At 62.7% G+C, this 114,689-nt stretch carries 99 protein-coding genes, 3 tRNA genes, 1 pseudogene and 1 riboswitch (2 of these 104 only partly in view); of the genes and pseudogenes, 51 read left to right on the plus strand and 52 right to left on the minus strand.

All coding sequences use genetic code 11. The features are described from left to right. Window positions 1-80, plus strand: partial view of a hypothetical protein gene (locus ACT6QH_RS11255; RefSeq protein ID WP_444974921.1) — the end only. The gene continues 145 nt to the left of window position 1, outside the view; 80 of the gene's 225 nt are visible here — the last part of the coding sequence; the start codon falls outside the window, past its left edge; its stop codon occupies window positions 78-80. Window positions 81-848: 768 nt separating this feature from the next. On the opposite strand, the gene adhP is transcribed toward ACT6QH_RS11255, so the two are convergent. Together adhP and adh are read right to left on the minus strand one after the other, a co-directional pair. Then, entirely contained in the window at window positions 849-1,877 is a 1,029-nt protein-coding gene (gene adhP / locus ACT6QH_RS11260; protein WP_444975148.1) for an alcohol dehydrogenase AdhP, read from the minus strand. 94 nt (window positions 1,878-1,971) lie between these two features. After that, the gene (gene adh, locus ACT6QH_RS11265; RefSeq protein ID WP_444974922.1) at window positions 1,972-3,492 is read right to left on the minus strand and encodes an aldehyde dehydrogenase; all 1,521 of its coding nucleotides are present in this window, start codon (window positions 3,490-3,492) and stop codon (window positions 1,972-1,974) included. A 352-nt stretch (window positions 3,493-3,844) separates the two neighbouring features. Between adh and ACT6QH_RS11270 the strand changes: the two genes are divergently transcribed. Both ACT6QH_RS11270 and ACT6QH_RS11275 read left to right on the plus strand, forming a co-directional pair. Further along, window positions 3,845-5,971 carry a sigma-54-dependent Fis family transcriptional regulator gene (locus ACT6QH_RS11270; protein ID WP_444974923.1) on the plus strand — a complete coding sequence of 709 codons (2,127 nt, stop codon included), beginning with the start codon at window positions 3,845-3,847 and terminating at the stop codon, window positions 5,969-5,971. A gap of 120 nt (window positions 5,972-6,091) precedes the next feature. After that, complete coding sequence (locus ACT6QH_RS11275; RefSeq protein WP_444974924.1) at window positions 6,092-6,727, plus strand: DUF421 domain-containing protein; 636 nt, start codon at window positions 6,092-6,094, stop codon at window positions 6,725-6,727. Window positions 6,728-6,781: 54 nt separating this feature from the next. On the opposite strand, the gene ACT6QH_RS11280 is transcribed toward ACT6QH_RS11275, so the two are convergent. Both ACT6QH_RS11280 and ACT6QH_RS11285 read right to left on the minus strand, forming a co-directional pair. Next, on the minus strand, window positions 6,782-8,623 hold the full coding sequence (locus ACT6QH_RS11280) for an aminopeptidase P family protein (RefSeq protein ID WP_444974925.1): 1,842 nt from the start codon (window positions 8,621-8,623) through the stop codon (window positions 6,782-6,784). A gap of 182 nt (window positions 8,624-8,805) precedes the next feature. Continuing rightward, window positions 8,806-9,426, minus strand: a complete 621-nt coding sequence (locus ACT6QH_RS11285; protein WP_444974926.1) for a ribonuclease D — start codon at window positions 9,424-9,426, stop codon at window positions 8,806-8,808. A 270-nt stretch (window positions 9,427-9,696) separates the two neighbouring features. On the opposite strand from ACT6QH_RS11285, the gene ACT6QH_RS11290 reads away from it, so the two are divergent. Then, window positions 9,697-10,632, plus strand: coding sequence for a CVNH domain-containing protein (locus tag ACT6QH_RS11290; protein WP_444974927.1), 936 nt, complete (start codon window positions 9,697-9,699; stop codon window positions 10,630-10,632). Between the two features lie 129 nt (window positions 10,633-10,761). On the opposite strand, the gene ilvD is transcribed toward ACT6QH_RS11290, so the two are convergent. Next, window positions 10,762-12,615, minus strand: a complete 1,854-nt coding sequence (gene ilvD, locus ACT6QH_RS11295; RefSeq protein ID WP_444974928.1) for a dihydroxy-acid dehydratase — start codon at window positions 12,613-12,615, stop codon at window positions 10,762-10,764. A 289-nt stretch (window positions 12,616-12,904) separates the two neighbouring features. Here ilvD and msrP point away from each other — a divergent pair, with 289 nt between their 5' ends. Continuing rightward, window positions 12,905-13,882 carry a protein-methionine-sulfoxide reductase catalytic subunit MsrP gene (gene msrP / locus ACT6QH_RS11300; protein WP_444974929.1) on the plus strand — a complete coding sequence of 326 codons (978 nt, stop codon included), beginning with the start codon at window positions 12,905-12,907 and terminating at the stop codon, window positions 13,880-13,882. Window positions 13,883-14,003: 121 nt separating this feature from the next. After that, the gene (gene msrQ, locus ACT6QH_RS11305; protein WP_444975149.1) at window positions 14,004-14,741 is read left to right on the plus strand and encodes a protein-methionine-sulfoxide reductase heme-binding subunit MsrQ; all 738 of its coding nucleotides are present in this window, start codon (window positions 14,004-14,006) and stop codon (window positions 14,739-14,741) included. 59 nt (window positions 14,742-14,800) lie between these two features. Here msrQ and ACT6QH_RS11310 read toward each other — a convergent pair whose 3' ends face one another. Beyond that, window positions 14,801-15,394 (minus strand): DUF6456 domain-containing protein, encoded by a 594-nt coding sequence (locus ACT6QH_RS11310; RefSeq protein ID WP_444974930.1) that lies wholly within the window; start codon window positions 15,392-15,394, stop codon window positions 14,801-14,803. A 3-nt stretch (window positions 15,395-15,397) separates the two neighbouring features. After that, window positions 15,398-15,850 carry a helix-turn-helix domain-containing protein gene (locus ACT6QH_RS11315; RefSeq protein WP_444974931.1) on the minus strand — a complete coding sequence of 151 codons (453 nt, stop codon included), beginning with the start codon at window positions 15,848-15,850 and terminating at the stop codon, window positions 15,398-15,400. 232 nt (window positions 15,851-16,082) lie between these two features. On the opposite strand from ACT6QH_RS11315, the gene ACT6QH_RS11320 reads away from it, so the two are divergent. Next, window positions 16,083-16,406 carry a hypothetical protein gene (locus tag ACT6QH_RS11320; RefSeq protein ID WP_444974932.1) on the plus strand — a complete coding sequence of 108 codons (324 nt, stop codon included), beginning with the start codon at window positions 16,083-16,085 and terminating at the stop codon, window positions 16,404-16,406. Between the two features lie 26 nt (window positions 16,407-16,432). Here ACT6QH_RS11320 and ACT6QH_RS11325 read toward each other — a convergent pair whose 3' ends face one another. Then, window positions 16,433-16,897 (minus strand): Fur family transcriptional regulator, encoded by a 465-nt coding sequence (locus ACT6QH_RS11325; protein WP_444975150.1) that lies wholly within the window; start codon window positions 16,895-16,897, stop codon window positions 16,433-16,435. 401 nt (window positions 16,898-17,298) lie between these two features. Between ACT6QH_RS11325 and ACT6QH_RS11330 the strand changes: the two genes are divergently transcribed. The 3 genes from ACT6QH_RS11330 to ACT6QH_RS11340 all read left to right on the plus strand — a co-directional run bounded on the left by ACT6QH_RS11330 (window position 17,299) and on the right by ACT6QH_RS11340 (window position 19,596). Next, window positions 17,299-18,081: a 3-hydroxybutyrate dehydrogenase gene (locus ACT6QH_RS11330; RefSeq protein ID WP_444974933.1), complete on the plus strand. Its 783-nt coding sequence runs from the start codon at window positions 17,299-17,301 to the stop codon at window positions 18,079-18,081. Between the two features lie 28 nt (window positions 18,082-18,109). Then, window positions 18,110-19,204 carry a patatin-like phospholipase family protein gene (locus tag ACT6QH_RS11335; RefSeq protein WP_444974934.1) on the plus strand — a complete coding sequence of 365 codons (1,095 nt, stop codon included), beginning with the start codon at window positions 18,110-18,112 and terminating at the stop codon, window positions 19,202-19,204. A 101-nt stretch (window positions 19,205-19,305) separates the two neighbouring features. After that, the gene (locus ACT6QH_RS11340; protein ID WP_444974935.1) at window positions 19,306-19,596 is read left to right on the plus strand and encodes a putative quinol monooxygenase; all 291 of its coding nucleotides are present in this window, start codon (window positions 19,306-19,308) and stop codon (window positions 19,594-19,596) included. 112 nt (window positions 19,597-19,708) lie between these two features. Here the strand turns inward: ACT6QH_RS11340 and ACT6QH_RS11345 are convergent, their stop codons facing one another. After that, entirely contained in the window at window positions 19,709-20,236 is a 528-nt protein-coding gene (locus ACT6QH_RS11345) for a hypothetical protein (RefSeq protein ID WP_444974936.1), read from the minus strand. A 140-nt stretch (window positions 20,237-20,376) separates the two neighbouring features. On the opposite strand from ACT6QH_RS11345, the gene ACT6QH_RS11350 reads away from it, so the two are divergent. The 7 genes and pseudogenes from ACT6QH_RS11350 to ACT6QH_RS11380 all read left to right on the plus strand — a co-directional run. Then, a complete protein-coding gene (locus ACT6QH_RS11350; protein ID WP_444975151.1) occupies window positions 20,377-20,919 on the plus strand; it encodes an O-acetyl-ADP-ribose deacetylase in 543 nt (180 codons plus the stop codon). Beyond that, a complete protein-coding gene (locus ACT6QH_RS11355; protein ID WP_444974937.1) occupies window positions 20,882-21,739 on the plus strand; it encodes an RluA family pseudouridine synthase in 858 nt (285 codons plus the stop codon). The genes ACT6QH_RS11350 and ACT6QH_RS11355 overlap by 38 nt, the downstream gene beginning before the upstream one ends. Window positions 21,740-21,981: 242 nt before the next feature. Next, entirely contained in the window at window positions 21,982-24,567 is a 2,586-nt protein-coding gene (locus ACT6QH_RS11360; protein ID WP_444974938.1) for a TIGR02302 family protein, read from the plus strand. Window positions 24,568-24,702: 135 nt separating this feature from the next. Continuing rightward, window positions 24,703-25,683, plus strand: coding sequence for an LPS export ABC transporter periplasmic protein LptC (gene lptC / locus ACT6QH_RS11365; protein WP_444974939.1), 981 nt, complete (start codon window positions 24,703-24,705; stop codon window positions 25,681-25,683). Beyond that, window positions 25,680-26,252 (plus strand): LptA/OstA family protein, encoded by a 573-nt coding sequence (locus tag ACT6QH_RS11370; RefSeq protein WP_444974940.1) that lies wholly within the window; start codon window positions 25,680-25,682, stop codon window positions 26,250-26,252. The genes lptC and ACT6QH_RS11370 overlap by 4 nt, the downstream gene beginning before the upstream one ends. A gap of 188 nt (window positions 26,253-26,440) precedes the next feature. Continuing rightward, window positions 26,441-26,516: transfer RNA gene (locus ACT6QH_RS11375), tRNA-Lys, on the plus strand. 676 nt (window positions 26,517-27,192) lie between these two features. Further along, window positions 27,193-28,126, plus strand: a pseudogene (locus ACT6QH_RS11380) (molybdopterin cofactor-binding domain-containing protein); the annotation flags it as partial. Between the two features lie 274 nt (window positions 28,127-28,400). On the opposite strand, the gene ACT6QH_RS11385 reads toward ACT6QH_RS11380, so the two are convergent. Next, window positions 28,401-28,477, minus strand: a tRNA-Arg gene (locus ACT6QH_RS11385). Between the two features lie 122 nt (window positions 28,478-28,599). Beyond that, window positions 28,600-29,271 carry a GntR family transcriptional regulator gene (locus ACT6QH_RS11390; protein WP_444974941.1) on the minus strand — a complete coding sequence of 224 codons (672 nt, stop codon included), beginning with the start codon at window positions 29,269-29,271 and terminating at the stop codon, window positions 28,600-28,602. Window positions 29,272-29,645: 374 nt separating this feature from the next. On the opposite strand from ACT6QH_RS11390, the gene ACT6QH_RS11395 reads away from it, so the two are divergent. The 5 genes from ACT6QH_RS11395 to ACT6QH_RS11415 all read left to right on the plus strand — a co-directional run bounded on the left by ACT6QH_RS11395 (window position 29,646) and on the right by ACT6QH_RS11415 (window position 35,872). Further along, window positions 29,646-31,025 (plus strand): malonyl-CoA decarboxylase, encoded by a 1,380-nt coding sequence (locus tag ACT6QH_RS11395; RefSeq protein ID WP_444974942.1) that lies wholly within the window; start codon window positions 29,646-29,648, stop codon window positions 31,023-31,025. 8 nt (window positions 31,026-31,033) lie between these two features. Beyond that, window positions 31,034-32,575: a malonate--CoA ligase gene (locus ACT6QH_RS11400; RefSeq protein ID WP_444974943.1), complete on the plus strand. Its 1,542-nt coding sequence runs from the start codon at window positions 31,034-31,036 to the stop codon at window positions 32,573-32,575. A 171-nt stretch (window positions 32,576-32,746) separates the two neighbouring features. Then, a complete protein-coding gene (locus tag ACT6QH_RS11405; RefSeq protein WP_444974944.1) occupies window positions 32,747-33,763 on the plus strand; it encodes a TRAP transporter substrate-binding protein in 1,017 nt (338 codons plus the stop codon). Between the two features lie 205 nt (window positions 33,764-33,968). Continuing rightward, entirely contained in the window at window positions 33,969-34,550 is a 582-nt protein-coding gene (locus tag ACT6QH_RS11410; protein WP_444974945.1) for a TRAP transporter small permease subunit, read from the plus strand. Window positions 34,551-34,555: 5 nt separating this feature from the next. Continuing rightward, complete coding sequence (locus tag ACT6QH_RS11415) at window positions 34,556-35,872, plus strand: TRAP transporter large permease (protein WP_444975152.1); 1,317 nt, start codon at window positions 34,556-34,558, stop codon at window positions 35,870-35,872. A 205-nt stretch (window positions 35,873-36,077) separates the two neighbouring features. Here the strand turns inward: ACT6QH_RS11415 and ACT6QH_RS11420 are convergent, their stop codons facing one another. The 3 genes from ACT6QH_RS11420 to ACT6QH_RS11430 form a co-directional block, all read right to left on the minus strand. Then, on the minus strand, window positions 36,078-36,974 hold the full coding sequence (locus ACT6QH_RS11420) for a transglutaminase family protein (RefSeq protein WP_444974946.1): 897 nt from the start codon (window positions 36,972-36,974) through the stop codon (window positions 36,078-36,080). Between the two features lie 7 nt (window positions 36,975-36,981). After that, window positions 36,982-39,543: a circularly permuted type 2 ATP-grasp protein gene (locus tag ACT6QH_RS11425; protein WP_444974947.1), complete on the minus strand. Its 2,562-nt coding sequence runs from the start codon at window positions 39,541-39,543 to the stop codon at window positions 36,982-36,984. Between the two features lie 360 nt (window positions 39,544-39,903). Beyond that, a complete protein-coding gene (locus ACT6QH_RS11430) occupies window positions 39,904-40,215 on the minus strand; it encodes a hypothetical protein (RefSeq protein ID WP_444974948.1) in 312 nt (103 codons plus the stop codon). A gap of 251 nt (window positions 40,216-40,466) precedes the next feature. On the opposite strand from ACT6QH_RS11430, the gene ACT6QH_RS11435 reads away from it, so the two are divergent. Both ACT6QH_RS11435 and ACT6QH_RS11440 read left to right on the plus strand, forming a co-directional pair. Further along, a complete protein-coding gene (locus ACT6QH_RS11435; RefSeq protein WP_444974949.1) occupies window positions 40,467-41,498 on the plus strand; it encodes an aspartate-semialdehyde dehydrogenase in 1,032 nt (343 codons plus the stop codon). A 153-nt stretch (window positions 41,499-41,651) separates the two neighbouring features. Further along, the gene (locus ACT6QH_RS11440) at window positions 41,652-41,879 is read left to right on the plus strand and encodes a Trm112 family protein (protein ID WP_444975153.1); all 228 of its coding nucleotides are present in this window, start codon (window positions 41,652-41,654) and stop codon (window positions 41,877-41,879) included. Window positions 41,880-42,012: 133 nt separating this feature from the next. Here ACT6QH_RS11440 and ACT6QH_RS11445 read toward each other — a convergent pair whose 3' ends face one another. Continuing rightward, the gene (locus ACT6QH_RS11445) at window positions 42,013-43,275 is read right to left on the minus strand and encodes a ubiquinone biosynthesis hydroxylase (RefSeq protein WP_444975154.1); all 1,263 of its coding nucleotides are present in this window, start codon (window positions 43,273-43,275) and stop codon (window positions 42,013-42,015) included. A gap of 225 nt (window positions 43,276-43,500) precedes the next feature. Here ACT6QH_RS11445 and tesB point away from each other — a divergent pair, with 225 nt between their 5' ends. The 14 genes from tesB to gcvPB all read left to right on the plus strand — a co-directional run bounded on the left by tesB (window position 43,501) and on the right by gcvPB (window position 61,369). Beyond that, complete coding sequence (gene tesB, locus ACT6QH_RS11450; RefSeq protein WP_444974950.1) at window positions 43,501-44,346, plus strand: acyl-CoA thioesterase II; 846 nt, start codon at window positions 43,501-43,503, stop codon at window positions 44,344-44,346. 702 nt (window positions 44,347-45,048) lie between these two features. Continuing rightward, complete coding sequence (locus ACT6QH_RS11455) at window positions 45,049-45,387, plus strand: P-II family nitrogen regulator (RefSeq protein ID WP_444974951.1); 339 nt, start codon at window positions 45,049-45,051, stop codon at window positions 45,385-45,387. 28 nt (window positions 45,388-45,415) lie between these two features. Continuing rightward, window positions 45,416-46,777 (plus strand): ammonium transporter, encoded by a 1,362-nt coding sequence (locus ACT6QH_RS11460; protein ID WP_444974952.1) that lies wholly within the window; start codon window positions 45,416-45,418, stop codon window positions 46,775-46,777. Window positions 46,778-47,115: 338 nt separating this feature from the next. Continuing rightward, complete coding sequence (ileS, locus tag ACT6QH_RS11465) at window positions 47,116-50,157, plus strand: isoleucine--tRNA ligase (RefSeq protein ID WP_444974953.1); 3,042 nt, start codon at window positions 47,116-47,118, stop codon at window positions 50,155-50,157. 8 nt (window positions 50,158-50,165) lie between these two features. After that, window positions 50,166-50,735: a signal peptidase II gene (lspA, locus tag ACT6QH_RS11470; protein ID WP_444975155.1), complete on the plus strand. Its 570-nt coding sequence runs from the start codon at window positions 50,166-50,168 to the stop codon at window positions 50,733-50,735. Between the two features lie 13 nt (window positions 50,736-50,748). Then, the gene (locus ACT6QH_RS11475) at window positions 50,749-51,477 is read left to right on the plus strand and encodes a hypothetical protein (RefSeq protein WP_444974954.1); all 729 of its coding nucleotides are present in this window, start codon (window positions 50,749-50,751) and stop codon (window positions 51,475-51,477) included. A gap of 311 nt (window positions 51,478-51,788) precedes the next feature. Continuing rightward, on the plus strand, window positions 51,789-53,240 hold the full coding sequence (locus ACT6QH_RS11480; protein ID WP_444974955.1) for a M16 family metallopeptidase: 1,452 nt from the start codon (window positions 51,789-51,791) through the stop codon (window positions 53,238-53,240). Then, complete coding sequence (locus tag ACT6QH_RS11485) at window positions 53,237-54,772, plus strand: M16 family metallopeptidase (protein ID WP_444974956.1); 1,536 nt, start codon at window positions 53,237-53,239, stop codon at window positions 54,770-54,772. Before ACT6QH_RS11480 ends, ACT6QH_RS11485 begins: the two co-directional genes overlap by 4 nt. A 145-nt stretch (window positions 54,773-54,917) precedes the next feature. Next, the gene (locus ACT6QH_RS11490) at window positions 54,918-55,889 is read left to right on the plus strand and encodes a hypothetical protein (protein ID WP_444974957.1); all 972 of its coding nucleotides are present in this window, start codon (window positions 54,918-54,920) and stop codon (window positions 55,887-55,889) included. Window positions 55,890-56,090: 201 nt separating this feature from the next. Continuing rightward, window positions 56,091-56,206: riboswitch (glycine riboswitch) on the plus strand. A 194-nt stretch (window positions 56,207-56,400) separates the two neighbouring features. Continuing rightward, a complete protein-coding gene (gcvT, locus tag ACT6QH_RS11495; protein WP_444974958.1) occupies window positions 56,401-57,561 on the plus strand; it encodes a glycine cleavage system aminomethyltransferase GcvT in 1,161 nt (386 codons plus the stop codon). Between the two features lie 3 nt (window positions 57,562-57,564). Continuing rightward, a complete protein-coding gene (gene gcvH / locus ACT6QH_RS11500; RefSeq protein ID WP_444974959.1) occupies window positions 57,565-57,942 on the plus strand; it encodes a glycine cleavage system protein GcvH in 378 nt (125 codons plus the stop codon). 5 nt (window positions 57,943-57,947) lie between these two features. Then, entirely contained in the window at window positions 57,948-58,439 is a 492-nt protein-coding gene (locus tag ACT6QH_RS11505) for an OsmC family protein (RefSeq protein ID WP_444974960.1), read from the plus strand. Between the two features lie 18 nt (window positions 58,440-58,457). Continuing rightward, complete coding sequence (gcvPA, locus tag ACT6QH_RS11510; protein ID WP_444974961.1) at window positions 58,458-59,801, plus strand: aminomethyl-transferring glycine dehydrogenase subunit GcvPA; 1,344 nt, start codon at window positions 58,458-58,460, stop codon at window positions 59,799-59,801. Next, complete coding sequence (gcvPB, locus tag ACT6QH_RS11515) at window positions 59,798-61,369, plus strand: aminomethyl-transferring glycine dehydrogenase subunit GcvPB (RefSeq protein ID WP_444974962.1); 1,572 nt, start codon at window positions 59,798-59,800, stop codon at window positions 61,367-61,369. Before gcvPA ends, gcvPB begins: the two co-directional genes overlap by 4 nt. Window positions 61,370-61,429: 60 nt before the next feature. Here gcvPB and ACT6QH_RS11520 read toward each other — a convergent pair whose 3' ends face one another. From ACT6QH_RS11520 to ACT6QH_RS11550, 7 genes are all read right to left on the minus strand, one after another. After that, window positions 61,430-62,488, minus strand: coding sequence for an Lnb N-terminal periplasmic domain-containing protein (locus ACT6QH_RS11520; RefSeq protein WP_444974963.1), 1,059 nt, complete (start codon window positions 62,486-62,488; stop codon window positions 61,430-61,432). A 210-nt stretch (window positions 62,489-62,698) separates the two neighbouring features. Continuing rightward, complete coding sequence (locus ACT6QH_RS11525) at window positions 62,699-64,393, minus strand: AMP-binding protein (RefSeq protein ID WP_444974964.1); 1,695 nt, start codon at window positions 64,391-64,393, stop codon at window positions 62,699-62,701. 74 nt (window positions 64,394-64,467) lie between these two features. Continuing rightward, window positions 64,468-65,397: a hydroxymethylglutaryl-CoA lyase gene (locus ACT6QH_RS11530; protein WP_444974965.1), complete on the minus strand. Its 930-nt coding sequence runs from the start codon at window positions 65,395-65,397 to the stop codon at window positions 64,468-64,470. Window positions 65,398-65,400: 3 nt separating this feature from the next. Next, on the minus strand, window positions 65,401-67,425 hold the full coding sequence (locus ACT6QH_RS11535) for an acetyl/propionyl/methylcrotonyl-CoA carboxylase subunit alpha (protein WP_444974966.1): 2,025 nt from the start codon (window positions 67,423-67,425) through the stop codon (window positions 65,401-65,403). Then, window positions 67,422-68,234, minus strand: coding sequence for an enoyl-CoA hydratase/isomerase family protein (locus tag ACT6QH_RS11540; RefSeq protein WP_444974967.1), 813 nt, complete (start codon window positions 68,232-68,234; stop codon window positions 67,422-67,424). Before ACT6QH_RS11540 ends, ACT6QH_RS11535 begins: the two co-directional genes overlap by 4 nt. Window positions 68,235-68,244: 10 nt before the next feature. Continuing rightward, entirely contained in the window at window positions 68,245-69,867 is a 1,623-nt protein-coding gene (locus ACT6QH_RS11545; protein WP_444974968.1) for a carboxyl transferase domain-containing protein, read from the minus strand. Between the two features lie 2 nt (window positions 69,868-69,869). Beyond that, complete coding sequence (locus tag ACT6QH_RS11550) at window positions 69,870-71,054, minus strand: isovaleryl-CoA dehydrogenase (protein WP_444974969.1); 1,185 nt, start codon at window positions 71,052-71,054, stop codon at window positions 69,870-69,872. A 130-nt stretch (window positions 71,055-71,184) separates the two neighbouring features. On the opposite strand from ACT6QH_RS11550, the gene ACT6QH_RS11555 reads away from it, so the two are divergent. After that, window positions 71,185-72,222 (plus strand): AraC family transcriptional regulator, encoded by a 1,038-nt coding sequence (locus tag ACT6QH_RS11555; protein ID WP_444974970.1) that lies wholly within the window; start codon window positions 71,185-71,187, stop codon window positions 72,220-72,222. A 110-nt stretch (window positions 72,223-72,332) separates the two neighbouring features. Beyond that, window positions 72,333-74,213 (plus strand): ribosomal protection-like ABC-F family protein, encoded by a 1,881-nt coding sequence (gene abc-f, locus ACT6QH_RS11560; protein WP_444974971.1) that lies wholly within the window; start codon window positions 72,333-72,335, stop codon window positions 74,211-74,213. Between the two features lie 72 nt (window positions 74,214-74,285). Here abc-f and ACT6QH_RS11565 read toward each other — a convergent pair whose 3' ends face one another. The 6 genes from ACT6QH_RS11565 to ACT6QH_RS11590 form a co-directional block, all read right to left on the minus strand. After that, the gene (locus ACT6QH_RS11565) at window positions 74,286-75,509 is read right to left on the minus strand and encodes a benzoate/H(+) symporter BenE family transporter (RefSeq protein WP_444974972.1); all 1,224 of its coding nucleotides are present in this window, start codon (window positions 75,507-75,509) and stop codon (window positions 74,286-74,288) included. A 13-nt stretch (window positions 75,510-75,522) separates the two neighbouring features. Continuing rightward, window positions 75,523-76,854, minus strand: a complete 1,332-nt coding sequence (locus ACT6QH_RS11570) for an MFS transporter (protein WP_444974973.1) — start codon at window positions 76,852-76,854, stop codon at window positions 75,523-75,525. A gap of 62 nt (window positions 76,855-76,916) precedes the next feature. Further along, the gene (locus tag ACT6QH_RS11575) at window positions 76,917-77,693 is read right to left on the minus strand and encodes a 1,6-dihydroxycyclohexa-2,4-diene-1-carboxylate dehydrogenase (protein WP_444974974.1); all 777 of its coding nucleotides are present in this window, start codon (window positions 77,691-77,693) and stop codon (window positions 76,917-76,919) included. Next, complete coding sequence (benC, locus tag ACT6QH_RS11580; RefSeq protein ID WP_444974975.1) at window positions 77,690-78,721, minus strand: benzoate 1,2-dioxygenase electron transfer component BenC; 1,032 nt, start codon at window positions 78,719-78,721, stop codon at window positions 77,690-77,692. Before benC ends, ACT6QH_RS11575 begins: the two co-directional genes overlap by 4 nt. Window positions 78,722-78,740: 19 nt before the next feature. Next, window positions 78,741-79,223: a benzoate 1,2-dioxygenase small subunit gene (benB, locus tag ACT6QH_RS11585; RefSeq protein WP_444974976.1), complete on the minus strand. Its 483-nt coding sequence runs from the start codon at window positions 79,221-79,223 to the stop codon at window positions 78,741-78,743. Next, window positions 79,220-80,635, minus strand: coding sequence for a Rieske 2Fe-2S domain-containing protein (locus tag ACT6QH_RS11590; protein ID WP_444974977.1), 1,416 nt, complete (start codon window positions 80,633-80,635; stop codon window positions 79,220-79,222). Before ACT6QH_RS11590 ends, benB begins: the two co-directional genes overlap by 4 nt. Window positions 80,636-81,219: 584 nt before the next feature. Between ACT6QH_RS11590 and ACT6QH_RS11595 the strand changes: the two genes are divergently transcribed. After that, window positions 81,220-82,230 carry a LysR family transcriptional regulator gene (locus ACT6QH_RS11595; protein WP_444974978.1) on the plus strand — a complete coding sequence of 337 codons (1,011 nt, stop codon included), beginning with the start codon at window positions 81,220-81,222 and terminating at the stop codon, window positions 82,228-82,230. A 33-nt stretch (window positions 82,231-82,263) separates the two neighbouring features. On the opposite strand, the gene ACT6QH_RS11600 is transcribed toward ACT6QH_RS11595, so the two are convergent. After that, a complete protein-coding gene (locus ACT6QH_RS11600) occupies window positions 82,264-83,244 on the minus strand; it encodes an NAD(P)H-dependent glycerol-3-phosphate dehydrogenase (RefSeq protein ID WP_444974979.1) in 981 nt (326 codons plus the stop codon). Window positions 83,245-83,247: 3 nt separating this feature from the next. After that, entirely contained in the window at window positions 83,248-84,318 is a 1,071-nt protein-coding gene (gene tsaD / locus ACT6QH_RS11605; RefSeq protein WP_444974980.1) for a tRNA (adenosine(37)-N6)-threonylcarbamoyltransferase complex transferase subunit TsaD, read from the minus strand. A gap of 117 nt (window positions 84,319-84,435) precedes the next feature. Here tsaD and hemC point away from each other — a divergent pair, with 117 nt between their 5' ends. The 6 genes from hemC to ACT6QH_RS11635 all read left to right on the plus strand — a co-directional run bounded on the left by hemC (window position 84,436) and on the right by ACT6QH_RS11635 (window position 90,909). Then, window positions 84,436-85,422, plus strand: coding sequence for a hydroxymethylbilane synthase (gene hemC, locus ACT6QH_RS11610; protein WP_444974981.1), 987 nt, complete (start codon window positions 84,436-84,438; stop codon window positions 85,420-85,422). Between the two features lie 78 nt (window positions 85,423-85,500). Next, window positions 85,501-86,247 (plus strand): uroporphyrinogen-III synthase, encoded by a 747-nt coding sequence (locus tag ACT6QH_RS11615; protein ID WP_444974982.1) that lies wholly within the window; start codon window positions 85,501-85,503, stop codon window positions 86,245-86,247. Between the two features lie 86 nt (window positions 86,248-86,333). After that, window positions 86,334-87,998 (plus strand): COG4223 family protein, encoded by a 1,665-nt coding sequence (locus ACT6QH_RS11620; RefSeq protein ID WP_444974983.1) that lies wholly within the window; start codon window positions 86,334-86,336, stop codon window positions 87,996-87,998. Next, window positions 87,995-89,629 carry a heme biosynthesis protein HemY gene (locus tag ACT6QH_RS11625; protein WP_444974984.1) on the plus strand — a complete coding sequence of 545 codons (1,635 nt, stop codon included), beginning with the start codon at window positions 87,995-87,997 and terminating at the stop codon, window positions 89,627-89,629. Before ACT6QH_RS11620 ends, ACT6QH_RS11625 begins: the two co-directional genes overlap by 4 nt. Window positions 89,630-89,827: 198 nt before the next feature. Beyond that, window positions 89,828-90,241 carry an EVE domain-containing protein gene (locus ACT6QH_RS11630; RefSeq protein WP_444974985.1) on the plus strand — a complete coding sequence of 138 codons (414 nt, stop codon included), beginning with the start codon at window positions 89,828-89,830 and terminating at the stop codon, window positions 90,239-90,241. Then, window positions 90,208-90,909 carry a class I SAM-dependent methyltransferase gene (locus ACT6QH_RS11635; RefSeq protein WP_444974986.1) on the plus strand — a complete coding sequence of 234 codons (702 nt, stop codon included), beginning with the start codon at window positions 90,208-90,210 and terminating at the stop codon, window positions 90,907-90,909. The genes ACT6QH_RS11630 and ACT6QH_RS11635 overlap by 34 nt, the downstream gene beginning before the upstream one ends. A gap of 35 nt (window positions 90,910-90,944) precedes the next feature. Here ACT6QH_RS11635 and ACT6QH_RS11640 read toward each other — a convergent pair whose 3' ends face one another. The 13 genes from ACT6QH_RS11640 to ACT6QH_RS11700 form a co-directional block, all read right to left on the minus strand. Next, on the minus strand, window positions 90,945-91,592 hold the full coding sequence (locus tag ACT6QH_RS11640; RefSeq protein ID WP_444974987.1) for a tetratricopeptide repeat protein: 648 nt from the start codon (window positions 91,590-91,592) through the stop codon (window positions 90,945-90,947). Between the two features lie 156 nt (window positions 91,593-91,748). After that, window positions 91,749-93,866: a pilus assembly protein TadG-related protein gene (locus ACT6QH_RS11645; protein WP_444974988.1), complete on the minus strand. Its 2,118-nt coding sequence runs from the start codon at window positions 93,864-93,866 to the stop codon at window positions 91,749-91,751. 7 nt (window positions 93,867-93,873) lie between these two features. Continuing rightward, on the minus strand, window positions 93,874-94,779 hold the full coding sequence (locus ACT6QH_RS11650) for a type II secretion system F family protein (protein ID WP_444974989.1): 906 nt from the start codon (window positions 94,777-94,779) through the stop codon (window positions 93,874-93,876). A gap of 26 nt (window positions 94,780-94,805) precedes the next feature. Beyond that, window positions 94,806-95,768: a type II secretion system F family protein gene (locus tag ACT6QH_RS11655; RefSeq protein WP_444974990.1), complete on the minus strand. Its 963-nt coding sequence runs from the start codon at window positions 95,766-95,768 to the stop codon at window positions 94,806-94,808. Next, window positions 95,765-97,231 (minus strand): TadA family conjugal transfer-associated ATPase, encoded by a 1,467-nt coding sequence (locus tag ACT6QH_RS11660; protein ID WP_444974991.1) that lies wholly within the window; start codon window positions 97,229-97,231, stop codon window positions 95,765-95,767. The genes ACT6QH_RS11655 and ACT6QH_RS11660 overlap by 4 nt, the downstream gene beginning before the upstream one ends. Beyond that, a complete protein-coding gene (locus ACT6QH_RS11665) occupies window positions 97,228-98,469 on the minus strand; it encodes a CpaE/TadZ family protein (RefSeq protein WP_444974992.1) in 1,242 nt (413 codons plus the stop codon). Before ACT6QH_RS11665 ends, ACT6QH_RS11660 begins: the two co-directional genes overlap by 4 nt. Continuing rightward, window positions 98,469-99,224 carry a CpaD family pilus assembly protein gene (locus ACT6QH_RS11670; protein ID WP_444974993.1) on the minus strand — a complete coding sequence of 252 codons (756 nt, stop codon included), beginning with the start codon at window positions 99,222-99,224 and terminating at the stop codon, window positions 98,469-98,471. Before ACT6QH_RS11670 ends, ACT6QH_RS11665 begins: the two co-directional genes overlap by 1 nt. 10 nt (window positions 99,225-99,234) lie before the next feature. Then, entirely contained in the window at window positions 99,235-100,671 is a 1,437-nt protein-coding gene (locus tag ACT6QH_RS11675; RefSeq protein ID WP_444974994.1) for a type II and III secretion system protein family protein, read from the minus strand. A 336-nt stretch (window positions 100,672-101,007) separates the two neighbouring features. Beyond that, window positions 101,008-101,805 (minus strand): Flp pilus assembly protein CpaB, encoded by a 798-nt coding sequence (gene cpaB / locus ACT6QH_RS11680; RefSeq protein ID WP_444974995.1) that lies wholly within the window; start codon window positions 101,803-101,805, stop codon window positions 101,008-101,010. 9 nt (window positions 101,806-101,814) lie between these two features. Next, complete coding sequence (locus ACT6QH_RS11685) at window positions 101,815-102,321, minus strand: prepilin peptidase (protein ID WP_444974996.1); 507 nt, start codon at window positions 102,319-102,321, stop codon at window positions 101,815-101,817. Window positions 102,322-102,402: 81 nt separating this feature from the next. Beyond that, the gene (locus ACT6QH_RS11690) at window positions 102,403-102,564 is read right to left on the minus strand and encodes a hypothetical protein (RefSeq protein ID WP_444974997.1); all 162 of its coding nucleotides are present in this window, start codon (window positions 102,562-102,564) and stop codon (window positions 102,403-102,405) included. Between the two features lie 178 nt (window positions 102,565-102,742). Beyond that, on the minus strand, window positions 102,743-102,955 hold the full coding sequence (locus ACT6QH_RS11695) for a Flp family type IVb pilin (protein WP_444974998.1): 213 nt from the start codon (window positions 102,953-102,955) through the stop codon (window positions 102,743-102,745). Window positions 102,956-103,043: 88 nt separating this feature from the next. Further along, window positions 103,044-103,193, minus strand: a complete 150-nt coding sequence (locus tag ACT6QH_RS11700) for a hypothetical protein (protein ID WP_444974999.1) — start codon at window positions 103,191-103,193, stop codon at window positions 103,044-103,046. Window positions 103,194-103,287: 94 nt separating this feature from the next. On the opposite strand from ACT6QH_RS11700, the gene ACT6QH_RS11705 reads away from it, so the two are divergent. From ACT6QH_RS11705 to ACT6QH_RS11715, 3 genes are read left to right on the plus strand one after another with little or no spacing between them, the layout of a single operon-like run. Beyond that, complete coding sequence (locus ACT6QH_RS11705) at window positions 103,288-103,764, plus strand: pilus assembly protein N-terminal domain-containing protein (protein ID WP_444975000.1); 477 nt, start codon at window positions 103,288-103,290, stop codon at window positions 103,762-103,764. A gap of 1 nt (window position 103,765) precedes the next feature. Continuing rightward, entirely contained in the window at window positions 103,766-104,284 is a 519-nt protein-coding gene (locus ACT6QH_RS11710; protein ID WP_444975001.1) for a TadE/TadG family type IV pilus assembly protein, read from the plus strand. Beyond that, window positions 104,281-104,853: a TadE/TadG family type IV pilus assembly protein gene (locus tag ACT6QH_RS11715; protein ID WP_444975002.1), complete on the plus strand. Its 573-nt coding sequence runs from the start codon at window positions 104,281-104,283 to the stop codon at window positions 104,851-104,853. The genes ACT6QH_RS11710 and ACT6QH_RS11715 overlap by 4 nt, the downstream gene beginning before the upstream one ends. 29 nt (window positions 104,854-104,882) lie before the next feature. Here ACT6QH_RS11715 and ACT6QH_RS11720 read toward each other — a convergent pair whose 3' ends face one another. From ACT6QH_RS11720 to ACT6QH_RS11755, 8 genes are all read right to left on the minus strand, one after another. Further along, entirely contained in the window at window positions 104,883-106,709 is a 1,827-nt protein-coding gene (locus ACT6QH_RS11720) for a putative bifunctional diguanylate cyclase/phosphodiesterase (protein ID WP_444975003.1), read from the minus strand. Between the two features lie 312 nt (window positions 106,710-107,021). Continuing rightward, window positions 107,022-107,098: transfer RNA gene (locus ACT6QH_RS11725), tRNA-Arg, on the minus strand. 179 nt (window positions 107,099-107,277) lie between these two features. Continuing rightward, window positions 107,278-108,741 carry an ATP-binding protein gene (locus ACT6QH_RS11730; RefSeq protein WP_444975004.1) on the minus strand — a complete coding sequence of 488 codons (1,464 nt, stop codon included), beginning with the start codon at window positions 108,739-108,741 and terminating at the stop codon, window positions 107,278-107,280. A gap of 218 nt (window positions 108,742-108,959) precedes the next feature. Continuing rightward, window positions 108,960-109,316, minus strand: coding sequence for an HPr family phosphocarrier protein (locus ACT6QH_RS11735; RefSeq protein WP_444975005.1), 357 nt, complete (start codon window positions 109,314-109,316; stop codon window positions 108,960-108,962). Further along, window positions 109,285-109,686 (minus strand): PTS sugar transporter subunit IIA, encoded by a 402-nt coding sequence (locus ACT6QH_RS11740; RefSeq protein ID WP_444975006.1) that lies wholly within the window; start codon window positions 109,684-109,686, stop codon window positions 109,285-109,287. Before ACT6QH_RS11740 ends, ACT6QH_RS11735 begins: the two co-directional genes overlap by 32 nt. Before the next feature lie 105 nt (window positions 109,687-109,791). Then, the gene (locus tag ACT6QH_RS11745; protein ID WP_444975007.1) at window positions 109,792-110,265 is read right to left on the minus strand and encodes an HPr kinase/phosphorylase; all 474 of its coding nucleotides are present in this window, start codon (window positions 110,263-110,265) and stop codon (window positions 109,792-109,794) included. Window positions 110,266-110,334: 69 nt separating this feature from the next. Continuing rightward, window positions 110,335-112,047 carry a sensor histidine kinase gene (locus tag ACT6QH_RS11750; RefSeq protein ID WP_444975156.1) on the minus strand — a complete coding sequence of 571 codons (1,713 nt, stop codon included), beginning with the start codon at window positions 112,045-112,047 and terminating at the stop codon, window positions 110,335-110,337. A 231-nt stretch (window positions 112,048-112,278) separates the two neighbouring features. Further along, on the minus strand, window positions 112,279-112,977 hold the full coding sequence (locus ACT6QH_RS11755) for a response regulator transcription factor (protein ID WP_444975008.1): 699 nt from the start codon (window positions 112,975-112,977) through the stop codon (window positions 112,279-112,281). Window positions 112,978-113,351: 374 nt separating this feature from the next. On the opposite strand from ACT6QH_RS11755, the gene ACT6QH_RS11760 reads away from it, so the two are divergent. Further along, window positions 113,352-114,065 carry a HugZ family pyridoxamine 5'-phosphate oxidase gene (locus tag ACT6QH_RS11760; protein WP_444975009.1) on the plus strand — a complete coding sequence of 238 codons (714 nt, stop codon included), beginning with the start codon at window positions 113,352-113,354 and terminating at the stop codon, window positions 114,063-114,065. Between the two features lie 52 nt (window positions 114,066-114,117). On the opposite strand, the gene catB is transcribed toward ACT6QH_RS11760, so the two are convergent. After that, a protein-coding gene (catB, locus tag ACT6QH_RS11765) for a type B chloramphenicol O-acetyltransferase (RefSeq protein ID WP_444975010.1) crosses the window boundary here: on the minus strand, window positions 114,118-114,689 show its 3' portion. Its footprint extends 64 nt past the window's final position; only the last 572 of its 636 coding nucleotides appear in the window; its start codon lies beyond the right edge, outside the window; the stop codon is at window positions 114,118-114,120.

Raw genomic sequence — 114,689 nt, forward strand, 5'->3', positions numbered from 1 at the left:
ATGCGCCCGCGCCGGAAATGCGCTGTGCGAAACTGAAAAGGCTCTTGGCCCTCAGCCCGTGCAGCACCAACAAATTGTGAGGAGGTGGCCCTTCATCAGGGCCGATCTTGAAAGCCGGACAACTCTGGCCGCCCGGTTCATGTCTTCGTCAGCCGAAACCCATCAGGGCCCGCCTGAAGCGCCAGGCTCTCAGGCCCGATCACGCCCGCCAGATAGGGCCGAGAATGCGTGCCGTCAACAGCTGAAAACGCAGCCTGTTCCAAGACCCGGCAAGCATGCGGTCACGTACGCCCTTGCCCAAGGCAGCCCCGGCAGGCGGATGGTGCTGAAGTTCCTCAATTTCAGGATTTTGCAGTCCATTCCGGCCTGTGCATGCAGCATATCTGTCATGTCGCAGCAGATGGACGATCTGCGCCTGGGTCTGCGATCAAACGCCTGGAACAAGCCAGCATCGCGGGGCTTCCGCGCAGATGTCATGACGAACCCCATCCTGATAAAAAAGCGCCGTGCCCTCGGGTTCGGGGAGGAAGGGCACGGCGCAGATATGGCGCCTCTCCCGGCGGCTTTCACCAGCCTGGTGTGCGCCTGAAACCAGGGATCAGATCAGGGCGTCAACAGGCCGGCAAAACGGCCGGAAAAAGCCCGCCTGCATGAAACTGTGTGCACATGATGCGCACACCGGAACAAGAAATCCGCGCATCGCAAGGAACTGACAGCCGAAGTTGCAGCTCCGGCAATACGCTTCGCCCTGCCCGCAAACCATCGGGCCAGAGCAGAAAGAAGAGGTGCAGGAACAGCGCCGCGTGAGGGCACAAAAGACGCCGGCGCCCTTCCTGCACCCACGCGCATCACTGCGCGAAATCGAGCACCACGCGGCCTTCGATCTTGCCCGCGCGCATGCGGTCAAACACGTCGTTGATATTCTCCAGCCTGTCGGCATGCACGGTGGCGTGCACCTTGCCCTGAGCGGCGAAATCTAGCGACTCTTGCAGATCCAGCCGGGTGCCGACGATGGAGCCCCGCACGGTGACGCCATTCAGCACCATGCCGAAAATGTTGAGCGGGAAATCCCCCGGCGGCAAGCCATTCAACGAAACCGTACCGCCCCGGCGCACCATGCCCAGAGCCTGCTCGAACGCCTTGGACGACACCGCCGTGACCAGCGCGCCATGCGCCCCGCCAATCTCCTTCTTCAGAAAGGCGGCCGGATCGGTCTTGCGGGCGTTCACCGTCACGGTTGCACCCAGGCGTTCCGCCAGCGCCAGCTTGTCGTCATCGACATCCACGGCGGCAACATTGCGCCCCATGGCCTTGGCATATTGCACCGCCATATGGCCCAGCCCGCCAATGCCGGAAATCACCACCCAGTCGCCCGGCTTGGTATCCGTCACCTTCAGGCCCTTATAGACGGTCACGCCCGCACACAGGATGGGGGCGACCTCCACGAAGTTCACGCCATCAGGCAGATGGCCGACATAATCGGCATTGGCGAGGGCATATTCGGCAAAGCCGCCATTCACCGAATAGCCGGTATTCTGCTGGGATTCACACAGGGTCTCCCAACCGCCCAGACAATGCTCGCAATGGCCGCAGGCCGAATAGAGCCACGGCACGCCCACCCGGTCGCCTTCCTTCACATGGGTCACGCCAGCGCCCACGGCCACCACATGGCCCACGCCCTCATGGCCGGGGATGAAAGGCGGGTTGGGTTTGACCGGCCAATCGCCCTCAGCGGCGTGCAGATCGGTATGGCACACGCCACAGGCTTCGATCTTTACCAGAATATCGCCGGCCGCGGGGCGCGGCACCGGCACTTCCTCGATGGTCAGCGGCTTGCCGAATGCGCGCACCACGGCTGCCTTCATTGTCTTTTCCATCATGTCCTCCCTGTCGTCGAGATCCCGGCGCAGGCCGGGAGGGGTGGCGGGGCAGATGAACCGCCCCGCCAGAGTGATGAAGAATGCGGGCAGATCAGAAGAAGCCGAGCGCCTTCGGGCTGTAGCTCACCAGAAGGTTCTTGGTCTGCTGATAGTGCTCCAGCATCATCTTGTGGTTCTCGCGGCCAATGCCGGATTGCTTGTAGCCACCAAAGGCCGCATGAGCAGGATAAGCGTGGTAGCAATTGGTCCACACCCGCCCGGCCTGAATGTTGCGGCCCATGTGGTAGGCGCGCGCGCCATCGCGCGTCCACACGCCGGCACCGAGGCCGAACAGCGTGTCATTGGCGATCTCCAGCGCCTCTTCCTCATCCCTGAAGGTGGTGACAGAGACCACCGGGCCGAAGATCTCCTCCTGGAAGACACGCATGGAATTGTGACCACGCAGAATGGTGGGCTTCACATAGAAGCCTTCGGCCAGATCGCCGCCCAGCATGTTGCGCTCGCCGCCAGTGAGCACCTGCGCGCCTTCTTCACGGCCAATATCGAAATAGCCGAGAATCTTGTTCATCTGCTCCTGGGAGGCCTGCGCGCCCACCTGGGTGGCCGGGTCCAGCGGCGAGCCCTGCTTGATGGATTCCACCCGGCGGATGGCCTTTTCCATGAAGCGCTCATAGACATCTTCCTGAACCAGCGCGCGGCTGGGGCAGGTGCACACCTCGCCCTGATTGAAGGCGAACATGACAAAGCCCTCGATCGCCTTGTCAAAATAATCGTCATCCGCCGCCGCCACATCATTGAAGAAGATGTTGGGGGATTTGCCGCCCAGCTCCAGCGTCACCGGAATGAGGTTCTGGCTGGCATAGTTCATGATGAGGCGGCCGGTGCCGGTTTCGCCGGTGAAGGCGATCTTGGCGATGCGCTTGGAGGAAGCCAGCGGCTTGCCGGCCTCAACTCCAAACCCGTTGACGATATTCAGCACGCCGGGGGGCAGAATGTCGCCAATCAGCTCCGCCCACACCAGAATGGAGGCCGGGGTCTGCTCGGCCGGCTTCAGCACCACACAATTGCCGGCGGCCAGCGCCGGGGCCAGCTTCCACGCCGCCATCAGCAGGGGGAAGTTCCACGGAATGATCTGCCCCACCACGCCCAGCGGCTCATGAAAATGATAGGCGATGGTATCCGGGTCAATCTCGCTCAGCGCGCCTTCCTGCGCACGGATGCAGGCGGCAAAATAGCGGAAATGGTCTATGGCGAGCGGCACGTCTGCGGCGGTCGTCTCGCGAATGGGCTTGCCATTGTCCCAGGTCTCGGCTTGCGCCAGAAGAGCCAGATTGTCTTCCATCCGGTCGGCGATACGGTTCAGCAGCAGGGCCCGTTCAGAAGCAGGCATACGGCCCCAGCTTTCGCGCGCGGCATGGGCGGCGTCCAGCGCCTTCTCAATATCCTTCTCGTCGGAACGGGCGACTTCACACACCACCTTGCCGTTCACCGGAGAGCTGTTTTCAAAATAGCGCCCCTCCACCGGCTCCACAAAAGCGCCGCCGATGAAATTGCCATAGCGCGCCTTGAAGGGGGCCTGGGCCGGGATGTTCTGGAATGCTGGCTTGTTCATGATTTCCTCCCACATGCATTCACCTTCCCAACGCAGCAGCCGTGCCAGTTTTCCCTGTGCATGGCACAAATCGTTGCCGCGCTGCGGCAAGTCTCTGCCCTGCTATGCTTTTGACGAACATTGGAAAAGATGTGATTTGGCCCGGCTGGACGCCGCCTGCGGGGCCATGCAACACTGCACTCAACAAGATGCATAAAGCCGCGACAGGTGTCGCAACTTGCGACAGCACCTGTCGCAGGGGGAGAGAAACAAGCCGGGAGCGCCGATGCCGTCCGCTTTCACGTCATCATCCGGTTCCACTCATCGGGGGCCAGCAGCGGAAAACTCAGCAACAGGCCAGATGCCGGGGCAAATGACAGCCCGCGCCCTGCAAAATGCCCGCCACCGCTTCTTTTCCGGGGCGGGGCTCTCCGAGGACATGGTGCCGGCCTCCATCCTGCGCTCATGGACACGTTGCGCCGGACAGGGCCTGTCTTCCGCCAGCCATGGGGAAGGCCCGGTGACAGCCCATGAGCTGCGCCAGTTGCGGGAGCAGCATGAGGCTCTGCGCCGCCGCTGCCGGCCGGAGCTGGAAGCCCTGCATGCCGGCGCGCGAAGCGCCGGCTCCATCGTCATTCTTTCCTCGCCCACGGGGCTGCTTCTGGACACTGTCGGCAGCCCTGATTTCGCGGACAAGGCCGCCCGCGTAACCTTGCAGCCGGGCGCGGACTGGAGCGAGACGGCGCGCGGCACCAATGCCGTGGGCACGGCTCTGATGGAACGGCGAGCCGTGGAAGTGCATGGAGCCCAGCATTATGCCGAGCCCCACGGTATATTGAGCTGTGCGGCCGCCCCCATACTGGACCCGCGCGGCGAGCTGGTGGGCCTTCTGGATCTGTCCGGCCCCTCCAGCACCCACCAGTTGCACGCGCTGGCTCTGGTGCAGCTTGCGGCGGCGCAGGTGGAACACCGCATGTTCGAAACCGCCTTCGCCGGCCATGATGTGGTGCGCTTCCACACCGACCCCCACTTTCTGGGCACGCCCCATGAAGGCATTCTGGTATTTCAGGATCATCGTCTGGTCGCGGCCAACCGCCCCGGCCTGGCCCTGATAGGGCTGGACTGGACGGCGCTGGACAGGCAGCGCTTTTCGGATCTGTTCGATGGCCCGCTGGGGCGACCCACCCGCAACGGAGAAGACCGCCGGGTGCGCAGCCTTTCCGGTGATATTCTTCATCTTCAGGTGGAGCAGCGACCGGAGGCATCCCCGGAGAAAGCCCTCACCCGCAAAACGTCACCTCTTGCGAGAGGCGCGACAGCCCCCAACCGCACGGAGACCGGGCGCACCCCGGTGCATCAGCATGCGCTCGCCCGAAGGCACGACGATGCGCACCCCTCCGGCCCTTCCACGGGGCCTGCCACACCACGGCCCTGTTTTGATGCCCGCACCACGCAGGCACTGGGCCGGGCGGTGCGGCTGCTGAATGCGCATGTGCCGGTTCTGGTGCAGGGCGAAACCGGCACCGGAAAGGAAGTCTTCGCCCGGCAGATGCACAGCCTCTGCACCCGCGCGGAGGCTCCCTTTGCTGCGGTGAACTGCGCCGCCCTGCCGGAAAGCCTGATTGAATCCGAACTGTTCGGCTATGAGGAAGGCGCCTTTACCGGCGCCCGCCGCGCCGGCTTCCGGGGCCTGCTGCGCGAGGCAGATGGCGGCGTTCTGTTTCTGGATGAAATCGGCGATATGCCCCTGAGCCTGCAAACCCGCCTTCTGCGCGTATTGCAGGAACGCGAAGTGATACCGCTCGGCGGTGGACGGGCGGTGCCGGTGGATTTCCAGCTCATTTGCGCCTCGCATCGTGATCTGCGGGCTCGGGTGGAAAGCGGAGACTTCCGGGCCGATCTCTATTTCCGCATCGCGCAATATATGGTGGAGTTGCCAGCCCTGCGGGTGCTGGAAGACCGCCACGCCTTGGTAGCGCGCTTCTGGAAGGATATGGCGGGTGCAGAACCTCAGGCTCCGCACCTTTCCCCCGCCTGTCACGACCTGCTGGCCAGCTATGAATGGCCGGGCAATTTCCGCCAGTTCGTGGGCACATTGCAGGTGCTTCTGGCCTTGGCCGAGCCCGGAGAAATGCTGGATGTGGACGCCCTGCCCCCGGATGTGAGACAGGGCTTCTTTCCGCGCCCATCACCGGCTGAAAGACACGAGCCACCCACAGCCCTCACCACCGCACCGACACCACCGCAGGCGAACGGACCGGGCGGCGTGGTAAGGGACAACGTGGCAAGGGACAACGTGGCAAGGGACAACGCGGCAACGGACAACGCCCCCGCCACCCATCTGGGCGCGATCACACGGGCCGCCATTCAGGCCGCCCTTGAGGCGCATGATGGCAACATCTCCCGTGCAGCGCGGCATCTCGGTATTCATCGCAGCACCCTGCACCGCCATCTGGCAGGAAAGAACAGCGTGAAAAAGAGCCCCGCCGGCGCAGCCTGAAGCCCCCATCTTCCGCAGCGCGCATCTTGGCCCTCCCCGAAAAAGCCCCTACCTTTCCGCAGGGGCAGGGTACCTGTTCCGGCCACAGCGACAGGCAGGCGGGGCATGGAATATTACGGCATGGTGCTGATCAAGTTCCTGATCGGCTTCGTCATTATCATCACCCATATGAATATTTCCGGGAAGACCCAGCTCTCCCAGATGACGCCGGTAGATTTCATCGGCAACTTCGTGCTCGGCGGCATTATTGGCGGGGTGATCTACAGCGACGCCATCCCCATGGGGCAATATATTCTCGTTCTTCTGATGGGCGTCTTCCTGATTACGGCGCTGAATTTCATCAGCAAGCATGTCTTCGCCTTCCGGGCAGTGACCATTGGCGAGCCGATTCCCATCATCAAGAAGGGCAGGTTCCTGATGGATAATATCCTGCGCCAGCAGAACAGGATCGACATTCTCAATGTCGCCTCCCAGATGCACCTTCAAGGCATCAATTCATTTCAGGAGATCTATTTCGCGCAGATCGAGCCCAATGGCCAACTCACCGCCGTGGCCGGACGTACCAAGATGCCTTCCGTCATCGTGGTGAAGGATGGCCACATCATCTCCTCCAACCTCGAAGACATCGACAAGAATGAAGACTGGGTTCTGGGACAGATCCACCAGAAGAACATCCATCAGGATGACATCTTCATTGGTGAATTCTGGGATGGCGAGATCCGTTTCGTGATGAAGAACGGCGATATTCTCTCCTGAAAACAGAAACGGGGCGACATGATCGTCGCCCCGCCCGCTCTGTGCCTCATCTCATTACAGTGGTGCGGTGGCTTGCTCCAGCCATGCACGCTCATCTGCATCCACATACGGCCACACCGCCTCGCGCACCTGCTGGTGATAGGCGTCCACCGCCCCCCGCTCTGCCGGCCCCAGCAGAGACAGGTCAATCAGGCGGCGGTCATAAGGGGCGAGCGTGAGGGTCTCGAAGCCAAGGCAGGGCTGCTCGGCCCCCTGCACCTCAAGCGGCGTTACCAGCACAAGATTTTCGATTCGAATGCCATAAGCACCGGTGCGATAATATCCCGGTTCATTGGAGAGGATCATGCCCGCCGCCAGCGGCACATGGCCCATCGGCGAAATACGCGCCGGGCCTTCATGCACCGAAAGGCCGGCCCCCACGCCATGGCCGGTGCCATGGGCGTAATCCAGCCCGCGGGTCCACAGATATTGCCGCGCCAGCGGGTCCAGCTGCGCCCCGGTGATGCCGCGCGGGAAGACCGCCGCCGTGAGCGCCAGATGGCCCTTCAGCACCAGCGTATAATGCGCGCGCATCTCCTCGGAAGGCGTGCCCACCGCGAAGGTGCGGGTCACATCCGTCGTGCCATCGGGATACTGCCCGCCGGAATCCAGCAGGAACAGTTCATGGGGGTGCACCGTGCGATTGGTCGCCTTCGTGACACGATAATGCACGACGGCCCCGTTCTCACCCGCCCCGGCGATGGTGGGGAAGGACACATCAGTGAGGCACCCACTGTCGCGCCGGAAGGTTTCCAGCGCCTCCACCACGTCAATCTCGGTCAGGCGCCCCTCCGGCGCCTCATGATCAAACCAGGCCATGAACCGCACCAGCGCCACGCCATCGCGCAAATGACTGGCCCGCATACCGGCGATTTCCGAAGGGTTTTTCACCGCCTTCAGACGGGTGATGAGATCCTCGCCCTTGTCCACCGTGCCGCCGGCGCATGAAATGCAATCTGCCAGACAGACCGGGGCCGTGGCCTGATCCACCCGCATTTTCCGGCCTTTCGCGAAGGCGGAAAGATGTTCGCGCAGCGCCTCTTCGGGCAGAATGTCCGCGAAAACCTCAAGCACGGCGCGCACATCGTGCGGCAGCTTGGCCGGGCTGAGAAACAGCTGGACCCGGCCTTCCAGCGGCACGATGCACCAAGCCAGAGGCAGCGGCGTATGGGCCACATCGCCCCCCCGTAAATTGAACAGCCATGCCGTGCAATGCGGATCGCTCAACAGCAGGCCATCCAGCCCGGCGCTCTTCATCTCCCCACGCACCCGCCGCAGCTTGGAGACGGTCTCCTCCCCGGCCAGCGCCGGTTCCAGCAGGCGCACGGGCGCGCATGGGGCCTCCGGGCGGTCACTCCAGATTTCATCCATCGGATCATCCGGGGCGGCGATGAACAGACCGCCGGCACGCTCTGTCGCACGCGCCAGACGCACCCGGCCATCCAGCGTGGTGCGCCAGGCATCAAAGCCCAGCCGCGTGCCCTTGGGCAAATGCGCCTCCAGCCATGCCTCGGGGCGCAATTCGGCCAGCGGCACTACGGTGAAGGCCTGCGTATCCACCTGCGCGGGCGCTTGCAGCGTATAGCGCCCATCCACAAACAAGGCGGCCTTGTCCTTCAACACGATCAGCAAGCCAGCCGATCCGGTGAAGCCGGTAAGCCAGGCCAGGCGCTCCTCTCCCGGCGACACATATTCATTCTGGTGCGCATCCGCGCGGGGCACCACATAACCATCCAGCCCGCGCGCCGCGAGGGCATTGCGCAAGGCCGCCAGACGGGCGGGGCCCGCCGCACCATCTGCAAGATCTTCGAAGCTCTGGAACACCGCCCTGAAGGGACGGGAGGAATGCACGGTCATGACTCACGGCTCTGAAAACACATCATGTTTCGAGCATAGAGCATTTTGTGCGCGGCTGGGCCTGTTCCCGGAGCCGGGCGACATTTTCTCTCATCCGGCTTCACACCAGCCCGTTTGCGCAAGAAAAAGCCCGCCGGAAAGGCGGGCTTCCAAAAGGGTGTGAGGCCGGCAAAAAAGCAGCATCAGCTATGGGCGAAAATATCCTGCTCGGCCCATCCGGACAGATCCAGCGCAGCGCGGGCCGGCAGAAAGGCGAAGCAGGCCGCCGCCAGCCCGGCGCGCCCTTCACGGGCCAGCATCTCTTCCAGCCGGGCCTTGAGCGCATGCAGATGCAGCACATCAGAGGCCGCATAGGCCAGCTGGGCATCGGTCAGCTTGTCCGCACCCCAATCCGAGCTTTGCTGCTGCTTGGAGACATCCACGCCCACCAGCTCGCGCAGCGCATCCTTCAGGCCATGACGATCCGTATAGGTGCGCGCCAGACGCGAGGCGATCTTGGTGCACCACACCGGCTGCGGCATCACCTTGAAGGTGTGCTGCAACACGGCAATATCGAACCGGCCAAAATGAAACAGCTTCACCACATTGGGATCGCTCAGCAGCTTCACCAGATTGGGCGCGCTCTGGGCGCTCGCCCCCTGCGGAATCTGCACCAGATCCGCCGAGCCATCACCATTGGAAAGCTGCACCAGGCACAGCCGGTCGCGGAAGGGGTTGAGGCCCATGGTCTCCGTATCAATGGCGACGACAGGGGCGGCGACGAAATCATCAGGCAGGTCGCCCTGATGCAGGCGAATGGTCATGAGCGCGTGTCTTTATTCAGCAAATGGGATCAGACGCAGCAGCCCGCACGCCAGCAGACATCTGCAACTGCCGGGGCCACATGCAACGCCCTGTCCTGTACGAAACACCGGGGTGCATGTACAGGCTTGTGTGTTTCAAGCATTCTGGCAACACATTGAAGTCGCGCCATACTCTATGTCGCATTTGCCTTGTACGACAGGGCGCTATGGTCACCAGTGCCACAATGTCCGGCCATGGAAAGAGCCGGAACCGGGAAGCGAGAGACATATATGAGACATTTCCTCATCCGTGCGGGCCTGTTGGCGCTTGCGGTGATTCTGTGGGGGAGCGTGAACAGCCCCGCCCATGCCCAGCGCGTGCCCCCCGGCAGCTATCTTCAAACCTGCCGCGATGTTCAGATGCGCGGATGGAACAATCTGGAAGCACGGTGCGAAACGGCACGCCCCGGCCAGTTCCGCTTCTCCCAGCTGAATGATGTGGATCGCTGCCGCAGCGATATTGCCAACCGCAATGGCCAACTCTGGTGCGAGCGCGGTGGCCGCCCCGGTCCCGGTCCCGGTCCGCATCCCGGCCCCAGACCTGACCCGCGTCCGGGCACCGGCAATGGCCCTCAGGGCTCCTACCGGCAGACTTGCGGACAGATCAACCAGAACAGAAACATTCTGCGCGCCACCTGCCGCGACCAGCGCGGACGCTGGGTGGACAGCCGGCTGGACATGAGGAACTGCGCCCCCCGCAGCGACATTGCCAACCGCAATGGCCAACTCTGGTGTGAGCGTGGCGGGCGTCCCGGACCTGGCCCCGGCCCGCATCCCGGCCCCGGCCCCGGCCCGCGTCCGGGCACCGGAAATGGCCCTCAGGGCTCCTACCGGCAGAGCTGCGGACAGATCAATCAGGTTGGCAATATTCTGCGCGCTACCTGCCGCGACCAGCGTGGCCGTTGGGTAGACAGCCGGCTGGACATACTGGCCTGCGCCCCCCGCAGCGACATTTCCAATCGCAATGGCCAGCTTTTCTGCCCGCCCATTCCGCCCCCGCCCGGCCCCTATCGGCAGACCTGCCGCAACATTCGGGTGGCCGGCGCATGGCTGGCTGCGGAATGCCAGAACATGAACGGCCGCTGGCGTGAGGCGCGGCTGAATCTCGCCACCTGCCATCCGCCCCTCACCATCGTGAATTTCAACGGCACTCTTGTGTGTCGCTGAATGGAAAAGGGGGCGCCCTGCGCTCCCTTTTTTCTTGGTGAGGAAGCTCGCAAGAAAACGGCCGGAGGCTGAAGCCACCGGCCGTTTCCGTTTCTCAATGTGGGCCAACGCACTGGCCCCGGCGACGCCTCAGCGCTTCAGGCTGCGCACATCACGCACGGCACCACGCGCGGCAGAAGTGGTGAGGGCTGCATAAGCCTGCAACGCCTGCGAGACCACGCGCTTGCGGTTTTCCGGTTTCCAGGCCGCATCGCCCTTCGCTTCCATGGCGACGCGGCGCTGCTCCAGCACCTCATCGCTCACCGCCACGTCGATCTTGCGGTTGGGAATATCAATTTCAATGATATCGCCCTCTTCCACCAGACCAATGGCACCGCCTTCCGCCGCTTCCGGCGAGACATGGCCGATGGACAGGCCCGAAGAGCCACCCGAGAAGCGGCCATCCGTCACCAGCGCGCACGCCTTTCCAAGTCCCTTGGACTTCAGATAGGAGGTCGGATACAGCATTTCCTGCATGCCGGGGCCGCCGCGCGGGCCTTCATAACGGATCAGCACCACATCACCGGCCTTGATCTTGCCGGTGGAGAGAATGGCTTCCACCGCCGCATCCTGGCTTTCAAAAATGCGCGCCGGCCCCTTGAAGACGAGGATGCTCTCATCCACGCCCGCCGTCTTCACGATGCAGCCATCCTTCGCAATATTGCCGAACAGCACCGCAAGGCCGCCATCCTTGGAATAGGCGTGCTCCAAATCGCGTACCACGCCCTTCTGGCGGTCGAGATCCAGATCGTCCCAGCGACTGGCCTGGCTGAAAGCCACCTGCGTGGGCACGCCACCCGGCGCGGCGCGGTAGAAGCTGGTGACGACATCCGAGCCGGTGCGCTTCACATCCCAGTGGTTCAGCGCGTCCTTCAGGGTCGCGGCATGCACGGTCGGCAGATCGGTATGGATCAGGCCGGCGCGATCCAGCTCGCCCAGAATGGCCATGATACCGCCAGCGCGATGCACGTCTTCCATATGGATATTGGCCACGGCGGGTGCGACCTTGCACAGCACCGGCACCTGACGGGAGAGGCGGTCGATATCGGCCATGGTGAAGGGCACCTCGCCCTCATTGGCCGCCGCCAGCAGATGCAGCACCGTATTGGTGGAGCCGCCCATGGAGATATCCAGCGTCATGGCGTTCTCGAACGCCTTGAAGGTGGCGATGGAGCGCGGCAGCACGCTGGCGTCATCCTGCTCATAATAGCGACGGGCCAGATCCACGATGAGATGGCCGGCTTCCACGAACAGGCGCTTGCGGTCGGCATGGGTGGCCAGCGTGGAACCATTGCCCGGCAGTGAAAGCCCCAGCGCCTCGGTAAGACAGTTCATGGAATTGGCCGTGAACATGCCCGAGCAGGAGCCACAGGTGGGGCACGCGGAGCGCTCCATCACCTTCACGTCCTCATCGCTCACCTTGTCATCGGCGGCGGCGATCATGGCGTCGATCAGATCGACCTTCTTCGCTCCGGTGGAGAGCAGCACCTTGCCCGCCTCCATCGGCCCACCGGAGACGAACACGGCCGGAATGTTGAGGCGCATGGCGGCCATCAGCATGCCGGGGGTGATCTTGTCACAATTGGAGATGCACACCATCGCATCGGCGCAATGGGCGTTGACCATATATTCCACACTGTCGGCGATGATCTCACGCGAAGGCAGCGAATAGAGCATGCCGTCATGACCCATTGCGATGCCGTCATCCACCGCAATGGTGTTGAATTCCTTCGCCACACCGCCGGCCTGCTCGATCTCGCGCGCGACAAGCTGGCCCAGATCCTTCAGATGCACATGGCCCGGCACAAACTGGGTGAAGCTGTTGACCACGGCAATGATCGGCTTGCCGAAATCTCCATCCTTCATGCCTGTGGCGCGCCACAGGCCGCGGGCGCCGGCCATGTTGCGGCCGTGGGTGGAGGTGCGGGAACGATACTGGGGCATGGCGTTTCTTCAGCCTTGTATTGAAGCCGGACGGGGCACACCCGCCGCCCGGCCTGCGAAACCTTGTTTTGGCGCAGTTCTAAAGCAATCCATGCAAGGTGTCATCTTGATGTGGCGACCTCCCCCGCTGGCGGCGCGGCAGATATGCCGGACGCCGCGCACACGAAGAGGTGAAGACCACAAGACATAAAAACATGCTTCCGGCTTATTGTGTTCCCAAATGAAAAGGAAGCTTGCTCTGAAAGATGAGATGAGAAGCTTCGCCCAATCGCGCTGAAGGGAGAGCACCATGCCGACCTATCACCCGCCCCGCATCGCGGCTTCGGACATCACGCCGAAGGAGACCTATCTCAGCCGCCGGCTCTTTCTGGGAGGGTCTCTGGCTTGCGGGGCCGCCATGGGTGCGGCCATGGGTGCGGTGCCCGGCACGGCATGGGCGGCACCAGCCCCCTCTCCCCTCAAGGCCGCACCCGGCCCCTTCGGCACCAGCGAGCCGCAGACCCCGAAGGCGACGGCCACCTCCTATAATAATTTTTACGAATTCGGCACGGGCAAGAGCGATCCCAAATCCTATTCCGGCGATTTCAAGCCCCGCCCCTGGACCGTGACGGTGGATGGGCTGGTTTCCAAACCGCAGACCTTCGATATTGACACCCTCACCACTGCCTTTCCGTTACAGGAGCGCATCTACCGCATGCGTTGCGTGGAGGCGTGGTCCATGGTCATTCCGTGGATCGGCTTTCCCCTGCAAGCCCTGCTGGAGAAGGTGGAGCCTCTGGGCAGCGCGAAATATGTCGCCTTCACCGGCGTGAAGCGCCCCGAGGAAATGCCGGGCCAGCGCGGCTTCTTCCAGCCGATGAAATGGCCCTATGTGGAGGGGTTGCGGCTGGATGAGGCCCGCCATCCGCTCACTCTTCTGGCGCTGGGGCTGTATGGGGAAACCCTGCCCAACCAGAATGGCGCGCCGCTGCGGCTTGTCGTACCGTGGAAATATGGCTTCAAGGGCATCAAATCCATCACCCGCATCACCCTGACGGAACAGCAGCCCCCGGCGAGCTGGAACCTGATGCAGCCCAGCGAATATGGCTTTTATGCCAATGTGAACCCGGCGGTGGACCATCCGCGCTGGAGTCAGGCGACAGAGCGCCGCATTGCCGGCGGGGGGTTCTTCTCCAATGCCGAGCAGCGCCCCACCCTGCCTTTCAACGGCTATGGGGAGGAGGTGGCCGGGCTTTATGCCGGCATGGACCTGAAGGTGAATTACTGAAGCGCTTCGGAAGGGCCCCGTCATGACGCCACTTGGACAGACGCCACTTCGACAGACGCCCCAGCCCCCCATGCCGCGCGACAATCCGCGCGACAAGGCCCCTCGCCCCTCTGGCGCGCGCATGGCCCGTTTTTCTCCACGCCTTTCCCAGCGCCAGCGCGCCGCCTCCATCTGGGCGCTTTACGCGCTAGGGCTCGCGCCCGGCCTGTGGGGGTTCTGGCTGGGCGCCACCGGGCAGATTGCCGGAGATCCGGTGCGGGTATTCGAGCATCTGCTTGGGCTGTGGGCACTGCGTTTTCTGTGTCTGTGCCTGGCCATCACGCCGCTGCGCCAGCTTGCAGGCGTGAACCTGCTGCCCTGGCGGCGGGCGCTGGGGCTGCTGGCTTTCTGGTATGTTCTGGCGCATGTCACAGTCTATCTGCTGCTGGACCGGGGGCTGAACCTCTCCGCCATTACGCAGGATCTTCTACGTCGTCCCTATATCATGCTCGGCATGGCCGGGCTGGTGCTGCTGGTGCCGCTGGCGCTGACCTCCAACCGTTGGTCCATCCGCAAGCTGGGGCGCAACTGGGTACGGCTGCACCAGCTGGTCTATGCCGTGTTGCTGGCCGGCGTGCTGCATTTCGCCCTCTCGCTGAAGGTGCTGGATGGGCAGGCCATCTTCTATCTGGCCACGGCCACCCTGTTGCTGGGTTACCGGCTGGTGCGCAAGCTGGCCGGAGCGCAGCGAGACAAAAAGACAGACGACAAAGCGCGTCGCTCCTCCACCCCAGCCGGGGAAACACCCGACAGGAACGCGCGGATCAGGCCGCTTCCATCTGAAAACAAACCTGCGGAAACCGGCTCCGCTCGACCATAACCATTCAAGAGGCCAAGGAACCGGCGCGATGAATGTGACCTCATCACGCCGGTGGCCCATCACGCCTCTCCTCCGGCCGGCTCGTCCTCAGGCGACGCAGCAGAAACCGGAGCATGCCATGTCTGCATCCGGGCGCGGGCACGGCCGGTGGCCGAAGTGCTCCAACCATAATGCGCCGCCAGCCGGTCCAGAGCCAGACACAGCACCACCTTGGCGGTGCGGGCGGGCCAGCCATGCTCGCCCTCCACCAGCTCCAGCCCCTTCAGAAAACAGCACACATCCAGCAACACGCCGGACAGTTCCGGCCCCACCGCCTCCAATGCTTGGGTCACGCGCTGTTTCGCCGCCAGCACCATATCCGTGAAGTCTTCCGGCCCGCCGCCACCGCCCGGTGTTGGGCTCCACCGGCTGGTGATGCGAGGCGTGAGACCAGCGCGGGTGAAGTCCAGCCGCAGGCGCTCCCCGGCGGCAAGCTGCACCTCATCCACCATGGCCCGCCCATCGCGCCCCTTGCGACGCGCCAGCCAGACCAGAGGGCTTTCCGCCGTATTGCGCTGAACAGCCGGGCTTTCACCGCGCCCGTTCTGGCGACGCGCCTGTGTCCGCACCCGGCGGGAAGAAGCCTTGGGCGTGGAGGGAGATGTCCGCGTCATGGCTCAGCCCTCCCGTCCGGCGTATGTGCCTTCGAGAATCCAGCGCGCACAGTTTTCAAGCAGGCTCACCCGGCCATCGAACGCATCATTCTCGCGCAGATCCTCTATCCGCCGGCAGGCATGGGCCACGGTGCTGCGATCCCGCGCAAAGGCGCGGGCGACATCCGCCTGTGAAATGCCCAGCCCCACATGCGCCACATACATGGCCAGTTGCCGCGCCCGCGCCACCGGGGCTGCACAACGATGAGAGGCCAGCAGCGTTTCCAGGGACAAACCACTATTCGCCGCGACCAGGCCGGAAACCACCCGGCAAAATGCAGGTGGCACAAGCCCCGCCCCCTCCTCCAGCATCGGCGTGGAACCCGATGCGCCGCTTTTGACATACGGCCCCTCCATTCTTGCGGAAGAGATGGCCAGCGGATCAATGGCCGCGCTGCCAGAAAAGGCCTGATGCATAGGGTTGGAACCTCTTGTTAGGTTTTTATTCCTACACACATCATGCAAGCGGGCAAGCTCCGGCGGACAGGATTGCCTCCCTCCCTCAGAACAAGTGCACTTCTATAAACGAGAAATTTTCGTATATACAACCACTTGCGAAATCCCTTCGGCGAAATTCCCGAAAGTTCAATATAGGAATTTATCCCCAACGCGCCGCAACACAGCAGCATGCGACATCACGGAGCACGCCATGAATCAGACCTCTACAAAGCGCACACGCGGCCCGACCACTGCCATCGCCCTGAATGGCAAAACCCCGCAGGCGCACCCGGAATCACGCCGCCGTCCCATCCGCGCCTTTCGAAGCGAGGACGCACAGCAACTGATTGCGCAGCGCACAGACATGCTGCACCATTTCAGGATGGATCCGAATGCTCTGGCCCGCGCCCTGCGGGCAAGCCGCAAGGCGGCCCGGCACCGCACCCAGCATTATGACCCTGCCCGCCACGCAGCCTTGTTACGCCTTGCCCGGCAACAGCACGGCACGGCCCTTCAGACCTGGCTCAAAACATGATGAGGAACACCCCGAAGGCGCGATAATCAGCGTTCGGCCTTGTCTGCGGAAGCATCATTCTCTGATGCTCCGTGCGCATGACATCGGGCGCACTGGCCCGCGATTTCCAGCACCCTCTGGCGCGGCGTGAAGCCCACGGCCCGCGCCGCCCAGGCCAGATCCCGGCCCACGGCATGGGAGGACACTTCCTGCGTGAGACCGCATTGGTTGCAGATGAGGAACACCACCACATCCTCATCCCCATGGGGGTGAGCGCAGGCCAGATAGGCATTGCGGCTCTCGATGCGATGCGCCAACCCTTCGGCCACCAGAAAATCCAGCACCCGATAAACAGACATGGGCGGGCTCTGCTCCCCTCCGGCGGCGAGCCGCTCAACAATGTCATAGGCGCCCAGCGGGCTGTGGCTTTCGGCCAGCACGCGCATCACCCGGCGGCGCAGGGCCGTAAGGCGCAGGCCCTTTTGCGCACACAAGGCCTCCACCCGCGCCATCGCGCCGGCCACACATTGTGCATGGTCGTGATCGTGCAGAGGCGCGGCCTTCGCAGAGACCGGCTCATGCACAGTTCCAGACGCGACACGGGAACCGGAAGACTTCACCCGCAGACCTCCCTGCACGATCTGTGCCGCACAACCGGATGCTTTAACGCACCGTCCCGCTGCGACACACTTCAATTATCACCATCTATATTTGCGCGATTTGTCCCTTGCCGCAAATTTACCTTTCTCATGATGTTGCTTGCCCCCGGCGGAAGGGGCAAGCTGCCTGCGGCGGCGCGTGTTGCGTTGAGTGCAGGGAATGGGCCGGCGTCACGGCCCTGTCGCACCGTTCCGCCACAGTAGATCCGTCGCAATCCAGCCGGATCGCAAGCGCTTTTTTGTGGGGATACACCATGCTCAAAGGTAAGGTTGCCGTCATCACCGGTTCCACCAGCGGAATCGGCCTGGCCTATGCCCGTGCGTTCGCTGCCAAGGGCGCCAACATCGTCATCAACGGCTTGGGTGATGCTGACGCCATCGAGAAGACGCGCGCTGCTATCGCCAGCGAATTCGGCGTGACGTGCCTGTATTCCCCCGCCAACATGCTGGATCCGGAAGAAATCGCCGGCATGGTCAAGCTGGCCGAAACCGAGCTGGGCGCCTGCGATATTCTCGTCAACAATGCCGGCATTCAGCATGTGGAGCCGATCGAGACCTTCCCCATTGATATGTGGAACAAGATCATCGGCATCAACCTGTCTTCCGCTTTCTTCGCCATGCGTGCCGCCATTCCGGGCATGAAGGCGCGCAAGTGGGGCCGCATCATCAACACCGCTTCGGCCCATGCGCTGGTGGCTTCTCCCTTCAAGTCCGCCTATGTCTCGGCCAAGCACGGCATTGCCGGCCTGACCAAGACCGCCGCGCTTGAAACCGCTGAGCATGGCATCACCGTCAACGCCATCTGCCCCGGCTATGTGTGGACCCCGCTGGTGGAAAAGCAGATTCCGGAAACCGCCAAGGCCCGTGGCATGACTGAAGAGCAGGTGAAGAAGGATGTTCTTCTGGCCGCCCAGCCCACGAAGGAATTCGTGACGGTTGAGGAAGTGGCCGCTCTGGCCGTCTTCCTGGCTTCGGATGACGCCCGCTCCATCACCGGCTCCATGCAGCAGATCGACGGCGGCTGGGTCGCCGAATGATGCTGGCGGCGCGGGGAGGAGTAGATTGATGTCCCACCCCGAAAACCGCTCACAAGACACCTCCTCCGCGCCCCACCGCGGAGGAGAAGCCAAGCCCTGCCGCGCCCTGAGCCTTGCGCTTCAGGGTGGCGGGGCCCATGGCGCCTTCACATGGGGCGTGCTCGACCGGCTGCTTCAGGAAGACAGCCTGCGCATCACCGGCATTTCCGGCACCAGCGCCGGCGCCATGAACGCCGTAGTGCTCGCCTCCGGCCTGGCCCATGGCGGCCGGGCGCATACGCGGGAGAGCCTCACCCAGTTCTGGCGTGATGTCTCACGCGATGGGCGCATGTCGCCTCTTCAGCGCTCCACATTCGACAGGCTGATGGGCAACTGGTCGCTGGCGCGCAACCCCACCTATATTGCGATGAACGTGGCCTCCCACCTGTTCTCGCCTTATGATCTCAACCCGCTGAACATCAATCCGCTGCGCGAGATTCTGGAAGCGCATGTGGATTTTGACGCCATTCGCGCCTCGGCGCTGAAGCTGTTCATTTCCGCCACCAATGTGCATACCGGCCGGGCGCGCATCTTCACCCGTGAGGATATCAGCCCCGATGCCATCATGGCCTCAGCCTGCCTGCCCTTCCTGTTTCAGGCGGTGGAGATTGATGACGTGCCCTACTGGGATGGCGGCTATATGGGCAACCCGCCATTGCTCCAGCTTTATGACCATGGCGATGCGGATGACATTCTGCTGGTGCAGATCAATCCGGTTGAACGCAAGGCCACGCCACGCACGGCCGTGCAGATTCAAAACCGCATCAATGAAATTACCTTCAACGCCTCGCTGGTGGGCCAGTTACGTACCATTGAGCGTATGAACCGGCTGGTCGATCAGGGGCGCCTCAGCCCGAAAACTCTGGCCAGATGCAATTTCCGCCGGATTCACCTGCACCGCATTGGCGGGGATGCCCAGCTTGATGCGCTGGACGCCACGTCCAAACTCAATACGGAATGGCCCTTTCTCCAGCATTTGCGGGATCTGGGACGGGAAGCCGCCGACAACTTCCTGAACGCGCACTGTCAGGATATCGGCCACTGCTCCACTCTGGAGGCGGGGGATGAGTTGGTTGACGAGTAAGCGCAACGCGACGCCCGACCCTTCACCCTTGCCGCATCTCCTGTCAAGCCAGAGCCGTTTCACGAATGTTCCCACCTGGAACATCTGACAAGGATTGCCCCATGCTCAAGGTTGTCGCGCAATTTTTCATCCAGTCCGCAAAGGTGGATACGGCCCTGCCCCTGCTGCGCGAACTGGCCGCCCTCTCCCGGCAGGAAGAGGCATGCATCGCCTATGACCTGTTCGTGAATGAGGAGGATTCAGGCCACTTCACCATTATCGAAACCTGGCCGGATCACGCCGCCCTCAAGGCGCACAGCCTCACAGAGCATTTCACCCGACTGGTTCCGCAGCTTCAGGGGCTTGGACGCGAGACGAGCAAGATCACGCTGATGAAAGCGGTCGATATCTGAAATCTTGCCGCAGGCTGCGCTTCCATAAACAGAATGCGCAGCCTGCAACATATGTCATGCCTCACCTTCGGCCTGCCACAAGCAAGCCACACAAGCCAGGCCATGCGCGGCATCAGGCGCCGCGCGTATCCTTTTTCGCCTGCGCCACGGCAACAAATTTGGTCACACGCCCGGCCTCACCGGCCGCACCAATTTCTTCCGGCCGCCGGCTGGCCTTGTTGCGCATGCCCTTGCCGGGGCGCGGCAGCGTAGCCGGGCGCGTCGCCAGCTTGGCGTTGCGCTTCAGCTCCAGCGCGCGATGCGCATTTTCCATCATCTCTTCGCGGGCTGCGGCCGCCTGCCGGCGCACCTCTTCACGACGGGCGCGGGTGAGTGCATCCGTCAGCACGGAGGCTTTCTCCCGGTTGCCCACATCGGCCTTCTCGAAAGTGGTCTTGCCCACCCCGCCCTTGCCGCGCAACGCCCGGCGCTGGGCATTGGCCAGGCTCATGGCCCGGTCCCGACGTTCGCGCAGATGACTCACAAGCTGATGCAGATCCGAATCCGTCAGGGCCGGCAAAGCCGGATGACGGGTCTTCTCCACCAGCTCCACTTCACCATCGGAGAGCAGACGACGTTCTGTCTTGCGCGGATGCGCCATGACGCAACCTCCTTCTATGTTCATTCTTCAAGCCAAGGCTATCACAGGGAAAAAGGAGCGCGTATGACAAACCCGAAACAGATGGATACTGTGGAATGATTGCGCATGTCCCCACATCCTCTCCAACCCGCTTTGGCCTGATGCACGGCCCGCAGACGGTGCGCCTTTCGGTCGAGACAGGCGACATCACGCAACTGGCGCTGGACGCCATTGTGAACGCGGCCAACAGCTCCTTGCTGGGCGGCGGCGGGGTGGATGGGGCCATTCACCGGGCGGCCGGGCCACAATTGCTGGCGTTCTGCCGCACGCTAAACGGCTGCCCCACCGGCGAGGCGCGCCTCTCCCCCGGTTTTGCATTGCCAGCGCGCCATGTCATTCACACGGTCGGCCCCATCTGGCAGGGCGGCAGCGTGGGAGAAGATGATCTGCTGGCCTCCTGCTATCGTGAAAGCGTGGCGCTGGCGGAAGCTCATGGCCTGAATTCACTCGCTTTCCCCGCCATCTCCACCGGCGTCTATGGCTTCCCGGCGGAGCGGGCTGCTCCTCTGGCCGTCGGCGCCGTGCTGGAAGCGCTGGTGCAGACGCGCCATGTGCGTCATGTGGTGTTCTGCTGTTTTTCTTCCCCTTCCGCCGGATTGCATCTCGATGCCCTCACACGAAACGACCATATCCGCCCCCTCTGAGCCAGCCGGCCCCGCGCCGGATCTCGAAATCCTGCATCGTGATGGCATGATGCTGATTCTCAACAAGCCTTCGGGCCTGCCTGTCCATGCCGGGCCAAAGGGCGGCGAGACGCTGAGTGACCATCTGGAGAGCCTGCGTTTCGGCCTGCCGCGCACGCCGGAACTCGCCCACCGGCTGGACAAGGACACCTCCGGCTGCCTGGTTCTGGGCCGTCATACTCGCGCGCTGGCGCAACTCGGCAAGATGTTCGCCTCCGGCGGGGTGCAGAAAACCTATCTGGCGGTAATACAGGGCGCACCACGACAGGACGAAGGACGGATAGACCAGCCCCTCGCCAAGCGCTCGCCCCATCGCGGCTGGTGGATGCAGGCCGTGCCCAAAGGCACAGCCGGCGCACAGGAGGCGGTGACGGACTATCGCCTCCTGCATCGCGGTGCGGAAGGCGGGCTGAGCGTGATAGCCCTGTGGCCCCGCACCGGGCGCACCCACCAGTTGCGCGCACATCTGGCGCATCTGGGCAGCCCCATTCTGGGTGATGCGATTTATGGCGGCGCCTCCCGCCTGCCCGGCGGACCAAGGCTGCATCTGCATGCCCTGCAGATCGAGATTCCGCCATTCGGCAAGACGGACAGCAAAAAAGCCGGCAAAAAACAGGAGCAGCAGGACAAGTCTGCGCCGGCCCGCCTTCCGGTGGTTGTCTGCGCCCCCCTGCCGCCCCATATCCGGGCCACACTGGCGCATCTTGGGCTTGACCCGGAGGCGATTGTCATGGCTGCCCGCACCACCCCGGACACTCCCGCACCGGAACCGGCTGTGTGACCCGTCGCGCACAGATTTAACCGGATACGAGCAATTCATGCCCCATCTTTGCCGGATGTCCCCGTCAGAAATGGAATATTCTGAATCATGGCCCGCCCATATGCGCATTCAGGCTGAAGAGGCCATGCGGAAACAGGCCCGACTGGCACCGGCATGAAGAAGGGGAAGACAGCAGCGTGAACCCGTCACCATCGCCCCGGCCCGGTGCAGAGCAGCCCTCCAGAGCCAGGCCGGAACGGGCCGTGAAAAAACGCGCCGCTTCGGAACGCGCAGCTCTGGAACGCGCCTTGCGGCGTGCACGGCTGGTTCTGCTGTGGGAACAGATCTGGCCGGCCATCGCCGGCATGGGCGCTGTCATCGCGGCTTTTCTGGCTGTGTCCTTCGCCGGCCTTTGGGAGATTTCGGGGCCTGTTGGCCGCATCATTGGCCTTGCGCTGTTTGCCGGACTGATGGCGCTGGCCGCGCGCCCGCTGCTGAAACTGCATCGTCCCCGGAGGACAGAGGCTCTGGCGCGGCTGGATACGCACAGCGCCATGAGCCATCGCCCCGCCACCGCGCTGGACGATCATCTGGCCACCCAGCCGGAAGATCCGGTTTCGCGCGCCCTGTGGCAGGCCCATATGGCGCGGGCGCGCAGCATTGCACATCGGCTGCGGGCCGGCCTTCCCAGCCCCGGCATGGCCCGGCATGATCCTTATGGCCTGCGAGGTCTGGCGCTTGTCGCGCTGGCGGCCACTTTCTTCATGGCACCGGGCGAACATCTCAGCCGCCTGCGCGCAGCTTTTGACTGGCGCGGTTTTTCCACCACCGCTCCCAGCCGGCTGGATGCCTGGGTGGACCCGCCCCATTATACCGGCCGACCGCCCGTGCTGCTGCCCGGCCTGCGCGCGGATGATGGCAACGCCGCAGCACAAACCGAAATCGCCGAGCCCCTCGCCGTGCCCGCCGGCAGCACGCTGGTGGTGCGCGGCACCGGGCTCACGGCTTCGGCCATCCATCTTTCCGGCGAGATCGTCCCGGCCGAGGAACGGGCTGATACACCACAGGATGGGGCGTTGCGCTTCATCATTCGCGGTGACAGCGAAGCCGCCCTGCGCGCCCCGGATGGCCGCCATCTGAGCTGGCGCTTCACCGCTCCGCCAGATCTTCCGCCGCAGATCAGTTTCATCAAACCGCCCCAGCCGGGCCAGCGCCATGGCCTGCAACTGAACTATCGGGTGGAAGACGAATATGGCGTGGCGCAAGCCGAGGCCCGCTTCAGCCCCTTGCCGCCACAACCCGGCCTGTTTCCACGGCCCGGCTCCACCCCTCCGGAAATGCCGGAAGCCCCCCTTGTTGCACCACCGGATTTCACCCTGCCCCTGCCGGCCGGCCGGCGCAGCGGCACCGTGGAAACCACGAAGGATCTGGTCGCCCATCCATGGGCTGGCGCCATGGTGCGCATCACTCTGCATGCCCGCGATGCCGCCGGCCATGAGGCGGTAAGCGAGACACGCACCCTGCGCCTGCCAGAGCGCCCCTTTACGGACCCGACTGCCCGCGCCCTGATTGATGAACGCCGCCGGCTGGCGCTGGACCCGGACAATCGCCGCCGCCTTGTCGCCGTGCTGCGCGCCCTCACCACCGCGCCGGCCCGGTTCGAGATTCCCACCGGCGAATATCTGGGCCTGCGCACGGCGCTGGCGCGCGCCAAATATGCCCGCAATAATGCGGATCTGCGCGATCTGGTGGATTATCTGTGGGGGATCGCCGTCCAGATCGAGGATGGCAAGCTGACCGATGCCGAGCGCGCCCTCATCGCCGCCCAGCAGGCGCTGCGCGAGGGGCTGGAACAGGGCGCATCCGATGAAGAGATCGCCCGGTTGATGGACAATCTGCGCAAGGCCATGGCTCAGATGATGCAACAGCTCTCCCGCCAGGCTCAGCACAGCGATGGTGCCGACCGGCCGCTGGACCAGAACACCCGTATCGTGACCCAGCAGGACCTGCAACGCATGATGGACCAGATGGAAAATCTGGCCCGCTCCGGCAATCGCGAAGCTGCGCGCCAGCTTCTCAACCAGCTTCAGGCCATGATGGAGAGCCTGCGGCAAGGCAACCCGCAGGCCAGCCGGCAAAAGGGCCAGCAAGGCGAACTGGGGGCCATGATCCAGCAGCAGCAGCGCCTGCGGGACCGCACATGGAAAGAGCAGCAAGGACAAGGGCAGCAGCCGCAGCCAGAACAGCCCCAACAGGGCGAGGCTCCGCCTTCCACCCCCGAGGATACATACCGCACGCTACAGCAGGAACAGCAGGCTCTGCGCGAGCGTCTGGACAAGATGCGCGACATTCTGCGCCGTCTTCAGCAAGGCCCGGCTGGCGCAGGCGAAAACGCCGAGCAGGGCGAAGACAGCAACACCCAGGACATGAACCCCCAGGACATGAACCCCCAAGGCATGGCCCGCGCCATGAAGCGTGCCGGCGAAGCCTTCAAGGATGCATCCGAAGCCATGCGTGAGGCCGAAGATGCGCTGGGCCAGAGTGATGCCGCTGAAGCACAGACAGCACAGGGCGAGGCTTTGCAGTCCCTGCGGCAGGGTGCACAAGCTCTGGCGGAAGGGCAGCGCGGGCAGAATGGCCAGAATGCACAGGGCAATGGCACCGATCCGCTCGGCCGCCCCTTGCAGGGTGGGCAGGGCTCTGGTGATGACCAGAGCGTGAAGGTGCCGGATGAATTCGATGCACAGCGCGCCCGTCGCGTGCTGGAAGAGTTGCGCCGCCGGCTGGAACAGCCGGACCGGCCCCAGCCGGAGCTGGATTATCTGGAGCGCCTGCTCAATGGCTTGTAAAACACCCCCTGCCTTTCGCGGGCTTGCGCACCGGCAGGGTTTCGGACAATTTGGCCACCCGGATGCAGGCAGGCTGTATCCGGCTGTCTGCACAAGCGTGGGCGCGCCCGTGCAACAGCCATCGGAACGGGGTTCATGAACCAGAACGTGCCGCAGCAGGATAAAGAAAAGACGGGCGCCGCAGAGCGCTTTGTCGCCACCCCGCCGGATTTCAACGCCGCGGCGCGGCACAGTGCCCGTGTGCGCTGGACCAAACGGTTGTTGCCCATTGCCGTTGGAGCCGCCGCGCTCGCCATTGGCCTGAGCGCGCTTCTCTCCCGGCTGGATATCGCAGCCAAACTGCCCGTCGATCTTGGCCGACTGACCCTCTCCGGCACCCGCCTGACCATGGAGCAGCCCCATCTTTCCGGCTTTACCGATGATGAGCGCGGCTACAGCGTTACTGCCAGCAGTGCTGAGCAGGACCTCAAAAACCCGGACTACATCCTTCTCGACAGTATAGAAGCCCGGATCGAACTGGCGGAAAAGGGCTGGGCGCAGGTCAACGCCAAGGGCGGAAAACTGAACATCAAGAGCCAGGAAATCTTTCTGAACAAGGGGGTCGATCTCGCCATGAATGGCGGCTTCGGCGGGCATCTGAAGGATGCGCACATCAACCCGAAGAAGGGCTCCCTTGTAACGAAAAAGCCCGTATTGCTCACCTATAACGATGCCAAGCTGGTCGCCGATAGGCTGACTGTCTCCGACAGCGGAGACAAGGCGGTTTTTGAAGGTCATGTGCAGGTGGATTTCCAGCCCTCGAAGCTGAACCCGCCCGAACAGGCCAAAAACGAAAAGCCGGCGAATGCAAACAGGCCCGGTAACACTGCCCCGGCCCCCGGAATGACCGCCCCGAAAGCGACCGCGCCAGCCCAACCCTCTTCCGTGCAGGAACAGCCCCCTCAGGAACCTGCGCCTGCCGCCGCCCCCTCCACCGGACAAAATGGCGCAACCGCCCTGCCTCCGGCCCCGCTTCCGCGTCACAAGCCGGCGCAGCTTGCAAATCAGGCCAGCCTCGCCTGGTTTTCCCCGACCCCGCCCCCTCTTCCACGTCCCAAACCGGTGCAGTATCCATGACCCGTTCCTCCTTCCATGGCGCCATGGCCCTTGCCGCGGTTCTGGCCAGCCTCGTCTCCGTCTCTCCGGCCCTGGCGCAGGGGCGCGATGTGCCGAATGCCCTACAGGGCTTTGCCCGCAACAAGGATGAGCCTGTCCGCATCAATGCCGACAAGCTGGAAGTGCGGGACAAGGACAAGGTCGCCGTTTTCTCCGGCAATGTGGTGGTGCAGCAAGGTGACACCACGCTGCGCACGCGCGACCTTCTGGTGCATTATGATGGCGAATCCGCCAAGCCTGCGGATGGCGCACCGATGCAATCCGGCCAGATCCGCAAGCTGGAAGCTACCGGCGGCGTAGTGGTGCGCACCCCTGAACAGACCGCCAGCGGCCAGACCGGCATTTTTGAAATGAAGACCAATACGGTGACGCTGGAAGGCGCACCTGTGGTGCTGACGCAGGGCGAAAATGTCATTCGCGGCCGCAAGCTGGTGGTGAACCTGGAGACCGGCGTCTCACGCTTTCAGGGTGGCCGGGTGGAAAGCCTCATCATGCCCGGCAGCATGAAGGACCAGCAAAAGCAACGCTGAACCCGTGGGGTGCCGCAATGGCGCCCCTCTTCCACGCTCAAAATAACGAGCCTGTGGAAAACTTTTCAGACCCCCTTGCCAGCCGAAGATCGGGTTGCTAAATGAAGCACCACTTCGGCGGCACACAAAACCACGAAGTAAGCATCTCCCGAACTTCCAATCGGAAGACTGGAAAATTCGAGAGCGGCGGGCGCATAGCTCAGTTGGTAGAGCAGCTGACTCTTAATCAGCGGGTCCTAGGTTCGAGCCCTAGTGCGCCCACCATCACATCAAGTGATGCGTGGTAATGACTTAGACGGAAATAACCGTCACATTTTGAAGCCTCGCCAAATTGGCTGACCGGACATTGACCGGGCACTTAAGTCAAAACATCTACCCTTTTCGATTCTGACCGGAAACAGCGCGCTGTCCGAAACGGCTCTTGTCTGTTGCCGCCCTGTCGGCATCCACACGACACTCAATCTGCAAGATCTGTGATAGCGCACAATCCTAATCCCGCAAGCCGGCTAGTGCCCCCTTGTCTCTTTTCTGGGCACGACCAACTGGGATGAACCGTGGGCGACTCATGGCCAAATCTCCCCTATGGCACAGCGCTATGTCATATGGAGAAGCGTCCTTGACGAGAACCTACGGCTGACGGGGGCAATTCCCCAGACCTGCCACCTCCTCAGCGCTTCTCGTTCCGGCAGCTCACAGCTCCCGATCGACGCTGCGGAGCCATGAGGAGACGCTGACGAGGGTGTCGCGCTTCTGCACAAGAAGCTTCAGGATCCGCGCACGCGGCGCGAGGGCCACGAGCGTCTGCGTGGCGCTGCCTGGGCCGTAGCTGCCATGGGTGATGACTGCACCACCGTTACCCCGACAGGTCGTGGGTGGTCAGAAAGGTCTGCACCGGCGCAGGCAGCGCACCACCCCAGATGGGGCGACGGTGGTGGACCCTCCTGCGGAGGTGTGCAAGATCCACGTCATGCGCATTGGCAGCAGCTTCGGCCAGCGTTTGCAGACCGATTACCTGCGCATGGCGACCTTGATTGCCAAACAGGTGCCGGGCACGCCGGTGAAAATGATGTGGACCCGCGAGGGGGACATGCTCCAGGGCCGCTTCCACCCGTTCACCCAATGCCGCCTGTGCGCCGCACTGGACGAGACGGGCGATGTGAAGGCGCTGCACATGCGCATTTCCGGCCAGCCCATCGCGGCCTACGCCTATCCCTCGCGCATGACCGCCCCAATGGCGCCCCCTTCATCTTTCAGGGACTGGTGCCGAGTGGCACCGAGGCGGCCATCGGCTACACGGTCCCCAATCTCCTGATCGACTATGCCATGCGCAACCCGCATGTGCGGCCCGAAGCATGGCGCGGCGTGAACCTCAACCAGAACGCGGTCTATCTCGAATGCTTCATTGATGAGCTCGCCCATGCCGCGGGCCAGGACCCGCTCGCCTTCCGCCGCAGGCTGATGGTGAACCATCCCCAGCACCTCGCGGTGCTGGAAGCTGCGGCGAAGGGGATCGGCTGGGAGATCGAGCCGCCAAAGGGCGTGCATCGTGAACTCGCCCAGATCATGGGCTTTGGCAGCTATGTGGCGGCGGCAGCAGAAGTGTCCGTCACGAACGGGAAGTTCAAGATCCACCGCATATCGCTGCCACCGATCCCGGCCATGTGGTCAATCCGCAGCAGAGCGAGGCTCAGGTCGCCGGCTCCTTCGCCTACGGGCTTTCCGCCATGCTCTATGGTGAGAGCACGGTGAAGGGCGAGGTTGGCGAGCCGACCATCGCGGTCGCTGCGCCGGCCGTGCTCAACACCACCCCTTCCGCCACCGGCAAGAGGGTGCGCGACCTGCAGCTCAAGAATTTCCATCTCGGCGTGATCTGAGCGCAAGCCCCCGCTCGCGCCGGAAATGACGCGTTCAGGCAACCAATCGTTCACCGCCGACATGATCGATACGCTTTCCGACGCGGCACGTAACAGTCTGCGGAGGATGGGGGTGGCTATCGGCGGGATCACCCGCACGCTTTTCGCCCAGCGCGTCGAGGTTGCCGACAACGAGGTTCGCATCATGGGATCGAAGTCGGAAGAGCTGCGAACGCGGGTCACTGCTTCGGGCGAGGAAACGGCGACGTTTGGCGTTCAGAGTTCTGTACTAAAATGGCGCACCCGGCACGATTCGAACGTGCGGCCTCTGCCTTCGGAGGGCAGCGCTCTATCCAGCTGAGCTACGGGTGCAGCGCGCCTTCACTAGCCTGAGAAAGGGGCTCAGGTCAATGCACTTCCTTCACAGGAAGCTGTTTCTCCCCAAATGGGCACGCTGCGCAGCCCCGCACCTGCCCACGGCTACCGGGCAGCCATTACTGGGCCGCCATGCCTTCCGTCTCTTCCTGAAGTGCCGCCAGAAGCGACATGAAACGCTCCCCCTGCACCAGAACATGGCTGCGCAGGCGTTGCGCGGCCTCTGTCGCATCGCCAGCCAGCAGGGCTTCCAGAATCCTCTCATGCTCGGAAAAAGAACTGTCCATGCGCCGGGGCACCCGGAGCTGAAGACGTCGATAAGGCTGCAAGGCCCGTTGCAGGCGCAGGGTTTCCGCCGCCAGCACCCGGTTGCCTGTCGCGGCATAAATGGCGCCGTGAAAGTGCGTGTTGGCCTCATAATAAGCGCTCTCATCATCCGCCTCGACAGCGGCGCGGCACTCATCATGGGCGCGGGAAAGGGTGCGCTTATCCTCATCGCTCATGCGCTGGGCGGCCATGCGTGCACAGGCGGCCTCCAGCTCGGCCATGAGCTCAAAAGATTCCATCAGTTCGCGCGGGCCCAGCAACAGCACGAAAGCGCCGCGCCGCGGCTTGATTTCCACAAGGCCGGATGCCGCCAGCTGAATCAGAGCCTCGCGGATGGGCGTGCGCGAAACGCCGAAGCGCTCGGCCAACCCAACCTCATCCAGCCTCTGCCCAGGGCGCAGACGCCCGGCAATGATGTCTTCTTCGAGGGCTTCCCTCAATTTTGGGGTCTGTTCTCCACGCACAGCTATCCCTCCTGCCCCTTCAAGCCAAAACCGAATATGGTCAAAAATGCAACCAACAAATTCTTGCATACAAGATGATTGACAGAAAATGCACAGTGGGTTTCAGTGAAGACAAGACGAGAGGCGTTCCATGTTGCAGGCGTTTTTTCATACAGGCTGTTTCGCCACGCCGGATAAATCCCGTGCCGGCAAAGCGACGCGCCATGCCCCGCTGGAGAAGGAAAACCGCTTCATGCCCCCCGTGCATCCATGCCCGAAAAGTTGCCTTGCCAGCGCCAGCTTCACCCTGTCCCATAAGACGCTCCACAGGCGGATCGGTTCCGTACGGGGCCGCAGGCGCACAGTCTCAACAGCTTCGGCAGAGGGGCGATGACATGAGCACAAGCAGCAACACCTCTTTCTTCAGCGATCTTCTCACCTCCATTGCGGAGCGTGGTCGCGCCCTGCTGTCTTCCTCCCCCCGCAAGGCGCAGGGGGCAGCACGCTCGGCAACGCTTGTAGAGCGGTGTGAAGAGTTGCTCTCCGGCCGAGGCGAAGCCTCCGGCGTGGCGCTGGCAACCGAGATTCTGGAGCGTTATGAACGCCTGAAGACCGGCGAGCGCATTGCCTTCTTCGAGGCGCTCGCCGAATCCTTCGGGCCGGACAGGGCCCGGCTTGATGCCGCGGTTGAAGCCTATGGCCGTACCGGGTCGGATGCCTCCATGGCCGAAATGCACGCCGCCAGCGAGCCACGCCGGCAAGAGCTGTTCCGCCGCCTCAACATGGCCCCGCGTGCCACGCTGGCTCTGGTACGGATGCGTGAAGACCTGATGGACGCCCTGCCCCGCCGTCGTGATCTTGCGGCGGTGAACCAGGATTTTGCCCATCTGTTTTCCTCCTGGTTCAACCGGGGCTTTCTGGTGCTGCGCCGCATGCACTGGTCCACGCCTGCCAATGTGCTGGAAAAGCTCATTCGCTATGAAGCCGTGCATGAAATCCGCGACTGGAACGATCTGCGCGCCCGCGTGGATACGCCGGACCGGCGCTGCTACGCCTTCTTCCACCCTGCTCTGGTGGATGAGCCGCTGATTTTCGTGGAAGTGGCCCTCACCGGAGATATTCCCGGTGCCATCGCCCCGGTGCTGGACCAGAACCGCGCCCATCTGGACCCCAGAAAGGCCACCACGGCGGTCTTCTACTCCATCTCCAACTGCCAGCGCGGGCTGGCGGGCGTGTCCTTCGGCAACTTCCTCATCAAGCAGGTGGTGGAGGAGATTTCCCACGAATTCTCCAACCTCACCACCTTCGTCACCCTTTCGCCAGCGCCCACCTTCCGCAAATGGCTGGACGCCGAGCGCGCAGCGGAAAATTCCGCCGTTCTGGAGGCGGCCGACCGCGAGACGCTCAAGGCACTGGACGAGGCCGGCTGGGAAGACAAGCCGGAGGTGCGCGCCGCGCTGGCCCCGGTTCTGGCCTCTGCCGCAGCCTATTATTATCTCTCCGCCAAGACCCCGAAGGGCAAGCCGGTGGACCCTGTCGCCCGCTTCCATCTCGGCAATGGCGCGCGGCTGGAATGCATCAACCCCATGGGCGACCTTTCCAGGAAGGGCCTCTCCCAGGCGGCCGGGTTGATGGTGAATTACCGCTATCTGCTCAATGATATCGAAAAGAACCACGAAGCTTTTGCCGGCAAGGGTGAGGTTGTGGCCAGCCCTGCCGTGAAGAAACTGCTGCGCGGCGATGTCGCTCAGCGCGCCCTTGTTCCCCTGTCCTGAGAAGAGCGATGACAAAAAGCGCCAATCATCTGTTCAGCGCCATACGCGACGCCATGCCGGCGCTGGAAAAACCGCTGGTGATCCATCCCGAGGGAGGTGTGGAGACCTATGCGGACGCGCTGGCCCTTTCCGGCCAGCTTGCAAACCTGCTGGTGCAGCGCGGTGTCAAACCGGGCGATCGGGTGGCCGTGCAGGTCGACAAATCCTGGCCGGCTCTGGCGCTCTATCTGGCCGCCGTGCGGGCCGGGGCAGTCTATCTGCCGCTGAACACGGCCTATACGCTGAACGAGGTGGAATATTTCCTCTCCGACGCAGAGCCGACCGTGTTCGTCTGCCGTCCGCAGATCGCCGCCGAAGCGAAGGCGCTGGCCGACAAGGTGAAAGTGCCCTGTGTGGAAACGCTGGGTGCAGATGGCAAGGGCTCTCTCACCGATGCCTCCGCCAACCTGCCTTCCGCATTTGAGGATATCGCCCGCGGGCCGGATGATCTGGCCGGCATTCTCTACACCTCCGGCACCACCGGCCGTGCCAAGGGCGCGATGCTGAGCCATGCGAACCTGCTCTCCAACGCCCGCACCCTGCGCGATACCTGGCGCTTCACCGACAAGGACGTGCTGATCCACGCCTTGCCGCTGTTCCACACGCATGGCCTGTTCGTCGCCTCCAACATCATCCTGCTGTCGGGCGCGACGATGGTCTTCTGCCCGAAGTTCGATGCGAAGCAGACGCTGGCCCTGATGGGCCGAGAGGAGTATCGCCCCACCGCGCTCATGGGCGTGCCCACCTTCTATACCCGCCTGCTGGACCAGCCCGGCCTCAACCGGGACAGCACCGCGCATATGCGCCTGTTCATCTCCGGCTCGGCCCCCCTGCTGGCGGAAACCCATCGCGCCTTTTTCGAGCGTACCGGCAAGGCCATTCTTGAACGCTATGGCATGACAGAAACCGGCATGAACACGTCCAACCCCTATGAGGGCGAGCGCATTGCCGGCACGGTGGGCTTTCCGCTTCCCGGTGTGAGCCTGCGCGTGTGCGACCCGGAAAACGGCGCGGTGCTGCCTGCCGATACAATCGGCATGATTGAGGTGCAGGGCCCGAATGTCTTCAAGGGCTACTGGCGCATGCCGGAGAAAACCGCCTCCGAATTCCATGATGGCTGGTTCATTACCGGCGATCTCGGCAAGGTGGATGAGAAGGGCTATGTGCACATTGTCGGCCGCGGCAAGGATCTCGTCATCACCGGCGGCTTCAATGTCTACCCCAAGGAAGTCGAGGCCGAGATCGACCTGATTGACGGCGTACTGGAAAGCGCCGTCATCGGCGTGCCCCATCCCGATTTCGGGGAAGGCGTCACCGCCGTGGTGGTGCTGAATGAGGGCGCCAGCGTGAGCGAGGCCGATGTGCTCGGCGCGCTGGATGGCAAGCTGGCCAAGTTCAAGATGCCCAAAAAGGTGTTCTTCATCGCGGAACTGCCGCGCAACACCATGGGCAAGGTGCAGAAAAACGTTCTGCGCGACAGCTACAAGGACATTTATCGCGACGCCGCATGACACAGCCGGCAGGGTGATGCTGACGCCAATGGTATTGCCCTGCCGTGACCCCATATACGACCACGGGCTGCAAAGCCCGAACCAGAGTGCAATGAACGCCGGCCAAGCGGCGTCACACATCACAGGAAACGTCAGAATGGCCCCGCACCAGAGGGCCTGGGAGGAAAAACCATGTTGAAGTCCACTTTTGCCCGTGTCGGCTGCGCCGTTGCGCTGGCTGCCGCCCTGACCACCAGCGTGGCTGGCGTCGCCATGGCCCGCGATATCACGCTGCGTGCCTCGCACCAGTTCCCCGGCGGCAAGGGCGACCCGCGCGATGAAATGATGCAGATGATTGCGCGGGATGTGGAAGCCGCCAATGTCGGCCTCAAGATCCAGGTCTTCCCCGGCGCATCGCTCTACAAGCCGCATGAACAGTGGGGCGCGCTCACCAAGGGCCAGCTTGACCTGTCCTCCTTCCCGCTGGATTACGCCTCCGGGCGCGTGCCACAATTCTCCGTCACGCTCATGCCCGGCCTGGTGCGTAATTTTGATCGCGCCGAACGGCTGAACACATCTCCCTTCATGGACGAGATCAAGCAGATCGCCGAGAAGCACGGCGCCATTGTGATCGCCGATGCCTGGCTTTCCGGCGCTTTCGCCTCCAAGAAGGAATGCATCACCGGGCCGGACAGCATCAAGGGCCAGGTGACGCGCGCGGCCGGCCCCGCCTTTGAGCAGATGCTGGCCAAGGCTGGTGCCTCCATTTCCTCCATGCCGTCTTCGGAGGTCTATTCCGGCATGCAGACGGGCGTGCTGGATGCCGCCAATACCTCTTCCTCCTCCTTCGTCTCTTACCGCCTATATGAGCAGGCCAAATGCCTCACCGCCCCCGGCGAAAATGCACTGTGGTTCATGTATGAGCCGGTCGTCGTCTCCAAGCGCACCTTCAACAAGCTGAACCCCGAACAGCAGAAGGCCCTGCTGGAGGCCGGCAAGAAGGCGCAGGAATGGTTCTCGCAGGAGGTCCGCAAGGGCGACCAGTTGCTCATCGACACCTACAAGAAGGCCGGTGTCGAGGTTATCGAGATGTCCTCGTCCGATTTCGATGAATGGCTGAAGGTTGCTCAGGAAAGCTCCTACAAGAACTTCTCTGAAAATGTGAAGGGCGGTGACGCGCTCATCAAGAAGGCCCTTGCGGTGGAATAATCCGGCAGGAGACGCCTTGCGGCGGCATATGCGGCAGTTTTTCGAAAAACCGCCCGTGCCGCCCCTCTCCCGCCTGTGAGCGCCAGCTTTTCTCCGGCCACGAACCGTAAGGGTTCGGGCCGGACGGAAAGAACGGTTCAACACCAGCCGAGCCACATGACGCCCCGAACGGGAGCGGAAGGCCCTGACAGACAGGACCTGAGCGATGAGTGACGTGACGACCTGCGCACAAAGCCGCGCCCCTACCCGCGCGACAAACCGCGTGACGAAAGCAACCGACATGCCCCGCCTTTTCCTCATGGCCGTGGACAGCCTGTCCCGGATCGCCGCCGTCATTGCCGGCCTGATGCTGATCGCCGCCATGCTGATCATCTGCGAGATGATTTTCATGCGCTATGTGTTCCGTGCTCCCACCATCTGGGAAACGGATTTCGTGGTCTTCGCCGCCACCGCCGCCATCTTCATGGGTGCGCCCTATGTGCTGCAAACCCGCGGCCATGTGGGGGTGGATGTGGTGGAAATGGCTCTGCCCCGCCCGGCGCGGCGCGCGGTCAGCCTGTTCGGGGCCATATGCAGCCTGCTGTTCTCGCTGGCCATGACCTATGCGATGAGCCTGTTCTTCCACGAAGCTTATGTGAATGAATGGCGCACCTCCACGGCCGCCGCCATCACGCTGTGGATTCCGCTGCTGCCCGTGCCCATCGGCTTCGGCCTGCTCAGCCTTCAGTATCTGTGTGAAATCATCCGCCGCATTGCCGGCATTGACGGCTTTGGAGATCACCCATGATGGATCTGTCTCCCACTTCCGGCGGCCTTCTGATTATCGGGCTGCTGCTTGTTCTTCTGGCCTCCGGCATGCCCATCGCCTTTGCTCTGGGTATGGCCGCCATTGGCGGGCTGCTGCTCTCCGACGGCTTCGGCATTTTCGAGGTGCTGGGCGAAACCATGTTCGCCGGCATCGCCAATCTCGCCTATGTCTCCATTCCCATGTTCGTGCTCATGGGAGCCGCCGTGGCCGCAACCCCGGCCGGGCGGGATCTTTATGATGCGCTGGACCGCTGGCTGAACCGCATTCCCGGCAGCCTCGTGCTCTCCAATATCGGGGCCTGCGCCATCTTTTCGGGCATGACGGGCTCCAGCCCGGCCACCTGCGCGGCCATCGGCAAGATGGGCATTCCCGAGATGCTCAAGCGTGGTTACCCCTCCACCGTGGCCACCGGCTCCATCTGCGCCGGCGGAACGCTGGGCATTCTCATTCCCCCTTCGGTGACGCTGATCGTCTATGGCATCGCTACCGAAACCTCGATCGGCCGCCTGTTTCTGGCCGGCGTCATGCCCGGACTTCTGCTCACCGTGATGTTCATGACCTGGGCGATGATCGACTGCAAGCGCAAGGGCATGAAATTCGAGGAGGTGACCACCCGCTTCAGCTTTGCCGAGAAGATGGAATCCCTGCCCAAGGTTATTCCCTTCATGCTCATCATCGCCGGCACGCTCTATGTGCTGTATGGCGGTGTGGCGACCCCCTCGGAAGCTGCGGGCGCAGGGGCGTTCCTCACGCTGGGCGTGGTCATCATCATCTACCGGCTGTTCCGGCCGGCCCCCATCATCAACATCTTCTCCGCCACCATGCGTGAGAGCGTGATGATCATGATGATCATGGCCTCGGCGGAACTGTTCGCCTTCGCGCTGTCCTCGCTCTACATCACCCAGAGCCTGGCCGCCGCCATCGCCGATCTGGAAGTAAACCGCTGGGTGATGATGGGGCTCATCAATGTGTTCCTGCTCATCACCGGCATGTTCCTGCCTCCGGTGGCGGTGATCGTGATGTCCGCCCCACTGCTCTACCCCATTGTGGTGGGGGCGGGTTTTGACCCCTACTGGTTCGCGGTCATCCTCACCATCAATATGGAGATCGGGCTCATCACCCCGCCGGTTGGCCTCAACCTCTTCGTGGTGAACGCCATTGCGCCGCAGATCCCCACCTCTCAGGTGCTGTGGGGGGCCCTGCCCTATGTGCTGGTGATGATCCTGTCCATTTTCATCATGTGCCTCTTCCCAAGCATCGCCACCTGGCTGCCGGATCTGGTGATGGGTCCGGCCATCTAGCAACGTCCACACTCTCCGGCCTGTGCGGGTTCGCTCGCACAGGCCCGTGGCCAAACAGGCCGGGCGCATTCTCTTTCCCGGTCTTTCAACCCCGGCTCCGATTGCTCCTTTCTGTTGTGAACCGCTCACTGCCGGCGTCCTGTCCGCCCCCCTCGCGGATATGGACGCCGCCTTTTTTGAGATGCCCTTCCGGGTTCACGCAGCCTCAGCGCGGCGGCACAAGCTCCACCGGCACCACATCCACCCCGACGGCCAGCATATGGTCGCCCGAAGCCACGATGACGCCATCCACCGGCGAGACATCGGCATAATCCCGGCCAATGGCGAGGATGATATGGTCATCCCCCACCGCAATGGCATTGGTGGGGTCCAGCCCCACCCAGCCAACCTGCGGCCCGCACCACAGCTCAAGCCAGGCATGGGTGGCGTCCGCCCCTTCAAGGCGAGGCTGGCCCTCCGGCGGCACTGTGCGCAGATAGCCGGAGACATAGCGCGCCGGCAGACCCAGCCCGCGCAGCCCCGCAATCATCACCTGAGCGAAATCCTGACACACCCCCCGACGCTCTGCGAAAGCTTCATGCGGCGGGGTGGTCACCATGGTGGCCCCCGGCTCATAGGTGAAGGCTTCCTGAATGCGATGCATCAGCTCCAGCCCGGCTTCCAGCACCGGCCTGTCGGCAGGAAAGCTGGAAGCGCACCAGCCGGTGATGTCTGCGTCCAGCGCAATGGCCCGGCTGGCAAACAGCCCATGTACCGGAGCTTCCGGGCCAAGCGCAAACTGTTCCAGCGCCTGTGTGCGCACCTGATCCACCATCAGCGTGGCGGCAGCATCCGGCAGGGGAGAGGTCTTCACATCCACCCGGCTGCGCGTGGAAATGCACAGCGCGTCATGTGACTGATCCATGGTCAGCCACACCATGGCGTTTCCGAAGAAGTCCGTACCCCATTCCAGGGTCGTCGCCTCGGGGTTCAGATCCAGCGCATGGGCAATCACGCTCTGGTGGCCAGGGCGATCCACCGGCGTCATGCGCAGAACCTGCCGGGCGAAACGCACGGGCGCTGCATAGCTGTAGGTTGTCGTCTGGCGCACATCATACAGCATGGCGACCTCACAATGCGCCGGGCAGGAACGCCGCGCCCATCTGCGGCACGATTGTTTCCACCTCCTGCCCTTGCAGGAAGTAGCGCCCGGCGATTTCATCCGACAGGCGCATGAGATTGGCTTCCATCTCACCAAACCAGTGAGGGGCGATGCTTTCCGCCGTGGTGCTGGCCATTTCGGCCTGAAGCAGCGCCACCAGCCTCTCCCGCATGGGCGGCGGCGTATCCGGGTCACGCCCCGGCAGGCAAGGCAGATGCCCGGCCAGGCGCCCCAGCTGGAAGGCAACAGAGCGCGGATTTTCAGGGTCCAGCAGCACCAGATCCAGAACTGGCACACGCGCCTCAAGCATCATGTAGCGGCTGCGATAGGTAATCTGGCTATCCACCACTTGTAACAGCGCATCCAGAGAACCCGGCGCACCGGGCTCGGAGAAGGTGCGGGCGCAACGCAGCGTATTGATGGCGCGCTCGATACGCCGGCCCAGCTCCAGAAACCGCCAGCCCACCAGCCGGTTCATATTCTCGCTGGCATAGCCGGAAAACGCCGCGATGATGCGCAGGGCCGCATCTGCCCGCTCCAGCGCCTCCACCTCGGTGGGGCTGGCGCTGGCCGGGGCCATCACGCAGGCTTCCAGATCCACCAGCGCCTTCCAGGCATCCGGCGAAAAGCGGTCACGGATGACAGAGGCCGCAGAACGGGCCGCCTGCACCAGTTGCGGTAGGGCGCCCGGCATGTCACGGCGGGTCAGAACATCCACCACATGGCGGGCTGGTGTGGCGCGGCTCATCTCCTGTGGCATCGCGCCCCAGGTGCCAAGCAGATCCAGCAAGCGGGAAAGCAGCGGGCTCACCCCGTAATCCTCACCCTCGGCCAGCCGGCTCACCAGCACACGGGAGAGACGCAGCGTCGCTTCCGCCCGCTCCACATAACGGCCCAGCCAGAACAGATTGTCGGCCGCCCGGCTGGGCAGCGTGCCGGATGAGCGGCGCACATGCACGCGCTCCGGGCTGGGCAGCAGCGTGGTATCCGGCACCATGTTTTCAGCCAGCACCCACACATCGGCGGAATGATCGCCATTCTGCATGGAAACGGCCCGCGGGTCTGGCGTGGAGGAGATACGGCAGAAGCCGCCGGGCATCACCTGCCAGCCATTTTCCGTAGCGGTAAGGAAGACGCGCAGCATGAACGGACGCGGGGTCAAGCCCTCCTCGGTCCAGACCGGCGTGGTCGCCAGATGGGCGATATCCTGCCCCACCAGATCCGCCCCGCGACGGGCCAGAACGGAGGACAGGCGGCGGCGCTGCGCCGGGCCAAGATCTGCCCCCAGAACCGAGCGACCCGGCAGCTCCGCCATGGTGCGCCCGAAGGCCGAGCCGATGACGAGATCATCCAGATGCTCCATCACCTGCACGCGTTCTGCCTCCTGCCCGCACCACCATGTCGCGACATGCGGCAGTTGCAGCGGACCACCCAGAACACGCTCTGCCAGACGCGGTAAAAAGGCCAGCAGCGCCGGAGCCTCCACCAGCCCGCTGCCCAGCGCATTGGCCATCGCCACTCCGCCGCCGCGCACCGCCTGCACCAGCCCCGGCACCCCCAGACGGGATCGGGCGTTCAGCTCCAGCGGATCGGCGAAATCAGCATCCAGACGACGCAGCAACACTTCGATGCGCTTCAGCCCAGCGACTGTGCGCACATAGAGCGCGTCATCATGCACGGTGAGATCTTCGCCCTCCACCAGCAGAAAGCCGAGATATCGCGCCAGCAAGGCATGTTCGAAATAGGTTTCGTTCAGCGGCCCCGGCGTCAGAAGGCCAATCTGCCCCTCGCGCCGCGCCAGTTGCATGAACGAGGTGCGCATGGCCTGAAAGAAGCCGGCCAGACGGCGCATGTGCAGGGCCCGCGACAAATCCGGCAGGGCCCGTTTCATGGCCAGCCGGTTCTCCAGCGCATAGCCGAAACCGGAAGGTGCCTGCGTGCGATCAGCCAGCACCCACCAGCGCCCATCCGGCCCACGGCCCACATCCGCCGCATAAAGCCGCAGGAATCGCCCACCACGCGGTTTTACCCCCACCAGAGGGCGCAGGAATTCCGGGCTACCCGCCACCACTGCGGCCGGCAAATCGCCATTGGCGACGAGATTCGCAGGGCCGTACAAATCCTGCAGCACGGCTTCCAGCAATTCGGCGCGCTGGGTCAGGCCGGCGCACAGGGCCTCCCAGTCATTCTTTTCGAGGATCAGCGGCACATGGCTCAGCGCCCAGGGCCGCTCACCGCCATCAGCATCATGATAGACGCGATAAAACACGCCCGAATCGCGCAGATAACGATCTGCGGAAGAGAAGCGCCGTCGCAGTTCATCCGGCCCATGGCTGGCGAGCCCGGCGAGAAAAGACACCCAGTGGCGGCGGGGCTGCCCCTGAGCATCCACCATCTCATCATGCACGCCCGGCAATGTGCGATAGCCGCCCAGAAGGCTCATGGCGGCCGCATGCTCGAAGGCTTCGATATTCTGCTCCGCCCCGGACACGCTTTCTCCCTTTTCAGTGCCGGCCTTGCAGGGGCGCATCGAAGCCCACCCTGCAACCGGCCGGATGAATGACCGGACCCCACCGTGCAGGAATCGCGCCATGAGATACCCGTGGCCGGATCAGCCCGGAGCAGGCCCAGAACGCGCCTCTAGCGATCAAGAGAAAGACCGCAGCGCCCATATTTGCGGCAGATCGCAGCATAAATGCGCAGGCGAGAGCCCAAAGGCGGGGAAACAACCATGAAGGCCAGTCCCTTCAGGCCGGCAAAAAGAAAATGCCGGAAACAGACGGACGAACGTCCCTGCTCCCGGCACCCAACCAAGACCCACAAACAGTGTACAGAGCCAAGCCTCATTGCGCCGGGGCATCCCAACGCCCACTCAACCGGCCCTGTATTCTCAGTAGCCCGGCAGATCAAACGGGCCCGGCAGCGGCCAGCGCATGCCGGTGATGGGGCCCGGCTCCGCAGCGGCGGGGCTGAAGGTGGGGTAATTGTAGTTCAGCGGCAGCGCATAATTCAGATCAGACTGGGAGCCCGGACGCACGATCGGCCCCGGATCCAGATAAGAGCGCTCCTTGGTGATGGTCACCTTGGGGCGCTGCGCGGCCTGGCGGTTCTGCTGGGCCTCGGCGACCCCGGCGACCACGACCGAACCGGCAAGCGCCAGTGCCAGCGCTGCGGCAAAGGTGTGAAGCGGTGCGAAACCCATGAAATCCTCCTCGAACGGCGCGACAACCGTTCTTTCTGGATTAAGCCACTCGCGCGCCCGACGCAAGGAATGGGTCATGATATGGCCATGTTTCACCACAATCCAGCCCATGGCAGTGGCGCGCCCGCAACACCGCAGACGGCCAGACAGCGCCTTTTGCCCGCAGCCCTGCCGCAATCGTTTGCAAGATGGTGATGTTCGGCATAAAAGAGCCGCATCCGGCAATGGGCCGGCAGCTTTCGAGGAGCATTATGGGCTACAAGGTCGCCGTCGTCGGTGCCACGGGCAATGTGGGCCGGGAGATTCTGTCGATCCTCGACGAGCGGGGCTTCCCCGCCGATGAGGTCGTTGCACTCGCTTCGCGTCGCTCTCAGGGCACCGAGGTTTCGTATGGCGACAAGACCCTGAAAGTCAAAGCCCTCGACACTTATGATTTCTCCGACACCGATATCTGCCTGATGTCGGCGGGCGGCTCCATTTCCAAGGAATGGTCGCCGAAGATCGGCGCTGCGGGCTGCGTTGTCATCGACAATTCCTCTCAGTGGCGTACCGATCCGGACGTGCCGCTCATCGTGCCGGAAGTGAATGCCGATGCCATTACCGGCTTCACGAAGAAGAACATCATCGCCAATCCGAACTGCTCCACCGCGCAGCTCGTCGTGGCGCTGAAGCCGCTGCATGATGCCGCCACCATCAAGCGCGTTGTTGTGTCGACCTACCAGTCCGTCTCCGGCGGCGGCAAGGACGCGATGGACGAGCTGTTCTCGCAGACCCGCTCCATCTTCGTCTCCGACCCGATCGAGCCGAAGAAGTTCCCCAAGCGCATCGCCTTCAACCTCATTCCGCATATCGACGTCTTCATGGACGACGGTTACACCAAGGAAGAGTGGAAGATGACGGTCGAGACCAAGAAGATTCTCGACCCGAAGATCAAGCTCACCGCCACCTGTGTGCGTGTGCCGGTCTTCATCTCCCATTCCGAGGTGGTGAATGTGGAATTCGAGAACGATTTCTCGGCGGAAGATGCGCGCAAGGTGCTGCGCGAGGCCCCCGGCATCATCATGATGGATACCCGCGAGCCGGGTGGATACATCACCCCGCATGAGGCGGCTGGTGAAGACGCCACCTATATTTCGCGCCTGCGTGATGACCCGACCGTTGATAACGGCATCACCTTCTGGTGTGTCTCCGACAATCTGCGCAAGGGCGCGGCCCTCAATGCCGTCCAGATTGCCGAGGTGCTGGTGAACCGCAAGCTCATCACCCCCCACAAGGCGGCGTGAGGCAGAATTGGAACGGCCCTCCCCGGAGGGCCGTTTTCTCTTGTCACACCCACTGCTGTTGCGCTTACCTCAGCGCATTGCCTTTCGCGTTCCCCGCTTCTTCTCCGGCCCGGCCGGCCTGATGGGAACGATCGCATGAAACAGGTCGACACCATGCCGAATCATGATTCCCACCTTTCTCGCGCCAGCCATGAGATCGACCCGAAATTGCTGGAAATTCTGGTGTGCCCTGTCACCAAGGGCCCGCTGGAATATGATCGCGCCCGGCAGGAACTGATCTCGCGCAGTGCACGATTGGCCTACCCCATCCGTGATGGCATTCCGATCATGCTGGCCGATGAAGCTCGCCCGCTGGACGAAAGCGAACTCACCCGCAAATAAGGTGTGCGCCCTCACAAGGCAGAGGAAGAGGGCTCATCAGCCCCGCCCCTTCAGACGACAAAACAAAAGCGCTGGTCCAGCCCGGACCAGCGCTTTTTCATGTCTCAGCTGATAATAGCCCGGAAAGCCGAATCTACAGCGCCTCACCGCGCATCAGCCGCGGCACCGTGCCAGAAAGCCCGGCGGCATCCTTGATGAAGAATTCCTTCAGACGCGGCATCCGGTCCACCAGCCCCAGCCCCACATCGCGCACCGCGCGCAGCATGTCGGAATGGTTGGAGAACAGCCGGTTCAGGCCATCCGTCGCCACACCCATGGAAACGGTGTCGAAACGCCGCCAGCGCTGATACTTCTCCAGCACGGTGGGCGAGGCGAAATCCAGCCCCACACGGGCTGCATCCGTCACCACTTCGGCCAACGCCGCCACATCACGCAGGCCCATATTCAGCCCCTGCCCGGCAATGGGATGGATGAGGTGGGCCGCATCCCCCACCAGCGCCAGACGCGGACCGATGAAACTGCGCGCCATGGCAAAGCCCAGCGGATAGGCACGCGGCGTCGTCACCGGCTTCACGGCGCCCAGCTTGTGGCCGAAGCGCTGCTCCAGCTCCTCCTGAAACAGGAAGGCGGGCATGGCCAGCAGGCGCTCGGCATCCGCCGTGCGCTCTGTCCATACGATGAAGCTGCGATGGCCCGGCATGGGCAGGGTGGCGAAGGGACCGCCCGGCAGAAAATGTTCTTCCGCCAGCCCTTCATGGGGGCGCTCATGCTCCACCGCGAAGGTGATGGCACTCTGCCCATAGGCCCAGGAGACGTTGTCAATCCCCGCCAGAGACCGCAGGCGCGAGCGCGCCCCATCGCAGGCCACCAGCAACCGGGTGCGCAGCGCAGCGCCAGACCCGGTGGTGATGTTCATATGAGAGGGCGTGGCCTCAAAGCCGCTCACCGTATCGGCCCGCATCTCCACGCCGGCGGCGCGGGCTTCCTCGATCAGCGCCGTCTGCAACACGCCATTGGCCATCATGTAAGCAAAGGGCTCACCCGGCTCCACATCACCATCAAAGGTGAGGAAAGTGGGGCGAGCGACATCCTTCACGCGGCTATCTGTCACCACCATGGAGCGCATCGGCTCGGCGCTGTCGGCCACCTTCTCCCACACCCCGAGGGTGGAGAGCAGACGGCGCGCCCCGGCCGCAATGGCCGACCAGCGCTCATCCCCCACAACCGGCTCATTGATCCGCGGATCAAACACGGTGATGGCGGCATCAGCCCCCAGCGCCCGGCGCAGGGCCAGCGCCAGACTTGCCCCGGCCAGCCCGCCGCCCACAATGGCGATATCAAGGGTGGAGGCCGCATGGTCCGCAAACTGCCCGGCAGGCTCGAACGGGCTATGCATCATCTTGTCTCCTTCACGCGCGCCGAAGCTTTACCCGCCTCCGGCCCACACCGCCAGCATTCCCGCACATTTCCCGCCATATTCCCCGGCACAAGCTTGACGGGAGGGCGGAGGACGTGGCGTCCTTGCGCCACTTGGATCACCGCGCATTGCGCTAGCCAGCGAAAGTCCGCCCGCATGACCTCTCCCGCGGAAGAAAACCCCACAGCGGAATCAAACGTCAGAATGCTTCTGTCCATCCTTGACCTCGAACCGCTTGAGATCAATCTGTTCCGTGGTCGCAGCGTCGGCATGGTCACCAAACGGGTTTTTGGCGGCCAGGTCATCGCGCAATCTCTGGTGGCTGCGCAACGCACGGTGGAAGAGGGCCGCCTCGCCCATTCCATGCATGGCTATTTCCTGCTCGGCGGCGACCCATCCGCCCCCATCATCTATGATGTCACCCGCATCCGCGACGGGCGCTCCTTCACCACACGGCAGGTGCATGCCATCCAGCATGGCAAGGTCATCTTCACCATGACGGCCTCTTTCCAGATCCAGGAAGGCGGCCTCACCCATCAGATCACCATGCCGGATGTGCCCCAGCCGGAAGAGCTGCCGCCGGATGAAACCTGGCGCGAAAAGCTGCTGGCCCGCTTCCCCGATGCTTCGGAGCGGGACTGGATGGCCCTGCGCCCGCTGGAAGTGCGTCCGGTGGCCAATGTCTCTTATCTTGGCCTGCCGGACAGCCGCCCCAGCGTGTGGCTGCGCGCCCGCGCACCTCTGCCGGATATTCAGCCCGTCCACCAGGCCGTGCTGGCCTATGCCTCGGATCTGACACTGCTACAAAGCGCCCTGCTGCCCCATGGCCGTTCGGTGTTCGATGATGACATGCAGGTGGCCAGCATTGACCATGCGCTGTGGTTCCATCGCCCGTTCCGCGCTGATGAATGGCTGCTTTACAGCCAGGATACGCCTTCCGCCTCCGGTGCGCGGGGCTTCTGCCGGGGCGAGCTGTTCACGCGGGATGGCGTGCTGGTGGCCAGCGCCACCCAGGAAGGGCTGATGCGACAGGTCACGCCCCGCAAGTAAAATCTGGAAACAAGATCCGATGGCCGGCTGAGATTACAGGCAGCCGGCCATCCCATGCAGACATCTGAGACACGCAGGCAAAACCGCCCACCAAGATCGCCCTGCGCCGACATTGCGCCGCAACATCTGCACCATTGCTGAGCGCCACCCGCATCGCGCATCAGATCCGCCAGAACCTCTTTGCGCCAATATGCGGCAGATACCGGCGGCGCGCGCCAGACGCCCTCCCCCAAAGCGCCTCTCCGTTTTTTTCAAAGCGGCCCAATATCTTGATAGGGCAACAGGGATGCATCACCTGCCGGCCGGCACGTGTCTGCACCCCTCAAAAGCCCGTCATGGCCGCCTACCCCTCATCAAGACAACTTTCAAAGCATTATAAATAATAGTCTTTTTCAAATTTTGCATATTTTTTATGCGGCACGCCAAAGGATGAGGCGAAAAAACAGGCAGGTCAGTGGCAAAACCGTGATGCATCGCCACATGGCGAGAAAACAGGCACCCCCTGCCGAATGGTGATTTTCCCGCGATTCCAGTGAAAATTGGCCTTTTGGGCCCAGTTGGCACGATCCTTGATTTCCTCATTCCAGGCTTGCTGGCCATGGTGAGATGCCCTGGCGCAGCAAGACCCAGCGCCAACGCACCGTCTGCCCTTTCAGGCCCCGCCCCGGAAGATGCAGCAGCAGAAGGGACAAGGACCGATCCATGAAGATCGTCATGGCCATCATCAAGCCATTCAAGCTGGAAGAGGTGCGCGACGCCCTCACCACGATCGGCGTTCACGGGCTCACCGTCACCGAGGTGAAGGGGTATGGGCGGCAGAAAGGCCACACCGAGATTTATCGCGGTGCGGAATATGCCGTCAGCTTCCTGCCCAAGCTGAAAATTGAGGTTGCGGTTTCCGCAGCCATTGCGCCCCAGGTGGTGGAAGCCATTACGGCCTCTGCCAAGACCGGGCAGATTGGTGACGGCAAGATCTTCGTCTTCGCCATCGACCAGGCCGTGCGCATCCGCACGGGCGAAACCGACGCCGACGCCCTCTGAGCCCATTCACTTCCCGGAGCCCTTTTCCATGAATCTCAAGACATGGTCCCGCACGGGCCTCCCCGTGCTTCTTGCGACGGCAGCCATGGCCCTGCCAGCCATGGCCCAGCCGGATATGGCCCCCGCAGCGGTTTCTCCCGCTGTTGAAGCCGCAACCGCAACCGTGAACAAGGGCGACATTGCGTGGATGATGACATCCACCGTGCTCGTGCTTCTGATGACGGTGCCCGGCCTGGCCCTGTTCTATGGCGGCCTCGTGCGCGCCAAGAACATGCTCTCCATTCTCATGCAGGTGCTCGCCATCGCCTCGGTGATGATGATTATCTGGGTCGTCTACGGCTATTCTCTCGCCTTTACCGAAGGCAATGCCTTTATTGGCGGCTTCTCCAAGGCTTTCCTTGCCGGTGTGACGGTGGACAGCCTGGCCGATACCTTCTCCGAAGGCGTCAAGCTGCCGGAATTCACCTTCATCGCCTTCCAGATGACCTTCGCGGCCATCACCCCGGCCTTGGCCATCGGCGCTTTTGCAGAGCGCATGAAGTTCTCTGCCGTGCTGTTGTTCGCAGTGCTGTGGGGCACCTTCGTGTACTTCCCCATCGCGCACATGGTGTGGTTTGAAGGCGGCTACCTGTTCGACCTTGGCGCGCTGGATTACGCCGGCGGCACGGTGGTGCACATCAATGCCGGTATTGCGGGCCTTGTCGGCGCCATCATGGTTGGCAAGCGCATTGGCTACGGCAAGGAGCAGCTGCCCCCGCACTCCCTCGCCCTCACCATGGTTGGCGCTTCTCTGCTGTGGGTTGGCTGGTTCGGCTTCAATGTCGGCTCGGGTCTGGAAGCCAACAGCTTCGCGGCTCTGGTGATGATGAACACCTTCCTCGCCACGGCGGGCGCGGTGCTCGGCTGGCTGGCCATTGAATGGCTGGTGCGCGGCAAGGCCTCCATGCTGGGCGGTGCCTCGGGCGCCATTGCCGGGCTCGTGGCCATTACCCCGGCCTGCGGCGCGGCGGGCCCCATGGGCGCCATCGTTCTGGGTATTGTCGCCAGCCTGATCTGCTTCTTCTTCTGCACCACCGTCAAGAATGCGCTGGGCTATGATGACAGCCTGGATGTGTTCGGCGTGCATGGCGTGGGCGGCATCGTTGGTGCCATCGCCACCGGCATCGTGGTGGCTCCCGCCCTCGGCGGCGTGGGTGTGGATGGCTACTCCATGGGCCATCAGGTGTGGGTGCAGCTTCTGGCCACCGTCATCACCATTGTGTGGTCGGGCGTCATCTCCGCCATCATCTTCTTCATCATCAATGTGGTTGTGGGGCTGCGTGTGCCGGCGGATGTGGAGCGCGAAGGCCTCGACGTCAACGAACACGGCGAACGCGCCTATCACAGCTGAGCCTGAAGGCGGGCGCATCCGCCTCTCGCAACACACAGGAAACCCCGGCTCAGGCCGGGGTTTCTTTTTTGCGGAAACCATGAGCCCGGTGAAATGCCGCCAAGGCTTTCCCACACGCGCTGTGCCTGCTAGAAGCCGCTGTTCAGACTTTGGGGCAAGCATGGTCTTTTTCATCCCGCAAGGGCGTTTCAGCATCTGTAGCGTGGCAACGCGAATTATATGCCCGGCGCCCCTTCGCGGCCTGTGAGCGCGAGGGGTTGCCGGGTTATCCGCCAGTGACGCCTGAAGGGCGACACCCCGTTCCATCGTTACAAGATTTGCGAGCCGAGCCGCGCGCCATGACCGAACAGACCGCTGACAAGACACAGAACAAGACCGAAACCGCAGACTATTCCAAAACCCTGCTTCTGCCGCAGACCGCCTTCCCCATGCGGGGCGGCCTGCCTAAAAAGGAGCCGGAGCTTCTGGAACGCTGGAAGCGGCTGGATCTCTATCACCGCCTGCGTGAGGAAGGCCGTGGCCGCCCACGCTTCGTGCTGCACGATGGCCCGCCCTATGCCAATGGCAACATCCATATCGGCCATGCGCTCAACAAGATCCTCAAGGATGTGGTGACGCGCTCCCAGCAGATGCTGGGCCACGATTCCAACTATGTGCCCGGCTGGGATTGCCACGGCCTGCCCATCGAGTGGAAAATCGAGGAAGAGAACTACCGCAAGAAGGGCAAGGAAAAGCCGGACTTCACCGATTCCGCCGCCATGGTGGCCTTCCGCCAGGAATGCCGCGCCTATGCCCAGCACTGGCTGGATGAGCAGCGCAGGGAATTCAAGCGTCTGGGTGTGGAAGGCGACTGGGACCACCCCTACACCACCATGGCTTTCGCCGCCGAGGCGCAGATCGCCCGCGAACTGATGAAGTTCGCCGAGAACGGCCTGCTCTATCGCGGCTCCAAGCCGGTGATGTGGTCAGTGGTGGAAAAGACCGCGCTGGCCGAGGCCGAGGTGGAATATCACGATTTCACCTCCGATACGGTGTGGGTGAAGTTCCCCGTGCTCTCCGGCGTCAGCGATGAGCTGGCCGGGGCCTGTGTGGTCATCTGGACCACCACGCCCTGGACCATGCCCGGCAACCGCGCCATCTCCTTCTCCTCAAAGATCTCCTACGGCCTCTATGAAGTGACCGAGGCCCCAGACGATAACTGGGCAAAAGCCGGCGACCGCATTCTCCTTGCCGACAATCTGGCGGCGGATGTGATGGCGCAGGCCCGCGTCACCAGCTTCACCCGCGTGCGTGAGGTGACGGCGCAGGAGCTTTCCGGCCTCGCCTGCGCCCATCCGCTGGCCTCTCTCGGCTATGGCTTCAAGGTGCCGCTGCTGGATGGCGAGCATGTCACCGATGATGCCGGCACCGGCTTCGTGCACACCGCACCCGGCCATGGCCGCGAAGACTTTGAAATCTGGACCCAGCACCGCAACTGGCTGGAAGAGCGCGGCATCAACCCCGCCATTCCCTATACGGTGGATGAGGACAGCATCTACACCACCCAGGCCCCCGGCTTCGAGGGCAAGCGCGTCATCACCGCCAAGGGTGAGAAGGGCGACGCCAATGGCGCCGTCATCGCCGCGCTGATCGAGGTCGGCAACCTTCTGGCGCGCGGACGGGTGAAGCACCAGTATCCGCACTCCTGGCGCTCGAAAAAGCCGGTCATCTTCCGCAACACGCCGCAATGGTTCATTGCGATGGATCAGGTGATCGCAGGCGCTTCCGCGAAGGCCGTGGGCGCTGCGGGCTCTGTTGCAGGGGGCGGCATCGGCTCCAATACCGGCGATACGCTGCGCGCCCGCGCGCTCAATGGCATCAAGACCGTGGAATGGGTGCCGGCCGTGGGTGAGAACCGCATCACCGGCATGATCGCCAACCGGCCGGATTGGGTGGTCTCCCGTCAGCGCGCCTGGGGTGTGCCCATCACCGTCTTCGTCAAGGAAGTGGACGACGGCTCCGTCGAGATCCTGCACGATGAGGCGGTGAACGCCCGCATCGCCGAGGCTTTCGAGGCTGAAGGTGCAGATGCCTGGTACAAGGAGGGGGCGCGTGAGCGCTTCCTGGGTGAACGCGCCGCCGAGGGCTGGGCCAAGGTGGATGATGTTCTCGATGTGTGGTTCGATTCCGGCTCCACCCACGCCTTCACGCTGGAAGTGCGCCCGGAGCTGAAGGCCGAGCGCGCGCCTAACGGGCCGGACCGGGTGATGTATCTGGAAGGCTCGGACCAGCATCGCGGCTGGTTCCATTCCTCCCTGCTGGAAAGCTGCGGCACACGCGGCCGCCCACCCTATGATGTGGTGCTGACCCACGGCTTCGTGCTGGACGAAACCGGGCGCAAGATGTCCAAGTCGCTTGGTAATGTCACCTCGCCGCAGGATGTCATCAAGCAATCCGGCGCGGATATTCTGCGTTTGTGGGTGTGCGCCTCGGATTATTCGGATGATCTGCGCATCGGCCCGGAAATCCTGAAGACCACGGCGGATACCTATCGCAAGCTGCGTAACACCATTCGCTGGCTTCTGGGCTCGCTGCATCATTACCGACCGGAAGAACGGGTGGCCCCGGAAGATATGCCGGCGCTGGAGCGCTTCATCCTGCATCGTCTGGCCGAGCTGGATGGCGAGATCCGCGCCGCCTATCGCGCCTTTGATTACAAGCGGGTGCATGCGCTGCTCACGGCCTTCATGACGACGGATCTCTCCGCCTTCTATTTCGATGTGCGCAAGGATGCGCTCTATTGCGATCCGCTCTCCTCCCCCGTGCGGCGGGCCTGCCTCACCGTGCTGGATGAGGTGTTCAGCCGCATCGTCACCTGGTTCGCGCCCATCATGCCCTTCACCACAGAAGAGGCGTGGCTGGCCCGCACCGGAAATGAGGAAGGTTCAGTACATCTGCTCACCTTCCCGCAGACGCCGGATAGCTGGCGCGATGCAGCACTGGCCGAGCAGTGGCGCAAGGTGCGACAGGTGCGACGCGTGGTTCTGGGCGCGATCGAAATCGAACGCACGGCCAAGCGCATGGGCTCCTCTCTGGAGGCCGCGCCCGAGGTGCATGTGACGGATGCTGACCTCGCGGCCGCCTTCAACGGGCTGGATCTGGCGGAAATCTGCATCACCAGCGATGCCCGCCTTCTCACCAGCGAAGGTCCGGCCGAGGCGTTCCGTCTGGCGGATGTGCCCGGCGTCGCTGTGGTGCCGGCCCGTGCCGAAGGGCGCAAATGTGCCCGTTCGTGGAAAATCTCCCCGGATGTGGGCACGGACCCCGAATTTCCTGATGTGACCCCGCGTGACGCGGCGGCCCTGCGGGAATTCCGCGCACTGGAGCTTGCCGAACGGTGAAGACCCCACTGCGCATTATCGCCCTTGGTCTTGTCACAGCCATCGTGGTCCTGATCCTCGATCAGGCCACGAAGGTCTGGGCGCTCACCGCCCTCCAGAACACCCCGGCAGGCGCCATCCGCCTCTCGCCGTTTCTGGATATTGTGGCAGTGTGGAATTATGGCATCAGCTATGGCCTGTTCCAGCAGGGCGAAACCGGGCGCTGGATACTTGTAGGTATCAAGATTGTAGCCGTATTGGCCTTCGCCATCTGGCTCACCCGCACCCGCCGCAGAGCCGACGCCTTGGCTCTCGGCCTGCTCATTGGTGGCGCGCTGGGCAATGCGATTGACCGTGTCATGTATGGCGCGGTGTTCGATTTCATTTCGCTCCACGCATTCGGCTACCACTGGTATGTGTTCAATGTGGCCGATATTGCCGTCGTGGTTGGTGTCATTGTGCTGCTTGTCGATGCTTTTTTCGGCAATGCCTCAAAATCGCCGCCCTCGGACACAGGAATAAAGGCAACATCCGAAGGTCAGCCTTCTGACGTCCGGCCTTCCGAAACCGAGCCCACTCATGACCGAGCCAAGCCGTAGAGAGAGAGCCTCCATGCGCGCCATGTCCGATTATCTGCGCGATGTCGCGATCCCGCCCCGGCCCCAGCACGGGAAACCGAACCCGACCCCCGCCATCATGCGCACCTGCACAATGGGCCTTCTGGGGCTGGCGCTGGTTCTGGGCGCCCACCCGGCGGCCGCCCAGGAAGATTTCAGCCCAAGCCCGCTGCAAAGCGCGATGGATCTGCTGGGCCTGAGCGAAGATGAGCCCAAGCCGGAAATCAATTATCGCGAACGTTCCCCGCTCGTGGTGCCGCCCGGTGGCAAGCTGGAAACACTGCCCACCCCGCAGGAAAGCGCCTATAAGCGTAACCCGGCCTGGCCGAAGGACCCCGATGTCGCCCGCCGCAAGCGGGAGGCCGAGGATCGCAACAAGCCCATCATCCGCGATGATCCGGGCCGCCCGCTTATGCCCTCCGAGCTGAACAAGGGGCGCAAGAATGCCGGCATTTTCGGCATCGGCCTTGGCAATGGCTCTCCGTCGGGCGATTCGAGCGTCAGCAAGCGGCTGCTGCCGAGCGATCTGGGCTTTTCCGGCTGGCTCAACCCCTCCAGCAAGGAGCCGGTGGCCTTCGCCGGAGAGCCGGAACGTGAAAATCTGACCCAGCCACCCCCCGGCTATCAGACCCCGGCACCCAATGCGCCTTACGGGGTTGTGGAGGGCACCAAGCCGACCGGCCTGGACTTCACGAACCCCTTCCGCACCAATATGAGCGATTGAACATGAAGGGCCGGCGAACACTGCGCCGGCCTTTCGCGTTTTCCGTCCTGATCCGAAAACGGCGCAACCGCCTGTGACACATCTTGCGGCGCTCGCACCGGCCCCTTCTGTGTCTTTGCCCCTTCTGCGCCATAGTGCTGGTGCATCAAGGGTTTTACTGTGGATGCCGGCCCCGCCAAAGCATCCCGCCAGACCGGAAAGGGTGAAACTCCAGAAATTGATACCTCTGGTTTTGCGCCTGTAACACCCTATCTATCAGGCAGACATGCACGCACCGCGCCGTGCCATTTGGGAAGATCCGTCACGTGCAGATGAGCCGTTTCGCCATGGTCGCCATTCTCGCCGCAGGCACAGCCGCCAGCGCTCTTGCCACCCGCCCCGCTGTTGCAGCAGGCCCGCAGATTTCCGAATTCCGCCTCGATAACGGTATGCAGGTCATGGTTATTCCAGATCATCGCACCCCCGTTGTCACCCATATGGTGTGGTACAAGGTGGGCTCGGCCGATGAGCAGCCCGGCAAATCCGGCATTGCCCATTTTCTTGAGCATCTGATGTTCAAGGGCACCGAGAAGCACAAGCAGGGCGAGTTCTCGGCAGAAGTGGCGCGGCTGGGCGGGCAGGAAAATGCCTTCACCTCGCAGGATTACACCGCCTATTACCAGCGCGTGGCCAAGGAACATCTCGGCACGGTGATGGATTTCGAGGCCGACCGTATGACCGGCCTGAAGCTGTCTGATGAAGTGGTGCTGCCTGAGCGGGACGTGGTGCTGGAAGAGCGCCGCATGCGCACCGACAATGAACCCGGCGCGCGGCTGGGTGAGGTGTTGCAGGCCACCACCTATGTGAACCACCCTTACCAGCACCCCATCATCGGCTGGGAGCACGAGATCAGGCAGCTCAACCGCGAGGATGCGCTGGCCTTCTACAAGCGCTTCTACGCCCCCAATAATGCGCTTCTGGTGGTGGCCGGAGATGTGACCCCGGAAGAAGTGAAGGCGCTGGCCGAGAAGACCTATGGCCAGGTCCAGCCGGCGGATACCCCGCCCCGCGCCCGCCCGCAGGAGCCTGAGCCCCAGGCCCATCGCCGCGTGTCCCTGGCGGACCCGCGCGTGGCCCAGCCCAGCCTGCAACGCACATATCTGGTGCCGTCCGAGCGCACCGCCAAGAGCGGCCAGCGCCCCAGCGAGAAACCGACGGATTCCGAAGCACTGGAAGTGCTGGCGCAAATTCTGGGTGGCGGGCAGACCGGCCGCCTCTATCGCACACTGGCGGCCGAGAAGAGCATGGCGGCCGGAGCCGGGGCCTATTATCAGGGCACCGCCCATGATGACACCCGCTTCATCGTCTATGCCTCTCCCCTCCCCAATGTGACGCTGCCGGCGCTGGAAGCGGAGATGGATGCGGTGATCGCCACCCTGGCGGAAGAGGGCGTGAGCGACGCGGAGCTGAAGCGCGCCAAGACCCAGCTCACCGCCGACATGATCTATGCGCAGGATAATCAGGCCACCCTCGCCCGCGTCTATGGTGCGGCATGGGCCACCGGCATGGACCCGAAGGATGTGACAAGCTGGCCGGATCGCATCAAGGCCATAACCACGGAACAGGTTCAGGATGCAGCGCGGCGCTATCTGGTCAACCGCCGCGCGGTCACAGGCTATCTGGAGCCCGCACCAACTGTTGCAGCCCGGCAGAACGATGCCCCCGGCGCTCCCCAGAATAAGGAACAGGCCGCCACGCAGCCCGGAAAGGACATCCAGCAGTGAGCCTGTCCTCTCCTTCCATGGGTGGCATGGGCATGGCTGAGCGGCCATCCCCGTTTTCATTTTCCACCCGCCCGGCTTTCCCCCGTTTTGCCCCCGGCCGGATGCTGCCCCGTCTGCGGCGCGCCGGCCTGCTCTTTTCCGTGATGGTGACCATGGCCCTTTCTCCCCTTTCGCAGGCTCACGCACAGGCATCAGCCGAGGCCCCCGCCAAAAGCGGGCAGGTCGCACAGGCAGAGAGCCGCGCCGGCCGCATTCAGGAGATCACCAGCCCCGGCGGCATCAAGGCATGGCTGGTGCAGGACACCACCCTGCCGCTGATCGCCATGGAGTTCGCCTTCCTTGGCGGCGCTGCGCAGGATGGACAGCAAAAGGCGGGCCTCGCCAGCCTTGCCGCCTCCCTGCTGGATGAAGGCGCTGGCGACATGGACGCCCACACCTTCCAGCAGGCGCTGGCCGATACGGCGGTGGATATCAGCTTCAATGCCGGGCTGGATGAGGTGCGCGGCTCCATGCGCACGCTCTCTGAAAACCGCAACGAAGCCTTTGATCTGCTGCGGCTTGCCGTGACGGAACCGCGCTTTGACGCCGAGGCGGTTGAACGCATTCGCGCGGCCCAGCTCGCCGGCCTGCGGCGCGCCTCGACGGACCCCGGCTCCATCGCCAGCAAGCGCTGGTCCCAGCTCGCCTTCCCGGACCACCCCTATGGCCAACAGGCGCGGGGCACGCTGGAAAGCGTTCCCACCCTCACCCGTGAGGATCTTGCAGGCTTTGCCCGGAACACCATGGCGCGGGACAATCTGCGTGTGGCCGTGGTGGGCGATATCACCCCCGAGGAACTCGGCAAGCGGCTGGATGATGTGTTCGGCCCGCTGCCGGAAAAGGCGCAATTGCAGCCGGTGGCGGATATCACGCTCCAGAATGTCGGCACCCGCGAGGTGGTGGAGCTGGATGTGCCCCAGTCCGTTGTCATCATGGGCACAGTGGGGCTGGAGAGGCAGGACCCGGATTTCATCCCGCTGTTCGTGCTCAACCATATTCTTGGCGGCAGCGCCTTTTCCTCACGTCTGTTCAAGGAGGTCCGCGAGGATCGCGGGCTGGCCTATTCGGTAGGCTCGCACCTTGCCGCGCTGGATCATGCCGGCATGTGGGTGGCCAGCACCGCCACCAAGAATGAAAGCGCCGGCCAGGCCGTGGACCTGATTGCCGACAATTTCCGCCGCATCCTCACACAAGGGCCAACTGCGGAAGAACTGAAAGAAGCCAAGAGCTACCTCACCGGCAGCTATGCCCTGCGCTTCGATACCTCATCCAAGGTGGCTGGCCAGTTGCTGCAAATCCAGCTCGACAAGCTGGGCAAGGATTATATCGACCAGCGCAACGCCCTGGTGGAAGCCGTGACACTGGAGGACATCCAGCGCGTCGCCCGGCGTCTGTCCAAGGCGCAGGATGCGCTGGTTGTAGTGGTAGGCAAGCCGGAAGGGCTCGCCTCCACATCTGCCCCCGCCCAGCCCGCACAGGATGGGGCGAACTAATCCCCCCAAGCTCCGGCGGGCAGCTCCGGTCACCCGCCGGTTCACCATATTTTCCTCTATTGGCCTTTCGGCGCTGCTTTTCGCTCCGGGGGCCGTTCGGTCTGGTGGCAGGCTTTGCTATCATCAGGCCAAATGAGACAGGCCCATGGAGTTCAGCAAGATGGCTCGCGCGCAGGATGCCATGCAAGATCACGCCCCCAACACCAGCCATATGGCGGTAGATGCAGGGGGCAATGGCACCACCATCCGGGCACCGGGCAAATTGCTGATCGGTCTTCTGCTGGGCGGCGCACTCACGCTGGCCGGCTGCGCCAGTGATGGAGAGCTTGGCCCCGCAGGCGGAAGCGCCGGCTCGGTGGGCGGTGTCCAGAACACAGCACCGGGCGCAACCATGACGGTGGGCGCCGGGCCAGATGCCTTAACTTATGACTGCCCCGGCATCACGGTGCGCACCGGCGCATCCACACTGGCGGTGAAGGATGGGCAGGGCCGTCTGCGCTACCAGGCCAATATCGGCCAGCTCGCGCGTGAATGCGCCATTGTCGGCAATCAGATGACTGCGAAAGTCGGCATTGAGGGGCGCGTTCTTCTGGGCGAGGCCGGATCTCCCGGCACCATCAAATTGCCCGTACGGGTGGCTGTGGTGGAAGAGGGCCCCTCCCCGCGCACCATTGCCAGCAAACTCTTCACCGTTCCCGTGACGATACCCGCCGGCGAAAGTCAGGCCGCCTTCACGGTGGTGGAAGACCAGATCACCTTCCCGCTGGAAGGCCGGCCTTCCGATATGGAGCGCTATATCTTCTACATCGGCTATGACGGGAAGGCGCAGCACACCCCCACCTCCCGGCCTCGCCGCAGCAGCTCCAGCAACACGCGCACACAGCGCCCGGCAGCAAGTGCCAAACCGGCCCCCGCCAGCACGCCGACGGCCTCCGCGCCCAAGCCTGCGCCAAGCAGTACACCCAGCAGCATGCCCGATAGCATGCCCACAGATATGGCGGCCCCGCCGAGCGACGTGTTTGGCCCGCCGCCGGAATCCAGCACGGCCACGGGCGGTTTTGCTCCGCCTCCATCCAGCAGCGCTTTCGAGCCGCCGCCTGCCGCCAGCACCAACTGATGACCGGCTGAACATTCCCCCTATCGGAGCGGGCCGCATTGCGGCCCGTTCTGCATTTCGGCACCCTCTCCCATTTCGGGGAGGCCGCAGATATGCACCCGTCACATTCCTGGATTGACGAAAACCGTGCAGCGCCTATCCTGAATGCACGGAAGTCACGGAATCGCTCCAGCATTGCCGGAACGGTTCCGCCTTTATCGGATGATCCCTGCGGGAGAGACCGGCCCTTTTCCAACCCTGTGCGGATGGAAGTGGAGGCCGGCGCCGAAGGCGCAACCGCCCCGGAACCGCTCAGGCCCAAGGACCGCAGGGGGACGACGCTCTGGAAAGCAGCGTCGCCATATGTGTGGCCTCCTCCGGGAGGCCCGCCTCATATGGCGGCTCTCACCGAAGGAGTAAGCCGCACCTCTCCACCGGGTGCGGTGAAATCTCTCAGGTTCCGCAGACAGAGGGGGCGCCGCCGGGTCTCCGCCGAGGCCCCCTTTTATGGCGCACTCTGTTTGGAGCAGTCATGACAGACGCTACCAGTCCATCCGGCGCACCACCCCTGCGCACGCCGCTTTATGAGGCCCATGTGGCGCTGAAGGCCCGCATCGTTCCCTTCGCCGGCTATGAGATGCCGGTGCAATATCCCGAGGGCATTCTGGCCGAACATAACTGGACCCGCACCCATGCGGGCCTGTTCGATGTATCCCATATGGGGCAGGCTTTTCTTGAAGGGCCGGACCACGACACCACTGCCCGCACGCTGGAAAAGCTGATCCCCGCCGATATCGTGAATCTGAAGCCCGGCACCCAGCGCTATTCCCAGTTTCTCGCGCCCGACGCCACCATAATGGATGACCTGATGATCTCCCGCCCCGAAGGCGAAGGAGAGGATGGGCGCCTGTTTCTGGTGGTGAATGCAGCCTGCAAGACGGCGGATTTTGCCCATCTGGCCGCCCATCTGCCAGAAAATGTACGCCTGAACGTGCTGGATGAGCGCGGCCTGATCGCCCTTCAGGGGCCGGAATCAGCGCAGGTCATGGCGCGGCTCTGCCCTGAGGCCGCCGAACTGCCCTTCATGGGCACGCTCAGTGCCACCATGGCCGGTGTGCCGGTGCACATCTCCCGCTCCGGCTATACGGGCGAGGATGGGTTCGAGATTTCCATGCCTGCCGCCTCGGCCCGCGCCCTGTGGGATGCGCTGCTGGCGGAGCGGGAGGTCAAGCCCATCGGCCTTGGCGCGCGCGACAGCCTGCGGCTGGAAGCCGGCCTGTGCCTCTATGGCCATGATATAGACCGTACCACCACCCCGGTGGAAGCCGGCCTCATCTGGTCGATCCAGAAGCGGCGGCGCGAGGAAGGCGGCTTTCCCGGCGCGGATATCGTCCGCACCCAATTGGCGGAGGGCGTGGTGCGCCAGCGTGTGGGGCTGAAGCCGGAAGGCCGGGCCCCGGCCCGCGAAGGCGCACAGATCATCCATCAGGGCGAGGTGGTCGGCCATGTCACCTCCGGGGGCTTCGCCCCCTCTCTGGGCGGCCCCATCGCCATGGGCTATGTGCCACCCGCACTGGCCGCCCCCGGTACCCGTCTTGAGCTTCTGGTGCGCGGCAAGCCGCTCGCCGCCACTGTCACCACTCTTCCATTCGTGCCGACGCGCTATGTGCGCAAAATGTCCAAGGGGGCCTGAACCATGACCACCGTGCGCTACACGAAAGACCATGAATATGTGCGCGTCGAGGGCGATATCGCGACTGTGGGCATCACCCACTATGCACAGGAGCAGCTCGGCGATGTGGTGTTTGTCGAACTGCCCGAGGCCGGCCGCAAGGTGGAAAAGGGCGGCGAGGCGGCCGTGGTGGAAAGCGTGAAGGCCGCCAGCGATGTGTTCGCGCCCGTCTCCGGTGAGGTGACGCAAGCCAATGAGGAACTGGAAGGCAACCCGGCGCTGGCCAATGACGACCCGGAAGATTCCGGCTGGTTCTTCAAGCTGCGCCTGTCCAGCCCCGGCGAGCTGGATGAGCTTCTGGACGAGGCGGCCTACAAGGCCTTCCTCGCCACGCTGGACTGATTTTCATGCCGGCCCTTTCTGTGCCGAAGGATTTTCACGCCACCATCATCTGGCAGCGGAATGGCGCCCTGTTCACGGACGGGCGCTATCCCCGCAGCCATATGTGGGTGTTTGACGAGGGGGTGCAGATCCCCGCTTCGGCAGCACCCGTCTGCATGCCCTCTCCCCTTTCCCGCCCCGATGCGGTGGACCCGGAGGAAGCGCTGGTGGCGGCGGCCTCAAGTTGCCATATGCTGTTTGCTCTGGATTTCGCCCGCCGGGCAGGCTTCCGGGTGGACAGTTATGAGGATGCCGCCGAAGGCGTGCTGAGCCCGAACGACACTGGCCGGCTTTACCTGTCTCACATCCGCCTCAGGCCCGTCATGATCTTCTCCGGGGGTCGGCAGCCCTCGGGCGAAGAGCTGGGAGACCTGCACCGCAAGGCCCATGAGGCCTGCTATGTAGCCCACTCCCTGCGTGCGGACATTACCGTATTCCCGCAGATGCGCGCGGCCTGAAGGCGAACGGAAACTGACATGCGCTACCTTCCCTTGACCGCAGAGGACCGCGCCGAGATGCTGGCGCGGATTGGCGCGCCCACGGTGGACGCCCTTTTCGCGGATATTCCCGCAGACAAGCAACAGATCGAACTGCCCCGCCTTCCGCGCGCTAAAAGCGAAATGGAGGTGGAGCGCCAACTGGCCGCTTTGGCCGCCCGCAATGTCACGGCCGGCTCCGTGCCCTTCTTCATCGGGGCCGGGGCCTATCGCCACCATGTGCCGGCCAGCGTGGATCACCTCATCCAGCGTTCGGAGTTTCTCACCTCCTACACGCCCTACCAGCCGGAAATCGCGCAGGGCACGCTGCAATATCTCTTCGAGTTCCAGACCCAGGTCGCCGAGCTCACCGGCATGGAAGTGGCCAACGCCTCCATGTATGACGGCTCCACAGGCACCGCCGAAGCCGTGCTGATGGCCCATCGCATCACGAAGCGCGGCAAGGCGCTGCTGGCCGGCAATCTGCACCCGCATTATCGCGCCACGGTGGAGACCGTGTGCCATTATGCGGAGAATGAAGTTGTGGCGCGCCCCCCCGCCCCGCAGGGCGAGACGGACCTCATCAGCGCCATTGATGAGACCACCTCCTGCGTGGTGGTGCAGAGCCCGGATGTGTTCGGCAATATTGTTGATCTCAAACCCATCGCGGAAGCCGCCCACAAGGCCGGTGCACTGCTGATCGCCGTCTTCACCGAGGTGGTGAGCCTCGGCGCAATCGAGCCGCCTGGCGCGCAGGGGGCCGATATTGTGGTGGGCGAGGGCCAGAGCCTTGGCAATGCGCTGAATTTCGGCGGGCCCTATGTCGGCCTGTTTGCCACCCGCTCCAAATATGTGCGCCAGATGCCCGGTCGGCTGGCCGGTGAAACGGTGGATGCGGAAGGCCGCCGGGGCTTTGTGCTCACCCTGTCCACGCGCGAGCAGCATATTCGCCGTGAAAAGGCGACCTCCAATATCTGCACCAATTCCGGCCTGTGCGCGCTGGCCTTCACCATTCACCTCACCTTGCTGGGCCAGCAGGGCTTCTCCCGTCTGGCCCGTCTGAACCACGCCGCCGCCTGTGATCTGGCAGACCGGCTGGCCAGCGTGCCCAGCGTGGAGGTGCTGAATGGCAGCGTCTTCAACGAGTTCACCGTGCGCCTGCCCCGCCCGGCCGCAGATGTGGTGGAAGAGCTGGCTAAACGCGGCATTCTGGCTGGCGTGCCCTATGCCCGCCTCGCGCCGGAGAGCGGCCTCGACAATCTGCTTCTGGTCGCCGCAACCGAAACCACCACGGAAGATGACCGTGCGGCCCTGACTGCCGCCCTGAAGGAGCTGCTGGCATGAACAGCGAAGGCCGCGGCACAACCCAGCCGCATCCCGTTTCTGAAAACCGCCTGCCGGAAACCTTCACCGGCAACCGCGCCCTGCAACTGGAAGAAGGACTGCTGTTCGAGATTGGCCGCACGGATGTCTCTGGCGTTGATCTGCCCGAACCGCCCCCCTTCCGCGACCGGCTGGGCGGCCATGCCCGCACCACCGCGCCGGACCTGCCGGGCCTGAGCGAACCGGAGGCGATGCGCCATTATGTGCGCCTCTCGCAGATGAATTACGGCATCGACAGCGGCATCTTCCCGCTCGGCTCGTGTACCATGAAGCACAATCCGCGCCTCAATGAGAAGATGGCGCGCCTGCCCGGTTTCGCAGATGTGCATCCGCTACAGCCGGCCTCCACCGTGCAAGGTGCACTGGGACTGCTGAGCGAGCTTTCCCATGTGCTGCTGGAACTCACCGGCATGCAGGCCGTGGCACTTTCACCCAAGGCCGGCGCCCATGGTGAGCTGACCGGCATGATGTCCATCAAGGCCGCCCATGAGGCCCATGGCCAGACCGGCCGACGCATCGTGCTGGTACCGGAGAGCGCCCATGGCACCAATCCGGCCACGGCGGCGCTGATCGGCTATCAGGTGCGCGCCATTCCTGCCCGCGCCGACGGTACGGTGGATGTGCAGGCGGTGCGCGATGCGCTGTCTGATGATGTCGCCGCCCTCATGCTTACCAACCCCAACACCTGCGGGCTGTTTGAGCGGGACGTGGTGGAGATTGCGGCCGCAGTGCATGAAGCCGGAGCCTATTTTTACTGCGACGGCGCCAATTTCAACGCCATTCTCGGCAAAGTGCGTGTGGCCGATCTTGGCGTGGACGCCATGCATATCAACCTGCACAAGACCTTCTCCACCCCCCATGGCGGGGGCGGTCCGGGTGCAGGGCCTGTGGTGCTCTCCGAGGCGCTGGCCCCCTTTGCACCGGTGCCGGCGCTTGTCACCACCGAAAACGGGTTGCGCCTTGCCGAGGACAAGGGCGCGGCAGGGGCCGAGCAGGCGCTGGGCCGCATGAGCGCCTTCCACGGCCAGATGGGCATGTTCGTGCGCGCGCTGGCCTGGATGCTCTCCCATGGATCTGATGGCATGAAGCAGGCATCCGAAGACGCCGTGCTTTCCGCCAACTATATCCGCGCCAGCCTGTCGGATCTGATGAGCGTCCCCTTCCCCGAGCGGCCCGCCATGCATGAAGCGCTGTTCGACGACAGCTGGCTGCATGGCACCGGCGTATCCACGCTGGATATCGCCAAGGCGCTGATCGACGAGGGGTTCCACCCAATGACGGTCTATTTCCCGCTGGTGGTGCACGGGGCCATGCTGATCGAGCCGACAGAGAGCGAATCCAAGGCCTCTCTGGACCTGTTCATCGCGGCCCTGCGCGATCTGGCCATGGCGGTGAAGGGCAATGACAAGGCGCGCTTCCTCGGCGCGCCGCACTATGCCCCCCGTCGCCGGCTGGATGAAACCCGCGCCGCCCGCAAGCCGGTGCTGCGCTGGACCCGCCCCGCACCCCTGCCGGAAGCGGCGGAGTAAGGCACTGAAAATCACGCCCCCTCCGCTGCAATGGAGGGGGCGCTTTCATGCGCTCATATTCTAGGGGGCCGGCAATATCCCTGCCGGCGGATGGGCCACGCGCCCCCGGATCGCTTTGGAAAAAGGTTCTGAACGCCCATTCTGCGGCGGTATCACGGCGTCACGGCGCACCTCGGCCAATGGTGCATCCGTACGGATCAGGCCGAGATCATACAGATAATCCGGCAAATGGCCGGAAAGCAGAATGCGCCAGTCAAAAGGCAGGCGTGCATCCACCAGCCGCGCCAGATCATAAATAACCGTGGTGCAGTTGGTGGCGATGGTCTGGTAAAATTCCGGCTTTTCCGCCAGAGCATTGGAGCGCGCCAGATAAAACAGGAAGAGTTCGCGCGCCTGCCGTGGCGTCACCTTCAGTGGATAGATGGAAACCGTCTCTCCACGCGCATCCGTACGCAGACGGATGATATCGTTTTCATCCGCAGCGATCATGGAAAGTTCGAACTCCTTGAAGAAGCCCCCAATCTCGGAGAATGCCTCGCTCTTCTCCCGGCGGATCTCGATGGAGAAGACCACATGCTCTCCATCCTCGAAACCGAAGCCGATCAACGTATGGGCAATGGAGGGGCTCGCCCAGACGGAGCTGAACAGATCCACCGATCTCAGCTTGCGCAGATCATAGGTGCGGGTTTCCCAGCGGGGGGTGAAATCCTCTTCGGTGCGCCAGTCGAAATTGCGCACATTGTGCAGGGTAATTTCTGAACCATTGAGCTGCGCCGTCACGGTGCGGTCCAGTTCCGGGGCCCAATCCCGCGTGTTGGAGGGCAGGATGGACGCCCACCACAGGCCCATCACCAGCGCGGCCAAGGCTGTTCCCAGCCAGGCCAGTGCCTGCCGCCGGAACCCCAGAACCGCCAGCCCGGTGGCCACCAGCACAGCCAGCCCCATCCACACGCCACGCCAGGCCGGTGGCGCCTGATACCACAGTGCCGTCACACTCCATGCCGCACCTGCCGCCAGCACCACCAGCAGCAGGGCCAGCCCCACAAGGCGGCGCAGCTTCCACCCGGCCCGCGCGCGAGCTGCGGCTTTATCCCCAGAGCTGGACACGGAATTTTGCATCAACCCATCCTGTCCCGGCCAGAACCTTGTGTATTCGCAGACATAAGCGGCAATGAAGCCGATTTTCCAGCCAAACAAAACATGGGGGCGGCGCATCGCCGCCCCCACCCAACCGGACAGGTCAATTTTCCGCGATATCCAGAACCCGCAACCGAAACCCACGAGCCCCTTCAAGGCCCCACCCTCAAGAGCCATGGCCGCGGTTCAGCTTCACCCCTGCGGGGGCAACCCCAGCTTGCGGGACATTTCGCTGCGCAACACGAATTTCTGGATCTTCCCCGTAACCGTCATCGGAAAGGCTTCCACAATTTCAATATAGCGCGGCACCTTGTAGTGAGCGATTTCCCCCCGACAGAAAGCGAGGATCTCATCCTCTGTCAGGCTGTTATCCGTTGGCACGATGCAGGCGCAGATTTCTTCGCCATACAGCAGATCCGGCACGCCAATGACCTGCACATCCTGAACCTTCGGGTGACGGTAGAGGAATTCCTCGATCTCGCGGGGATAGATATTCTCCCCGCCGCGAATGAGCATATCCTTCACCCGCCCGGCAATGGTGCAATATCCGTCCTCGTCCATTGTGGCGAGATCTCCGGTATGCATCCAGCCTTCTTCATCAACCACCTGGGCTGTCTTTTCCGGCTCGCCCCAATAGCCGCGCATGACAGAATAGCCCCGCGTGCACAATTCCCCCGTCTCTCCGGGGCGCACCGTATCACCAGAGGCATTCACCAGCTTCACCTCCAGATGGGGGTGAATGCGACCAACCGTGGTGACGCGCTTGTCCACCGGATCATCCACAAAGGACTGGAAGGAAACCGGGGAGGTTTCCGTCATGCCATAGGCGATGGTGACATCGGACATATGCATCTGCCCACGCACCTTTTTCATCACCTCCACCGGGCAAGGCGCGCCAGCCATGATGCCGGTGCGCAGGGAAGACAAATCGTGCGTGGCGAAATCATCGGCGGCCAGCATGGCCGAAAACATGGTGGGAACGCCATAAAGCCCCGTGCAACGCTCACGCGAAACGGCAGCGAGCGTCGTCTTCGGATCAAACCCCTCGCCGGGGAAGACCATGGCCGCGCCCTTGCTGACGCAGCCCAGAACCCCCATCACCATGCCGAAGCAATGATATAGCGGCACCGGAATGCAAAGCCGGTCTTCTGCGGTGAGACGGATGCGATCCGTAACAAAATTGCCGTTATTGACAATATTGCGATGGGTCAGCGTCGCCCCCTTCGGAGACCCGGTCGTACCGGAGGTGAACTGGATATTGATGGGATCATGCGCAGACAATTGCGCCGTAATCCCGTCCAGCCGGGCGCGATCAGCCGTGGTTTCGGCAAGCTGCGCAAACGGCACCATGCCGGCGCGCGGCGCCTCCCCCATGGCGATGATCGCGCGCAGATCCGGCAGACGGTCCGAAAAGAGCGCCCCTGGCAGAGATGTTGAGATTTCTGGAAGAATATCTTCCAACATGCCCAGATAATCGGAACTCTTGAACCTGTCTGCTGTAATCAGGGCTCGAATACCGACACTGCGCAGTGCATAATCCAGCTCACTTTTGCGATAGGCCGGGTTCACATTCACCAATATGGCGCCAATCCGGGCCGTGGCGAACTGGGTCAGCACCCATTCCGGGCGGTTGGGAGACCAGATCCCCACTCTGTCGCCCCGGCGAATGCCCATATTCAGCAGGCCGGTGGCCAGCCCATCCACCGCATCCGCAAAAGCCTGCCAGGTCATACGCAGGCCATGGTCGCAGAACACAATGGCCAGCTCATCCGGGCGCGCGGCCACGGTGCGGGCCAGCAGTGCAGGAATGGTTTCTTCAAGCAGAGGGGGCGTATCCACCCCCTTCACACGGGCTTCATCCGGCAATGGCCGGTCACTATAGCTCATTGCTTCCTCCCGAAATTGCACCATGGTGTCTTGTCCAGGCGCTGTGACACGCATTCTTTTTGTGCGCGTTTGGTTCAGCTCTCGCAGCGGGCGAGAAATGCTCTTGAAACCTGAGAACCCACCGGGCGGCCGAGATGATGGGAGATGAAGGCAGCCGCCTCGATCACCCCTTCCAGATCAATGCCTGTTTCGATACCCAGCCCGTGCAGCATGTAGACGACATTTTCTGTCGCCACATTGCCGGTTGCCCCCTCGGCATAAGGGCAGCCGCCCAGCCCGCCCACGGAAGTGTCGAACTGGCTGACGCCCAGCTCCAGCGCGGCATAGATATTGGCCAGAGCCTGCCCGTAAGTATCGTGGAAATGGCCGGACACATCGGCCAGCTCATAAATGCCCAGGGCGGCTTCCAGCGCCGCCTGCGCCTTGCACGGCGTGCCTGTGCCGATGGTGTCGGCCACCGCCACATGCTGCACGCCGATATCCTTCATCAGCCGCGCCACATGCGCCACCTTGTCCGGGCTGATGTCGCCCTCATAAGGGCACCCAAGAGCGCAGGAAATAGCCCCGCGCACCCTGATACCCTCATCCAGAGCCGCCTTCACCACCGGCGCGAAGCGCGCAATGCTCTCTTCAATGGAGCAGTTGATATTGCGCTGGCTGAAACTCTCGCTGGCGGAGCCAAAGACCTCGATTTCACCGGGATGCGTGGCTCTGGCGGCTTCAAAACCGCGAAGATTGGGCACCAGCACGCAATAGGTCACATCCTCTCGGCGAGACATGCCGGCCATCACCTGCGCATTATCCGCCATTTGCGGCACCCATTTCGGGCTGACGAAACTGGTGGTTTCGATATGTCGCAGACCCGCTGCCTGCAAACGCTCAATCAGCTCCACCTTGATGGCCGCAGGAATGAGCTGCTTCTCATTCTGCAACCCATCCCGCGGGCCCACCTCCACAATGCGCACGCGCGCAGGCAAGGCAGATTGCGCCAGAAGCATCGCCATGGCTCAGGCCTCCTCCAGCACCGGGGCCAGACGCAGCAGTTCCGCCCCTTCAGTCAACTGATCCCCCACGGCGAAGAGCAGTTCGGCCACAATGCTGTCGATCGGGGCCTTGATGGTATGTTCCATCTTCATGGCCTCCATCACCGCCAGAGGCTGGCCCTTGGTTACGCTCTCGCCCGCTTCCACCAGAAAGGCGATCACACGGCCCGGCATGGGAGCCGTCAGCCGGCCGGCTTCCGCCTCTGTTTCACCGGCGTGAGCCAACGGATCCACCAGCTCCGCACTGGCGCTGCCGGAAGGCGTGAAAATGGAGAACAGCTCCCCCGTGCGATAAACACTGCTGTGCAGCCGGGTGTCATCAAGCCGGATCTCGCCGGATGGCGGCAGGGCCAGCACATGCTCATAGCCATCAACCTCCAGCCTGTAGCGCACATCCGGGGTTTCAGACTGTGGAGTGAAACGCACCGTCTCCAGCCGCTCGCCCATTTGCAGCCGCAGGCTCCGGGTTGCGGCCCCTCCCACGCGCCAGCCATCCGGCCGCGACCATGGGTCCGTTCCGGCCTGCCGCGCCTCATCCTGCACCATGTGCGCCACCACGCTGGCGGCGATATGGGAGAAAGACAGACCCTGCTGATAAAACAGCACGGCGCTTTCGCGCTGGATCAGCGCCGTGTCGAGATCGGCAACAGTGAAAGCATGGCTCGCCGCCGTGCGCCGCAGAAAGGCGACATTGGTCGCCACGCCCACAATATGGGTCTGGGCTAGGGCTTCATCCAACCGCGCCAGCGCCTCCTCACGGGTTGCGCCATGCACAATGAGCTTGGCGATCATCGGATCGTAGAAGGGGGAAATCTCATCTCCCTCCCGCACGCCGGAATCCACCCGCACCCCATGAGCATGGGTGGAAAAATCCAGATGCGCGGGCAAATGCAACACATCCAGCCGTCCCGTGGCCGGCAGAAAATTGTTATCCGGCGCTTCGGCGCAGATACGCGCTTCAATGGCGTGGCCGCGGATCGACAGTTCATGCTGTGTACAGGGCAGATCCTCACCGGCCGCCACGCGGATCTGCCACTCCACCAGATCCTGCCCGGTTATGGCCTCCGTTACCGGATGCTCCACTTGCAGGCGGGTGTTCATCTCCATGAAATAGAAGGAAAGATCGCCGTCCGCTGCGGGCTCGGCGATGAATTCCACCGTGCCGGCCCCCACATAGCCCACTGCCCGTGCCGCGGCGATGGCGGCTTCGCCCATCTCCTGCCGGCGTTCATCGCTCAAGCCCGGCGCGGGCGCCTCTTCCAGCACCTTCTGGTGACGGCGCTGGACTGAACAATCCCGCTCGAACAGATGCACATAATGGCCATGCGCATCCCCGAACACCTGAATTTCGATATGGCGCGGGCGCTGCACATAACGCTCCAGCAACACCGCCGCGCTACCGAAACTGCTGAGCCCCTCGCGCTGGCAGGACGCCAGATTTTCCGCGAAATCCTCGTGCCGCTCCACAATGCGCATGCCCTTGCCGCCACCACCGGCGCTGGCCTTTATCATGAGCGGATAGCCAATACGCTCCGCCTCGTGCGCCAGCAGGGCTTCATCCTGATCCGCCCCGTGATAACCCGGCACCAGCGGCACCCCGGCCTGTTCCATCAGCCGCTTGGATTCCGCCTTCAGCCCCATGGCGCGAATGGCTGAAGCCGGCGGACCGATGAAAATCAGCCCGGCCTCCGCACAGGCGGCGGCGAAATCGGCATTCTCGCTCAGAAAGCCATAGCCGGGATGGATGGCATCCGCCCCTGTTTCCTGCGCGGCCGCGATGATCTTCTCCCAGAGCAGGTAGCTGTCCTTCGGCGCAGCGCCACCCAGGCTGACAGCTTCATCACACATGGCGACAAAGCGCGCATCCCTGTCCACATCCGAATGCACGGCCACGGTGCGGATGGCCAGACGACGGGCGGTCGCCGCCACACGGCAGGCGATCTCTCCACGATTGGCGATGAGGATTTTGTTGATGGTCCGGCGCATCATTTCGCCTCCCCTGCCATGCTGGACGGCCCCGAGAGTTGCCATGTGGGCTGCCGTTTGTTGAGAAATGCCTGAACGCCTTCACGCCCCTGCTCCGAGGCGCGGATATCGGCGATGCGCGCGGCCGTATCGGCCACAAGCGCATCATCAATTTTCCGCCCACCGACTTCGCGCAACAGGCGCTTGCAAGCGGCAAGGGCGGCCGGCGAGGCGTTGAGCAGATGCTGGCTCAGCCGCGCAACGGCTTCATCCAGCTCTTCCTGCGCCACCACCTCATGCACCAGCCCGGTGGCCGCCGCAGCCTGTGCGGAAAAAACCTCCGCCGTCAGGAAGAAGCGCTGTGCCGCCCGCGCACCCATCGCAGCCATGACATAAGGCGCGATGGTTGCCGGAATGAGCCCCAGCTTCACCTCGCTCAGACAGAAGCGGGCCTGCCCGGCCGCCACCACCATGTCGCAGGCTGAAACCAGCCCCATCCCGCCGGCGAACACATCCCCCTGGACCCGCGCAATGACAGGGACAGGACATTCATGGATGGTGCGCAGCATGGTGGCGAGCGCAGTGGCGTCAGCGAGATTTTCCGCATGGTCATAATCGGCCATGCGACGCATCCAGGACAGGTCCGCCCCGGCGCAGAACGCCTTGCCGCTGGCCGCCAGAATGATGACGCGCACGCTGTCATCCTGCCCCAGCGCATGGAAAGCCCGCGTCAGTTCACCGATGAGCACATCATCAAAGGCATTGCGGATCTCGGGACGGTTCAGCGTCACCGTGGCCACACCGCCCGCGCGGTGCATGAGAAGATGCTTCATATCCGCCCCCTCACATGCGGAAGACGCCGAAGCGCGCTTCAGGAATGGGAGCGTTGAGGCTGGCCGAAAGGCCCAGTGCCAGCACGCGGCGTGTATCTGCCGGATCAATCACCCCATCATCCCACAGCCGGGCCGTGGCATAATAGGGATGGCCCTGATGCTCATAGCGCGCGCGAATATTTTCGCGGAATTCCGCCTCTTCCTCTTCCGGCCAGTGACCGCCGGCTTTTTCCACCCCATCGCGCCGCACCGTGGCGAGCACGGATGCCGCCTGCTCTCCGCCCATGACGGAAATGCGCGCATTGGGCCACATCCAAAGGAAGCGCGGGGAATAGGCGCGCCCGCACATGCCATAATTGCCAGCGCCGAAGGAGCCGCCGATAATGACGGTGAATTTCGGCACATTGGCGCAGGCCACCGCCGTCACCATCTTGGCGCCATGGCGGGCGATGCCCTCATTCTCGTATTTCTGCCCCACCATGAAGCCGGTGATGTTTTGCAGGAACACCAGCGGAATCTGACGCTGACAGCACAGTTCCACAAAATGCGCCCCCTTGGCCGCGCTCTCGGAGAACAGGATGCCATTATTGGCGATAATGCCCACCGGCATGCCTTCAATATGGGCAAAGCCCGTCACCAGCGTGGGGCCGAAACGGGCCTTGAACTCGTGAAACTCCGAAGCATCGACAATCCGGGCGATGATCTCACGCACATCAAAGGGCTTGCGCGTATCGGTGGGAATGATGCCGCCCATCTCGCGCGGATCATGTTTCGGCGGGCGCGGGGAAATGGTTTCCACCGGAAAATTCTTGGGCCGGTTGAGGTTGGAAACCGCCGTGCGCGCCAAAGCCAGAGCATGGGTATCATCATTGGCCAGATGATCCGCCACGCCGGAAAGGCGGGTATGCACATCACCGCCGCCCAGCTCCTCTGCGCTCACCACCTCACCTGTGGCGGCCTTCACCAGAGGCGGACCCGCAAGAAAAATGGTGCCCTGATTGCGCACGATGATGGTTTCATCGCTCATGGCCGGCACATAAGCGCCGCCGGCGGTGCAGGAGCCCATCACCACCGCGATCTGGGCAATGCCCGCCGCACTCATCTGGGCCTGATTGTAGAAGATGCGCCCGAAATGATCGCGATCCGGGAATACATCATCCTGGTTCGGCAGGTTGGCCCCGCCTGAATCCACCAGATAGACACAGGGCAGATTGTTCTGCGCGGCAATTTCCTGCGCCCGCAGATGCTTCTTCACCGTGAGAGGAAAATAGGTGCCGCCCTTCACCGTGGCGTCATTACAGACAATGACGCATTCACGCCCGGCAATACGGCCGATCCCCGCAATGACCCCCGCCGAAGGGGCCGCATCACGACCATCCTTCTCCTTGTAGACATTGAAGGCCGCCATGGGCGCGATTTCCAGAAAGGGCGAACCTGCATCCAGCAGCATGTTCACCCGCTCCCGTGGCAACAGCTTGCCACGGGCTTCATGTTTGGCGCGGGCGGCTTCGCCACCGCCCTGCGCAATCTCCTCAAGGCGGATGCGCAGATCCGCCACCAGGGCGTCCATGGCCTGCGCATTGGCCTGAAACTCCGCGCTGCGCGGGCTGATCTTGCTCTCGATTTCCGCCATGATCACAGCCCGGCGGTTTCGTTGAACAATTCGCGGCCAATCAGCATCCGGCGGATTTCGGATGTGCCCGCGCCAATCTCGTACAGCTTGGCATCGCGCCACAGACGCTCCACCGGGAACTCCCGCGTGTAGCCCACGCCGCCGAGGGTCTGGATGGCTTCGCCGGCCATCCATGTGGCCTTTTCCGCCGCCAGCAGAATGGCGCCGGCGGCATCCTTGCGCAGCGTGCGGGAATGGTCCGCCCGATCACATGCCTTGCCCAAGGCATAGACATAAGCGCGGGTGGATTGCCACGTGGTGTAAACATCTGCCAGCTTGCCCTGCATGAGCTGGAATTCGCCGATGCTCTGGCCGAACTGCTTGCGCTCATGCACATAGGGCACGATCGCATCCATGGCCGCAGCCATCAGGCCGAGCGGCCCGCCGGCCAGCACGGCGCGCTCATAATCCAGCCCGGACATGAGCACCTTCACGCCCTTGCCCACGCCGCCCAGCACATTTTCTTCCGGCACTTCCACATTATCGAAGAAGAGCGGATAGGTATTGGAGCCCCGCATGCCCAGCTTGTCGAGCTTGGCACCCGCAGAGAAGCCGGCAAAACTCTTCTCGACCAAGAAGGCCGTAATGCCCTTCGCCCCTGCGGCCGGATCGGTCTGGGCATAAATCACCAGCGTATCGGCATCGCCGCCATTGGTGATCCACATCTTGGAACCATTGAGGATGAAGCGATCGCCCTTCTTTTCGGCTTTCAGCTTCATGCTCACCACATCCGAGCCGGCATTGGGCTCACTCATGGCCAGTGCGCCGACATGCTCACCGGAGATCAGCTTGGGCAGATATTTCTGCTTCTGCGCTTCCGTGCCATTCCGGCGGATCTGGTTGATGCACAGATTGGAATGCGCGCCATAAGACAGGCCAATGGAACCCGACGCGCGCGAAATCTCTTCCAGCGCCACCATATGCGCCAGATAGCCGAGGTTCGTGCCGCCATATTCCTCGCTCACGGTCAGGCCATGCAGCCCCATATCCCCGAGCTTCTTCCACAGATGCGCAGGGAAGAGATTGTCGCGGTCCACATCGGCGGCGATGGGGGCAATTTCCTTCGCGGCAAAGGTCCGCACGGCTTCGCGCAGGGCGTCCACATCTTCGCCAAGGTCGAAATCCAGCCCGATCCCAGACAGCAGCATCGCGTCTCTCCCATTTGCTTGTTCGCAAGGGCCATGTTTCTGGCCCGTTGCCGCTGAGAGTAGCCACTCGCCCTGACGGGTTGGTGCCACAATAGTTGCAAATCGTGCCATCATGTATTGAGATCAGAGCATGAGGAAACCAGAACCCGGCACACAGGCGGCAGTCACCCCCATCGCCTTCGTCCGCGCCATATCACAGGCTTATGCGCATTATGGGCGCCCCTTCGGGCCAGCCCTGATAGCGGCACATATTGCGCCGCACCTTCTGGAGAATGACGCCGCCCGCGTCACCGCCGAACAGTTCGAGGCGCTCAACCTGCACGCCATGCGCGAACTGGATGACGAGGCATTGGGCTGGTTCTCCCGCCCCATGCGCTGGGGCAGCCTTGGCCTGTTATGCCGAGCCGCGATTTCCGCCCCCGATCTCGGCGTGGCACTGAAGCGCTGGTGCCGCTGCCATGGGCTGATTGTGGATGATATCCGCATCACTCTCAGCCGCAGGGAAGGCACGGCCAGCATCACCATAGAAGAACAGGCTATCCGGCAGGGCATGCGGGAATTCTGCCTGGTCTCCACCCTGCGCGCCGTACACGGCTTTGCCTGCTGGCTGGTGGATTCGCGCATTCCGTTCAGCGATTTGAGCTTTGCCTTTTCCCGCCCGGAGCATGCCTCCTCCTACCGGGCCATGTTTCCCGGTGAAGCGCGGTTTGATGCGGCGCAAACCGGCTTCAGCTTCAATGCCGATTATCTCACCCTGCCCCCCATGCGAGATGAAGCGGCGACCCGCGCCATGCTGCAAAACGCCCTGCGGCTGATGGTGCTGCAATATCGGCGGGACCGTCTACTGGTGGAGCGGGTGCGCATGCAGTTTCGCGCGCGACTGGCCGCGAATGCCACCAGCCTGCCCAATGCGGAGGAACTGGCCGAAAGCCTCAACATCTCCCGCCGCAGTCTGCATCGCCAGTTGCAGGAGGAGGGCTCTTCCCTTCAACAGATCAAGGATGACATCCGCCGCGAACGCGCCCTGCAACTCATTGGCCGCAGCAACCGCCCCCTGAAGCAGGTGGCCCACATGGCCGGTTTTCGCAATGAAAAGAGCTTTTCACGCGCCTTTCGCCAATGGACAGGTCAATCCCCCGGAGAAATGCGCCGGGAAAGAAAGCCCTGAGCCAACCCACCACTCATTCCCTTGGCCCCATTACCTTGGCCCCACGCCATTGCCCCACCACGCCCTTTCCCCTTGCTCCGGGCCCCGGCTGCTGCGAAAAGGGCCCAATCATGATCGTGCTTGACGATATCTCACTGCGCCTTGCCGGCCGCCTCCTCATTGACCACGCCAGCGTGGCCATTCCCGAAAATGCGCGCGTGGGCGTGGTGGGGCGCAATGGCGCCGGAAAAACCACTCTGTTCAAGGCGCTGGTGGGCGAGCTGGAGCTGGAATCCGGCATTGTGCGCCTGCCTAACCGCACCCGCATTGGCCGTGTGGCGCAGGAAGCCCCCGCCGGCCCCGACAGCCTGATCGAGCGAGTGCTGGCCGCCGATACCGAGCGCGCCGCCCTGCTGCATGAGCGCGAAACCACGCAAGACCCGATGCGCATCGGCGAAATCGAGATGCGCCTTCTCGATATTGACGCCCACGCCGCTCCGGCCCGCGCGGCCACCATTCTGGCCGGCCTCGGCTTTGATGAAAGCGCCCAGCAGCGCCCCTGCGCGGAATTTTCCGGCGGCTGGCGCATGCGTGTGGCGCTGGCCGCCCTGCTCTTCACCGAGCCGGATTTGCTGCTGTTGGATGAGCCGACAAACTATCTCGATCTTGAAGGCACATTGTGGCTACAGGATTATCTGGCCCACTATCCGCGCACGGTCATCCTCATCAGCCATGACCGTGACCTGCTGGACAGTTCGGTGGACCATATCCTCCACCTTTCCAACCAGAAACTCACCCTGTATCGCGGTGGCTTCACCTCGTTCGATCGCCAGCGCCGGGAACGGATGTTGCAGGATCAGAGCGCGCGCAAGAAGCAGGAAGCCCAGCGCGCCCATATGGAAAGCTTCGTCGCCCGCTTCCGTGCCAAGGCCACCAAGGCCAAGCAGGCGCAATCGCGGCTGAAGGCGCTGGCCCGCATGGAGCCACTCTCCGCGCAGGTAAACGAAGAGGCGGCGGCCATCTCCATCCGCCACCCCGAAAAGCTGCTCTCGCCCCCCATCATGGTGCTGGATCAGGTCTCAGTGGGCTATGAGCCCGGAAAGCCGATCCTCCGAAACATGACCCTGCGCATTGATGAGGATGACCGCATCGCGCTGCTGGGGCCGAACGGCAATGGCAAATCCACCTTCGCCAAGCTTATTGCCGGCCGGCTGGAACCGCAGGACGGCAGGCTGGTGCGCGCCGACAAGCTGGAAGTCGCCTATCTGGCCCAACACCAGATTGACGAACTCCACCCGGAGGAAAGCGCCGTGGAGCATGTGCGCCGGCTGATGCCGGATGCACCCGAGGCCCGCGTGCGGGCGCGGGCGGCTGAAATGGGCTTTTCCGCCGGCAAGGCTGACACCAGGGTTTCATCCCTTTCCGGTGGCGAGAAAGCCCGTCTGCTGCTCGGGCTGGCGACCTTCCACGGGCCGCATCTCGTCATCCTTGATGAGCCGACCAACCATCTCGATATCGAGGCCCGTGCAGCGCTGATGGAAGCGCTGAATGATTTCCCCGGCGCGGTCATCCTCATCTCGCATGATCGCAGCCTTCTGGAAGCCTGCGCAGAACAGCTTTGGCGCGTGGGTGGCGGTGTCGTGAAACCCTATGAGGGCGATCTCGACCAGTATCGACGAGAGGTGCTCTCCCGCGCGGATGGCGACCGCATGACCAGCGAAGGCCGCAAGGACAAGGCCGAGACCCGCAAGGACGCCAAGGCCGAAAAGCCGCGCCGCATCGCCACCGGACCAATCAAAAAGCGGGTGAAGGCCGCCGAAAGCCTGATGGAGAAACTGGGCAAGGAACTCTCCGGCCTTGATACCCGCCTCTCCTCGCCGGATCTGCACGCAAAAGACCCGATGGAGGCCGCCCGCCTGGCCCAGCAGCGACATGAAATCGCCGAGGCCATGGCGGCAGCGGAGGAGGAGTGGCTGATGGCCAGCGCAGAACTGGAAGACGCACAGGGCTGAGCCCGCACCTCTGCTCTCCCCAGCCGCAGGCGGCCGCACCGCCTGTGGCGCATCCATGACAATGCCCGCCTTTCATTCGGCCTGCTCAGGCTCGGGTGTCATGTTCCGGTTCAAGATGGCCAGCCGGGGCCGCAGCGCCAGAATGGCGTGCACCAGCAGACCAAACACCAGCCCCCAGAAAGCCGCCCCCAGCCCCCAAAGGCTGAGCCCCGAAGCGCTGACGATGAATGTCATCAGCGCGGCATCACGTTCGTGCGTCTTCTGCACGGCCTGCACAAGACTACCGGCCACCACGGGGAACAGAGCCAGCCCGGCCAGCGCCGCAATCAGCGCCGGTGGCAACAGGGCGAACAGCCCCAGCACCGTGGCCGCGAACGTGCCGAACACCAGATACATCACCCCGCCGGCCACGCCGGCCACATAGCGCCGCTCCGGCTTTTCATGCGCCTCCGCCCCCATGCAGATGGCAGCGGTGAGCGCGGCAAGATTGAGGCCGTGGCAGCCCAAGGGAGCAAGCACCGCCGAACCCAGCGCGCAACCCGTAATGACAGGCCCCGCCGCCGGCTTCTCATACCCAGCCGTACGCAACACGGCGATGCCCGGCAGAAACTGGCCTGTGAGCGACACCACCACCAGCGGCACCGCAATATTGGCCATGGCCTGCCACTCGAACACCGGCATGGTCCAGACCGGCATGGTTGGCGCGAGACTGAAGTGCACCTCTCCCATTTGCCCGGTGGCCAGCGTAAGGCCCAGCCCCACCAGCAGCACCGCCGCCACCGCATAACGCGGAAACCAGCGCCGCCCGACAAAGAAGATCGCGAACATGGACAGCACCATCACCGGTGCATCCGGCACCACATTCACCATATCCACGGTGAAGCGGAACAAGATACCTGCCAGCATGGCCGCGCTGATGCCGACCGGAAGGCGCGAGACCAGCCTGTCAAATGCGCCCGAAAGCCCCACCAGCAGCAAAATGATGCTGGCGACCAGATAGGCCCCCACCGCCGCAGCGAAATCCACCGTCGGCAGCAGGGTGACCAGCAAGGCGGAACCGGGTGCGGACCAGGCCACCACCACCGGCACCCGATATTTCAGGCTCAGCACAATGCCCAGCACGCCGCTGCCAATGGAAATGGCCCAGACCCATGAATCCAGCAGGCCGGGCGCAAGGCCCGAAGCCGCCTGAAATACAATAACCAATGGCCCGGCGAAGGAGATCAGCGTGGCAACCGCCCCGGCCACAATGGCCGAGGCGGAACTGTCACGCGCCAGTTGGCGCAACATGGTCATGAGGCCAACCCTTTCAGGCCGTCGCCGGGGTCGGCTGCGTCACCGCACCGCGCCGGGCGCTGATGGCGAACACCACCATGGCCAGAGCTGAAATCGCGCCAGGAACGGCAAAGGCCATGAAATTCGCCGAAAGCGGAAGCTGTGCGGCCATCAGCACACCTCCCAGCATGGGGCCGGCAATCGCCCCGATCCGCCCCATGCCGGAGGCCCAGCCCAGCCCGGTAGAGCGCACCGAGAGCGAATAGAACTGCGCCACGCTGGCATAAAGCAGGATCTGCGTGCCGATGGTGGTGGCGCCCGCGATGAAGATGAGCAGATACAGCACCGGCATGGGGCTGTTGTAACCCAGCATGGCAATGCACACCGCGCCAAACAGGAAGAAGCCCACCACCACGCGCGGCAGCCCCAGCCTGTCGCTCAACCAACCTCCGGCAATGGCCCCGAACATGCCGCCGAAATTCAGCGCCAGCAGGAAGGACAGGCTGGAGCCGAGGCTGTAACCGGCACTCTTCATCAGCTGCGGCAGCCAGGAGCTGAGCGCATAGACCATGAGCAAACAGCAGAAGAAGGACACCCACAGCATCAGCGTGCACAGGGTGCGATTATGGCGGAACAGTTCGGCAACAGAAGCCTTGCCGCCCTTCGCTTCATGATAATCCAGCTCACCTGCGGCCAGCGCCTTCTGCGGCGCAAGCTGGCCCAGAACAAGCCGGGCCTTCTGCTGCTGGCCCTGCCGGATGAGAAAACCGACGGATTCCGGCAACCTGGCCAGAATGAGGGGCAGCAGCACCAGCGGCACCACGGCGGCGAAGAACATGGATTGCCAGCCGAAATTGGGCAGCATCCAGATGCCCAGACCCGCCGCCACCATGCCGCCGACCGAATAACCGGAGAACATCAGCGCCACCAGCGTGCCGCGCAGTTTCTTCGGCGCATATTCATTGGTCAGCGCCACGGCGTTGGGCATCAACCCGCCACAACCCAGCCCGGCCAGAAACCGGCAAATGCCGAATTGCAGGGGCGTGGAGGCAAAACCGTTGATGATGGTGGCAGTGCTGAACAGCAGAAAACACAGGGCAATCCCCTTCTTGCGCCCCACCTTATCGCCCAGTGGACCAAAGAACAGAGCGCCGAACATCATGCCGAACAGAGCCCAACTGGCCAGGGAGCCGGCCTCTGTGGGCGAGAGCTGCCATTGTTCCATGAGCTGCGGCAGAACCGAGCCATAGATGAAGACATCATAGCCATCCACCACCAGCAACAGGCTGCATAACAGCACGATATTCCAGTGGAAGCGTGTAAACCTGGATTCATCTATGATTGTATTGACGTCTATGCTGCGCATGGATGTCCCTTCCCCGGAGTTCAGGCCGCCCTGTTCTTGCTGTGAGCTGGCCATTTGCAGTCTCAGCCCTGATCTCCGCCTCCCACGGGAAGAACAGTGCCGGTGATATAGGCGGCCTCATCAGAAGCCAGAAACAGAATGGCGGCCGCCTGTTCATCCAGCGTGCCGTATCGTTTCATCAGGCTGCTTTCGATGGTCTGGTCTACAATCTGCTGATACCAGGCCTTGTCCTGCGCGCTCTGCTGCGCATTGTTGCGCGGAATGCGACGCGGCGGTGCTTCGGTGCCTCCGGGAGCCACGGCGTTCACCCGCACCCCGTATTCCGCGCCCTCAAAGGCCAGACAGGCGGTAAGCGCATTCACCCCGCCCTTGGCTGCGCCATAGGGCACGCGGTTGATGCTGCGCGTGGCGATGGAAGACACATTGACAATGACGCCGCCGCCCTGCGCAATCATGCAAGGCAGAACGGCCCGGCACCCCCACAGGGTGGGGAACAGGGACCGGCGAATTTCCGCCTCGATCTCGGCTTCCTCATAATGCTGGAAGGGCTTGGCCCAGATGGTGCCGCCCACATTGTTCACCAGCACATCCACCCGGCCCAAATGCGCCTGCGCCGCCTCCATGGCCGCACAAGTCTGGCCAAAATCCTCCAGATCCACCCGCACCGGCAAGGCGCGGGCGCTGGCTGGCAGTGCAGCGGCCAGTTCTTCCACCAGATCGGAGCGATCCAGCAGCGCCAGTTGCGCCCCTTCCGCCGCCGCTCGCTCGGCCACGCGCCGGCCAATGCCCTGCGCGGCCCCTGTGATGACCATCACTTTATTCTGGAAGCGCGCATTCATTCGGCCGCCTCCCGCGAGGGCGGCACGGTGGGCGTGAACTTCTCATAATGGAAGCTCGCCGGTGTAATGCCCTGCGCCTCCAGGCTGTGGCGCACTGCATCCACCATGGGCGGCGGGCCGCACAGATACACATCCACATCCCCGCCATTGAACATCTCGGGGGTGAAATGATCGGTGACGAAGCCCTTGTGCGGATGATCTGCCTCCGGCGCGGCGATACAGGTCAGAATATCAAGCTGCGGCAAACGTTTGCCCATGGCCTCAAGCTGATTCACCAGAACCAGATCCTGCGGGCGGGTGACGCCATAGAGCAGATGAACCGGCTGGGTGCAGCCCTCGCGCGCCAGTTGTTCCAGCATGGAGAGGAAGGGGGCCAGCCCAGTGCCTCCGGCCAGAAACAGCAGCGGGCGCTTCACCTCTCGCAGATAGAAACTGCCAAGCGGACCATGCAATGTAAGGTCCTGCCCCATACGGGCCTGCTCCAGCCATCCGCTCATCAGCCCGCCCGGCACCCGCCGGATCAGGAAACTGATGCGTGCGTCTCCCGGTGCGGAGCTGAAGGAATAGGCGCGATGCTGCCCGCTGCCCGGCACATCAATATTCACATACTGACCGGGCAGAAAGGCGGGCGCCTCCTCCTGAGCCACCTCCATCTCCACCTCGAAGGCGGCGTCATCATGCATCACGATGCGCGTCAGCCGCGCACCAAACTGCGCCACACCGGATTTGCACATGCCGGAGGCCGCCGGAACATCCAGCACACAATCACTCTGCGGCTGCATCTGGCATGTCAGCACCAGGCGCTTTTCCGCTTCATCCGGGCTCAGGGCCTCTTCCAGATACTCATCCCCCAGATCATAACGCCCGCTGTCGCAGTGGCATTTGCAGGCCCCGCACACCCCATCGGAGCAATCCATGGGCAGGTTGATCTTGTGACGATAGGCGGCATCCAGCACCGTTTCACCGGGATTGCAGACGATGAAGCGCGTGACGCCATCCTCGAAATTCAGGGCGATGCGATAGCCCATGGCGACCTCCCGGATTGGGTCAGATATGATAGATATCAATGACCTGATGGATGTAATCGTTCTTCAGAACCACCTTCTTGCGCAGAATCTGAAAATCTTCGCCCGCGCGGGTGAGGGTGTAGAAAGATGTTCCGAAGAAGCTGTTGGTCGCCTTGTAGCGATGGCTGAGCGTGTGCCAGTTAAAGCGCACATCCACCTCATCCGGCCGCGTGGCCACCACCTCCACATTGGTGATGAAATGACAGGTGCGGGGCTCCGGTGTACTGGCACCGGAGCGTTCCGTCTTGATGCGGAACACACGGTCTTCCAGCCCCTCGCGATTGGGATAATAGATCAGGGAGATCTGCGATTGAGGATCTTCCACCAGCCGGTCATCATCATCCCACGCCGGCATCCAGAACTCGACGCCGGGGGCATAACAGGTCAGCCAGGCATCCCATTGGCGATCATCCAGCAGCCGGGCTTCACGATAGAGAAAGGCTTCAATGCGGGAGAGGATCATGCTGCGTCCCTCCCGGCCAGGCTGGCGTGCGGAGATGTGGGCTTGCGAGCGCCTCCACCTCCATCATCACCCCCGGCCAGGGCCGCACGCAGGGCGCGCGCCCAATAAGCGTGCTGCGAGACGAACAGCCCTTCATCCTCGCTACGCTCTCCGCTGATGACAGGCTCCAGCCCCATGGCGCGAGCATTGTCATCCGCCCCATAAATCCAGCGCGCAGCCCCCCGGCTCAGATCATTCCAGGCGGCGGCAAGCCCCTGATAGCCTGTCTGGCAAGCCTGAAACTCCTCAAGATCATCCGGCGTACCCATGCCGCTGACATTGAAGAAATCCTCATACTGGCGAATACGCAGAGCGCGCTCTTCCGCGCTCTCCCCCTTGGGCGCAAAGCAGTAGATGGTAATTTCCGTCTTATCGACACTGATAGGCCGCGTGACCCGGATCTGGGTAGAGAACTGATCCATCAGATAGACATTCGGATACAGGCACAGATTGCGCGTCTGCTCGACAATGAAGCTGGCCCGGTCCGCGCCCAGACGCTGCTCCAGCTCTGCACGATGTTGATACACCGGGCGCACATCCGGGTTCAGCAGGCGTGTCCACAAGAGGATGTGGCCATTCTCGAACCCATAGACCCCGCCAACGGAACGCGACCAGCCATTGGCATCCACCGTGCGCGTGCCTTCGGCCTCATAATTGCGGTGGCCCATGGTGGCGGCATAATTCCAGTGCACCGAGGAGACGTGATAGCCATCGGCCCCGTTCTCCATCTGCAACTTCCAGTTTCCGTCAAAGATATAGGAAGAGTTTCCGCGCAAAACCTCAAGCCCGTCTGGAGCCTGGTCAACAATCTGGTCGATGATGACACGGGTTGCACCCAGATAGTCTTCCAGCGGCACCGCATTTGCACCCAACGCACCGAACAGGAAGCCACGATAATTCTCAAACCGAGCCACACGGGTCAGGTCATGTGAGCCATTGGTGTTGAAATTTTCGGGATAGGCTCCGGTCTTGCCATCCTTCACCTTCAGCAATTTGCCGGTGTTGGAGAAGGTCCAGCCATGGAAGGGGCAGGTGAAACTGCCCTTGTTGCCATGTTTGCGCCGGCACAATGTCGCCCCACGATGCGCACAGGCATTGATGAAGGCATGCAGTTCGCCGGCCTTGTCTCGGGTAATGACAATCGGCTGGCGCCCGATCCATGTGGTGAAATAATCATTTGGCTCTGGAATCTGGCTTTCATGCGCCAGATAGACCCAGTTTTTCTCGAAGATATGCTCCATCTCCAGATCGAACAGATCCGGATTTGTGAAAACATCGCGCCGGCAGCGAAAAACACCGGCCTCATGATCTTCAACAACCGCTTCAGTCAGCAGCCTGTCCAGCAGGCGCGCCTTCTCCATCCCTTCAGGCATGGGGCATCCTCCTCACATGATGTGTGGAACGTGGTGTCACATTCAAAGCGGCAAGCCGGGGCCGGCAGAACCGTGCAGGCACGGCACCGACAAGCAGGCAAACCACGGATTTTACAGATTGACAGGTTCAGGCAGAGGGCCGCTTCTCAGGCGCGTGACGCCAGCCCGCCCCCCGCACATACTCTGCGGGAAGTTGTCTGCACTTCAGGAATTCAGGCGCATCTTGACTGTTGCCCGGAATATCCGCAGCCATGGTCCCCTCCCATTTCAGCTTTTCTTTCCGTTATTTTCTTCAGAAAGACTGTTTTTATTTTGACCCGAGCCATTCACAAGGCCCGGCACATCCTTCCCACACCTCACAACATGGGCAGAAGGATGAAAGTATTCCAGCTCATCCAAAGACCATTGACGGCCTTCGTGGCGGTGAGCACTGTTATGTTAGAAAGATTATGCCCTGAACCCACTCCAGAAAGCCAACACCATTTTGGTCTGCTACTATATCTTGAAGGTATAATAAAAGCGCGAACGTGCCGCACTGCAAAACAAGGCGCGACATATGCAAGAGACCGGGGAGGATACTTGAATTGGACCTGCGCCAGCTGCGCTATTTCGAGGCGGTGGCCCGCCTGCGCAACTTCACCCGTGCCGCAGAGGAACTCTGCATTGCCCAACCTCCGCTCAGCCGGCAGGTCCAGCTTCTGGAAGAAGAACTGGGCGTCACGCTGATCGTGCGCAACACCCGCCCGCTGAAACTCACGGATGCCGGACGGCTGTTCCACGAACATGCCCTACAGGTGCTGAACCAGGTGGAGCAGATGAAAAGCGCCACCCGTCGCGTAGGCCTGAATGAGCGTGGCGTCTTTTCCATCGGCTTCGTACCTTCCACCCTCTATGGCGGCCTGCCCACCGTGGTGCGCAAACTGCGCCACTATGCGCCAGAGCTGGATATCCAGCTTGTGGAGCTGCTCTCCATCCAGCAGGTGGAGGCGCTGAAATCCGGGCGCATTGATGTCGGTTTCGGGCGTCTGCGCCTGAATGATCCGGGCGTGGTGCGCACCGTTCTGCGGGAAGAACGGCTGATGCTGGCGAGCCCGCCCGGCTCTCCCCTCAGCACCAGCACTGCGCCGGTTTCACTGGATGTGCTGAAAGACCAGAAGCTCATCCTGTTTCCGAAAGAGCCCCGGCCGAACTTCATTGACCAGATCCTCACCTTGCTGGCGGATCATCAGGTCCGCCCCGGCGAGTTGCAGGAAGTGCGCGAATTGCAGACTGCATTAGGGCTGGTGGCGGCCGAAGTGGGGCTATGCGTCATCCCCGCCGCCGCACGCCTGTTGCGCACAGATCTGCATTACCGGCTGATTGATGATGAGAAGGCCACCACCCCCATCATTTTCAGCCATCGGGCCAATGACAAATCGCCCTATCTGCAAATGATCCGGGAACTGGTGCAGGAGATGTACGACGAAAAGCCGCCATGGCTGGATGCGGCCTATAATTATCTGCCGCATTGGGAGCTGCCGCCACATCCCGGCACGCCCCAAACGACACCCCGCAACACATCTCCACGCCGGAAAGGACGCACCCCCTCAAAATGAGAGGGCCGGTGCACGAAAAGACGGAAGGGCCAATCAGCCCTCCGCCTTTTGTGGGCGCGCCATCAGCGCCTCAATGGCCGCATCAATGGAAAGACGACCGGAGAGCACATCATCCACTGCGGCACTCACCGGCATGTCAATCTGGTGCGCACGGGCCGTCTCCATCAGCGCTGCTGCCGTGAAGGCCCCTTCAGCCAGCTTGTCCGCCGTCGCCCGCCCCGCCCCCAAAGCCTCGCCAAAGGCGAAATTGCGCGATTGCGGGCCGGAGGTGGTGAGAATGAGGTCTCCAAGGCCGGAGAGCCCCGTCACCGTCTCGGGCCGTGCCCCACGGGCCAGAGCAAAGCGCATCAGCTCGGCGAACCCGCGGGAAACCAGCGCCGCCCGCGCGCTTGCGCCCAACTGGCGGCCCGCCACAATGCCGGCAGCGATGGCCAGCACATTCTTGGTGGCCCCGCCAATTTCCACCCCGCGCATATCGGTAGAATAATAAAGCCGCAGCGTGGAAGACCCCAGCGCCTGCGCCAAAGCCTGCGCCTGCTCTTCATCAGCCATGGCCAGCGTCACCGCTGTCGGCAGGCCAGCGGCCACATCGGCCGCGAAGCTCGGGCCCGAGAGCACGGCCGGCACCGCCTGCGGGGCGGTTGCGGCAATCACCTCGCTCATGAAGGCCCCGGTGCCGCGTTCAATCCCCTTGGCGCAGGAGACAACCGGCGTTCCGGGTGCGAGGCAGGCGGCAAGCTGCTCCATCACGCCCCGGCAGGCCTGCGCCGGCACCACCAGAAGCACGACATCGCACGCCGCCATACGGGAGAGCTCCGTCACCGGCTCCACCGCATCCGCCAGCGCAATGCCCGGCAGGGCGGCCACATTTGCACGGCGCGCAGCCATATCGGCCATCTGCCCGGCATCGCGTCCCTGCAACACCACATCAAGGCCGGCGCGCGCCCCGGCATTGGCCAGCGCCGTTCCCCATGCCCCGGCGCCCACCACGCCCAGCCGACGAATGGTCTTCATCGCTCAGGCCCGCGCATGGGGAGAAGCCGCAGCGGCCGGGTCCAGCGGCCAGCGTGCGCGCGGGCTCACCGTCAGATCATCGGTCATGCCAAGTGCGAAGCGCTCTGCCCCGGCCCAGGCGATCATCGCACCATTATCCGTGCACAAATCGCGTGTGGGCAGGGCCAGCCGGGTGTTGAGATCGGCAGCAACCCGCACCAGTGATTCCCGAATAGGCGTATTAGCCGCCACACCGCCCGCCACCACCAGCGCCGTCGGCCCACGGCCCAGCCTGTCGCGGAAGGCTTTTGCACCGGCGCGTACGCGGTCGGCCAGCAGATCCAGAACAGCAGCCTGGAAACTGGCGCACAGATCCGCCACATCCTGCTCGCTCAGCGGGGCCAGGCGCTCGGCTTCCAGCCGCACGGCGGTCTTCAGGCCGGAGAGGGAGAAATCCGGCTCGCGCCGCCCCATCATGGGGCGCGGAAAGGCGAAACGCCTTGCATCTCCCTGCGCAGCCTGCTTTTCCACTTCCGGCCCGCCGGGATAAGGCAGGCTCAGCATCTTGGCCACCTTGTCGAAGGCTTCACCCACGGCATCATCCAGCGTGGTGCCAAGGCGGGTGTAGCGACCCACATCCTCCACCGCGAGAAGCTGTGTGTGCCCGCCCGAAACCAGCAGCAACAGATAGGGAAAGGCCACACCATCCGTCAGGCGGGCGGTGAGCGCATGAGCTTCCAGATGGTTCACCGCCACCAGCGGCTTGCGGGCAGCCAGCGCAATGGCCTTGGCCGTGGTGATGCCCACAATCACCCCGCCGATCAGCCCCGGTCCGGCCGCGCCGGCCACGGCAGACAACTCCTGATAGGAGACATTCGCCTGCCGCATGGCCTCGGCAATCACATGATCGAGGATTTCCACATGGGCGCGGGCGGCGATTTCCGGCACCACGCCGCCATAGGGGGAGTGGATTTCCACCTGCGAGCGCACCACATTGGAGCGGATCTGCCCCGCGCCGGAAGGCGAGCGCGCCACGACCGCTGCGGAGGTTTCATCGCATGTGCTCTCGATTCCAAGGACGAGAAGATCGGCCAAACCGCCCTGCCTTTTCGACGCCGGCCGCAGACTGCGCCGCAACGCCGCTCTATCTTATTTTGATTCCCACCTTCATTCTTAGCGCCCATGAGCCCGGAAACGAACAAAGAAGCGTCCATGTCCCCGCACAATTCCTCTTCCGCCCTTCCGCGCCTGCGCATCGGCACGCGCGGCAGCCCGCTTGCGCTGTGGCAGGCCCATGCGGTGCAGGAGGCCCTTTCAAAAGCCTTCGGACGCCCGGCGGACAGCATCGAGATCGAAGTGATCCAGACCTCCGGCGACCGCATTCTGGACCGGGCACTCTCGCTCGCCGGCGGCAAGGGGCTGTTCACCAAGGAGATCGAGGACGCCCTGTTGGAAGAGCGGATTGATCTGGCTGTGCATTCGGCCAAGGATGTCGCCACTCAGCTACCGGAAGGGCTGCATCTGGCTGGCTATCTGCCGCGCGCCGATGTGCGTGATGCGCTCATCATGAAATCCGGCAAAGGTCTGGAGGATCTGCCACAAGGCGCGAAGGTCGGCACCGCCTCCCTGCGGCGTGAAGCGCAATTGCGCCGCCTGCGGCCGGATCTGGAGGTTTCGCTACTGCGCGGCAATGTGGCCACGCGCCTCTCCAGAGTGGCGGAAGGCGTGTTCGACGCCACGCTGCTGGCCTATGCCGGCCTTTCCCGTCTGGGGCTGGCCCATGAGGCCAGCGCCGTGCTGGATGTGGAACAGGTGCTGCCCGCCGTGGGGCAAGGCGCGGTGGCCATTGAATGCCGCGTCGCGGATACCGCCACCAATGCCGCCCTTGCCGCCATCACCTGCCGCAACACGGCCCTGGCGGTTACGGCCGAACGCGCTTTTCTCGCCGCCCTGGATGGCTCCTGCCGCACCCCTATTGCCGGCCTCGCCACGGTGGAACAGGGCGAAGACGGCGAAAAACTTCGTCTTCAGGGGCTGGTTCTCACCACGGATGGCACTGACAGCGCCGCGCTGGAGGAAGCCATCTCCCTCACCGCCGGGCAGGAGCACTCACAGGCTGCGGCTCTGGGGACACGGTGCGGAGCCATTCTGCATGACACCGCCCCCGCCCGCGCCCTGCGCGCCAGGCAGCAAGACTGAACCCACCGCACGCCTGACAGAACAGGCGTGCGCACCCTATATGTGTGAAGACGCGGCCTCATCACGAAGGGAACCTTCATGCTCACCCTTGTCACCCGCCCCCGGCCGGCCGCCGAAGAAACCGCCGCCCGCCTGCGCGCGCTGGGGCATGAGGTGCTGATGGACCCCATGCTGCACATCCGCCATCTGCCGGAAGGGCTGCGGAAGGCCATGCTGGCGGCCCCTTTTGTCTCCCCTTTCGATGTGCTCGCCTTCACCTCCATCAATGGGGTGGACGCCTGCATGGCGGCCATGGCCGCTGCACCTGAAGGGCCCGCCTGGTTTCAGGCACTCAGCCCGCTACCGGTTTATGCCGTTGGCACGCGCACGGCGCAGGCCGTGCGACAGGCTGGCTTTTCCACCATCATCACCTGTGCGGGCGATGCGCGCGACATGACCCGCCGCATGGCGCAGGATCTGCCCGCCGACACACGCATCCTCTACCCCGCAGCCCTGCACCGGGCAGCGGACCTGCCCGCAGCCCTCGCGCCCCACGGTCTGCACGTCACCATCAGCGAGGTCTACGCTGCGGAAACGGCGCGCACTCTGGCGCAAACCACCCGCGACGCCTTGGCTGAAGGGCAGATTGAATGCGTCCTGCATTATTCACAACGCACGGCCACCGCCCTGCTCTCCTGCGTGGCGGCAGCCGGCCTCATGCACCGGCTCTCCAATGCTCGCCATCTGTGCCTTTCCGCGCAGGTGGCAGGCCCTCTGGTTGCAGCCGGCCTTCAAACCCATCTTGCCGGTGCCCCCAGTGAAGAGGCACTTTTGGCGCTTCTCTAGCAAGGCGCATCTGTGCGACGGTTGCAGAGACCGGCGCGGCAGTCTATCCCGAAAGTAGAAGCCGGCTTCGATCCGCGAGGAGACCCATGGCGAGCCAAGATCCGAACGCGCAAGGCTTTTCATCCCGCAAGGGACGCAAGCCCCCCACCCTTGAGCTGAAGGCTGAAGAGGTGCGCGTGGAAGAGCAGCCCAACCCCGATGCCGCGCCAGACAAGGCTGAACCCGGCCCAATGGCGGACAAGGCCACCCCGGCGCAAACTGATTCCACGGCGACATCCGCTCCTTCCGCAGAATCCGGCGACACAACCTCTGCGCGTGACGCTGCGCGCGCCGAAGGCGCACAAGCACCGGCAGAATCTACAGGAAACAAGGCGGATGCTCCGGCCAAAGACACCGGCGCGGACACGGCTTCGCCCACAACGCCGGAAGAACCGCCCCGGAATGACAAGCCCCATGATGAACCGCCCCGCGGATCATCGCGCCTGGGAGCCGGAGGCTTCATTGCCGCGCTCATCGCTGGGGCTCTTGCCGGCGGCGCTGCGGGGGGCGGCGTAGTCTATTACATGGCGGCGGAAGGCCGCTTCACGCAGCCAGCTGTGGATCTGACGCCCCTCACCCAGCGGCTGAGCGCGCTGGAAGAGCGCCCGGCCATCACACCTCAGGCACTGGCCAGCGTGGAAGCGCAGATCAAGACGGCGCAAACGCGTCTTGCAGCCCTTTCCGGCACGGTCGGCACTCTGGAGGCCCGGCCGGAAGGTGAGGCCCAGCCGGCTCTGCCAGAAGATGCGGCCCAGCTGCTAACCCAGTTGCGCCAGCAGGATGAAGACCTGAAATCCACCTTTACACAAATCGGCGTGGAGATTGGCCGCCTGAGCGCTGCCCAGACAAAGCTGGGCGCACAGCTGGAAACACAGGCCACCCAGAGCGAACAGGCTCTGCAACAGGCCAAGACCGCAGCCGATACTGCCGGAGAAACCGCCCGACAGGTAGCGGCGCTGGCCCCACGGCTTGCTTCCATCACGCAGGACGTTGCCAAGGCCACCCAACTGGCCCAGCAGAGCGAAACCCTCGCCCCGCGCATCGACGTACTGGATTCCAGCCTCACCGAGATGCGCAAGGCGGCGGAGGCTCTGGCCCCGCGCATTGCCGCGCTAGGCTCTCGCATCGCCGATGAGCGCCGGCAAACCGATGCGCAGATTGCCGAGACAGACAGTTTCAGCCGTTCCGCCGCCGCCATGGTGGTGATGGCCGATCTGCAAAATGCCGTCCGCGCTGGCCGCCCCTTCACGCCAGAGCTGAACGCCGCCCGCACCCTTCTAGGCCCGCAGGCTTCGGTTCTGGACCCGCTTTCGGCCTCTGCCGAGAAGGGCTTTACCCCCCGCGCGACGCTGGCCGAGAAACTGGAGAAGGAAGGCGCAAACGCCTTCGCCGCCCTGAAGCCCGTGCCGCAGACGCCAGAAGACGGCTCTCTGGTCTCCCGCTTCCTGTCCAGCGCAGGGTCCCTCGTCACCATTCGCCCCGCCGGTGGGCCGGATATGGCGGGCGCACAAGGCGCACTGGCCCGCGCCGTGGTGATGGTGCGGGTGGGCGAACTGGACAACGCCCTGTTCGAATTGCGGCAACTTCCGCCGCAGGTCAGCGAGAAACTCACCGCCATTACGGCGGAGATCGAGGCGCGCCGCCAGGCGGTGCAGCTCGCCTCCTCGCTTTACCGTAACGCCCTCGCCGCCATTTCGGGGAAGACGCAGTGATCCGCCTCGTCCTCTTCCTGTTTCTGCTGGCCGCCATTGCCTTCGGGGCCTCCTGGGTTGCTGATCGCCCCGGTGAGATCACCGTGGTGTGGCAGGGCTGGCAGGTGGAAACCAGTGTGCCGGTGGCGCTTGTCACCATAGCCATCACCGCCGGCGTGCTGCTGCTGCTGTGGCGTCTGCTTGTGCTGCTGCTGGATATTCCCGCCCATATTGCGAGCTTCTCCCGCAAGCGAAAGCGCGAAAAGGGCTGGAAGGCTGTCACGCGCGGGCTGCTGGCCATCGGAACCGGCGATGGTGCAGCCGCCCGCCGGGCGCGCGCCGAGGCCGTGCGCCTGCTGCCGGATGAGCCGCTCACCCATCTGCTGACCGCGCAGGAAGCCCAGTTCGAGGGTGAGCATGAAGTGGCTGTCGCCACCTTCCAGGCCATGGCGGAAAACCCGGAAACCCGCCTTCTCGGCCTGCGCGGGCTGCATATAGAGGCGCGCAAGGCCGGCCACCATGCCGCAGCTGCGGCCTTTGCCGCACAGGCCGCAGAAGCTGCCCCCACCCTGAACTGGGCAGCTGATGCCGTCATTGAAGCGCGCTGCGGCGAGGGCGATTTTGCCGGGGCTCTGGCTGTGCTGGAACGGCAGATGGCGAAAAAGGGCATCGACAAAGCCCTGTATCGCCGCCGCCGCGCCATTCTCCTCACCGCCGAAGCGCTGGCTCTGGAGGAAACAGACCCCACGGTAGCGCGCGAGCGGGCAGTGGAAGCGGTGCGCCTTGCGCCCACACTGGTGCCGGCCGCTGCCTGCGCCGGGCGTCTTCTGGGTGCCAACGGGCAAATGCGCAAGGCCAGCAAGATTGTGGAAACGGCCTATGCCGCGACCCCTCACCCGGAACTGGCAGAAACCGAAGCCTTCCTGCGTCCCGGCGACAGCTCTCAGGACCGGCTGAAGCGTATCCGCGCACTGACGGCCCGCGCGCCGGACCATGCCGAAAGCGCCATTGCCCTTGCTCATGCGGCGCTTGACGCCCAGGAGTTTTCCGAGGCGCGCACGGCCCTTGCCCCGCTGCTGGAGCAGCCCACCCAGCGCGTCTGCATGATGATGGCCGAGTTGGAAGCCGCCGAGCATGCCGATATTGGCAAGGCTCGGGAATGGGCCGCCCGCGCCGTGAATGCCGCGCATGATCCCGCCTGGATTGCCGATGGTGTGGTCGCCGAGCGCTGGGCTGCCCTGTCACCCACATCCGGCAAGCTGGATGCCTTTGTCTGGGCAGTGCCGCCGGGCGTTTCGACAACCCCGCTGCTGGAACATGAGGCCGAGCGCGTGAAGGCTGCCATCGCTGCCATTCCGGCCCCCATGGCCGGCAGCGTCGCCACCACGGTGGAGGGGGCAGTCACAGCGCCCGAAACAGAAGCGAGTGCGCCCCCCGCAGAACAGACGGGCCAGCCTGTTGCAGATGAGGTGCCGCAGAAGCAGCCGGAAACCCCAGCGCCACCTGTGGATGACAAAGCCTCTGTACCTGCCATGAAGGCCACAGCGCCGACTGATATTGTCGCCATGCCGCCCCTGCCCGACGACCCTGGCCCGGAACCTGAAGGTGAGACGGAAAGCGTGACGGACAAGCGCCGGATTTTCGGCCTGTAAGCCTCTGCATGGAACAGGAAACGGCCGCGCCAGAAACACAGGTGCGGCCGTTTTCGCGCCGCTACGGCCCTTGCGCAACGCCAGCCCTCGCCAAACACTCCGCCCCCCTTGCAAAGCCGGCGGCAAACCGGCACATGCACGGCATCTTCCCTCCCGCCGGGCCCTTGCGGTCACCGGCCTGTAACCGGAGAGCGCGCCATGGCCCACTGGCTCTACAAATCCGAACCCGACACATGGTCGTGGGAGCAGCAGGTTGCGAACGGGGAAAAGGGCGAACCCTGGAATGGTGTGCGTAACCATTCCGCCAAAAAGAACCTTCTGGCCATGAAGGTGGGGGATACGGGCTTCTTCTACCACTCCAATCAGGGACGGGAGATTGTCGGCATCGTCGAGGTCATCCGTGAAGCCCGGCCCGACCCGTCGGACCCTTCCGGCAAGTTCGTGATGGTGGATGTGAAAGCCGTGAAGCCCCTGAAAACACCTGTGACGCTGGCCACCATCAAGGCCGATCCGCGCTTGCAGGAGATGGCGCTGGTGAAATATTCCCGCCTCTCCGTGCAGCCGGTGACGGATGAGGAGTGGAACATGATTTGCGCAATGGGCGGACTGTGAGCCAGCCGATCCGCGACCCGGTCGCTTTCATCCGCACGGAAACCCGCCTGCGCACGGTGCCTCTGGTGCCCGGCATGCGCCTGCATGTGGCAGATGAGGCCGTTCCCATCTGGCACCGTACCGAAGAGGAGCTGGGCCAAATGGGCCTGCCCCCGCCTTTCTGGGCCTTTGCCTGGGCTGGCGGGCAGGCGCTGGCCCGCCATGTGCTGGACCACCCGGAAACGGTGGCCGGAAAGCAGGTTCTGGATTTTGCCTCCGGCTCCGGGCTGGTCGGCATCGCGGCCATGCAGGCGGGCGCAGCGCATGTGGAGTGCGCGGATATCGACCCCTTCGCCCTTCACGCCATCCGCCTCAATGCCGAGGCCAATGGCGTGGTGCTCACCCCCATTGGCGAAGACCTGATCGGGCAGGACAAGGGTTGGGACACCATTCTGGCCGGGGATATCTGCTACGAGAGGGATCTGGCGGAACGGGTCTTCCAGTGGCTGCTGCAACTGGCCGGACGTGGCGCGACAGTGCTGATCGGAGACCCCGGCCGCAGCTATTTGCCGAAAGACCGGCTGCAACAGCTTGGCGAATATCATGTCCCCGTCACGCGGGAACTGGAAGATATGGAAATCAAGCGCACCTGCGTCTGGCAACCGCGCAACACGCCGCCGGAGGGCTGACCTTCAGCCCTCCCCTCCGGCCCGCCCGCAGTTCTTCAACGTGACGCACGCATCTGGCGCAGAACCTTCACATTGCTGGCCGCTTGCTGGGATGAAAGATCCTGCGAGAAAACCTTCCGCGCTTCATCATCCTTGCCACGCATGGACAAAATGATGGCGAGGTTCTGCCGAACGCGCGCATCTGCACCGGCCCGGTTGGCGGCCTGCCTTGCCATGCGCTCGGCCTTGTCCATCTGCCCGTTCGAGGCATAGGCCATGGCCATATTGGCTTCGATGCGAGGATCTTCCGGCTGCAAATTCAAAGCCCGTGTGAAGAATGCCTCCGCCTGCTGCACATCGCCCATCTTGGCCGCCACCACACCCTGCGCAGACAACACCATCGGGTCTGGATTATCCGGCGTATGGGCATTGGCCAGCACATCCCGCGCCTCGGCAAGACGCCCCAGCCCCACAAGGCTTTTGCCATAGGCCGCGCGCAAGGTCATGTTTGACGGATCGGACAGGGCTGCCTTCTGAAGAATGGCGGAAGCCTGCTCCACCTGCCCCCGCTCTTCCAGCGCCCTAGCCTGGGCAATGACAGACTGCGCGGTTGCCGAAGCGCCCGGCTGCCCCGTGCCGCCACTGGTCTGGCAACCGGCCAGAGCCACGGCAAGACAAGAGACAGCTAGAATTGGAAGGCGCATCTTCATTCCTCAGGCCACGACATGTCCAAAACCCACCGCTTAGATTATTCGCGCCCCGGAAACCAGTGCCCCGCACAGCCCGGAAGCACGCAGCAACATGCCCCAAGCCCCCAAACTCCCCCCTCAAAAGCCCAGCATGAGCCGAGGGTGGACATTTCAGTCCGGGTCCCATGCACAACGCTCGTAAATATCCTCCGAGGCATGAGCATCCGGAAACCTGCGTTCCTGATTCCAGCAGCCCACACCCCAGATGATCCGCGCCGCACCCTGCGCGCCCGAGCCGGGCCGCACAAGATAGGTTCGGCTTCCAACCCGGATTTCAACAGGGGCTGGCGCTTCACCACCTTTGCCGACAGTGACGGTAATTGTTGTCCCCGGCGTGACGCGCTCTCCATTTCTGTAGGAAAGCTCTCCGCCGCCGCCGGCATATCCCTTGTCCCAGGATTTTGCGGCAGATGGGGCCATCACGCCACCACCGCCGCCACCATGGCTTCCGCCGTCCGCACCGAAGACAACCCCGCCGGCCCCCTGAATGATATAATCAGAGCCTTGCCCTGCCGATTGCCCCCCGGAACCGCCACCACCACCAGCAGCGCCATTCTGGCTCCAAACCCCGTTATCGGCGTAGCTGTTGATACCCACACCACCGCCGCCGCCTCCGGCCGCCCGACGATAATAGCCACCGCCACCACCGCCACTATGCCCCCCCTGGGGCATGGTATCCCAGTTTATGGCCGCGCCTCTTCCGGCGTTCCCGCTCTCGCGATACCCCGCGGCACCGCCGCCGCCGCCACCACTCACCAGCGCCGTGCCTGCCTCGGTCCAGGTCTGGTCGCCATCCCACCGGATCGGGGTTCGGCCGCCATCACCACCGCAGCTCCCACCCTCCTTGCTGCTATTGCAGCCGCCAGCCGTGCCGGGGCGATCATAGGCATTCTCTCCAACGGAAAGGGCGTCATATCCGCCGCCACGCGCCGTCACTGCGCTGGGTGCGTAGATGATGCTGGCCTCTCCCGGCCCAAAACTGAAGGTTCCCGTTTCAGAAGCCGCGACACTGCCACTGGCTCCGCCGCCGACAACCAGCACGGAAACCCGCCTCACACGCTCCGGCACAGTCCAGCTATAGGTGCCGGGCGCGGTGAAAGCCTTTCCGCCCGTGGGACAATCCGGCTCCAGATATTTCCATGTATTGTTCGCTCTCCAGCCATTGGAGCGCTGTTCTCCACGCACACAGTGATAATTGGTGGTGTATTCCCGAAGGCCCACCATATCCTCCATCTGCTGGGTGGAGGGGCAATATATCGCGTTAGACTGCCGGTCCTCCTGCCAACGCGTGAACTTTCCTTTCAGGCAGGAGGAGCTACAGCTGTTCACAACATCTCTGGCGCGCTCCTCTGGCGCAACATCCACCCATTCTGTCCAGCCTTCATCATTGTTTGCCGCACAGGATGGGTAGCTGGCCTGGCGGACCCTGTAATGGATTGCGCCATAATTCTCTCCGTTCGGGCACGCCTCCTCCCGAGTGGCTGACCAGCGATAGCGCGGCTGGCGATCATCCTCCCGGCATTGGAGCTGCGGCTCTTCGCAGGTGTTGACGGTTTGCCTGTTGCCGGTCGGCACCCAACTGCTCCACACCGGCTCCGTCGCCCCTTCCGGGCAGGAAGCTGTTCTCTTTTCTTCCGTTTTCTCAGAGAGGGTTCCGGTCTGCCCCGCTGGACAGATACCCGCCGTTTCAACCCAACGGGTTTCCTCATCCTCATCCGGCAGAGTGCAGGCCGGAGCCGCACTGATGGTTGAAAACCCTCTGGCGCAGACCCACAAGGATGCAGTGGAAGCGCCGCCCTCTTCCCCCGCCCCTTCACCTGTCCCTGCCCCCTCGCCCGCACCCGCTCCGGTTTCGGGAATCCCACCCTCCGGTGAAGGATAATTCACGCCAAGGCTTTTATAGATGGGATCGAACAGGGGTTCATAATTGGCGCAGACCCGCACGGAAACATCCGGCGCGCTCCCTTCAAGCTGCACGATACAGCCCTCGACCGTAGCCCGGCACAGAAGCTGAAGCTGCGCCTGATCCCTGCCACGGGCATATTCATGGGCGGCCATATCCGCCGCCACCTGCAACTTGCGGCGCAGATCCACCACATAACCGAAATCCAGCGCGACGCCACTGAAAGCCAGCACACCGGATAACAGAAAGCCGCCCAGAATGAGCATATTGCCATCCTGCGCGCGCAAAACATCGCGAAGCCGGCGAATGAAGCGGTGCCAGATCATGAAACCCTCATTTCCAGCCCATATAGGAAATGAGCGCAGGAATGGCGCTGATGACAACCAGCGGTGGCATAAAGAAAATCATAACCGGCAGAGACAGGATGGCCGCGATTTTCGCCCCCTGCTGCTCGGCGGCGGAAATACGGGCGGCCCGGCTTTCGGCAGAAAGAGCCCGCAGGGCCGGGGCAAGCGAGGTGCCCTGCTGCTCGGACTGGATAATCGCCATGCAAGCGCTGCGCACCTCGGACAAATCCGTCCTGTTGCCCAGATTTTCATAAGCCTGCCGCCGCTCCGGCAGAAAAGACAGTTCCGCCAGCGTGATGCTGATTTCCTCGGACAAGGGCGCAGAGCTGCGCGCAATATCATCCGCCATGCGGCGCAGCGCCTGCTCCACCGGTTTGCCCGCCTCCACAAGGATCAGCGCCAGATCCAGCGCATCCGGCCAGGCAGCCTTGATGGAGGCAATGCGCTCGCGCCCGGCTCGGTCCAGCTGAATTTCAGGCAACTTGATGCCGATATAGGTGAAGAATGTAATGACAAGCACGGCCAAGGAAAAAGGCAACCCGTCCGGCAGCACAAGGAAAACATAGAGCGCGGAAAAGACAAGCGCCCCCACACCTGTTACCAGACGTACAAACAGGAACTGCGCCTCAGCCTGTGGCCCGCGCCGGCCCGCCCGCGCCAGCTTCTCACGCAATGGGGCAAAACCCAGCCAGCGCTCCAGTTGCAACACCTGCGCAATAATCTGGACCAGATCCTTCAGTTGCTCTCTCACCGGCACATGGCCCGCTTCCTGCGCCCGCCAGGAAGCCAGTATGGCCCTGCGCCGCCGCTCACGCGCATCACCCAGCACAAGCGTGCCAAGCGCATAAATGCTGATCCCCGCCAGAGCCGCGATGAAGATACCCTGGAGCATGCTGAATTCTCCCTCCCGGATAGGCCCTAGACCTTGATGGCCTGAAGGCGCTTCATCACGAAAAAGCCGATGAGAACCCAAGCCGTCCCCAGCAACAGGGTCACCCTGCCGATTGTCGTGGTCCACAGCAGTGAGGTCTTCTCCGGGTCGATCAGATAGTTCACGACAAGGCCGATATAAGGCAGGCTGGCCAGCAACATGGCGCTAGCGCGCGCCTCTGCCGTCATGGCGCTGATCTTGTCGGTGAGCTTGCGTCGCTCACGCATGGTGTTCGCCAGTGAATTCAGCGTCTCAGCCAACCCACCGCCCTCTCCGGCCTGAAGCGAAATGGCGAGCGTGAGAAAGCGGGTTTCCTCCACGGGAATGCGTGTATGCATCCGCTTCAGCGCTTCTGCGAGGGTGGAGCCAATGGCCTGCTCATCCGCCACCACCTGAAACTCGCCACGCAAAGGCTCCTGCCCTTCCCTCACAATGATGCGCAGGGCTTCAGAAATGTGCAGCCCTGCGCGCATGCTGCGCGCCATGGCCTCAAGGGCATCTGGCAACAGCTTCACGAAAGCTTTGATCCGGCGTGCTCGCTGCACCTTCAGAAACTGCCGCGGCAGCAGAGTGCCAAGCACAATTCCAAGCGGCAATGCCAGCAGGCTGGCCCCCATGACCAGAAACAGCAGAGTGCACAGCACCCCCACACCAATACTGGCCAGCACATATTGCCGAACGGTCCATTTCACCCCCGCCTGAGACAACAGGATCTTCAGGGTCATCTGCCGGCGATGGCGCTCTTCTTCCGCAACTTCGGCCAGACGATTGGCCAGCAACATGCGGCGCACACGCAAACCTTCGTTCGGGTCCTGCGGATTGGGGGCAGCTTCCAGAATATCCTGCATGCGCCGGGACATTTGCGCCGGCGTGAAAAGCGGCCTGTAGAACAGCGCGAACAATGCGGTCGTGACCGCTATTCCAATCAGAACAGCGGTGAGCAGGTTCATGACCGGCCACCATTTGCAGCTTGCAGGGCCTTGGTCAGGCGATCCACCTCGCCATAACGGGAGGCCTGCTCGGACAGAAGCGGCTTGATGATGCCCGTTCCTTCAATACGCTCTGTCCGGTAGTTGAAGCGCAAAAGATCCTGAAGAACGACCGTCTCCCCCTCCAGCCCGCACACCTCTGTCACATGGGTGATGACGCGGCGCCCGCTGGGCAGTTGCTGGGTTTGAACAACCACATCCAGAGAATCCGCCAGATCCTTGCGAATAATGTGAGCCGGCAGGTTCTGATAGCCGGAGCCGGTGCGGATCAACGCCTCGATCCGCGCCAGGCACCCGCGCGGATCATTGGCATGGACCGTGCCCATCGACCCCATATGGCCGGTATTCATGGCCTGGATCAGATCAATGGCGGCATCGTCACGCACTTCACCCACAATGATGCGATGCGGCTTCATGCGCAGCGCGTTGCGCACCAGAGAGCGCATCGTCACCTCGCCCGTGCCCTCATTGCTGGCCGGACGGGTTTCAAGCCGCACCACATGAGGCTGCTGAAGCTGAAGTTCCGCCGTATCCTCGCAGGTAATGATGCGCTCACTGGCATCAATCACCCCCGTCAGGCAGTTCAGCAATGTGGTTTTACCACTGCCGGTGCCACCGGAAATCACGACATTGACACGGATACGACCGATCACATGCAGCAATTCGGCCGTTTCCGCCGTCATCGAGCCAAGCCGCACCATGTCTGCCAGCACGAAGCGGTCCTTCTTGAATTTTCGGATGGTCAGGCAAGTGCCATCCACCGCAACCGGCGGAATGATGACATTGACGCGGGAGCCATCCTTGAGGCGCGCATCGCACATGGGCGATTGCGCATCCACGGTGCGACCCACTGCCTCCACAATCTTGCGACAGATGCGCAGCAGGGTTTCTTCACTGCGAAAGGCCAGTTTCGTCTTTTCGATCCGCCCGCCTCGCTCAAGATAAATGGAGCTGGCGGAATTGACCATGACTTCCGAGATACTGTCATCTGCCAGAAGAACTTCGATAGGACCATAGCCCACAACTTCGGCCGTGATCTCCTCAATCAGCTTTTCCCGTTCTATTCGGGAAAGATTACCTGGATCATTGGCGGCAATCTGGGCCAGCGCGGCACGCACTGCGGTGCGTTGGGAAGCATCATTGACGACACTGGCGTTCCGGCTGACGGCGATGAGATCAGCATTGGCCATCAGCCGTTCCATCCATCTCTGGCCGATCGTCGCGGCGCGCTGGCGGAAGCCATCATCCTCATCCGGCAGGCGAACAGCAGCCGGGGTGGAGGATGCCGCCAGATGCTCCGCCGTCCCCCCTGAAGCAGAAGCCTCCTGGCCAGGCTGTGAAGCCGGGCCAAAACCCGTCCCCGCCGCACGACCGGTTCCACGACCTGCCATCTTGCCAAGATTCTTGCCAAAGATCGCCATCATGCACCTTTCTGCGTCAAGCGCCGGAACAGCTGCGAGAAGGGCCAGGACCAGCCGTCCGCCTTCTCTTCCGGCTCCCCGAACAGCTGGGCGACCAGACGCCGCAATTCCTGCATCCCGGCATGGGAAGGGGCGATTTCACACAAGGTTCTCCCCTGCGCCACACTATCTGGAAACGCCTTGTCCATCGCGATCTTGTACGTCTTCGGCGCATTCAGGGCGGCCCGGACATCCTCCGTCTTCCAGTTGTCCGAATCCTGTGGTCGGGCCTGGTTGAGCACAATCAGGGTTCCATCCCGCATCTGCCCCAGATAGTGCAACAAGGTTTGCGCGGGGGGCAGGCCGGAAAAATCAGGCGTCGTCACCAGCACCACATGATTGGCCTTGACGAGGATATTCTCCACCGTCGCATTCCATTGCAGGGGCACATCCAGAACCGTGCAGGAAAATTCGGAACGCAACAATTTGATGAGGTGCGCCGTGCCGGCATCATTCCGCCGACGGCCTGCGGCCTCAAGGCTGGGCGTGGCGCACAGGACAGACAGATTGCCCGTCTTGTGAATGAGCATCCGGCTCAGGGTTTCCGGGTCGGATATCAGCTCCGGCGTATACAGCAGGGCCGACAGTTCCGGGTCCGGCCGGCAATCCAGCGCCGACGCCAGCCCCCCGAAGGGCAGATCAAGATCGACCAGACAGCAGTTTTCCTCACGCTCCTGCGCCAGCATCCAGGCCAGATTGGAAGCGATGGTTGTGGTGCCCGCACCACCACGCGCGCCAACCACCGCAATCACCTTGCTGGCCTTCTCCGCGGCATCCTTCTGCGCCAGCCGGCTGGCCAGGGATTGCAGAATCTGATCGCTGGTGACAGGGGCCACCAGATAATCGGCCACGCCCTCATTCAACAAAGCACGATACAGGGCGATATCATTATCGTGCCCAATGACGAGCACCACCGTATCCTGATCGCAATAAGCCGCGAATTTTGTCAGCTGCTGGAGAATTTCCCGCTGATCGGCCTGCTCGCCCACCTCAACGATGAGCGCGCCCGGCAGGCCATTGGCTGTCAAATTCTTGCCAAATCCGCCCACATCAACAGCCCGCGCCGGCATGACAGTGGGGCGCACACGCGCCATGGCCGGATGGGCGAACGCCGCATTAATCGCCTCCATGACCGGCTCTGTCTCACAAAACGCCAGTATCGAGACCCGCGGCAGAAGAACCGGCTTATCGGCGCGCACCATCAATTCTCCACCTGATCCGCGATGGATTCCGCAGCATTATAGGAGGAGGCCGGGTCCTTGCCGGTCCGCAGCGCCCTGATGTCATCCACGGCCCGCACCGTATCCGGCGGCGAGGACACCCGCGGACGCACCAGATCCACCGGGTCCGCCACCTGCTGGGCCAGATTGGATTGTGTGGCGCAGCCAAAATTCCAGTAGCTTTCGTTCCAGTATCCCTGCGGATCACCGCCGGTTGCCAGATCCTCGGGCCATTGCCCGCATTCATTGGCCACACGCGCGCCGAAGCTGTCGTAGGAAAGGGTCAGCGGCGCGGCAGAATAGCTCGCCGGATAATAGGAGACCATGATATTGCGGCGCTCAACACCGGCGCGGATCAAGGTCTTGCGCACGCTTTCCAGCGTGGCGCGCACGGCTGGTTCCATGGCGTGACCTGCGGATTGGCCGGATGGCCCCTTGCCATAGGCCAGCGCCTGCTGCGGCACCGGCACATTAATAAGCAGCTTGCTCTTGGCAGACCGCCGATAGACCTGCCCAAAGGCCGTGACATCCGCGCGCTGGCGCGGCTCCAGCCCATAAGCCCAGCGCGGAAAGACCTCCAGCGTCGTCGTCTCATCCGTCAGTTCAATGGGATGACGCTCCTTGTAGGAGGTCGGATAAGGCGGTTCTGTCCACGGCTCGCTCGTCTTGCAACCCGCAAGCCCCAGGGCCGACACGCCGACACAGGCGAACATGCAATGGCGAAGAAGACTGTTCATTGCTCTTGCCTCAGTCGAGGATGAAACCTGCATGGCCATAGAATTGAGAGGGATCGACCTTGTGCCGGGGGCTGCCAATGATACGGTTGACCTGCCCCAGAAACACGGCGCGCGGGTCCGGCGCATCCGCAAACCCCTGATCCGGCCGGGTGACCTGGCGCGCCTCCAGCGGGCGGGCGAGCATTGGCGTAACCGTGATAACCAGTTCTGTTTCCAGCCGCTGATAATCCCGAGAGCGAAACAATGTTCCCAGAATGGGCACATCCATGGCGCCGGGAATGCCGGTGATGGCCTGCTGCCCGCTCTCCTGAATGAGCCCCGCCGTGACAAGTGTGCCGCCGGACGGCAACTCCACAACAGTCTGCTGCTTGCGCACCCGGAAGCCGGGAATGGAAAGGGTGGACGTACCCGTGGAGAAGGAGAGCTGGTTTTGCGTATCCGGCTCGGACACTTCAGTAGCGATCCGCAGGCTGATACGCCCGGCGCTCAGCACCACCGGCGTGAAGGTGAGCGTGACACCAAATTTCTTGAATTCAATCGTCGGCTGACACGTATTGGTGGAGGAGCAGGTCATGCCTGTGGGAACAGGCACTTCACCCCCCACAAGAAAGGTGGCCGTTTCACCGGAGGCCGCTGTCAATGTCGGCTCCGCCAGCATGCGCGCCACGCCGGTTTGGGCCATGGCGTGAAGGGTCAGCGTGTTTGTACCCCCGGCGGGGTTGACGGAAGACCCCGCAATGGCCCCCACCGTGCTCGTCAGGGCCTGCCCGGCGACGCCATAGGGGTTATTCATCACCCCGCCCATGATGATGTCGCCAACCGCCCAGGAGCCATTGGCATTCACGCCGAACTGCTTCAGCACATTGCGCTGAACCTCAGCCACGGACACCTTGAGCATCACCTGGTCCCGCGCATTCAGCGTGATGGCATTCACCACCTTGTCGGGGTTTCCGGCAAAGCCGGCCGCGATATCCACGGCGCGCGCCGCATCCGCAGCAGCCTGCACTGTACCTGTGAGGATGATGGCGTCACCTGCGGCCCGCGCGGTAATGTTTGAATGCGGCAAAGCCGTCTGCAAGGTGGACTGAAGCTGCCCCATATCCCTGGCCACGCGCACTTCAACAGACGCCAGCGGCCGGCCATCAGCGGCATTCACCAGAATGGTGGTATCGCCATCCTTCAAACCCGTAATCACCAGACGTTGCCGGGTCTGCATCACGGCACTTGCAACTTCAGAATCCGCCACATAGGTGTCACGCGCCGGCTCCGACAGCTCAATCACCCGCGAGCGCCCCACGCCAATATTCACGATCTGATGCATCGGGACGGAGAAGGTGGAACTCTTCTCCCCATCCCCGAAGCCGTTCGCTCGGGCCTGCGGCAGCGCGCTCAGCATCAGCGCACAAACAACCGCAACAAACCGCAGAGCGCCAGTCAGACGCACCATTAGGACCCTCGTTCGAACAGCGCGGCTCCGCGCTTATGAATATTCGTTAACTACTTTCTATATGGTTAATAAAGCATAAACAATCAGCAACACAGGCCAACACTGCTGTTTCGGCAGATAAATTTTTTGGTGCATTCTGTCAATATTACAACTTATAAGGGAATTTTGAATTATGAATACTTAATCACAGCCATCAAAGATCGTGCCACGAGGTAATTTTCAAGCACCTCACCCCCAGAAACACGAAAGATATTGAAATCTCTGAAAGCATTACCGGCATACAATAGGCATGCTCAAACAAGGGCGCATCAACACGCGCCCGCAGGAAGAAAACCATCACTGAATGCGGCCAAACCGTATGGTCATGACCGACCCCGGAGAAGCGGCCCCGCCAGCTTCCGCCGTATCCCCCACAGGCCGCAGAATGAGAGAAACCTCGACGCCCGGATGTCGCATGGCTGTCAGCAAACGACCCGCCTGATCCGGCGACATTTCAAGAGTTACGGAATCCGCCAGCGCTGACTTCACCCCCGCGCCGCCGGCCTGCGACATTTCACGCCCAACGGCCAGCACACGCACATTCTGGAAAAGCATCCGCGCGGGCTGTTCCACACCATCCACACGGCCAGCCTGCATGGGGGCCCGCGTCACAACAACATCCACACGATCCCGCGGAGCAATCAACCCACTCACCGCCCGGACATTTTTAGCATCCAGAGGGATGGAGACAGCACGCATGCCCCGCCCGAGCATATAGGCCAGCGCCCCACCCTCTTCAGATGCGCCCAATTTGGCCAATATGAGCGGCTCACCCCCCTCAATCGGGCGCATCACCACCCGCCCGTTCAACTCTGCCATTGCCTCCGGCTTGTCCTTGCGCAAGATCGCGCCCTCCGGCAGGCGATCCTGCGGCATGGATTGCCACGCCAGGCTCCCGGCCCCAAGCCGGGCCCCGAGCTGCAAGGCCTTCGTCGCAACCAGCACCTCCAGTTGCGACGGACGCACAGGCTGACTGATCCGACGCTCCGGCACGGGGGGCGGACCGGATTGCGGCCCCGTCCGCATGGACAGGTAGAAGGCAAGCCCTCCGGCCAGAACGGCCACGGCCAAAAGCAACAGCCTTTTACGTTCCATGGGAGCCTCCTAGATCCAGGCCCAGTAGACAGCCCCGGCCGCCAGCGGCACCCCAAAGGGAATGACAGCCTTGCGCAAGGACACATCCGGGGAAAGCAGATCTCGTAACCAGGCTGGCAGGCGCAGTGATGAACACCGATAGATCAGGCCGGTTTTGCGAAACATCAGGGCGATTAACAGAAGCGCGGCGTAGATCACGCCCGCAGCGACCAGCCAGCGCACAACCCCAGGTGCAGAACCGATCCACAAACCAACAGCACCGGCCAGCTTCACGTCCCCCCCACCCAGAGGGCCGAGCATCGCCACAGCAAGAAAGCAGGCAAAAAGAAAAAATGCGAGACCAACATGGCCCAGCAACACATCCCAGGCCAGCCCCTGCAAAGCAGCAAAAGGCACGAATGCCCCGGCGACAAGCAAATTCAGCTTATCCGGTATACGCAGGAAACGCGCATCCCACACCAGAACCAGAAGCATGAGAAGGCTGAAGACAAGACGAGCTACAAATTCAATCGTCATGAACCACCTCATGAAAAGCACAAAGCAGATCGCGTCAGACGCCCCATCTCCTTGCGCATTATTTATGATCCCGGCGATACCTCAGGGGAAAACCTCGAACGCCTCCCCAATCATCTTCACCATAGCCAGAAGCTGGTCGGTATAGAGGCGCATGATGACCCCACCGAGAGCAAGCACGCCGATAACCACCAAGCCATATTCCGGGATGGTGGCGCCGGAACCATCTGCCAGAGCGCGCCTCAATCGCCTACGCATCCTGCAGAACATGCTCAGCTCCTGCGTGTAAGTATAAAAATACTCGCCATTAGGTTGTGCAACCATAAATGGCAAGATACTCCATCACATATCTTGGCCCATAATAGAAGTGCCGGCCCTGTGAGCCGGCACCGAACTTTTGACACCATGTAAAGCCAATGAAGAATCAGCCACCAGCGCCCTGAGCCTCGATCTTCGTTTTGGTCGTTGCAATATCCTCGCTGATTCCAGAGAAGAGATCCTTCACCTCTCCAGACAACGTTGCAAGAACAATACCTGCAACAGCGATCACAGCCACAATCAGAAGACCATATTCAACAATAGTTGCACCGGATTCATCGGCGAGAACCTGGCGAACCTTGGCAGGAACGATATTCATTTTCTGCTCCGCTCTCAAAAATGCCGTGTCATCACGGTAGCACTTGTATAATCTCCCATTTTTGACAAGTCAATTTTCACATCCATTATCACACTATATTTTTATCCATATATATCAATGGCTTATGAGGTATTCGATTTTCCATCACCTCCACCTCACGCTGCGCACAACACGCCAGCGCCGCGCTGGATGCAGGCTTGGCCTGAACGCACTCCGCGCCTTGCAAGGCTTTGTTCATGCTCTTGCCCCTAAGTGAGAAGATGGTTCCGCCCTCCATCATCCGATGGGTATCAGCGGTGAAAGGCTCAGTGATTGGCCATGGGAGAACAGGGATGTCGGTTTTGAGGCGTGTCGCTCTGGCTGTTCTCGCCGCGCTCAGCCTGTCATCCGCACAGGCGCAAAGCCTGCCCCCCCAGTTGCGCGGCTATATTCAGATGTCCATTGATCAGGCGCGCGCCTTCACCCTGCCGGAAGGGGCAAAAATCGTCATTATCGGCAATCCCGTTATTGCAGACACTACGACAACGCCGCTCGAAGACCGCCTTCTCACCATCCTGACCAGCAAATCCTACGGCGTCACCCAGTTGCAGGTGCTGGATGACAAGGGGCGCCTGCTGGACACGGCCGTGGTGAATGTGGGGCGTGAGAATCGCGACATCGTGACAATCCATACAGGCCCCAAGGAGCGCGCCTCTTTCAATTGCGCTCCGGTCTGCTCACCCGTTCCCGCCCTGGGCGACAGCCCGGAAGCCTTCTCTGCGGCAAACTCACAGATCCAGCAGCGCAGCAGCCGGGCAGAAGGAAACTGACATGCCACGCGCCCACTCCAAGGCACGCCTCCTGCTGGATAATCGTGGGGCCGCCATGGTGGAGTTTGGTTTTGCCGTGGTGCCCTTTACCCTGTTTGTCCTGCTGATGATTGAGGCTTTCCTGTCCATCACCAGCCAGTATTTTCTGGAGGCTGCCACAGTACGTGCCGCCCATGAGATTTCCGTACACGGCCACGTCACGCGTGATGCCGTGGTTGCGGCGGTCTGCAACGGCCAGCTCATGCTGTATTCAAAAGCCGGCTGCGAGGCCAATCTCCAGGTGGGCATTACGCCTGTGACCAAAGATGCGCCCCCACCCTACGCATTGACCAGCGAAGGTGAGCTGAATGCGGGGCAATTCACCGTGGCGGGAGGGCGACATGATATTCTGCTCGTGCGCACGGCACTTCCCGTCCCCTTCAGCCTGCCCATTCTGAAACCCCACCTGAATGAATGGGCCGTCGCCGGAACCGTCACGCGCGTTTCCCCCTATGCGCCAGCCGAAGGGGCAGCTGAATGAACACCCCCCTGCTTCTGCGGGCGCGACAGGTCCTGCGCGATCAGCAAGGAACCGCCCTTGTCGAACTCGGTTTTCTGCTGCCGCTGTTCATCTTCATCTGCGTTGCGACATTATATTTTTCGGATCTCATCATCGCGATGAACCGCGTCTCCGCCGCCTCTGACGCCATCGCCACAACAGCAGCGCTGGAATCCTGCCTGAGTGACAATGACGACACGCGAACAGCCATTTTCAATGGCGCCAGGGCCCTTCTGCCCCACGGGACCGAAGTGCAGGCCCTGGTGCTGACCAGCCTCGCCCCGGAACTGGGCACCGACAACATCAAAACCGGCAACTGGAGCGTGCAATGGAGCCGCGCCGCCCCCGGCGCAGCCATCGCCAGCTACGGCTTCAGCCCCGCACAAGCCGAAGCCTTCAAGGCCGAGCAATGGGACAAGCCGCTGATGATTGCGCAAGTCAAGGTGACATACCGCACCGCGATTCCCCTGCTGGGTGATCTGCCCGCATGGAATATATCGCGCGAGAGCGTGGTGCCCGCATTCGACTCAACGGCAAATTGCGCCCCCTGACGCAGCAGCCCGGACAAGCGCAGCTCATATCAGGAAACGGAATGCGGCATCAAAGGCATCGCCTTTTCCAGGCCATGCCCATGCTTGCGCAGCAACTGAACGGCCTGCTCCCGCGCAACAGCCCGCGAGAAAGCGTAGCCCTGCCCAAACTCACAACCCAGACCACGCAGCATCTCGGCCTGCTCTACCGTTTCAATGCCTTCAGCCACGGTCACAATCCCCAGATCACTGGCGATCTGAAGCACCCCCCGGACAATCGGCAGGCTGGGCCCCTCCCCCAGTTTGCGGATAAATTCCCGATCAATCTTGATGATATCAACCGGCACCGTCAACAAATGCCCAAGAGAAGCGCGCCCCACGCCAAAATCATCGAAGGCGACGCGCACATCCTTGATTTTCAACTCCATGATACCTGTAGAGACAACCTGATCGCGCTGGCCAATATCAGCGTCTTCCGTCACTTCCAGCACAAGATGCTTGAGTGCTGCACCATGGCGAGTAAAAGCGTCGTCAATCTTTGAGGGCAAGTCGCCGCTGGAAAAATCCGCAGACGTAATATTGACCCCAATAAACTGCACAGGAAGCCCCTCGACCTGCCATGTGCGAATATCTCTGGCCACGATTTCCAGCATATGCCGGGTTGTCTCCACGGCCACACGCGCATCCGAAAAAGCTTCCCGGAAGATCGCGGCCGGCAGAATCTCACCTTGATGGTTTGTCAGCCGGCACAGCGCCTCAAAGCCAATAATCTCATAGGTATCAAGTCGCAGAATGGGCTGATACTGCGCATCCACCCGATTATCTTCAAGCGCCTCGATCACTTCCTGAACAGAGACACGCCGGTTGGCGAAACGGGAGCCGATCTCCGGCCCATATTTCACATGGCTGCCACGCCGCGTGGCCTTGGCGTGATAAAGGGCGAAATCCGCATTGTTGCGCACGCTCTCAGCCCGGCGATCCTGCATGGACAACAGAGCGCTTCCCATGGTGACCTGCGGATGAAGCGCTTTTTCTCCAAAGAAAAAGGCAGATGAAAGCACGGCGAAAACCTGCGCCGCAGCCTGATCCAAATCACGCAGCGCGGCCTGATCCTGAAGAATGACCGTGAATTCATTGCCGGCTGTGCGGTAGACATAATCCGGCGCGAGAACAGCCGACAAACGTCTGGCGATCTCGATAATCATCGCATTTCCGGCTTCAAAGCCCAGCGCATCATTCACATTTTTCAAGTCATCAATGCTGATGATGAGCATGCCCCAGCTCCCCGGCTTCTCACACCGCAGCTTGAGCAACGCCTCATCACAGGCAGGCTTGTTGGGCAGGCCGGTCAGGGGGTCACACAGAAAATGATATTCCCGCTCCAACTCCGGCTCATGACGGGACAGAGCCAGCTCACACAGCTCAATAGCCGTTGAAAGAACCTGCCGTTCTTTCTCGCTGAGGGCCCGCATGGCATGCAGATAGATGGCCAGCGCACCAATCGCCCTGCCATCCCCATTGCGCAAAGGCTCCGCGATGCAGGCCCGCCACCCCAATGGCAAGGCCATAGCCTTGAAGGCGCCCCATTTCGGATCGTCCTCAATATCCTCGACAGTCACGGGAATATTGTAATAAACGGCGCTGCCGCTGGACCCCACGCCCGGCCCCACCAAAATCCCGTCCAGGGAACGAAGATAAATTTCAGGAAAACTCGGCGCGACAACTGGATGCAACATGCCGGCAGGATCCACCAGCAACACGCTGCAATCTGCATTTTCAACCAGGCGCTCAACTTCAAGGCACAACCGCTCCAGCACGTCTGGAAGCGGAGCATTATTCGCAATCAGTCCGAGAACACGATTCTGCAATGTCAGCACGAGTATGAATCCAGGAAAGAACGTTCCGAAGAATCATATCAGATTACATGAAACGCGGTCACTACAGTTTAAATCATCCGCCAGCACATCCAGTAGTACTGCATATTCAGAAAACACACGCATGGGTTGATTTCAAATTTACACCCCTCTTCACAAAAGCGAAGCGCCCTACTGCCGGAAGAGCGAACAAACAGCATCCGAGATACACGTCCAGCTCAGCGCCGGCTGCCGGCCTCACAAATGCCAGATGAAATCAATGGGAACGCAAAGGGGAGCGTTTTTGCAAAAGAACGTCTAACTTATTGCTTCAAATGGCGCACCGGGGAAGATTCGAACTCCCGACCCCCAGATTCGTAGTCTGGTGCTCTATCCAGCTGAGCTACCGGTGCCTACCATATCATCAGCTTTACGCTGATCTGAAAGAGAACCTCTTTCAGGCCGCCGGCTGTTTCCGCCGGCGAGGCCCGTTAACTACCCACTTTCCCGTAGCCGCGCAAGGGGTATGTTTTGAACCTGCCATAAAAATCCGCCCGCCTGTGGAAAACCCGGCCTTTTCCCTTAACAGAACTCACCCTTCATCACCCAGCATGCGATGCGGCAGCGTGAAGCGGAAGGTGGTGCCCTCAACCGTATCCAGCAATTGAATCTGGCCACCATGAGCGTGAACCAGCTCACTCGCGATGGAAAGCCCCAGGCCCGTGCCACCCCGCCGGGTTGAGCCGGAAAAGGCCCGAAACAGGCTGCCCCTCTGCTCCATCGGAATGCCCGGCCCGGTATCAGACACCTCGACCTCCGCGTGATCCTTGCGATGACGCGCACGAATACGGATCTCATCCCGGTCCGGGTCCAGGGGGCCGCGCAATTCCAGCGCTTCCACCGCATTACGCGTCAGGTTCAGCAGCACGCGGAAAAGCTGGTCCGGGTCCGCATATATGGTCATGCCCGGCGGCACATCCACCACCCAGGCCACCCCCTCACCCGTACGGCGACGCAAGGTCTCGCGCACCTCATCCAGCAGGGGGCTCAGGGCAATCTCCCGCCGGCGCGAGGGCGGCTCCATGGCTCGCCCATAGGAAAGGGTCTGCTCACAATATGTGATGGCCCTGTCCAGCGCTGTGAGCAGCTTGGGCGCAAAGCGCTGGACGGTTGGGTCCGGCACCGCGACGAGACGATCCGAGATAAGTTGCGCAGACGCCAGAAGATTACGCAAATCATGATTGATCTTGGAGACTGCCAATCCCAATGCGGCCAGGCGGCTCTTCTGTTGCAGGGTCTGCACCAGATCTCGCTCCATCTCCGCCAGCGCCTCTTCTGCTGTACCGATTTCATCGCCCCGCCCGCTGGGCACAATGATGCCGCTGGCGTCCTCCGGGTTATTGCGAAAGCTTTCCATGCGCTCGGAGAGCCTCAGCATCGGCTTCACGAACATCCAGTTCAGGCCGAAATAGAACAGAACCCCCGCAGCGCCCGCCACAATGAATGAAGCAATCAGGGCCAGTGTCGCAAAATGTTTCAGCGCATGTCTCAAAGGCGTACCGGAGAGAACGATCTCCACGAACTCGCTGTCCACGGGCTCGGGGTCACCCACCACGCGCAGAATCCGGCCATCTTCGGCCAGTAGCGTACCCACAGCCCCTGTCACCGCCTCCAGCGGGGACAGGTTGCGCATGTCGATAAAAACATCCACCCGCACCGGCATGTTCGACATGGCCAGCAAGCGACGCGAATCGGCATTCTTGACAACGATGACATGGGCACCCACGCTGCTAAGCAGTTCGCGGGTCAAATGGGGGGGAACAATCTCTCCTGGCGCGGCATCCAGCACCATAGCGGCAGTGCGCGCGGCGGCCAGGCGATCCGAAAGCCAGTCCAACCTGTAGCTGGCGATGGTGGGCAGTAACACAGCCACCTCGACGGCAACCACCACAATGGCCGTGAGCAACAACACCTTTGCCGAAAGGCCGAACCGCCACCTCTTGCGGGGCGACCGGCCGTCATTCGGCAAAGGGTTCGATGCACCGTTCATGGCCATGAGGGGTCGCGCCCCTCCCCTGTCCTGCGCAGGTGACAGACCCGCCCTGCATGCCTCTTCGGCAACACAGCAAACCCGCAACCCGGATGTCCGCGTCCCAACAATGGACGTTTCAGCATAGAGATAGGGGCGACTGACGCATCAAACCAGCATTGATTTGCAGCCGCTTGAAAATACCCGCCACAGTTGCGTGCGCACGGCCAAAACAGATCCGGGCGCTACTCATCCTCGCCGAAACGGTTGGCCACAAGCGCACAGAGGGCGTCCATCACATCCTGGGCCTGCGGCCCTTCCGCGCTGACAGTGACACTCGTGCCTGTGGAGGCTGCCAGCATCATCAGGCCCATAATGGATGTGCCGCACACTTCCTCGCCATTCCGGGCCACGCAGACGCGGGCCTGATAGCGCTCCACAGTCTGCACGAACTTGGCGGATGCGCGCGCATGCAGCCCACGTTTGTTGACGATGGACAATTCGCGCACCAAGCCCCCCGGCGATGCCCCATTGCGGGCGATCTCGTGCGGGGGTTCCGGGTGAAGCGGCTTATTTGCCAGCGAGGACACGGCTTGCGACATTGATATATTTCCGGCCTGCTTCCTGCGCCATGTCAACCGCCTCGGCCAGAGGCAGTTCACAGCGCACTTTTGCGAGGCGCACCAGCATGGGCAGATTGATGCCCGCCACTACCTCCACATCCGGATTGTTCATCACGGAGATGGCCAGGTTTGAGGGTGTACCACCGAACATGTCTGTGAGAATAACGACGCCATCGCCGGCCCGCACCCGGTCCACGGCATCAAGAATATCCTGCCGCCGCCGCTCCATATCGTCCTCAGGACCAATGGTAACGGTGGCCAGCTGTTTTTGCGGACCCATGACATGCTCAAGAGCCGCGCAGAACTCGTCTGCGAGACGGCCATGAGTGACGAGGACAAGACCGATCATGCTCCCTCCGCCCCCACTGCCGGTGAAGGCCACCCCGCACGGCGGGACAGACATATTCAGATCGGCTCAAAAATTAAGCAAGGGGTGCAGCGCACAAAAACACATTCAATCGAGGTGATCCATGCCTGTCAGGGCCGCTGCGAGCATCAGAACTGCCCGTACGGCATCTTTTGAGACGATTTGTCGCAGCTCAACCCCCTCAAAGTCCACATGGCGACACTCCGGCATGCGCTCATTGTCCCTTCCCAGATCCACCAAATGGGTCAGGCGCACTCGGGGGCGATGGGGGAAGCGCATGATGCCCAGCCCCCGCACCTCAACAAGCCCGGCCAGAACCGGCGGCGGCGCGGCCCAAAGGGCTCCATTCTGGCGGCTCAGAAACACCCGGTCATCGGCCACCAGATCTCCCGGCGGCAAGCAGCGCGGCGCATCCAGCATCAGGTTGAGAATAAAGCTGGATTTGCCGCAGCCGGCCGGCCCCCGCACCAGAATGCCGGCCTCTCCAACGGCAACGCAGCTTGCATGAATGCTGGGCCCGGCAAAGCCCTCATCCGGTGGCCTGTCCAGTGTCTGCGGCATAATGGCGAGCCTCCACATCAAGGCGCCTTTCTCAAGCCGCCTCCTCGGACGAATCAACTGTGCGCGGCCTCAGGCTGTGGGCAGGCGCACCACAAAGCGCGCCCCGGCGACTTGCTGGGTTCCATCCGCCGCCTTGTGCATCCGGTTCTCCGCCCAGATCTGCCCACCATGGGCCTCCACAATCTGCTTGGAGATGGACAGCCCCAGACCGGAATTCTGCCCAAAGCCCTGATGCGGCCTGTCAGTATAGAAGCGCTCGAACACACGGGCCAGCGCATCGGGCTGAATGCCGGGCCCCTCATCGTCCACGGTGATCTCCACGCCATCCCTCAGGCGCTTGCAGTTCACCGACACCATCCCACCCTCCGGTGAGAAGGAGCGGGCATTGGAGACCAGATTATCCACCACCTGCCCCAGACGCGAGGCATGGCCAGCCACAAAGAAATCCGCCGGGGCACCGGGGCCGCGCTCGAAATGCAGAGCCACATTCACCCCGTCATCTTCCTTGCGCACATCCTGCGCCATGCCCACAACCATTTCCAGCAACTGTCTCAGATCCAGATCCGCCGCTTCCTGACGCTGCAATTCAGCATCAAGACGCGAGGCGTCGGAAATATCGGAAATCAGCCGATCCAGCCGCTTCACATCGTGCTGGATCACCTCCAGAAGCCGGGCACGGGAGTTTTCCGTCTTGGCCAGAGGCAGGGTTTCCACGGCGCTGCGCAGCGAGGTGAGCGGGTTTTTCAACTCATGCGACACATCAGCGGCAAAACGCTCAATCGCCTCGATCCGGCTGTAGAGCGCATCGGTCATATCGCGCAGGGCGCCAGAGAGATGGCCAATCTCATCCGAACGGCGGGTGAAATCGGGAATCTCCACACGGGTCTTGATACGCCGGCGCACGCGCTCCGCGGCAGCCGCCAGTTTGCGCACCGGGCCTGCGATAGTGCCCGCCAGCAGCACCGACAGCAGCACCATCACCGCCGCGGAAACCAGAAACACCCGTACGATCACGAAACGCTCGGCCCGCACCGCTGCATCAATCTCCCCCCCTTGGGTGGAGAGCATCAACTCACCGAGGATGGCGCGAAAACGCTGGATGGGCACCGCGACCGACACCACCACCCGGCCACGCTCATCCACGCGCACCTCGCTCGCCTTGCCGCCCAGCGCCGCAATGGCCACTTCCGGGTAATTCTTGCCGGCCTGCGGGCCATATTCCTTGTAAAGAGGCAGATCCCCGCGCCCGAGCCAGAGCTGCACAGCCTGCCAGGCCCGCTCCACCACACCCGGCCGGGGCGTATTGGGCGACGGCAGATCAAACCGCAGAATTTCCCCACGCGAATAGAGCGAGCGCGAATCCAGCAGAAGCTGGCCATCACGATCATAGATGCGGGCGCGGGTCCGGGTGGGGCCCACAAGCCGGCGCAGCACCGGAGCCACACGTTCGGGATTGATGGGAAACTCCAGCGGAGAGAACCCGTCCTCGCTGGGGCCATAGCTTTCCCCGGCCTGCAATTCCAGCAGCCGGTCCGGGTCCACCGAGATGGAATTGGTTTCCACCTGCGCGGAAGAGGCGATGGCCGCGGCGATAATCTCGCCCTGCACCATCAGGCTCTGCACCCGTGCATCAATCAGGCCGGCGCGAAACTCCGACAGATAAAGAATGCCGGACACCAGCGCGCACAGGCCCGCCACATTCAGCAACACAATGCGCTGGGTCAGAGATGAAAAACTGCGGAAGATGATGAAACGGCGCCCCCAGCGCCCCAGCGCGGCCATGCGCGCCCCAGCGCCACTCCACCAGCTCCGCTTCAGCGGAGCGGTGTCAGCAGCGACGCCATCACCACGCACAGCCCCATCACCCGCCTGCTCCGGCCCAGCCGGAGCGGCAGAGGCCGCCTCGGAGGCAGACGCCCCCCTGCCCGTCTCCGCATCCACAGAGCCGGCTTGTGCTGCTTCGCGATGTGCTGTCATGCCCTGTTGCGCGAGCGGCCCTCAGACCACCCGCGCTCACTCCTTGAAGCGGTAGCCAACGCCATAGAGCGTTTCGATCATCTCGAAGCTGTCATCCACCACCTTGAACTTCTTGCGCAGGCGCTTGATGTGGCTGTCGATAGTGCGGTCATCCACATAGACCTGATCATCATAGGCCGCATCCATGAGCGCATTGCGGCTTTTGACCACGCCGGGGCGCTGGGCCAGAGCCTGCAAGATGAGAAATTCGGTGACGGTAAGCGTGACCGGCGCACCTTTCCAAGTGCAGGTGTGACGCTCCGGGTCCATGCGCAGATGTCCGCGTTCCAGCACCTTGGCGCTGTCGGTTTCACGCACGGGGCTGCCTTCACGCGCACCCGAACGGCGCAGAACGGCCTTCACCCGTTCCACCAGCAGGCGCTGGGAGAAGGGCTTCTTGATGAAATCGTCCGCACCCATCTTCAGGCCGAACAGCTCATCAATCTCATCATCCTTGGAGGTGAGAAAGATGACCGGCATGTCGGTCTTCTGGCGCACACGGCGCAGAAGCTCCATGCCATCCATGCGCGGCATCTTGATATCGAAGATGGCCATATCTGGCGGATTGGTCTTGAAACCTTCCAGCGCGGAAGCGCCATCGGTGTAGGTTTCGATACGGTAGCCTTCCGCCTCCAGCGCGATGGAGACCGAGGTGAGAATGTTGCGATCGTCATCGACGAGAGCGATGGTAGGCATGACACCTCTTTCAAGCCGTTATCTGCCGTCCGGCGCGTTCGCCACTGACGCGTCTGTCTTTCGGAACCATCACCCGCAGGTGCTGCGGCACGGAACAAACGCATGGCCGGGGAAATTGCGGTCAAGTGCGCTGGTGAACCCGTTTCGCGTGGCCAAAATGTGACACTCAAGGACCAACAGCGTCAAAATAGTCGCTTTTTCCCCGAACTCCAAACATCTGCGCGGCTTATGAACGTCTAATTCTGCAAAAATGAGACATGCCCGCTCTTATGGCGGTATGCAAGTGTGTTGCAGAGAGAAACAATGTGCGCATGAAGCGCCTTGCGAACCGCTCGCAAAAACGGCATCCTCCCCTCGAAACAAGGAGGATTCTCATGAGCAAGCCTGCCGCAGTCGTTCGCCGGCTGATCCACGAAGCGCGCTTTGGCTCTCTGGCCACGCTGGATGAGACCGGTGCCCCTTATGCCTCCATGGTGGCGGTAGGCACAGACCCGGCAGGCCAGCCCACCCTGCTGATCTCCAAGCTGGCGCTGCACACCCAGTTTGTCGAACGCGATGGGCGCGTGACCCTTCTGGTCGCCACCCTTTCCGCGCCAGACCCGATGAATGCCGCCCGCGCCAGCCTGCGCGGCAAGGCGGAGCTGGTGGATGATCCGCAAGTGCGCGAACGCTTCCTGGCCCGCCATGAAGATGCCGGCCGCTATGTCGATTTCCCGGATTTTGCCTTCTATCGCATCCAGATCGAGAGCGCGCATCTGGTGGAAGGCTTCGGTCGCATCATTGATGTGGATGGCAAGGATCTGCTGACGGACTGGTCAGGGGCTGAGGCGCTGGCCGAGTCGACCGCCGGCGTCATCTCCCACATGAATGAGGACCATGCCGACGCCGTGGCCCTTTACGCCACCCGTCTGGCCGGGGCCGACGATGGTGCGTGGAAGCTCATCAGCCTTGACCCGGAAGGCTTCGAGGTTGCTGCCGGGCGCAGCGTGCACCGCATCGCCTTCCCCGAGCGCGCCGCCACCGCCATGGCCGTGCGCAAGGGCCTTGTGGCGCTGGCCGAGCAGGCCCGCCGCACGGACGCAGCCTGAAGCCTGAAAAGCCCCGATTTAAAAGGGTGCGCTGCTTATGGCGGCGCGCCCTTCAGCGGGCCTTTATAACGCTTCGCCAGTATTGATGCAGCGCCTCCACATCGCCACACGTCACAAGCGGCATTGCGGCCTTCAACTGCGCGTCTGTCCACTCCCACCACTTCATTTCAAGCAGCAACTGTATCCGGGCGTCATCAAAGCGCCGGCGGATGAGACGTGCCGGATTTCCGCCGACAATGGCATAAGGCTCCACATCACGGGTCACGAGTGCCCGCGTCCCGATCACCGCCCCATCCCCAATGCGGACGCCCGGCATGATGATGGCCTCTGAGCCGATCCACACATCATTCCCGATAACGGTATCGCCTGCCGGCTGAAACCCATTCTGCGCCCCCTCGAACGCCGCCACCTCCGGCATCCAGAAGAAGGGGAAGGTGCTGATCCAGTCTGTCCTGTGCCCCTGATTGCCGGCCATGATGAAGGCCGCACCGGAGCCGATGGAACAGAAACTGCCGACAATCAGCCTGTCCACGCCTTCATCATGGGAGAGGAAGCGGGCGCAATCATCAAACCCATGGCCGTGATAATAGCCGGAATAATAGCTGTACCGCCCCACAATAATGT

Source organism: Haloleucobacter albus, from assembly GCF_052492075.1.

Excerpts from the sequence above, each read along its gene's own strand:
- adhP (WP_444975148.1), bottom strand. The coding sequence starts at position 1,877 with ATGGAAAAGACAATGAAGGCAGCCGTGGTGCGCGCATTCGGCAAGCCG.
- adh (WP_444974922.1), bottom strand. The coding sequence starts at position 3,492 with ATGAACAAGCCAGCATTCCAGAACATCCCGGCCCAGGCCCCCTTCAAG.
- ACT6QH_RS11270 (WP_444974923.1), top strand. The coding sequence starts at position 3,845 with ATGACAGCCCGCGCCCTGCAAAATGCCCGCCACCGCTTCTTTTCCGGG.
- ACT6QH_RS11275 (WP_444974924.1), top strand. The coding sequence starts at position 6,092 with ATGGTGCTGATCAAGTTCCTGATCGGCTTCGTCATTATCATCACCCAT.
- ACT6QH_RS11280 (WP_444974925.1), bottom strand. The coding sequence starts at position 8,623 with ATGACCGTGCATTCCTCCCGTCCCTTCAGGGCGGTGTTCCAGAGCTTC.
- ACT6QH_RS11285 (WP_444974926.1), bottom strand. The coding sequence starts at position 9,426 with ATGACCATTCGCCTGCATCAGGGCGACCTGCCTGATGATTTCGTCGCC.
- ACT6QH_RS11290 (WP_444974927.1), top strand. The coding sequence starts at position 9,697 with ATGAGACATTTCCTCATCCGTGCGGGCCTGTTGGCGCTTGCGGTGATT.
- ilvD (WP_444974928.1), bottom strand. The coding sequence starts at position 12,615 with ATGCCCCAGTATCGTTCCCGCACCTCCACCCACGGCCGCAACATGGCC.
- msrP (WP_444974929.1), top strand. The coding sequence starts at position 12,905 with ATGCCGACCTATCACCCGCCCCGCATCGCGGCTTCGGACATCACGCCG.
- msrQ (WP_444975149.1), top strand. The coding sequence starts at position 14,004 with ATGGCCCGTTTTTCTCCACGCCTTTCCCAGCGCCAGCGCGCCGCCTCC.
- ACT6QH_RS11310 (WP_444974930.1), bottom strand. The coding sequence starts at position 15,394 with ATGACGCGGACATCTCCCTCCACGCCCAAGGCTTCTTCCCGCCGGGTG.
- ACT6QH_RS11315 (WP_444974931.1), bottom strand. The coding sequence starts at position 15,850 with ATGCATCAGGCCTTTTCTGGCAGCGCGGCCATTGATCCGCTGGCCATC.
- ACT6QH_RS11320 (WP_444974932.1), top strand. The coding sequence starts at position 16,083 with ATGAATCAGACCTCTACAAAGCGCACACGCGGCCCGACCACTGCCATC.
- ACT6QH_RS11325 (WP_444975150.1), bottom strand. The coding sequence starts at position 16,897 with ATGGCGCGGGTGGAGGCCTTGTGTGCGCAAAAGGGCCTGCGCCTTACG.
- ACT6QH_RS11330 (WP_444974933.1), top strand. The coding sequence starts at position 17,299 with ATGCTCAAAGGTAAGGTTGCCGTCATCACCGGTTCCACCAGCGGAATC.
- ACT6QH_RS11335 (WP_444974934.1), top strand. The coding sequence starts at position 18,110 with ATGTCCCACCCCGAAAACCGCTCACAAGACACCTCCTCCGCGCCCCAC.
- ACT6QH_RS11340 (WP_444974935.1), top strand. The coding sequence starts at position 19,306 with ATGCTCAAGGTTGTCGCGCAATTTTTCATCCAGTCCGCAAAGGTGGAT.
- ACT6QH_RS11345 (WP_444974936.1), bottom strand. The coding sequence starts at position 20,236 with ATGGCGCATCCGCGCAAGACAGAACGTCGTCTGCTCTCCGATGGTGAA.
- ACT6QH_RS11350 (WP_444975151.1), top strand. The coding sequence starts at position 20,377 with ATGCACGGCCCGCAGACGGTGCGCCTTTCGGTCGAGACAGGCGACATC.
- ACT6QH_RS11355 (WP_444974937.1), top strand. The coding sequence starts at position 20,882 with ATGCCCTCACACGAAACGACCATATCCGCCCCCTCTGAGCCAGCCGGC.
- lptC (WP_444974939.1), top strand. The coding sequence starts at position 24,703 with ATGAACCAGAACGTGCCGCAGCAGGATAAAGAAAAGACGGGCGCCGCA.
- ACT6QH_RS11370 (WP_444974940.1), top strand. The coding sequence starts at position 25,680 with ATGACCCGTTCCTCCTTCCATGGCGCCATGGCCCTTGCCGCGGTTCTG.
- ACT6QH_RS11395 (WP_444974942.1), top strand. The coding sequence starts at position 29,646 with ATGAGCACAAGCAGCAACACCTCTTTCTTCAGCGATCTTCTCACCTCC.
- ACT6QH_RS11400 (WP_444974943.1), top strand. The coding sequence starts at position 31,034 with ATGACAAAAAGCGCCAATCATCTGTTCAGCGCCATACGCGACGCCATG.
- ACT6QH_RS11405 (WP_444974944.1), top strand. The coding sequence starts at position 32,747 with ATGTTGAAGTCCACTTTTGCCCGTGTCGGCTGCGCCGTTGCGCTGGCT.
- ACT6QH_RS11410 (WP_444974945.1), top strand. The coding sequence starts at position 33,969 with ATGAGTGACGTGACGACCTGCGCACAAAGCCGCGCCCCTACCCGCGCG.
- ACT6QH_RS11420 (WP_444974946.1), bottom strand. The coding sequence starts at position 36,974 with ATGCTGTATGATGTGCGCCAGACGACAACCTACAGCTATGCAGCGCCC.
- ACT6QH_RS11425 (WP_444974947.1), bottom strand. The coding sequence starts at position 39,543 with ATGCGCCCCTGCAAGGCCGGCACTGAAAAGGGAGAAAGCGTGTCCGGG.
- ACT6QH_RS11430 (WP_444974948.1), bottom strand. The coding sequence starts at position 40,215 with ATGGGTTTCGCACCGCTTCACACCTTTGCCGCAGCGCTGGCACTGGCG.
- ACT6QH_RS11435 (WP_444974949.1), top strand. The coding sequence starts at position 40,467 with ATGGGCTACAAGGTCGCCGTCGTCGGTGCCACGGGCAATGTGGGCCGG.
- ACT6QH_RS11440 (WP_444975153.1), top strand. The coding sequence starts at position 41,652 with ATGCCGAATCATGATTCCCACCTTTCTCGCGCCAGCCATGAGATCGAC.
- ACT6QH_RS11445 (WP_444975154.1), bottom strand. The coding sequence starts at position 43,275 with ATGCATAGCCCGTTCGAGCCTGCCGGGCAGTTTGCGGACCATGCGGCC.
- tesB (WP_444974950.1), top strand. The coding sequence starts at position 43,501 with ATGCTTCTGTCCATCCTTGACCTCGAACCGCTTGAGATCAATCTGTTC.
- ACT6QH_RS11455 (WP_444974951.1), top strand. The coding sequence starts at position 45,049 with ATGAAGATCGTCATGGCCATCATCAAGCCATTCAAGCTGGAAGAGGTG.
- ACT6QH_RS11460 (WP_444974952.1), top strand. The coding sequence starts at position 45,416 with ATGAATCTCAAGACATGGTCCCGCACGGGCCTCCCCGTGCTTCTTGCG.
- ileS (WP_444974953.1), top strand. The coding sequence starts at position 47,116 with ATGACCGAACAGACCGCTGACAAGACACAGAACAAGACCGAAACCGCA.
- ACT6QH_RS11475 (WP_444974954.1), top strand. The coding sequence starts at position 50,749 with ATGCGCGCCATGTCCGATTATCTGCGCGATGTCGCGATCCCGCCCCGG.
- ACT6QH_RS11480 (WP_444974955.1), top strand. The coding sequence starts at position 51,789 with ATGAGCCGTTTCGCCATGGTCGCCATTCTCGCCGCAGGCACAGCCGCC.
- ACT6QH_RS11490 (WP_444974957.1), top strand. The coding sequence starts at position 54,918 with ATGGAGTTCAGCAAGATGGCTCGCGCGCAGGATGCCATGCAAGATCAC.
- gcvT (WP_444974958.1), top strand. The coding sequence starts at position 56,401 with ATGACAGACGCTACCAGTCCATCCGGCGCACCACCCCTGCGCACGCCG.
- gcvH (WP_444974959.1), top strand. The coding sequence starts at position 57,565 with ATGACCACCGTGCGCTACACGAAAGACCATGAATATGTGCGCGTCGAG.
- ACT6QH_RS11505 (WP_444974960.1), top strand. The coding sequence starts at position 57,948 with ATGCCGGCCCTTTCTGTGCCGAAGGATTTTCACGCCACCATCATCTGG.
- gcvPA (WP_444974961.1), top strand. The coding sequence starts at position 58,458 with ATGCGCTACCTTCCCTTGACCGCAGAGGACCGCGCCGAGATGCTGGCG.
- gcvPB (WP_444974962.1), top strand. The coding sequence starts at position 59,798 with ATGAACAGCGAAGGCCGCGGCACAACCCAGCCGCATCCCGTTTCTGAA.
- ACT6QH_RS11520 (WP_444974963.1), bottom strand. The coding sequence starts at position 62,488 with ATGCAAAATTCCGTGTCCAGCTCTGGGGATAAAGCCGCAGCTCGCGCG.
- ACT6QH_RS11525 (WP_444974964.1), bottom strand. The coding sequence starts at position 64,393 with ATGAGCTATAGTGACCGGCCATTGCCGGATGAAGCCCGTGTGAAGGGG.
- ACT6QH_RS11530 (WP_444974965.1), bottom strand. The coding sequence starts at position 65,397 with ATGGCGATGCTTCTGGCGCAATCTGCCTTGCCTGCGCGCGTGCGCATT.
- ACT6QH_RS11535 (WP_444974966.1), bottom strand. The coding sequence starts at position 67,425 with ATGATGCGCCGGACCATCAACAAAATCCTCATCGCCAATCGTGGAGAG.
- ACT6QH_RS11540 (WP_444974967.1), bottom strand. The coding sequence starts at position 68,234 with ATGAAGCATCTTCTCATGCACCGCGCGGGCGGTGTGGCCACGGTGACG.
- ACT6QH_RS11545 (WP_444974968.1), bottom strand. The coding sequence starts at position 69,867 with ATGGCGGAAATCGAGAGCAAGATCAGCCCGCGCAGCGCGGAGTTTCAG.
- ACT6QH_RS11550 (WP_444974969.1), bottom strand. The coding sequence starts at position 71,054 with ATGCTGCTGTCTGGGATCGGGCTGGATTTCGACCTTGGCGAAGATGTG.
- ACT6QH_RS11555 (WP_444974970.1), top strand. The coding sequence starts at position 71,185 with ATGAGGAAACCAGAACCCGGCACACAGGCGGCAGTCACCCCCATCGCC.
- abc-f (WP_444974971.1), top strand. The coding sequence starts at position 72,333 with ATGATCGTGCTTGACGATATCTCACTGCGCCTTGCCGGCCGCCTCCTC.
- ACT6QH_RS11565 (WP_444974972.1), bottom strand. The coding sequence starts at position 75,509 with ATGACCATGTTGCGCCAACTGGCGCGTGACAGTTCCGCCTCGGCCATT.
- ACT6QH_RS11570 (WP_444974973.1), bottom strand. The coding sequence starts at position 76,854 with ATGCGCAGCATAGACGTCAATACAATCATAGATGAATCCAGGTTTACA.
- ACT6QH_RS11575 (WP_444974974.1), bottom strand. The coding sequence starts at position 77,693 with ATGAATGCGCGCTTCCAGAATAAAGTGATGGTCATCACAGGGGCCGCG.
- benC (WP_444974975.1), bottom strand. The coding sequence starts at position 78,721 with ATGGGCTATCGCATCGCCCTGAATTTCGAGGATGGCGTCACGCGCTTC.
- benB (WP_444974976.1), bottom strand. The coding sequence starts at position 79,223 with ATGATCCTCTCCCGCATTGAAGCCTTTCTCTATCGTGAAGCCCGGCTG.
- ACT6QH_RS11590 (WP_444974977.1), bottom strand. The coding sequence starts at position 80,635 with ATGCCTGAAGGGATGGAGAAGGCGCGCCTGCTGGACAGGCTGCTGACT.
- ACT6QH_RS11600 (WP_444974979.1), bottom strand. The coding sequence starts at position 83,244 with ATGAAGACCATTCGTCGGCTGGGCGTGGTGGGCGCCGGGGCATGGGGA.
- hemC (WP_444974981.1), top strand. The coding sequence starts at position 84,436 with ATGTCCCCGCACAATTCCTCTTCCGCCCTTCCGCGCCTGCGCATCGGC.
- ACT6QH_RS11615 (WP_444974982.1), top strand. The coding sequence starts at position 85,501 with ATGCTCACCCTTGTCACCCGCCCCCGGCCGGCCGCCGAAGAAACCGCC.
- ACT6QH_RS11620 (WP_444974983.1), top strand. The coding sequence starts at position 86,334 with ATGGCGAGCCAAGATCCGAACGCGCAAGGCTTTTCATCCCGCAAGGGA.
- ACT6QH_RS11630 (WP_444974985.1), top strand. The coding sequence starts at position 89,828 with ATGGCCCACTGGCTCTACAAATCCGAACCCGACACATGGTCGTGGGAG.
- ACT6QH_RS11640 (WP_444974987.1), bottom strand. The coding sequence starts at position 91,592 with ATGCGCCTTCCAATTCTAGCTGTCTCTTGTCTTGCCGTGGCTCTGGCC.
- ACT6QH_RS11645 (WP_444974988.1), bottom strand. The coding sequence starts at position 93,866 with ATGATCTGGCACCGCTTCATTCGCCGGCTTCGCGATGTTTTGCGCGCG.
- ACT6QH_RS11650 (WP_444974989.1), bottom strand. The coding sequence starts at position 94,779 with ATGCTCCAGGGTATCTTCATCGCGGCTCTGGCGGGGATCAGCATTTAT.
- ACT6QH_RS11655 (WP_444974990.1), bottom strand. The coding sequence starts at position 95,768 with ATGAACCTGCTCACCGCTGTTCTGATTGGAATAGCGGTCACGACCGCA.
- ACT6QH_RS11660 (WP_444974991.1), bottom strand. The coding sequence starts at position 97,231 with ATGATGGCGATCTTTGGCAAGAATCTTGGCAAGATGGCAGGTCGTGGA.
- ACT6QH_RS11665 (WP_444974992.1), bottom strand. The coding sequence starts at position 98,469 with ATGGTGCGCGCCGATAAGCCGGTTCTTCTGCCGCGGGTCTCGATACTG.
- ACT6QH_RS11670 (WP_444974993.1), bottom strand. The coding sequence starts at position 99,224 with ATGAACAGTCTTCTTCGCCATTGCATGTTCGCCTGTGTCGGCGTGTCG.
- ACT6QH_RS11675 (WP_444974994.1), bottom strand. The coding sequence starts at position 100,671 with ATGGTGCGTCTGACTGGCGCTCTGCGGTTTGTTGCGGTTGTTTGTGCG.
- cpaB (WP_444974995.1), bottom strand. The coding sequence starts at position 101,805 with ATGGAACGTAAAAGGCTGTTGCTTTTGGCCGTGGCCGTTCTGGCCGGA.
- ACT6QH_RS11685 (WP_444974996.1), bottom strand. The coding sequence starts at position 102,321 with ATGACGATTGAATTTGTAGCTCGTCTTGTCTTCAGCCTTCTCATGCTT.
- ACT6QH_RS11695 (WP_444974998.1), bottom strand. The coding sequence starts at position 102,955 with ATGAATATCGTTCCTGCCAAGGTTCGCCAGGTTCTCGCCGATGAATCC.
- ACT6QH_RS11700 (WP_444974999.1), bottom strand. The coding sequence starts at position 103,193 with ATGAACAAAGCCTTGCAAGGCGCGGAGTGCGTTCAGGCCAAGCCTGCA.
- ACT6QH_RS11705 (WP_444975000.1), top strand. The coding sequence starts at position 103,288 with ATGTCGGTTTTGAGGCGTGTCGCTCTGGCTGTTCTCGCCGCGCTCAGC.
- ACT6QH_RS11710 (WP_444975001.1), top strand. The coding sequence starts at position 103,766 with ATGCCACGCGCCCACTCCAAGGCACGCCTCCTGCTGGATAATCGTGGG.
- ACT6QH_RS11715 (WP_444975002.1), top strand. The coding sequence starts at position 104,281 with ATGAACACCCCCCTGCTTCTGCGGGCGCGACAGGTCCTGCGCGATCAG.
- ACT6QH_RS11730 (WP_444975004.1), bottom strand. The coding sequence starts at position 108,741 with ATGGCCATGAACGGTGCATCGAACCCTTTGCCGAATGACGGCCGGTCG.
- ACT6QH_RS11735 (WP_444975005.1), bottom strand. The coding sequence starts at position 109,316 with ATGTCGCAAGCCGTGTCCTCGCTGGCAAATAAGCCGCTTCACCCGGAA.
- ACT6QH_RS11740 (WP_444975006.1), bottom strand. The coding sequence starts at position 109,686 with ATGATCGGTCTTGTCCTCGTCACTCATGGCCGTCTCGCAGACGAGTTC.
- ACT6QH_RS11745 (WP_444975007.1), bottom strand. The coding sequence starts at position 110,265 with ATGCCGCAGACACTGGACAGGCCACCGGATGAGGGCTTTGCCGGGCCC.
- ACT6QH_RS11750 (WP_444975156.1), bottom strand. The coding sequence starts at position 112,047 with ATGGCCGCGCTGGGGCGCTGGGGGCGCCGTTTCATCATCTTCCGCAGT.
- ACT6QH_RS11755 (WP_444975008.1), bottom strand. The coding sequence starts at position 112,977 with ATGCCTACCATCGCTCTCGTCGATGACGATCGCAACATTCTCACCTCG.
- ACT6QH_RS11760 (WP_444975009.1), top strand. The coding sequence starts at position 113,352 with ATGAGCAAGCCTGCCGCAGTCGTTCGCCGGCTGATCCACGAAGCGCGC.